The organism is Stenotrophomonas sp. GD03654, assembly GCF_029845105.1.
In the GTDB taxonomy this organism is placed as follows: domain Bacteria; phylum Pseudomonadota; class Gammaproteobacteria; order Xanthomonadales; family Xanthomonadaceae; genus Stenotrophomonas; species Stenotrophomonas africana.
The window spans coordinates 1-113,138 of the sequence record NZ_JAOCLC010000004.1 but is presented as its reverse complement, the minus strand read 5'-3'; the positions used below and the strand labels follow the sequence as shown (position 1 = coordinate 113,138).

The 113,138-nt window shown below is 54.7% G+C and carries 123 protein-coding genes and 2 pseudogenes (1 of these 125 running past the window's edge); 108 read left to right on the top strand and 17 right to left on the bottom strand.

Annotation, left to right across the window (positions count from 1 at the left end):
• The 6 genes from rimM to N5J73_RS03130 all read left to right on the top strand — a co-directional run.
• Positions 1-505 carry the 3' portion of a ribosome maturation factor RimM gene (gene rimM / locus N5J73_RS03155; RefSeq protein WP_049446990.1) on the top strand. It extends 8 nt beyond the left edge of the window, so the window shows 505 of its 513 coding nt (coding positions 9-513); its start codon lies off the left edge, out of view; its stop codon occupies positions 503-505.
• A gap of 8 nt (positions 506-513) precedes the next feature.
• Positions 514-1,272, top strand: a complete 759-nt coding sequence (gene trmD / locus N5J73_RS03150; RefSeq protein WP_049446988.1) for a tRNA (guanosine(37)-N1)-methyltransferase TrmD — start codon at positions 514-516, stop codon at positions 1,270-1,272.
• Positions 1,273-1,426: 154 nt separating this feature from the next.
• Positions 1,427-1,828 (top strand): 50S ribosomal protein L19, encoded by a 402-nt coding sequence (gene rplS, locus N5J73_RS03145; RefSeq protein WP_005415736.1) that lies wholly within the window; start codon positions 1,427-1,429, stop codon positions 1,826-1,828.
• A gap of 82 nt (positions 1,829-1,910) precedes the next feature.
• Positions 1,911-2,291, top strand: a complete 381-nt coding sequence (locus N5J73_RS03140) for a DUF6404 family protein (protein ID WP_164078501.1) — start codon at positions 1,911-1,913, stop codon at positions 2,289-2,291.
• 80 nt (positions 2,292-2,371) lie between these two features.
• The gene (locus tag N5J73_RS03135; RefSeq protein WP_049446984.1) at positions 2,372-2,806 is read left to right on the top strand and encodes a DUF1801 domain-containing protein; all 435 of its coding nucleotides are present in this window, start codon (positions 2,372-2,374) and stop codon (positions 2,804-2,806) included.
• Between the two features lie 38 nt (positions 2,807-2,844).
• On the top strand, positions 2,845-3,252 hold the full coding sequence (locus N5J73_RS03130; protein ID WP_049446982.1) for a DUF1801 domain-containing protein: 408 nt from the start codon (positions 2,845-2,847) through the stop codon (positions 3,250-3,252).
• A gap of 73 nt (positions 3,253-3,325) precedes the next feature.
• Here the strand turns inward: N5J73_RS03130 and N5J73_RS03125 are convergent, their stop codons facing one another.
• Positions 3,326-4,798, bottom strand: a complete 1,473-nt coding sequence (locus N5J73_RS03125) for an MATE family efflux transporter (RefSeq protein ID WP_049446980.1) — start codon at positions 4,796-4,798, stop codon at positions 3,326-3,328.
• 62 nt (positions 4,799-4,860) lie between these two features.
• On the opposite strand from N5J73_RS03125, the gene N5J73_RS03120 reads away from it, so the two are divergent.
• The 3 genes from N5J73_RS03120 to N5J73_RS03110 all read left to right on the top strand — a co-directional run bounded on the left by N5J73_RS03120 (position 4,861) and on the right by N5J73_RS03110 (position 6,868).
• Positions 4,861-5,100 (top strand): hypothetical protein, encoded by a 240-nt coding sequence (locus tag N5J73_RS03120; protein WP_049446978.1) that lies wholly within the window; start codon positions 4,861-4,863, stop codon positions 5,098-5,100.
• Between the two features lie 9 nt (positions 5,101-5,109).
• Positions 5,110-5,517, top strand: a complete 408-nt coding sequence (locus N5J73_RS03115) for an RNA-binding S4 domain-containing protein (RefSeq protein WP_049446976.1) — start codon at positions 5,110-5,112, stop codon at positions 5,515-5,517.
• A gap of 157 nt (positions 5,518-5,674) precedes the next feature.
• Positions 5,675-6,868, top strand: coding sequence for a cellulase family glycosylhydrolase (locus N5J73_RS03110; RefSeq protein WP_049446975.1), 1,194 nt, complete (start codon positions 5,675-5,677; stop codon positions 6,866-6,868).
• A 111-nt stretch (positions 6,869-6,979) separates the two neighbouring features.
• On the opposite strand, the gene N5J73_RS03105 is transcribed toward N5J73_RS03110, so the two are convergent.
• The 3 genes from N5J73_RS03105 to mutS all read right to left on the bottom strand — a co-directional run bounded on the left by N5J73_RS03105 (position 6,980) and on the right by mutS (position 12,076).
• Complete coding sequence (locus N5J73_RS03105) at positions 6,980-7,582, bottom strand: DUF937 domain-containing protein (RefSeq protein ID WP_049429956.1); 603 nt, start codon at positions 7,580-7,582, stop codon at positions 6,980-6,982.
• 108 nt (positions 7,583-7,690) lie between these two features.
• Entirely contained in the window at positions 7,691-9,202 is a 1,512-nt protein-coding gene (locus N5J73_RS03100) for a catalase (protein ID WP_192840566.1), read from the bottom strand.
• 318 nt (positions 9,203-9,520) lie between these two features.
• A complete protein-coding gene (gene mutS, locus N5J73_RS03095) occupies positions 9,521-12,076 on the bottom strand; it encodes a DNA mismatch repair protein MutS (protein WP_239684366.1) in 2,556 nt (851 codons plus the stop codon).
• Between the two features lie 258 nt (positions 12,077-12,334).
• Between mutS and N5J73_RS03090 the strand changes: the two genes are divergently transcribed.
• The 30 genes from N5J73_RS03090 (at position 12,335) to N5J73_RS02945 (ending at position 33,796) form a co-directional block, all read left to right on the top strand.
• Entirely contained in the window at positions 12,335-14,194 is a 1,860-nt protein-coding gene (locus tag N5J73_RS03090; protein WP_279940563.1) for an integrase, read from the top strand.
• Positions 14,195-14,198: 4 nt separating this feature from the next.
• Positions 14,199-14,600 carry a hypothetical protein gene (locus N5J73_RS03085; protein WP_279940562.1) on the top strand — a complete coding sequence of 134 codons (402 nt, stop codon included), beginning with the start codon at positions 14,199-14,201 and terminating at the stop codon, positions 14,598-14,600.
• Positions 14,601-14,603: 3 nt separating this feature from the next.
• Complete coding sequence (locus tag N5J73_RS03080; RefSeq protein ID WP_279940561.1) at positions 14,604-15,344, top strand: hypothetical protein; 741 nt, start codon at positions 14,604-14,606, stop codon at positions 15,342-15,344.
• The gene (locus N5J73_RS03075; protein WP_279940560.1) at positions 15,331-15,822 is read left to right on the top strand and encodes a helix-turn-helix domain-containing protein; all 492 of its coding nucleotides are present in this window, start codon (positions 15,331-15,333) and stop codon (positions 15,820-15,822) included. The genes N5J73_RS03080 and N5J73_RS03075 overlap by 14 nt, the downstream gene beginning before the upstream one ends.
• 143 nt (positions 15,823-15,965) lie before the next feature.
• Positions 15,966-16,403, top strand: coding sequence for a hypothetical protein (locus tag N5J73_RS03070; protein ID WP_279940558.1), 438 nt, complete (start codon positions 15,966-15,968; stop codon positions 16,401-16,403).
• Between the two features lie 84 nt (positions 16,404-16,487).
• Positions 16,488-16,793 carry a hypothetical protein gene (locus N5J73_RS03065; protein WP_279940556.1) on the top strand — a complete coding sequence of 102 codons (306 nt, stop codon included), beginning with the start codon at positions 16,488-16,490 and terminating at the stop codon, positions 16,791-16,793.
• A gap of 580 nt (positions 16,794-17,373) precedes the next feature.
• The gene (locus N5J73_RS03060; protein WP_032956336.1) at positions 17,374-17,598 is read left to right on the top strand and encodes a hypothetical protein; all 225 of its coding nucleotides are present in this window, start codon (positions 17,374-17,376) and stop codon (positions 17,596-17,598) included.
• A 58-nt stretch (positions 17,599-17,656) separates the two neighbouring features.
• Positions 17,657-19,267, top strand: a complete 1,611-nt coding sequence (locus N5J73_RS03055) for a DUF5906 domain-containing protein (RefSeq protein ID WP_141097986.1) — start codon at positions 17,657-17,659, stop codon at positions 19,265-19,267.
• On the top strand, positions 19,264-19,584 hold the full coding sequence (locus tag N5J73_RS03050) for a hypothetical protein (RefSeq protein ID WP_088430237.1): 321 nt from the start codon (positions 19,264-19,266) through the stop codon (positions 19,582-19,584). The genes N5J73_RS03055 and N5J73_RS03050 overlap by 4 nt, the downstream gene beginning before the upstream one ends.
• A 152-nt stretch (positions 19,585-19,736) precedes the next feature.
• On the top strand, positions 19,737-19,952 hold the full coding sequence (locus N5J73_RS03045; RefSeq protein ID WP_141097987.1) for a hypothetical protein: 216 nt from the start codon (positions 19,737-19,739) through the stop codon (positions 19,950-19,952).
• The gene (locus N5J73_RS03040; protein ID WP_279940553.1) at positions 19,949-21,043 is read left to right on the top strand and encodes a zincin-like metallopeptidase domain-containing protein; all 1,095 of its coding nucleotides are present in this window, start codon (positions 19,949-19,951) and stop codon (positions 21,041-21,043) included. Before N5J73_RS03045 ends, N5J73_RS03040 begins: the two co-directional genes overlap by 4 nt.
• Positions 21,044-21,050: 7 nt before the next feature.
• Positions 21,051-22,052: a zincin-like metallopeptidase domain-containing protein gene (locus tag N5J73_RS03035; protein ID WP_279940552.1), complete on the top strand. Its 1,002-nt coding sequence runs from the start codon at positions 21,051-21,053 to the stop codon at positions 22,050-22,052.
• Positions 22,052-22,663: a hypothetical protein gene (locus N5J73_RS03030; protein WP_279940551.1), complete on the top strand. Its 612-nt coding sequence runs from the start codon at positions 22,052-22,054 to the stop codon at positions 22,661-22,663. Before N5J73_RS03035 ends, N5J73_RS03030 begins: the two co-directional genes overlap by 1 nt.
• A gap of 8 nt (positions 22,664-22,671) precedes the next feature.
• On the top strand, positions 22,672-23,298 hold the full coding sequence (locus N5J73_RS03025) for a hypothetical protein (protein WP_279940550.1): 627 nt from the start codon (positions 22,672-22,674) through the stop codon (positions 23,296-23,298).
• Positions 23,299-23,357: 59 nt separating this feature from the next.
• Positions 23,358-23,741: an ankyrin repeat domain-containing protein gene (locus tag N5J73_RS03020; protein WP_279940549.1), complete on the top strand. Its 384-nt coding sequence runs from the start codon at positions 23,358-23,360 to the stop codon at positions 23,739-23,741.
• Between the two features lie 58 nt (positions 23,742-23,799).
• A complete protein-coding gene (locus tag N5J73_RS03015) occupies positions 23,800-24,306 on the top strand; it encodes a hypothetical protein (RefSeq protein WP_279940548.1) in 507 nt (168 codons plus the stop codon).
• Between the two features lie 152 nt (positions 24,307-24,458).
• Positions 24,459-24,854, top strand: a complete 396-nt coding sequence (locus tag N5J73_RS03010) for a hypothetical protein (RefSeq protein WP_279940547.1) — start codon at positions 24,459-24,461, stop codon at positions 24,852-24,854.
• 115 nt (positions 24,855-24,969) lie between these two features.
• Complete coding sequence (locus N5J73_RS03005) at positions 24,970-25,116, top strand: hypothetical protein (protein ID WP_200731868.1); 147 nt, start codon at positions 24,970-24,972, stop codon at positions 25,114-25,116.
• A gap of 3 nt (positions 25,117-25,119) precedes the next feature.
• The gene (locus N5J73_RS03000; protein ID WP_279940546.1) at positions 25,120-25,503 is read left to right on the top strand and encodes a hypothetical protein; all 384 of its coding nucleotides are present in this window, start codon (positions 25,120-25,122) and stop codon (positions 25,501-25,503) included.
• Positions 25,504-25,511: 8 nt separating this feature from the next.
• Positions 25,512-26,015, top strand: a complete 504-nt coding sequence (locus N5J73_RS02995; protein WP_279940545.1) for a hypothetical protein — start codon at positions 25,512-25,514, stop codon at positions 26,013-26,015.
• 252 nt (positions 26,016-26,267) lie between these two features.
• Entirely contained in the window at positions 26,268-26,669 is a 402-nt protein-coding gene (locus N5J73_RS02990; protein WP_279940544.1) for a hypothetical protein, read from the top strand.
• Positions 26,670-26,878: 209 nt separating this feature from the next.
• Positions 26,879-27,112: a hypothetical protein gene (locus N5J73_RS02985; protein ID WP_279940543.1), complete on the top strand. Its 234-nt coding sequence runs from the start codon at positions 26,879-26,881 to the stop codon at positions 27,110-27,112.
• A gap of 8 nt (positions 27,113-27,120) precedes the next feature.
• Positions 27,121-28,008 carry an ankyrin repeat domain-containing protein gene (locus tag N5J73_RS02980; protein ID WP_279940542.1) on the top strand — a complete coding sequence of 296 codons (888 nt, stop codon included), beginning with the start codon at positions 27,121-27,123 and terminating at the stop codon, positions 28,006-28,008.
• 22 nt (positions 28,009-28,030) lie between these two features.
• Complete coding sequence (locus N5J73_RS02975) at positions 28,031-28,375, top strand: hypothetical protein (protein WP_279940541.1); 345 nt, start codon at positions 28,031-28,033, stop codon at positions 28,373-28,375.
• Between the two features lie 273 nt (positions 28,376-28,648).
• On the top strand, positions 28,649-29,272 hold the full coding sequence (locus N5J73_RS02970) for a fimbria/pilus periplasmic chaperone (protein ID WP_279940540.1): 624 nt from the start codon (positions 28,649-28,651) through the stop codon (positions 29,270-29,272).
• Entirely contained in the window at positions 29,269-31,446 is a 2,178-nt protein-coding gene (locus N5J73_RS02965) for a fimbria/pilus outer membrane usher protein (protein WP_279940539.1), read from the top strand. The genes N5J73_RS02970 and N5J73_RS02965 overlap by 4 nt, the downstream gene beginning before the upstream one ends.
• Complete coding sequence (locus N5J73_RS02960) at positions 31,443-31,820, top strand: hypothetical protein (protein WP_049446930.1); 378 nt, start codon at positions 31,443-31,445, stop codon at positions 31,818-31,820. Before N5J73_RS02965 ends, N5J73_RS02960 begins: the two co-directional genes overlap by 4 nt.
• Positions 31,821-31,898: 78 nt before the next feature.
• Positions 31,899-32,399: a hypothetical protein gene (locus N5J73_RS02955; protein WP_152906683.1), complete on the top strand. Its 501-nt coding sequence runs from the start codon at positions 31,899-31,901 to the stop codon at positions 32,397-32,399.
• A gap of 43 nt (positions 32,400-32,442) precedes the next feature.
• On the top strand, positions 32,443-32,955 hold the full coding sequence (locus tag N5J73_RS02950; RefSeq protein WP_279940536.1) for a hypothetical protein: 513 nt from the start codon (positions 32,443-32,445) through the stop codon (positions 32,953-32,955).
• A gap of 100 nt (positions 32,956-33,055) precedes the next feature.
• Positions 33,056-33,796, top strand: coding sequence for a DUF4942 domain-containing protein (locus tag N5J73_RS02945; protein ID WP_279940535.1), 741 nt, complete (start codon positions 33,056-33,058; stop codon positions 33,794-33,796).
• A gap of 28 nt (positions 33,797-33,824) precedes the next feature.
• Here N5J73_RS02945 and N5J73_RS02940 read toward each other — a convergent pair whose 3' ends face one another.
• On the bottom strand, positions 33,825-34,493 hold the full coding sequence (locus N5J73_RS02940; RefSeq protein ID WP_279940534.1) for a hypothetical protein: 669 nt from the start codon (positions 34,491-34,493) through the stop codon (positions 33,825-33,827).
• Positions 34,494-34,535: 42 nt separating this feature from the next.
• Between N5J73_RS02940 and N5J73_RS02935 the strand changes: the two genes are divergently transcribed.
• From N5J73_RS02935 to N5J73_RS02880, 12 genes are all read left to right on the top strand, one after another.
• Entirely contained in the window at positions 34,536-35,825 is a 1,290-nt protein-coding gene (locus tag N5J73_RS02935; protein ID WP_279940533.1) for an ankyrin repeat domain-containing protein, read from the top strand.
• A gap of 70 nt (positions 35,826-35,895) precedes the next feature.
• Positions 35,896-36,051, top strand: a complete 156-nt coding sequence (locus N5J73_RS02930; RefSeq protein ID WP_279940532.1) for a hypothetical protein — start codon at positions 35,896-35,898, stop codon at positions 36,049-36,051.
• Between the two features lie 60 nt (positions 36,052-36,111).
• Positions 36,112-36,525, top strand: a complete 414-nt coding sequence (locus tag N5J73_RS02925) for a hypothetical protein (RefSeq protein WP_279940530.1) — start codon at positions 36,112-36,114, stop codon at positions 36,523-36,525.
• A 98-nt stretch (positions 36,526-36,623) separates the two neighbouring features.
• On the top strand, positions 36,624-37,298 hold the full coding sequence (locus N5J73_RS02920) for a hypothetical protein (RefSeq protein ID WP_279940529.1): 675 nt from the start codon (positions 36,624-36,626) through the stop codon (positions 37,296-37,298).
• A 148-nt stretch (positions 37,299-37,446) separates the two neighbouring features.
• Positions 37,447-37,977, top strand: coding sequence for a hypothetical protein (locus tag N5J73_RS02915; protein WP_141097996.1), 531 nt, complete (start codon positions 37,447-37,449; stop codon positions 37,975-37,977).
• Positions 37,978-38,030: 53 nt separating this feature from the next.
• Positions 38,031-38,966: a hypothetical protein gene (locus N5J73_RS02910; RefSeq protein ID WP_088430274.1), complete on the top strand. Its 936-nt coding sequence runs from the start codon at positions 38,031-38,033 to the stop codon at positions 38,964-38,966.
• Positions 38,967-39,091: 125 nt separating this feature from the next.
• Complete coding sequence (locus N5J73_RS02905; protein WP_279940528.1) at positions 39,092-39,610, top strand: hypothetical protein; 519 nt, start codon at positions 39,092-39,094, stop codon at positions 39,608-39,610.
• A 63-nt stretch (positions 39,611-39,673) separates the two neighbouring features.
• Complete coding sequence (locus tag N5J73_RS02900) at positions 39,674-39,907, top strand: hypothetical protein (RefSeq protein WP_279940526.1); 234 nt, start codon at positions 39,674-39,676, stop codon at positions 39,905-39,907.
• Positions 39,908-40,058: 151 nt separating this feature from the next.
• Positions 40,059-42,002, top strand: coding sequence for an integrase (locus N5J73_RS02895; RefSeq protein WP_279940525.1), 1,944 nt, complete (start codon positions 40,059-40,061; stop codon positions 42,000-42,002).
• A complete protein-coding gene (locus N5J73_RS02890) occupies positions 41,989-42,765 on the top strand; it encodes a nucleotide-binding protein (RefSeq protein WP_279940524.1) in 777 nt (258 codons plus the stop codon). Before N5J73_RS02895 ends, N5J73_RS02890 begins: the two co-directional genes overlap by 14 nt.
• Before the next feature lie 298 nt (positions 42,766-43,063).
• Positions 43,064-43,972, top strand: a complete 909-nt coding sequence (locus N5J73_RS02885; RefSeq protein ID WP_279940523.1) for a hypothetical protein — start codon at positions 43,064-43,066, stop codon at positions 43,970-43,972.
• Positions 43,973-44,210: 238 nt separating this feature from the next.
• Positions 44,211-44,402 (top strand): hypothetical protein, encoded by a 192-nt coding sequence (locus N5J73_RS02880; RefSeq protein WP_279940522.1) that lies wholly within the window; start codon positions 44,211-44,213, stop codon positions 44,400-44,402.
• Positions 44,403-44,518: 116 nt separating this feature from the next.
• Here N5J73_RS02880 and N5J73_RS02875 read toward each other — a convergent pair.
• Positions 44,519-44,791 (bottom strand): annotated as a pseudogene (locus N5J73_RS02875) (IS3 family transposase); the annotation flags it as partial.
• Between the two features lie 287 nt (positions 44,792-45,078).
• Between N5J73_RS02875 and N5J73_RS02870 the strand changes: the two are divergent.
• The 7 genes from N5J73_RS02870 to N5J73_RS02840 all read left to right on the top strand — a co-directional run bounded on the left by N5J73_RS02870 (position 45,079) and on the right by N5J73_RS02840 (position 52,742).
• A complete protein-coding gene (locus N5J73_RS02870; RefSeq protein ID WP_279940521.1) occupies positions 45,079-46,209 on the top strand; it encodes an NAD(P) transhydrogenase subunit alpha in 1,131 nt (376 codons plus the stop codon).
• 1 nt (position 46,210) lies between these two features.
• Positions 46,211-46,543, top strand: a complete 333-nt coding sequence (locus N5J73_RS02865; protein WP_279914515.1) for an NAD(P) transhydrogenase subunit alpha — start codon at positions 46,211-46,213, stop codon at positions 46,541-46,543.
• On the top strand, positions 46,543-47,952 hold the full coding sequence (locus N5J73_RS02860; RefSeq protein WP_279940520.1) for an NAD(P)(+) transhydrogenase (Re/Si-specific) subunit beta: 1,410 nt from the start codon (positions 46,543-46,545) through the stop codon (positions 47,950-47,952). Before N5J73_RS02865 ends, N5J73_RS02860 begins: the two co-directional genes overlap by 1 nt.
• Positions 47,953-48,000: 48 nt before the next feature.
• Complete coding sequence (locus N5J73_RS02855; RefSeq protein WP_279914517.1) at positions 48,001-49,389, top strand: NAD-dependent succinate-semialdehyde dehydrogenase; 1,389 nt, start codon at positions 48,001-48,003, stop codon at positions 49,387-49,389.
• Positions 49,390-49,435: 46 nt separating this feature from the next.
• Complete coding sequence (gene adhP / locus N5J73_RS02850) at positions 49,436-50,464, top strand: alcohol dehydrogenase AdhP (protein ID WP_279914518.1); 1,029 nt, start codon at positions 49,436-49,438, stop codon at positions 50,462-50,464.
• Between the two features lie 183 nt (positions 50,465-50,647).
• Entirely contained in the window at positions 50,648-51,430 is a 783-nt protein-coding gene (locus tag N5J73_RS02845; RefSeq protein ID WP_279940519.1) for an SDR family NAD(P)-dependent oxidoreductase, read from the top strand.
• A gap of 274 nt (positions 51,431-51,704) precedes the next feature.
• Positions 51,705-52,742, top strand: coding sequence for a zinc-dependent alcohol dehydrogenase family protein (locus N5J73_RS02840; protein ID WP_279940518.1), 1,038 nt, complete (start codon positions 51,705-51,707; stop codon positions 52,740-52,742).
• 647 nt (positions 52,743-53,389) lie between these two features.
• On the opposite strand, the gene N5J73_RS02835 is transcribed toward N5J73_RS02840, so the two are convergent.
• Entirely contained in the window at positions 53,390-53,854 is a 465-nt protein-coding gene (locus N5J73_RS02835; RefSeq protein WP_279940517.1) for a helix-turn-helix domain-containing protein, read from the bottom strand.
• 151 nt (positions 53,855-54,005) lie between these two features.
• Between N5J73_RS02835 and N5J73_RS02830 the strand changes: the two are divergent.
• The 4 genes and pseudogenes from N5J73_RS02830 to N5J73_RS02815 all read left to right on the top strand — a co-directional run.
• Positions 54,006-54,119: pseudogene (locus N5J73_RS02830) on the top strand (SDR family NAD(P)-dependent oxidoreductase); the annotation flags it as partial.
• Between the two features lie 224 nt (positions 54,120-54,343).
• Entirely contained in the window at positions 54,344-54,646 is a 303-nt protein-coding gene (locus N5J73_RS02825) for a hypothetical protein (RefSeq protein ID WP_279940516.1), read from the top strand.
• Between the two features lie 11 nt (positions 54,647-54,657).
• Positions 54,658-55,221 (top strand): hypothetical protein, encoded by a 564-nt coding sequence (locus N5J73_RS02820; RefSeq protein ID WP_279940515.1) that lies wholly within the window; start codon positions 54,658-54,660, stop codon positions 55,219-55,221.
• 3 nt (positions 55,222-55,224) lie between these two features.
• The gene (locus N5J73_RS02815) at positions 55,225-55,734 is read left to right on the top strand and encodes a hypothetical protein (protein ID WP_279940514.1); all 510 of its coding nucleotides are present in this window, start codon (positions 55,225-55,227) and stop codon (positions 55,732-55,734) included.
• A gap of 28 nt (positions 55,735-55,762) precedes the next feature.
• Here N5J73_RS02815 and N5J73_RS02810 read toward each other — a convergent pair whose 3' ends face one another.
• Positions 55,763-56,410 (bottom strand): hypothetical protein, encoded by a 648-nt coding sequence (locus N5J73_RS02810; RefSeq protein WP_279940513.1) that lies wholly within the window; start codon positions 56,408-56,410, stop codon positions 55,763-55,765.
• 200 nt (positions 56,411-56,610) lie between these two features.
• On the opposite strand from N5J73_RS02810, the gene N5J73_RS02805 reads away from it, so the two are divergent.
• The 5 genes from N5J73_RS02805 to N5J73_RS02785 all read left to right on the top strand — a co-directional run bounded on the left by N5J73_RS02805 (position 56,611) and on the right by N5J73_RS02785 (position 61,007).
• Positions 56,611-57,444: a hypothetical protein gene (locus N5J73_RS02805; RefSeq protein ID WP_279940512.1), complete on the top strand. Its 834-nt coding sequence runs from the start codon at positions 56,611-56,613 to the stop codon at positions 57,442-57,444.
• Positions 57,441-58,313, top strand: coding sequence for a hypothetical protein (locus tag N5J73_RS02800; RefSeq protein WP_279940511.1), 873 nt, complete (start codon positions 57,441-57,443; stop codon positions 58,311-58,313). Before N5J73_RS02805 ends, N5J73_RS02800 begins: the two co-directional genes overlap by 4 nt.
• Complete coding sequence (locus tag N5J73_RS02795; protein ID WP_279940509.1) at positions 58,313-59,575, top strand: Y-family DNA polymerase; 1,263 nt, start codon at positions 58,313-58,315, stop codon at positions 59,573-59,575. Before N5J73_RS02800 ends, N5J73_RS02795 begins: the two co-directional genes overlap by 1 nt.
• A gap of 72 nt (positions 59,576-59,647) precedes the next feature.
• A complete protein-coding gene (locus tag N5J73_RS02790) occupies positions 59,648-60,460 on the top strand; it encodes a hypothetical protein (RefSeq protein ID WP_279940508.1) in 813 nt (270 codons plus the stop codon).
• Position 60,461: 1 nt separating this feature from the next.
• Positions 60,462-61,007, top strand: a complete 546-nt coding sequence (locus N5J73_RS02785) for a hypothetical protein (protein ID WP_279940507.1) — start codon at positions 60,462-60,464, stop codon at positions 61,005-61,007.
• 56 nt (positions 61,008-61,063) lie between these two features.
• Here N5J73_RS02785 and N5J73_RS02780 read toward each other — a convergent pair whose 3' ends face one another.
• Entirely contained in the window at positions 61,064-61,375 is a 312-nt protein-coding gene (locus N5J73_RS02780; protein ID WP_279940506.1) for a hypothetical protein, read from the bottom strand.
• A gap of 171 nt (positions 61,376-61,546) precedes the next feature.
• Positions 61,547-61,921: a hypothetical protein gene (locus tag N5J73_RS02775; RefSeq protein ID WP_279940505.1), complete on the bottom strand. Its 375-nt coding sequence runs from the start codon at positions 61,919-61,921 to the stop codon at positions 61,547-61,549.
• Between the two features lie 57 nt (positions 61,922-61,978).
• Here N5J73_RS02775 and N5J73_RS02770 point away from each other — a divergent pair, with 57 nt between their 5' ends.
• The 22 genes from N5J73_RS02770 to N5J73_RS02665 all read left to right on the top strand — a co-directional run bounded on the left by N5J73_RS02770 (position 61,979) and on the right by N5J73_RS02665 (position 81,767).
• Positions 61,979-63,559, top strand: coding sequence for an LA2681 family HEPN domain-containing protein (locus tag N5J73_RS02770; protein WP_279940504.1), 1,581 nt, complete (start codon positions 61,979-61,981; stop codon positions 63,557-63,559).
• A 32-nt stretch (positions 63,560-63,591) separates the two neighbouring features.
• Complete coding sequence (locus N5J73_RS02765) at positions 63,592-64,401, top strand: hypothetical protein (protein WP_279940503.1); 810 nt, start codon at positions 63,592-63,594, stop codon at positions 64,399-64,401.
• A gap of 450 nt (positions 64,402-64,851) precedes the next feature.
• Positions 64,852-66,273: a hypothetical protein gene (locus N5J73_RS02760; RefSeq protein ID WP_279940502.1), complete on the top strand. Its 1,422-nt coding sequence runs from the start codon at positions 64,852-64,854 to the stop codon at positions 66,271-66,273.
• A 134-nt stretch (positions 66,274-66,407) separates the two neighbouring features.
• Positions 66,408-67,763, top strand: a complete 1,356-nt coding sequence (locus N5J73_RS02755; protein ID WP_279940501.1) for an ankyrin repeat domain-containing protein — start codon at positions 66,408-66,410, stop codon at positions 67,761-67,763.
• Between the two features lie 90 nt (positions 67,764-67,853).
• Entirely contained in the window at positions 67,854-68,477 is a 624-nt protein-coding gene (locus N5J73_RS02750; RefSeq protein ID WP_279940500.1) for an ankyrin repeat domain-containing protein, read from the top strand.
• A gap of 111 nt (positions 68,478-68,588) precedes the next feature.
• Positions 68,589-69,587 carry a hypothetical protein gene (locus tag N5J73_RS02745; RefSeq protein ID WP_279940499.1) on the top strand — a complete coding sequence of 333 codons (999 nt, stop codon included), beginning with the start codon at positions 68,589-68,591 and terminating at the stop codon, positions 69,585-69,587.
• Positions 69,588-69,733: 146 nt separating this feature from the next.
• Positions 69,734-70,426: an ankyrin repeat domain-containing protein gene (locus N5J73_RS02740; protein ID WP_049446900.1), complete on the top strand. Its 693-nt coding sequence runs from the start codon at positions 69,734-69,736 to the stop codon at positions 70,424-70,426.
• Positions 70,427-70,546: 120 nt separating this feature from the next.
• Positions 70,547-72,082 (top strand): hypothetical protein, encoded by a 1,536-nt coding sequence (locus N5J73_RS02735; protein ID WP_279940498.1) that lies wholly within the window; start codon positions 70,547-70,549, stop codon positions 72,080-72,082.
• Between the two features lie 179 nt (positions 72,083-72,261).
• On the top strand, positions 72,262-72,732 hold the full coding sequence (locus N5J73_RS02730; RefSeq protein ID WP_141098003.1) for a hypothetical protein: 471 nt from the start codon (positions 72,262-72,264) through the stop codon (positions 72,730-72,732).
• A 469-nt stretch (positions 72,733-73,201) separates the two neighbouring features.
• Positions 73,202-74,242 carry an ankyrin repeat domain-containing protein gene (locus N5J73_RS02725; protein ID WP_279940497.1) on the top strand — a complete coding sequence of 347 codons (1,041 nt, stop codon included), beginning with the start codon at positions 73,202-73,204 and terminating at the stop codon, positions 74,240-74,242.
• 98 nt (positions 74,243-74,340) lie between these two features.
• Positions 74,341-74,781 (top strand): hypothetical protein, encoded by a 441-nt coding sequence (locus tag N5J73_RS02720; protein ID WP_279940496.1) that lies wholly within the window; start codon positions 74,341-74,343, stop codon positions 74,779-74,781.
• Positions 74,782-74,894: 113 nt separating this feature from the next.
• Positions 74,895-75,125: a hypothetical protein gene (locus N5J73_RS02715; protein ID WP_088430306.1), complete on the top strand. Its 231-nt coding sequence runs from the start codon at positions 74,895-74,897 to the stop codon at positions 75,123-75,125.
• 412 nt (positions 75,126-75,537) lie between these two features.
• Positions 75,538-76,359 carry an RNA ligase family protein gene (locus N5J73_RS02710; protein WP_279940495.1) on the top strand — a complete coding sequence of 274 codons (822 nt, stop codon included), beginning with the start codon at positions 75,538-75,540 and terminating at the stop codon, positions 76,357-76,359.
• A gap of 103 nt (positions 76,360-76,462) precedes the next feature.
• Entirely contained in the window at positions 76,463-77,893 is a 1,431-nt protein-coding gene (locus tag N5J73_RS02705; RefSeq protein WP_279940494.1) for an ankyrin repeat domain-containing protein, read from the top strand.
• Positions 77,894-77,961: 68 nt separating this feature from the next.
• Complete coding sequence (locus tag N5J73_RS02700; protein ID WP_049446890.1) at positions 77,962-78,354, top strand: hypothetical protein; 393 nt, start codon at positions 77,962-77,964, stop codon at positions 78,352-78,354.
• A gap of 87 nt (positions 78,355-78,441) precedes the next feature.
• Positions 78,442-79,002, top strand: coding sequence for a hypothetical protein (locus tag N5J73_RS02695; RefSeq protein WP_279940493.1), 561 nt, complete (start codon positions 78,442-78,444; stop codon positions 79,000-79,002).
• Between the two features lie 149 nt (positions 79,003-79,151).
• On the top strand, positions 79,152-79,715 hold the full coding sequence (locus N5J73_RS02690) for a hypothetical protein (RefSeq protein WP_279940492.1): 564 nt from the start codon (positions 79,152-79,154) through the stop codon (positions 79,713-79,715).
• A 137-nt stretch (positions 79,716-79,852) separates the two neighbouring features.
• The gene (locus tag N5J73_RS02685; RefSeq protein ID WP_279940491.1) at positions 79,853-80,293 is read left to right on the top strand and encodes a hypothetical protein; all 441 of its coding nucleotides are present in this window, start codon (positions 79,853-79,855) and stop codon (positions 80,291-80,293) included.
• Positions 80,294-80,414: 121 nt separating this feature from the next.
• The gene (locus N5J73_RS02680) at positions 80,415-80,735 is read left to right on the top strand and encodes a hypothetical protein (RefSeq protein ID WP_088430318.1); all 321 of its coding nucleotides are present in this window, start codon (positions 80,415-80,417) and stop codon (positions 80,733-80,735) included.
• On the top strand, positions 80,732-81,133 hold the full coding sequence (locus tag N5J73_RS02675) for an ankyrin repeat domain-containing protein (protein WP_164083380.1): 402 nt from the start codon (positions 80,732-80,734) through the stop codon (positions 81,131-81,133). The genes N5J73_RS02680 and N5J73_RS02675 overlap by 4 nt, the downstream gene beginning before the upstream one ends.
• Positions 81,134-81,288: 155 nt before the next feature.
• Positions 81,289-81,567 (top strand): hypothetical protein, encoded by a 279-nt coding sequence (locus N5J73_RS02670; protein WP_279940490.1) that lies wholly within the window; start codon positions 81,289-81,291, stop codon positions 81,565-81,567.
• Complete coding sequence (locus N5J73_RS02665; protein WP_070206725.1) at positions 81,564-81,767, top strand: hypothetical protein; 204 nt, start codon at positions 81,564-81,566, stop codon at positions 81,765-81,767. Before N5J73_RS02670 ends, N5J73_RS02665 begins: the two co-directional genes overlap by 4 nt.
• Before the next feature lie 227 nt (positions 81,768-81,994).
• Here N5J73_RS02665 and N5J73_RS02660 read toward each other — a convergent pair whose 3' ends face one another.
• A complete protein-coding gene (locus N5J73_RS02660) occupies positions 81,995-82,384 on the bottom strand; it encodes a hypothetical protein (protein WP_279940489.1) in 390 nt (129 codons plus the stop codon).
• On the opposite strand from N5J73_RS02660, the gene N5J73_RS02655 reads away from it, so the two are divergent.
• Both N5J73_RS02655 and N5J73_RS02650 read left to right on the top strand, forming a co-directional pair.
• The gene (locus N5J73_RS02655; RefSeq protein WP_141098006.1) at positions 82,383-82,826 is read left to right on the top strand and encodes a hypothetical protein; all 444 of its coding nucleotides are present in this window, start codon (positions 82,383-82,385) and stop codon (positions 82,824-82,826) included. The two genes, N5J73_RS02660 and N5J73_RS02655, sit on opposite strands and share 2 nt — an antisense overlap.
• A 30-nt stretch (positions 82,827-82,856) precedes the next feature.
• Entirely contained in the window at positions 82,857-83,036 is a 180-nt protein-coding gene (locus tag N5J73_RS02650) for a hypothetical protein (protein ID WP_088430328.1), read from the top strand.
• A gap of 176 nt (positions 83,037-83,212) precedes the next feature.
• Here N5J73_RS02650 and N5J73_RS02645 read toward each other — a convergent pair whose 3' ends face one another.
• A complete protein-coding gene (locus N5J73_RS02645; RefSeq protein WP_279940488.1) occupies positions 83,213-84,232 on the bottom strand; it encodes an HNH endonuclease signature motif containing protein in 1,020 nt (339 codons plus the stop codon).
• Positions 84,233-84,351: 119 nt separating this feature from the next.
• On the opposite strand from N5J73_RS02645, the gene N5J73_RS02640 reads away from it, so the two are divergent.
• The 15 genes from N5J73_RS02640 to mobF all read left to right on the top strand — a co-directional run bounded on the left by N5J73_RS02640 (position 84,352) and on the right by mobF (position 102,826).
• On the top strand, positions 84,352-84,657 hold the full coding sequence (locus tag N5J73_RS02640) for an ankyrin repeat domain-containing protein (RefSeq protein WP_279940487.1): 306 nt from the start codon (positions 84,352-84,354) through the stop codon (positions 84,655-84,657).
• A complete protein-coding gene (locus N5J73_RS02635; protein WP_279940486.1) occupies positions 84,618-84,938 on the top strand; it encodes an ankyrin repeat domain-containing protein in 321 nt (106 codons plus the stop codon). Before N5J73_RS02640 ends, N5J73_RS02635 begins: the two co-directional genes overlap by 40 nt.
• A gap of 116 nt (positions 84,939-85,054) precedes the next feature.
• On the top strand, positions 85,055-85,804 hold the full coding sequence (locus tag N5J73_RS02630) for an ankyrin repeat domain-containing protein (RefSeq protein ID WP_279940485.1): 750 nt from the start codon (positions 85,055-85,057) through the stop codon (positions 85,802-85,804).
• Between the two features lie 57 nt (positions 85,805-85,861).
• A complete protein-coding gene (locus N5J73_RS02625) occupies positions 85,862-86,647 on the top strand; it encodes an ankyrin repeat domain-containing protein (RefSeq protein WP_152906666.1) in 786 nt (261 codons plus the stop codon).
• Between the two features lie 904 nt (positions 86,648-87,551).
• Complete coding sequence (locus tag N5J73_RS02620; protein WP_197576214.1) at positions 87,552-87,998, top strand: hypothetical protein; 447 nt, start codon at positions 87,552-87,554, stop codon at positions 87,996-87,998.
• 100 nt (positions 87,999-88,098) lie between these two features.
• Complete coding sequence (locus tag N5J73_RS02615; protein ID WP_141098009.1) at positions 88,099-88,743, top strand: glycine zipper 2TM domain-containing protein; 645 nt, start codon at positions 88,099-88,101, stop codon at positions 88,741-88,743.
• Positions 88,744-88,817: 74 nt separating this feature from the next.
• The gene (locus tag N5J73_RS02610) at positions 88,818-90,143 is read left to right on the top strand and encodes a hypothetical protein (RefSeq protein WP_197576215.1); all 1,326 of its coding nucleotides are present in this window, start codon (positions 88,818-88,820) and stop codon (positions 90,141-90,143) included.
• Positions 90,144-90,212: 69 nt separating this feature from the next.
• Positions 90,213-90,548 (top strand): hypothetical protein, encoded by a 336-nt coding sequence (locus N5J73_RS02605; RefSeq protein ID WP_049446868.1) that lies wholly within the window; start codon positions 90,213-90,215, stop codon positions 90,546-90,548.
• A gap of 10 nt (positions 90,549-90,558) precedes the next feature.
• Entirely contained in the window at positions 90,559-93,582 is a 3,024-nt protein-coding gene (locus N5J73_RS02600) for a hypothetical protein (RefSeq protein ID WP_279940484.1), read from the top strand.
• A gap of 24 nt (positions 93,583-93,606) precedes the next feature.
• Entirely contained in the window at positions 93,607-94,491 is an 885-nt protein-coding gene (locus tag N5J73_RS02595; RefSeq protein ID WP_088430342.1) for a hypothetical protein, read from the top strand.
• A gap of 78 nt (positions 94,492-94,569) precedes the next feature.
• Positions 94,570-95,406 (top strand): M15 family metallopeptidase, encoded by an 837-nt coding sequence (locus N5J73_RS02590; RefSeq protein ID WP_279940483.1) that lies wholly within the window; start codon positions 94,570-94,572, stop codon positions 95,404-95,406.
• A 45-nt stretch (positions 95,407-95,451) separates the two neighbouring features.
• The gene (locus N5J73_RS02585) at positions 95,452-97,338 is read left to right on the top strand and encodes a type IV secretion system DNA-binding domain-containing protein (protein ID WP_180882297.1); all 1,887 of its coding nucleotides are present in this window, start codon (positions 95,452-95,454) and stop codon (positions 97,336-97,338) included.
• 59 nt (positions 97,339-97,397) lie between these two features.
• The gene (locus tag N5J73_RS02580; RefSeq protein ID WP_279940482.1) at positions 97,398-98,831 is read left to right on the top strand and encodes a hypothetical protein; all 1,434 of its coding nucleotides are present in this window, start codon (positions 97,398-97,400) and stop codon (positions 98,829-98,831) included.
• Positions 98,832-98,919: 88 nt separating this feature from the next.
• Positions 98,920-99,786 (top strand): ankyrin repeat domain-containing protein, encoded by an 867-nt coding sequence (locus tag N5J73_RS02575; RefSeq protein WP_279940481.1) that lies wholly within the window; start codon positions 98,920-98,922, stop codon positions 99,784-99,786.
• 61 nt (positions 99,787-99,847) lie between these two features.
• Positions 99,848-102,826, top strand: a complete 2,979-nt coding sequence (gene mobF / locus N5J73_RS02570; protein ID WP_279940480.1) for a MobF family relaxase — start codon at positions 99,848-99,850, stop codon at positions 102,824-102,826.
• 176 nt (positions 102,827-103,002) lie between these two features.
• Here mobF and N5J73_RS02565 read toward each other — a convergent pair whose 3' ends face one another.
• The 3 genes from N5J73_RS02565 to N5J73_RS02555 all read right to left on the bottom strand — a co-directional run bounded on the left by N5J73_RS02565 (position 103,003) and on the right by N5J73_RS02555 (position 106,363).
• The gene (locus tag N5J73_RS02565) at positions 103,003-103,449 is read right to left on the bottom strand and encodes a GIY-YIG nuclease family protein (RefSeq protein ID WP_084738830.1); all 447 of its coding nucleotides are present in this window, start codon (positions 103,447-103,449) and stop codon (positions 103,003-103,005) included.
• Entirely contained in the window at positions 103,446-104,114 is a 669-nt protein-coding gene (locus N5J73_RS02560) for a DUF5710 domain-containing protein (protein ID WP_279914441.1), read from the bottom strand. Before N5J73_RS02560 ends, N5J73_RS02565 begins: the two co-directional genes overlap by 4 nt.
• Positions 104,115-104,608: 494 nt before the next feature.
• Positions 104,609-106,363: a YadA-like family protein gene (locus tag N5J73_RS02555; RefSeq protein WP_279940479.1), complete on the bottom strand. Its 1,755-nt coding sequence runs from the start codon at positions 106,361-106,363 to the stop codon at positions 104,609-104,611.
• 252 nt (positions 106,364-106,615) lie between these two features.
• Here N5J73_RS02555 and N5J73_RS02550 point away from each other — a divergent pair, with 252 nt between their 5' ends.
• Positions 106,616-107,389 carry a hypothetical protein gene (locus N5J73_RS02550; RefSeq protein ID WP_152906660.1) on the top strand — a complete coding sequence of 258 codons (774 nt, stop codon included), beginning with the start codon at positions 106,616-106,618 and terminating at the stop codon, positions 107,387-107,389.
• On the opposite strand, the gene N5J73_RS02545 is transcribed toward N5J73_RS02550, so the two are convergent.
• Together N5J73_RS02545 and N5J73_RS02540 are read right to left on the bottom strand one after the other, a co-directional pair.
• Positions 107,370-109,523 carry a type 4 pilus major pilin gene (locus N5J73_RS02545; protein ID WP_152906659.1) on the bottom strand — a complete coding sequence of 718 codons (2,154 nt, stop codon included), beginning with the start codon at positions 109,521-109,523 and terminating at the stop codon, positions 107,370-107,372. The two genes, N5J73_RS02550 and N5J73_RS02545, sit on opposite strands and share 20 nt — an antisense overlap.
• A 420-nt stretch (positions 109,524-109,943) precedes the next feature.
• Positions 109,944-110,336: a barstar family protein gene (locus tag N5J73_RS02540; protein WP_049446839.1), complete on the bottom strand. Its 393-nt coding sequence runs from the start codon at positions 110,334-110,336 to the stop codon at positions 109,944-109,946.
• Positions 110,337-110,945: 609 nt separating this feature from the next.
• Here N5J73_RS02540 and N5J73_RS02535 point away from each other — a divergent pair.
• Positions 110,946-113,138: methyl-accepting chemotaxis protein (locus N5J73_RS02535; protein WP_345782443.1), on the top strand; the 2,193-nt coding region annotated here is incomplete at its 3' end.

Sequence of the window (113,138 nt, the reverse complement as noted above, 5' to 3'; positions counted from 1 at the left end):
TATCGAGCGCCGCATCCTGCTGGGCAGGGTTGTCGGCGCTTTTGGTGTGCGCGGCGAGATCAAGCTCGAGTCCTGGACCGAGCCACGTTCCGCCATTTTCCGTTACCAGCCGTGGATCGTGCGCAGCCCGTCCGGCGTGGAAACCACGATTGAAGGTGTGCGTGGCCGCGATAGCGGCAAGCACCTGGTCGCCCGTTTCCCCGGTGTCGAGGACCGTGATGCGGTCGAAGCGATGCGCGGCACCGAGATCTACGTGGCCCGCAGTGCCTTGCCGCCGCCGAAGCCCGATGAGTATTACTGGGTGGACCTGGAAGGCCTGGACGTGAAGACCACCGAGGGCGTTGCCCTGGGCCAGGTCTCGCACCTGTTCAGCACCGGCGCCAACGACGTGGTGGTGGTCCGTGGTGACCGCGAGCGGATGATTCCGTTCGTGCAGCCGGACTTCGTCAAATCGGTCGACTTCGAGGCCAACCTGATCGTGGTCGACTGGGATCCCGAGTTCTGAGTGTGAGCATGCGTTTCGACGTCATCACCCTGTTCCCCGAGTTCCTCGCCCAGTCCGCCGGACTGGGCGTGGTCGGGCGCGCGCAGGAGAAGGGGTTGTTCAGCCTGCATGGCTGGAATCCCCGTGATTACGCCGAAGGCAACTACCGCCGGGTAGACGACCGTCCGTTCGGTGGTGGCCCGGGCATGGTGATGCTGATCGAGCCGCTGCAGGCCTGCCTGCAGGCGATCCGCGATGCTGATCCGACCCCGGCGCGGGTGATCTACCTCAGCCCGCAGGGGGCGCCGTTGACCCAGGCCAAGGTGCGGGAGCTGGCGGCATTGCCGCGCATGGTCCTGCTCTGCGGCCGCTATGAGGGCATCGACGAGCGATTCCTGGAGGCCAATGTCGACGAGGAGATTTCCCTCGGCGACTACGTGCTGTCCGGTGGCGAGCTGGGCGCGGCGGTGATCATCGACGCCGTGGCTCGCCTGCAGGACGGGGCCCTGAATGACGCTGAATCAGCGGCCCAGGACAGCTTCGAGGGCGACCTCGGCCTGCTCGACTGCCCGCATTACAGCCAGCCGGCCCAGCACCCTCTGGGCGACGTGCCGGACGTGCTGCGCTCGGGCAACCATGCGGCCATCGCCGCCTGGCGCCGCCAGCAGTCGCTGGTCCGTACCGCCCAACGGCGCCCGGAGCTGCTGGATGAACAGGCGCTGGGCAAGGCTGACCGCAAACTGCTGGAACAGGGCCGCCAGGCCCGGAAACAGAAGGCCAGCCCCTAGCGCAGGGTCGGCTTTATCGGCTATCATGGCCAATTACCGCCAGCCCCGGCCGGCGCGCGCAGTACCCACAACAAACGTGCAGCACAGTCCGGTGACTGCATGAGCCTACGTTGTCGACACGACACGCCCACCCGAACAAGAATCGGTGTAACCCATGAGCAAGCTGAACAAGTCCATCGTCGCGGAATTCGAATCCGCCCAGATCACCCGTGAACTGCCGAAGTTCAGCCAGGGCGACACCGTTGTCGTCAACGTGAAGGTGAAGGAAGGCAGCCGCGAACGCGTGCAGGCCTACGAAGGCGTTGTCATCGCCACCAAGAACGCCGGCCTGAACTCCTCGTTCACCGTCCGCAAGATCTCGCACGGCTACGGCGTCGAGCGCGTTTTCCAGACCCACAGCGCCATCATCGACTCGGTCGAAGTGAAGCGTCGTGGTAAGGTCCGCGCCGGCAAGCTGTACTACCTGCGCGGCCTGGAAGGCAAGGCTGCCCGCATCAAGGAAGACCTGGCTGCCGCTGCTGCCGCCAAGGCTGCCCGTCTGGCCGACAAGGCCTGATAAACAACTTCGGTTGTTGCCGCGACGGCCACCTTCGGGTGGCCGTTTGCGTTTCCGGCATCGCATCGGCCACGATCAGGTGATGAACGACATCAACCCGCGCTATCCCGCCGTGATCCAGTCGGCGTTGCGCTTCCTCGACGGCAAGGGGCTGGCGCGTGTGCAGTCGGCACCGTTACTGCACCGCCTGCTCTGGCGCATGGGCATCGCACTGCCGCCGCCGATCCTGGCCGGCTTCAGCACCAACGCGCTGGTGCAGGGCCTGCTGTTCGGGCTGTTCTGGACCGCGCTGATGTGGCTGATGCTGTGGCAGGGCAGCGAGCGCCCGCTGGCGCTGTTGCTGGTCGCCGGGCTGTTGGCTGGTGCGCTGTTCGGCGTGGTGATGGCGGCCCTGATGCGCTCGCTGCGCCGCCACTGCAAGCTGCCGGACTGGCGACAGTTCCGCGCGCGGCAGGCGGACTGAGCTGATGGCGCACCGCGCCGTGACCAGCAGGCGCGCGTCGCGCTAGGCTGCCGGCATCATCCCGATGGACGTGCCGTGCGATGCCCGCCAAGCGATCCGCACCCTCCGCCGCCCCAACACTGCTGTCCGGCGGCAACCCGCAGATCGCCAAGGGCGAGGGCAATGCCCCGGTGCAGGCCTACATTGCCGCCATGCCGGACTGGAAACGTCCGATCGGCGAACAGCTGGATGCGCTGATCGAACAGGCCGTACCCGGCGTGCACAAGGCGGTGAAGTGGAACTCGCCGATGTACTCGGTGGCCAGGGGCGAAGGCTGGTTCCTCAGCTTCCATTGCTTCACCCGCTACATAAAGGTCGCGTTCTTCCGCGGCGCCGCGCTGAGGCCGGTGCCGCCGGAGCCGTCCAAAAGTGCCGATACGCGTTACCTGCACATTGAGCAGGATGGCGTGCGGGATGAGGCACAGTTCCTCGACTGGGTGCGCCAGGCGGCCGCATTGCCTGGAGAACGCATGTAAGTCCACCGTTACGATCTCCTTGCCGACGAGAACCGCTGATGACCACGTACGCGCCGAACCCTGACGACGCCGGAACCACGGCGGCTGAACTGATCGATGCGCGCATCGCCGAGCTGGGCGACTGGCGCGGCGAAACGCTGGCCCGCGTGCGTGCATTGATCCATGAGGCGTTGCCTGACGTGCAGGAAACCTGGAAGTGGCGTGGCACGCCGGTGTGGGAGCACAACGGCATCCTGTGCACCGGCGAGACCTACAAGCAGGCGGTGAAGCTCACCTTCGCCAACGGTGCGGCGCTGGCCGATCCGAAGGGCCTGTTCAACGCCAGCCTGGATGGCAACACGCGGCGTGCGATCGACATCCATGAAGGTGCGATGCCCAATGCCGCGGCGTTGAAGGCGTTGTTGCGGGAAGCCGCGAAGTTCAACGCCGCAAAGAAGAAACGCTGACCGCTTCCTGTAGAGCCGAGCCCACGCTCGGCTGGGGGGCTATGCCTGTGCGGGCCAACGGTTCGCACCCACCTCACCGCGGCGGAGTGGCATCCAGCGCGGCGTCCGGATCGGCCACCGGCGACGGCGGACAAGCCGGAATCTCCGACGGCGTGGCCAGTTCCTCGGCGTGGGAGGGCTTGCCGATCATCTTCGCCTTGCGCCAGCCACCCCAGCGGTAATACGCCAGCGACAGCAGCATCGACACGAACGAGCTGACCGGGAAGCTCCACCAGATCGCATCGGCGCCCCAGTACGGCTGCAGCAGTTCGGCGAACGGCACGCGCACGCCCCACAGCGAACCGGCCAGGATCAGCAGCGGCGGAATCACCGCGCCAGTGGAGCGCACCACGCCGGAGATGACGAAGCTGACACCGAAGAACAGGAACGAGCCGATCACCACGTGATTGAGGTGGCGGGCGATGTCCAGCGCCTGGCTGGCCGGAGGCAGGAACAGCGCCAGCAGCTGCCGGTCGAACACCACCAGCGGCAGGATCAGTGCGCCGGTCAGCAGGAAGTTGAACAGCACGCCCTGGCGCGCAGTGCCGCGTACACGGTCCCAGCGCTGCGCACCGACGTTCTGTGCGGCCATCGACGAGCACGCTGCACCGATCGCCATCGCCGGCATCTGCAGGTAGTTCCACAGCTGCAGCGCGGCGCCATAACCGGCGCCGGTATCGGTGCCGTACTGGTTGACCATGGTCATCAGCAGGATCACCGACAGCGAGATCAACACCATCTGCAGGCCCATCGGCACGCCCTTGAGCACCAGTGCCTTGAGGATGGTCAGGTCGAGCTTGAACAGGCGCATGTCGGCGCGGCCCAGCCACAGCGTGTGGCGTTTGTGCCGCATGTACAGCAGCAGGCCGGCCAGCGAGAGCGTCTGCGCGACCAGGGTGGCCCAGGCCGAACCGGCAATGCCGAGCGCGGGGAACGGCCCCATGCCGAAGATCAGCACCGGGTTCAGCACGATGTCCAGCGCCACCGAGACCATCAGGAAGCGGAACGGCGTGCGCGAATCGCCGGCACCACGCAGCGCGGCGGTGAGGAAGGCGAACGCATACAGCGTCGGCATCGCCAGGAAGATGATCCGCAGGTAGGCCTCGGCCAGCGGCAGCGAGGCAGCTGGCGTACCCATTGCCGCCAGCAAGGGGTGCGCCATGAACCAACCGGCAATGGCGATGATCACCGACAGGCCGATGAAGAAGGTGGCGCTGGTGCCGACTACGCGCCGCGCCTGCGCGATGTCGCGCGCGCCGATCGCCTGGCCGATCAGGATGGTCGAGGCCATGCCGAAGCCGAACACCGAGCCAATCAGGAAGAACATGATGTTGTTGGCGTTCGCGGTGGCGGTCAGCGCCGCCTCGCCGAGGAAGCGCCCGACCCAGACCGCATTCACCGATCCGTTCAGCGACTGCGCGATGTTGCCCGCCAGGATCGGCAGGGAAAACAACAGGAGATTGCGGCCGATCGGGCCGGAGGTCAGGTCAAGCGGCGCTTTGGCCATGGAGTGGTGATCGAATCCCGGGAGGCGCACACTAGCACCAAGCCGGTTTGCGGGATGTGGCAATGCATCAACGACTGCAGGTGACGCGGGCTCTGGCGCTGGCCTTGATCGGCGCCGCACTGGCCGCATGTTCGACAGGTGACCGGCTGGGCGATACCCAGGTGCGGCCGACCGACCGCCCCGAGTGCCTGGTCGGCAGCCAGCGCCAGGATCTGTCCGCGGGTGTGCCGACGCTGATCGGCGGCACCGGCTGCCGGACCGACCCCGACCATCCGCGCCCTCTGAACAAGCCACCGGAGTAGTCCAGATCGATGCATGAACTTTCCCCGCTGTCGCCCAGTGTCCGCCTGGACATCTGGCTGTGGGCGGCCCGCTTCTTCAAGACCCGCAGCCTAGCCAAGCAGGCCATCGAAACCGGCAAGGTCAGCGTCGCCGGCCAGCGTCCGAAATCCTCGCGCGCGGTGCGCGTGGGCGAGCAGCTGCAGGTGGATCGTGGCGAGGAGCATTTCGAGATCCAGGTGCTGGGCCTGAGCGACCAGCGCGGACCGGCCCCGGCGGCGCAGCAGCTGTATGCCGAGAGCGAGGCCTCGAAGGCGCGTCGTGCCGAGCAGCGTGCGCTGCGCATCGCCGCACGCGACGGGTTCCAGCCGCCGGAGCACAAGCCTGACAAGCGCGCACGTCGGTTGATCCGCGCGCTGGGTGACCTGGACGCGCTTTGACGGTAGTTGCCCACCTTGGTGGGCGTTGTGCCTGGCTGCCAAGCAAGGTTGGTATCTACCGGTTCATGGCCGCGCGGCGTGCGCTGTGCCGCGCGCGCTCAGCTACCGTTCGGCTTGCGCCCCGCAGGTTGGATCTTCCTTCTCATGGAAGATCGCAATGCGCCTGCGCCGCAGCCTGCTGTGCCTGACCCTCGCCACTGCCGTCCCGGCGTCCGCCGCCGACATCACCTTCTGGGATATGCCGCAGCGCGGTGGCAACAGCTTCAACGAAGCACCACCTGACCGTGCCTATTTCCAGGCGTTGCGTGACACCGGCGCGACCTGGGTACGGCTGAGCCCGGACAAGTGGAAAAGTGCCGGCGGCCGCGATTTCCTGATGGGCGACGCCGACGATTACCAAGGGCTGGTGCAGGCCGATGTGGGGACCCTGCGCCGCGCGCTGGATGACGCTAATGCCGCGGGCCTGAAGGTGGTGCTGGTGCCGCTGTCGCTGCCCCTGCTGCGCTGGAAGCAGAAGAATGATGGCAAGGTCGACCCGCGCCTGTGGCAATCCTTCGACAACCACGTTCCCGCGCGGCGCTTCTGGAACGACCTCGCCACGGCATTGAAGGGTCATCCCGCGCTGGCCGCCTACAACCTGATCAACGAACCGGTTCCCGAATACGGTGCTGGCCTGGCCGAGCATGCTTCGGCAGAGGCCATGCGCCAGTGGTACACCGGTGTGCAGGACGGGCCGCGCGATCTGCGTCGTTTCTATTCGGAACTGATCGCCAGCATCCGCGCGGTCGATGCGGACATGCCGTTGATGCTGGATGCCGGCTGGTACGCCGCTGCCGACGGTTTCAACTACTGGCCGGCGCCGCTGGCAGACCCGAAACTCCTGTACAGCGTGCACATGTATGAGCCGTATGCCGCCACCAGCGCGCCAAACCAGAAGCGCACCACGCCGTATCTCTACCCGGGCGTGGTGCCGTTTGGCGAGCACAGCGAACGCTGGGATGCCACGCGTGTGCGCAGTTACCTGCAGCAGCCGATGGACTGGGCGAAGACGCATGGCGTGGGGGCCAACCGCATTGTGGTGGGCGAGTTCGGTTGCATGCGGCGCTGGCCCGACTGCCAGCGCTACCTGCAGGATGTGCTGCAGGTGCTGGAGCAGGAGAAGGTGCATTGGGCGTTCTACGCCTTCCGCGAGGATGGCTGGGATGGCATGGACTACGAGCTGGGCCACGGGCCGCTGCCGTGGTCGTACTGGCAGGCGCAGGAGAAGGGGAAGACCGTGGCACCGCCGCGTTCGATGAAGGCACCGGTGTTCGCGCCGATCCTGGAGCGGCTGAAGGCAGGCAACCGGTAAGACGCCGGGCATGGCCCGGCGCTACCCATTGAAATTCCGATCATGCGCTCGGCGGATACCAATCAACGCGACGCCCCGATAGCGCCGAGCCATACCCGGCGACATCTTCGGTCAGCGCTTGCCACCGAGCAGGTTGCCGCCCAGCTTCAGCAGGTCGCCCACACCCAGCTGGCCATCGCCGTCCTGGTCCAGCAGGCTGCCAAGCAGACCACCGGCGAGACCGCCCTGCTGCTGCACCTGCTGCTTCTCCTGGCCCAGCGCCTGGCTGAGCGAGCCGGCATCGGCCTGGCCACCGCCGAGGCGCTGGGCGAGGAAGGCCATCACGATCGGGGCGAGGATCTGCAGCAGCTGGCTGGTGCGGCCGCTGTCGAGCTGGGTGGCCTGGGCCAGGCCGGTTTCCACCTTCTGCTGGCTGCCGCCGAAGATGTGGCCGAGGATGCCGGCACCGTCGCTTGCGGCACCACCGCCACCGCCGCCCAGCACCGAACCGAGCACGCTGCCCAGGTCCAGCCCACTGTGGTTGTTCTGCAGTGCGCCGAGCAGCGCCTGGGCGCCCTGTGGCTGCGAGGCGTTGTTGCCCAGCGCGCCCATCAGCACCGGCAGCGCGGCACTGATCGCACCGGAGGCCTGGGTGTCGCTGATGCCGAGCTGCTGCGACACCTGCTGCAGCGGCGCGCCCTGCAGTTTGGAGAGAAGTTCATCGGTCAGGCTCATCAGGGGGCTCCTTGATTGGGTTTGGGCGTGCAGACGATACGACGCGGACCGTTAAAACGGCGACGCCGCCTCACGGGGAGGCGGCGTGCTGTTCACGGGCCAGGGCGATCAGAGCTCGATGTCTTCGGCGCCCGGGGTCGCGGTGGGGAAGTCCGCTTCCGGCTGCGCCGGCTTGAACGGATCCGACGGCTGGCTGGCCAGCGCCTTCAGCGCCGCGGCAACACCAGCGCCATAGGCCGGGTCGGCCTTGCTGCAGTTGTCGATGTGGCGCTGCTTGATGAAGTCCGGCGCATCGCCCAGGGCGCGGGCAGTGTTGGCGAACAGGCGGTCCTTCTGTGCCTGGTTGTAGCTGCGGAACAGGGCCCCGGGCTGGCTGAAGTAGTCGGCGTCGTCCTCACGGAAATTCCAGAAGTCGGCGTCACCGCGGATCTTCATCGGCGGCTCGCGGTACTGCGGCTGTTCCTGCCACTGGCCGTAGCTGTTCGGCTCGTAGTGCGGCAGGCCGCCGTAGTTGCCGTCCACGCGCATCGCACCGTCGCGGTGGTTGCTGTGCACCGGGCAGCGTGCGGCGTTCACCGGAATCTGGTGGTGGTTCACGCCCAGGCGGTAACGCTGCGCATCGGAATAGGCGAACAGGCGCGCCTGCAGCATCTTGTCCGGCGACGGGCCGATGCCCGGCACCAGGTTGCTCGGTGCGAATGCCGACTGCTCCACGTCCTGGTACCAGTTGACCGGGTTGCGGTTCAGTTCGAACTGGCCCACTTCGATCAGCGGGTAGTCGCTCTTCGGCCACACCTTGGTCAGGTCGAAGGGATGCACGCGATAGGTTTCCGCCTCCAGCTCCGGCATGACCTGGATGAACAGCTTCCACTTCGGGAAATCGCCCTTCTCGATCGCGGCGAACAGGTCGCGGCCGTGGCTTTCGCGGTCATGGCCGACCAGGATCTGCGCCTGCGCGTCGGTCAGCGATTCGATGCCCTGCTGGCTGACGAAGTGGAACTTCACCCAGAAGCGTTCGCTGTCAGCATTGGTGAAGCTGTAGGTGTGCGAGCCGAAACCGTGCATGTGGCGGAAGCTGCGCGGGATGCCGCTGTCGCTCATCACCACGGTCACCTGCAGCAGGGCTTCGGGCAGCAGCGTCCAGAAATCCCAGTTGTTGCGCGCGCTGCGCAGGTTGGTGTGCGGGTCGCGCTTCACGGCCTTGTTGAGGTCGGCGAACTTGCGCGGGTCGCGCAGGAAGAACACAGGGGTATTGTTGCCGACCAGGTCCCAGTTGCCTTCTTCGGTGTAGAACTTCAGCGCGAAGCCGCGGATGTCGCGCTCGGCGTCGGCGGCGCCACGCTCACCGGCCACGGTGGTGAAGCGGGCGAACATCTCGGTCTGCTTGCCGACCTTCTCGAACAGCTTGGCGCGGGTGTACTTGCTGATGTCGTGGGTGACGGTGAAGGTACCGAACGCGCCCGAGCCCTTGGCGTGCATGCGGCGCTCGGGAATGATCTCGCGGTTGAGGTTGGCCAGCTTTTCCAGCAGCCACACGTCTTCCATCAGCAGCGGGCCGCGCGGGCCGGCGGTCTTGCTGTTCTGGTTGTCCACCACCGGCGCGCCGAAGGCCGTGGTCATCGGGGTGACCGGGTCATCGCCCTGCTTCTGCTTCGGCGTGGTGCTCAGCTCGCGCTGCTGCTGGGCGCCTTCCGCAGGCGACGGCGCGGTGTGATACGGGCATTTGGGGCTGTTGTTATCGGACTGGCTCATGGCTGGCTCCTGCGGGTGAAGACGGGGTGGAACATCTTCACTCGACTTTAGCTAGCGCCAGATGAAATGAATAATCGAATGATTCGTTCAGGTTGATAGATTCTGTCAATTGAAACTCAGAATCAGATTTGCGAAATCTTTCGATGGGCCTCCTGCGAGGCAGGAGGCCAAGCGCGTGCGCTGCGGCTACAGCAGCGCTTTCAAGCGATACAACGCTTCCAGCGCCTGCTTCGGGGTCAGTTCGTCCGGATCGATGGCGGCCAGTGCTTCCTGTGCCTTGTTCGACGGCGCCGCGAACAGGCCGAACTGCTGCGGTGCATCCAATGCCTGGGGTGCCAGCTCGGCGGCATGGCTTTCACCACCGCGCTGTTCCAGCTCGGCCAGGCGACGGCGTGCCTGCGCGACGGTGGCGCGCGGCAGGCCGGCCAGTGCCGCCACCTGCAGGCCGAAGCTGCGGTTTGCCGGGCCATCCTTCACCGCGTGCATGAACACCAGCGCCTCACCGTGCTCGACGGCATCCAGGTGCACGTTGGCGATGCCGCTACGGCCGCCTTCGTGCTGCTCGTCGGCCAGCGCGGTCAGCTCGAAGTAGTGGGTGGCGAACAGCGTGTAGCAGCGGTTCTGGTAGGCCAAGTGGCGGGCCACGGCGTCGGCCAGCGCCAGGCCATCGTAAGTGGACGTGCCACGGCCGATCTCATCCATCAGCACCAGCGAATGGGCGGTGGCGTGATGCAGGATGTAGCTGGTCTCGGCCATTTCGACCATGAAGGTCGACTGCCCGCGCGCCAGGTCGTCGCCTGCGCCGATGCGGGTGAGGATGCGGTCGATCGGGCCGATCAGCGCACGGCTGGCCGGCACGAAGCTGCCGATGTGGGCCAGCAGCACGATCAGCGCGTTCTGCCGCATGTAGGTCGATTTACCGCCCATGTTCGGGCCGGTGATGACCAGCATGCGACGTTCCGGATGCAGGTCCAGATCATTGGGTTCGAACGGCTGCTCGCGTACCGCCTCGACCACCGGGTGGCGGCCACGCTCGATCTTCAGGCACGGCTCGGCCTGCAGTTCCGGGCGCGCCCAGTCCAGCGCCTGTGCGCGTTCGGCGAAGGCCGCCAGCACGTCCAGTTCGCTCAATGCAGCGGCACACTGCTTCAGCGGTTCCAGCTGCCCGCCAAGGGTGTCCAGCAGCTGTTCGTACAGGTACTTCTCGCGCGACAGCGAACGGTCGCGTGCGGACAGTACCTTGTCCTCGAAGGCCTTCAGTTCTTCGGTGATGTAGCGCTCGGCGTTTGTCAGCGTCTGGCGGCGGGTGTAATGCACCGGCGCGCGATCGGACTGGCCCTTGCTGATCTCGATGTAGTAACCGTGCACGCGGTTGTAGCCCACCTTCAGGGTGGGAATGCCGCTGCTCTCGCGCTCGCGCTGTTCCAGGTCGACCAGGAACTGGTCGGCATGGGTGGACAGGCGGCGCAGTTCGTCCAGCTCTTCATCGAAGCCATCGGCCAGCACGCCGCCGTCGCTGAGCTTCAGCGGTGGCATTTCGGCGATGGCGCTGGCCAGCAGCTGCGCGCACTCATCGTGTTCGCCCAGTGCGGCATGCAGGGCCTGCAGGCGCGGCGAATCCAGCGGCGCCAGCACCTCGCGCACCGCCGGCAGCAGGCCCAGGCCATCGCGCAGGGTGGAGAAGTCGCGCGGGCGCGCCGAGCGCAGCGCCACGCGGGTGAGGATGCGTTCCAGGTCGCCGAGGCGGCGGAACTGCTCGCGGATGTCGGCGTCACTGCCGCGATCGATCAGGGTTTCCACCGCATGGTGGCGCTGTACCAGCACCTCGCGCAGGCGCAGCGGGCGGTGCAGCCAGCGCCGCAGCAGGCGGCCGCCCATCGGCGTCACCGTGCTGTCGAGCACGCCCAGCAGCGTGTTGCGGGTATCGCCGTCGACGCGTGTATCCAGTTCCAGGTGGCGGCGGGTGGCGGCGTTCATCGCGATCGCCTCGCCGGCGGTTTCCATCGCGATCGAAGTCAGGTGCGGCAGCCGCTGCTTCTGGGTTTCCTCGACATAGCCGAGCAGGGCGCCAGCGGCTGCGGTGGCGCGCGGCTTGTCATCGATGCCGAAGCCGCTCAGGTCATGCAGCTTGAAGAAGTTCAGCAGCTGACGGCGGCCGCTGTCGGCGTCGAACAGCCACGGTGCGCGGCGACGTACGCCGGTACGCTGGCGCAGGAACTCCGGCCAGTTCTCTTCGTCGGGTACCAACAGCTCGGCCGGCTCCAGGCGGGCCAGCTCGGCTTCCAGCGCGTCGTCGGTCTCCACTTCGTTGACCAGGAAGCGGCCACCGGCCAGGTCGGCCCAGGCCAGGCCGTAGCCCTGCTTGCTGCGCGACAGCGCCATCAGCAGGGTGTCGCGGCGTTCGTCCAGCAGTGCCTCGTCGGTGACCGTGCCGGGGGTGACGATGCGCACCACCTTGCGTTCGACCAGGCCCTTGGCCAGCGCCGGGTCGCCGATCTGCTCGCAGATCGCCACCGATTCGCCCAACGCCACCAGCCGTGCCAGGTAGCCTTCGTAGGCATGCACCGGCACGCCGGCCATCGGAATCGGTGCACCGCCGGAGCTGCCACGCTGGGTCAGGGTGATGTCGAGCAGGCGCGCGGCCTTGCGCGCGTCGTCGTAGAACAGCTCGTAGAAATCGCCCATGCGGAAGAACAGCAGCAGGTCCGGATAATCGGACTTGGCTGCGAAGAACTGCTTCATGGCGGGTGTATGACCCGATAAGTCGTTGTTTTTCATGAATTATTGAAGCTAATCAGCACGTTAGACGAGTCGGCGCGGCGACAACTTGAGACACCAGAGGGCGTCGTAGGACGCTTGTGGGCACAAAAAGTGTCCATCTGGTGTCCATGGGAGACGGCGGGGCTTAAACAGTGTGTCCACGGGCGTTTTGCATAGTACAGTCGGCGTATGCCGCAGCGCCATGGACACAGCAATGTATCCACGACAAGGGTGACAGAGATGAGCAAGCAGCGATACAAATTGAGTGATCGGCAGTTGCGTGCGTTGACCATCAATGAGCGTCCAGCATTGGACGCCAACGGCAAGACCGTCATTGAAGCCAACCCCGACCCCAAGCCTTACCGCTTTGTGGACGACACCCAAGGAGCGCCCACCGGGTTTGGTGTGTACGTTGGCACCAGCGGCAATTCATTTGAGGTGCGCAAGCGGGTGGGGGAGCGTGTTGTACGCGTGTCACTGGGGTCCGTGGACGACATGTCGATTGTCCAGGCGCACGAAAAGGCCCGATTGGAAATTGCGTACATCGTACAGTCGGGTGGAGAAAGCCCCCGGCGCAGGGACGCACAAGAGCGCAGAACGACGAGCGCAAAGCACATTACGGTGCGGGCGTGTATGGAGCGCTATATCGAACGACTGGACGCCCAAGTCGAGGCGGGCAAACGCAAAGCCAACAGCACAAAGGCCGTGCAAAACAGCTTGGCGCGACTGGCGCGCAATGAGGTGGGGCTTGCGGACATCCAAGTTCGGGATCTGAGCCACGATCAAATTGTGAAGGCGTGGAACGCCTTGCGCACGTCGGCAATGCTTAAGTCCAACCGGATCCCCGCAGAGGTCAAGCCACTGTTGGCAGCAAAGGACAAATGGTGGGCGTTGGCAATGGACGAGTACGCTGCCATGGGCTTGTCGGGCAAGTACATTCAACGGGCCAAATCAGCTGGCATTGAAGCCGTTGAACACACCTTTGCCGATTTGAACCGGGCCATTGAAATTGTTCTGCGCCAAGAACGATTGGACGCGCACAGGGAAGGACGTGAGGTCGCCATTCAGTTCAACCCCGTCGAGTCTCTTTTTGATTTGGAACTGTGGCGAGGGGCTAAAGAGAAGCGCGAACACTACCGCAAAGCACAGGTGCGCAATCCGCTGGGCAAAGAGGACGGCACACTGTCCACGGTGCTAAAGACGTTGGTGTTCCGCCGAAATTTGCAAAACAAACACAACGCCGTTGCTGTGGACTATCTGCTGTTGACGTTGCTGTGGGGTGCACGTCGGAATGAGGCCACACAGTTGCAGTGGTACGACAAGGTGTCCAAGGACGACCTTGCCAATGAGCGTGTGTCGTGGGTGTGGCTTGCGCCCAACGCTGGTGATATCAATCCCAGCACCAAGCGTCCAGGCTCACAAGTGTTCTTTCACGACACAAAAAATGGTGAAGTCCGTTTTTTGCCGGTTGCCTACTTTGCAGAAAAAATCCTCATCCAACGCTTGAATGATGCCAAGGACGCCGAAGCGCAATTGCCCAGTGAAATGGACCGGGCCAAGCGTGCGGTGGAAGAGGTTAAAAAGACCACATCCGATTACATGACAATTGCCAAAGCGCAGCGTGAAGTGTATCGGGTTGAACAAAAGTCCGAACGCATGAAGTGGGTGTTTCCAGCCCGTTCCACTCGATCGAGAGAAGGGCACTACAGCGACAGTAAATCCATTATTAAAAACGTGCGTGTGGACGCGGGCATGTTGGATTTGCGTCAGGAGATTGACATTGGCTTGACGCCACACGATTTGCGCCGAACTTTGGGGCGGTTTGCCGAAGCCCTCATGTCTGGCCGTATTGTCTCCGACATGCTCAATCACAAAGTCAACAATGGCTCGGCCAATGTCACCGACCTGTACAATGAGCAGGAGTGGGGGGCTTTGCGGGAGGCGTTTTCCAAAGTGGAAGAGGTCATGATTTCGACCAGTCCCCGTGTGTGGAATGTGTTGAAGGGTGCGGAAAAGCCATTTTTGGATGAACTGAATGACAAGATGCCCGTCATCCATTCGGGGCTGCGTCCGGTTAAAGGCGAGGAAGATGATGAGTAACGGAATGCTTTTCGTTGACGAACTCACGGAAAAGAGAAAGGTGCGGGAACATTCCGTGGAGGAATTGAGGCTTCTGTACCGCGATGTGCGCGACTTCAAAAGATTGATTGAGGACGCAAAACGCATGGATCAACGCACCGCCGAAACCACGTACACCCAATTTGCGCTCAGACGCTTTCAGGAGTTGAGGCGCTTGTACCATCCCATCAATGAGCGTTTGGCGGCGCTGGACAGTGATGAGATACGGCGAAGCCGCAATTGGATCCTTGAGAACTTCTCAAACGCTCTAACTGTTCAACGCAAAGATCGTTTAAAGGGGAAGATGGGTGCAACAATTGGAGGTCTGGGCTGTATCTTGGACGAAATTCAAGGTATCGGTGTGGACATCCAGATCAAAGAGGTTTGACCAATGAGTGCCGTGATCATTAAGCGAGATGCTGAGGGCTACCAATCATTACGTACGAATGAATTGGAAGCGGAGATTGAGCGCGCCAAGTCCGGAGCAATCCAGTCAGTGGGGCGTGAAGCGGCCTCCTATTATTTGGGGATCCACACACGCACATTGTCGCGGTACAACGCTCAGGGCATGGGGCCAAAGTCAACAAGTTTAAGCAGCAGTGGTGGCCTGGGCCAAACGGCAAAGGTGTTTTATAAGCTGACCGATCTTGACGAATGGCGTGAGCAGTTGTCGGCATCAAGCTACAAGGAACGAAAGATCAAATCGGCCGTGGCCGCAAAGAAGACGGAATTGGCGCTGCTGGAATTGGAGCTTGAAAACAAGGGGCTGCAATCTGAGATTGCACGTCTAAAGCGTCTGCTCGATAAGAAGAGCATGGGCTTCGCTGGGATCCACGACGCCACGACTGCACTGCCTTGGATCCTTGACGATAAGTCACGCGTGCTGGGCACGGTCTACGATTTGAGCGACGAGGACGTAATTTCAGCGCTGACCGAAGCCCGTATTGAACACCTGTCAGCATTGGAGGTATTGGAGCTTCAGTGGGCGGACATCAATGTGTTCGTGCGATGGGCTGACACCGTTCGTGTCGCCCTCACTTCTGGAACAGGAGATTTGGACGAGTTGCGCCTGTCCAGGGTCCAACGGCACGAACTGTTGCGTCACGTTGGAGGCGGCGATGGCCAAGGTTGACGAACAGCAACGCCAAGCGCTCGCCCAAGCACCTGGGGATCTGCACCTAAGTGCTGCACAAGCTGCAGTCTTGATGCAGGTCAGTACGAAGACGTTGCAGCGCCTGCGCAATCAAGGCTTGCCGCCCCCCACCATTGGGGAGCGCCCTGCACGCACCGATGAGAGATGGTCCACCACGCCTGTGCGCTACAGAAAGAGCGACGTGGACGCGTGGCTGCAACACCCCGTAATGCCCAGTGTGCATTTCCATGCGTTCCAGGTGGCGAACGGGGTCATTGTGGCCCACGCCAACCAACTGGACGACAACACAGTTGTGGACGGGATCTATGACTTGCTCACCGAATGGGAGTGGGGAAGCACGGAATTGATGATTGAAGCGCAACAGTTGTTGTTGGATGAGCAGCAGCAACAACGCGATGTGGTTCAAGAACGTATTGCCGCGCACGAACGGAACGTCCTGACTCAAGCATTGAAATAATGCTGCGTTAAGTCCCAGTCCCTAGTTGTCCCTTGCAGTCCTTTGCAGCCCCCAAATTGGGGGCTTTTTTTTTGTCGCAAATAAATCCAACCGAAAGCAATATTTGCTTGCCGCAACAACGCGGTGACCGAAAGGAAATATCAATGTTGGATTACGCCATTAACCCCGCCCACGAAGCATTCGTTGTCATTGGATTTGGCCCACTCGCAGCCCTCGCATCGGACCTTGCCTCATCAACTGACCGTGAAAATGATCTTAAAAAACTTATCACTACATCGATTGTGGAAATGCATTTCGCGCGCGAAGGACGGCCTGCGAGCGTTCTGTTGTGTCGTCTTAATAGATTTGCTGCCGAGACCTTGACGGAGTTTGATGTTGCAAAGTACGACTTCGATGAGGTTCGCAAGCTGTTTGAAGCGTGCTTGTGTGTTTTCACCAGCGAGAAGGGCGTGTGTTTGGAGTGGATTGGTGGCAGTCAGGAACTCTTTGGCACCGTCAACAAACAACTCAAAAAGGACTTCTGTGATTTCGCTGAGGAGTACGCGAAGGTCTATGCAGTGGGTATGAGTGAGGTCGGATGAAATGAAAAGTCATTTGAATTGCAATGGCTGAAAGCACAATGAAATAAGTAAGAAGGCAAATCTAAATTAACGCAGGAGAAAGTAATGGGAACATACACATTGTTTTATGGAAAAGAACTTAATGCACGCATGTCAGTGGACGAATTGAAAGCGGCGCGGGAAGAAAGCTGTGCGGCATTCAAGGCAGCGATCAACGACTTTTCAGTGCACGACAACCCAAGCTCAACAATCCGAAAGAGGCGCATTCATTACTTGATGATGTTCTCTACTGACGTGTACCCGGAAGGGTTGGGGGTGATGCACGGAATTCGTCACTCCGATCGATCCGGTATTGTTCCGGCGTTTCGTGACTTCATGGTCGAAAACAGGAGCCGGTTCTTCCAACATTAGGCCTGGTGATGTGAGGTTGGTATCAGGGTTGTTGTTTGAAATGATAAAACGCAATGCAAATTATGGGGTGAGTAGGGTGGCCCGCAATACACCCTACTCACCTCAAAGCATTGCGGCAGTAGCTTTCTGAGGGGTGAGTGGGTGAGTAGAGTGAAATTTTATAAATATTTATGTTAATTGCGTAAAAGTGGCGCGGAAATGCATTTTATATATAACTTTTAAAGGTTTTACCCTACTCACCCTACTCAATATGGCTGAAATGCTTATGTACCAAAGGTTTTGAGTGAGTAGGGTGGTTCATTTTCACCCTACTCAAGACCCTACTCACGCAATAATTTGTATTGCGTATTATTTATGGAAAATGGGCTCAAGCCATTGTGCTGCAAGGGTTTGAGGGTGATTTTGATATGGGGACGAAAAGCATTGAAGTTGCATCGTGAAATTGATGGTAATTCCAGATGCATGGTGATGCAAAAGCATTGTGCTGCAAGGGTTTTGAAATTTGCAATACAAAATATGCTTGACAAGATAAAAAAATAAATTAGAACAAGTTGGTGTTTATTTAAATGTGGAGGTTTTTATGGGTGACGTTTTGCAATTCAAGATCATCAAAAAAAGAAAGCCGTACCGTCGCCGCGCACGGCCTCAGAAAGTCAATCGAACATTTCGCTTTGACCAAGAGAAGTTGGCGCTGCTGGAAGACGTGGCGCAACGCAGTGGATTGACCGTTTCAGAGTACATCCGCGAACTCACAGATTTGGCTGTCCAGGACGGTTGGTTGTTCCAGTCGGTCAAAAAAGCATAAAAAAACCGCACGGTTGCCGCCGCGCGGTTTCAGAGAGGTAAAACTATAGGAGAAAAATATGTCTGCAATTAACGTATCAAATAATGCTGGGGTGTCAACACCATCACCCACGGTCGCGAAAAAAACTAAGCCAAAAGCAGGTCAGCCGAAGATCAAAAAAATCAACAGCGCGAACATTGTGACCTCCCACACACCCGCATGGAACTGGGTCAACTACATCAACAGTGGAGCGTGTGGGGACTGGGCAATGGCCAATGGTATTGCCTATAAGTGGAATGGTGTTTTCTGGGACACGGTGTCGCTGTCCGAAGGCACGGCAATGGCATCACAATTCCTGTTCAATCATATGCCGGACAAAGCCACAAATGCTGCGTCCATGGATTGTTTCAAATTCTCAGTGAACTCCCTTGAGCCACTACCTGAGCGGAATGGATCCACGTTTGTTATTGCTACAAAGAACGGGTATCTGCACGTTGACAGTGAAGGTTTGGTCACTGTTCTTCCAGCCGACAAGAAGCTCGGGTTGACGTTTGGGGTCAACGCCACCGTGAGCACTGCGTACAACAAGCGCCACACACCTCAATCGGTTCCCGCCAACTCGATGTTTGGGCGCTTTCTCGCCAGCGCATTGCCGGATTTGGAAATTCGCGCTCTGGTGCAAGAGCAGTGTGCATTGACGCTTATTCCGGGTCCACATCAACTGGTGTGGTGGTGGGTCGGAACGGGCGGTAATGGCAAGGGCGTGATGTCGTCAATCATTCGTGGCTTCCATCACCGCACGGCTCAAATCTGGCTGGATAAGTGCGGTGAACCACAGATGCTTGCAAACTGCGTGAACTCCAGTTTGATCTTCACCCCGGAAGTCAAGAAGGGGGCACGCGGCATTGATCAAGAGGCGTTCAAAGCGCTCAGCGGTGGAGATTTGCTGACCGCTAAGTTTTTGTACCGCGATATGGTGGAGTTTGTAAACACATCGTGCCACATCGTCAGTTCCAACGACGAACCTATGATCACAGACGCCACCGACGGCATGTACCGCCGCTTGTGCGTGGTCAAGTGGAGCCAACGCCACGGTACGTACCAGGCCATTCAAAATCTTGCTGAGCGCATTCTCAAGGAAGAAGCTCACATCGTCCTGGACTGGTTGCTGGAAGGCGTCAGCCGCATTGTGAAGCGCGGCGGTTTCCTCCCCGAGAGCGAGTGGCCGGAAGCCTCCAAGACGTTCAAACAATCAATTCGCAACAAGAATGATTGTGTTGGGGCGTGGCGAGAAGATGTCGGAATTGTGCCCGACGCCAACACCTTGACTCCCAAATCTGAGGTGTACAACTCGTACGTCAAATTCTGCGAAGGTGATGGCCGTTACGTGCTTAACGCGCCGCAGTTCTGGACGCGCTTTTGGGCAATGCCAGGGTTTGAACGGCCGCAGTCTCCTCGCGGCGATACGCGGCGTATCGAGGGGGTCCAGGTCAATTGCGTTCGCGCACGCATTCCCGTGCAGCCAAGCTACGAATTGCCCACTGGCGAAGTTCTTACGCTGTCCACCACCAACGATTGTGTGCGAACAACGAAAGACGTTGTGGAGGGTGAGCCATCCACCGCTGCACCCGCCGTTATTCAAATGAGTGATAAAGATTTTATGGACGACGAATGGAGGTTCTTGCAATGACAAATACAAACAAAGACATCGAAGAGGCATTCTGTGCTGCTTTTCACCAAATGTACGAAGATCCTCAGCAGTTGCAGGAGAGGGCGCGTTGGGTGGCGCAAGGTTTTACACACGTGGACAAGATACCCTCTCATATGTTGCACGAATGGAACGCGATGATTGGGGCCAAGAATGAATTGTTGTTAGGTCATGGGAAAATTAGAGAAGGTCTTGATGAGCAGTTGCATGCGCACGTGCAATCAATGGCCCTGCATGGTCACTGTCTGCGTCTTTTGGAGGTCATGACCAACGTGCACCGGAGTAATGAGAATGACTGATAAATAAAATATGCAGAATACAAGAATGGCCGCCTTCGGGCGGCTTTTTTGTGCGCGATTTTTTTATGGAGCGCTGAATTGCGAAATAGCGAAAGCTTGACTTTCAAATTTTCATCCATTTAATGATTTTCAACTATTTGGATTTACTAATTATGCATTCAGAACAAGAAGAAGACTGGTGGGACGATCTGATCGCGGCAGAGCGGTTCGCTGTGTACAAGGTTGGTGGTGATTTAAGAATTCTCTTGCACCACGACTTTGATGACGCAAGCGTACAGCTTCTCACGGTTGACGAAGTTCTTTACCGCATACGTCAGGCATTGGAAAAAGGGGTAAGCATTTCTATTAACTTGGAGACACGGTTATGAGCGCAGCAAACGAATTGAAACAGGACATTGCAGAGCGGTTTTACGATCAACTTAGAGAACGCCGGTCCATTTTGGACTACGGATTCAACGAAAAAGAGAAGCCGCTGCCGGTCATTGGCGGCTGGCCGATTGGCGCAAGCGGCTACCCATTCAAAGACTTCAACGCCCTGCAACTGATGACCGTTGCGCTCGATCGCGGCTTCACAAGCCCCATCTATATGAAGTCCGAGCAAATCAAGAAAAATGGGTACTACATCGCCAAAGGTGAAAGCAAAGCCACAAAGATTGAAAGCACCTACAAGCAGGAGGATGGTGAAATCAAGTCGGTGATGTCAGTGTGTTTCAACGGCGATCAAATCAAAAATTTGCCACTAACCCAGCAACAGTTCGCCTGGCACGGTAAGGCCGAAACCCGTGACACGTTCTTGGACGATCTGATCGCCAAGACCGGCGCCAAAATTTCCTTTGATCCCATGAACGCGCCCTACTACGAGCGTTCAACCGACATCTTGTACATGCGGCCACAGTCGGAATACACATCCAAGCACCCGGACGGCAAGAGCGCGTACTACCACGATCTGATGTTCGTTCTGAGCGATTGGGCCACGCACCCCAGCCGCTACCAAGGCGTGCAACCTGGGGAACAGGGCAGCGAGCAGGACAGCCAGTATCGCTTGGGTCGTCAATTGGCGCTGTTGCAGATCGCCAGCCGATTGGGCATGACATACGAACCCGACGACAGCGGTTGGGCTCAAAACTACATCAACAGCCGGCCCAACTGGCAAGAGTTGCTTCGCGCAGGCAAAGCTGCAGAAGCCATTCTGAAAACCATTGGGGTGCCCGAAGTCCAACACGAGCCCGTGCGCTCAAAGGTCTGGAAGCAAGAGACATCACAAGCATTCCAGCCGACCGTAAAACCAGCAGAGCAAGAGCAAGCACAAACCGATCCGGTGCAGTCGTTTGTGGACGACAAGATTCAGGTGATCCACGTGGCCGACAAGCCCAGCAAAGAAGTGGGTAAGGCCGTCAAAAATGCAGCGGCTAAAAAACTCAATGGAGCGACGAAGAAAGAGCAAACACTATCAATGTGAGGTGGCAATGAGTAAGCAAGACGAAGCACGCAGCATTGCCGCCGAATACATCATTGAGCAGATGCAGCAGGGCGTGATCCCGTGGCGCCGGGATTGGAAGCAGCACAGTTCGACGGGCGCATTTGGAAGCCTGCCTTACAACTACGCGCGAGGTAACACCTACCACGGCAGCAACGTCATGATGCTAATGATGGCTCAGGCGGCGCGAGGCTTCCAAAGCAACGGATGGTTGACATTCAACCAGGCCAAAGCATTGGGCGGCACGGTACGTAAAGGCGAGAAGTCCTCTAAGGTCGTGCGAGTCATCAATGTTTCCGACAAGCAGGGAAACCCCATCCTCGATGAGAGCGGGCGCCAAAAGATCGCGTTGATTACGTCTGCGGTGTTCAACAGCGAACAGTGCGATGGCCTGCCCATTCGCGAGGCGAAAATACCCAAGCCAGTGGAGTGGAGTCACGAACAGGCCGAGCGGCTGATGAAGGACAGCGGCGTTGACTACCGCTACGGCGGCAACGCGGCGTTCTACACCGTCGCCCAGGACTATGTGCAACTGCCCACCAAAGAGCAATTCCGCACGATGGAAGGGTTTTACGCCACCGCCTTGCATGAGACGGGACACGCCAGCGCTCACCCCACACGATTGGGGCGCGATCTCAGCGGCAAGTTTGGCTCGGAGAAGTACGCCAAAGAAGAGTTGATCGCAGAATGCTTTTCTCTGATCGTGGCCGACCGTTTGGGTTTGTCTGTCGATCAAGACTATGACCCAGGCAACCACATTGCTTACTTGCAGTCGTGGATCAAGGTTCTGAAAAACGACCACTCTCTGATCTTCACGGCGTTTGCCGAGGCCGAAAAGATCGCGACGTACTACAACGTCAAAGAGTACACGCGCAAAGCCTTTGAAATGGAGCGCGAGGAAGACGAAGTGCGACCATCCAGTGAAGAGTCTCCCAGGCCAACCATTCAAGTCGTGCGCCGCGCAAAGACGGCTGAAATGGAGGTGGCGTGATGTGGCACTCAAGCGCGAAACAAACACAAAAGCTTCTTGAAAGCGAGATTGCAAGTCTGTCTGCCATATACGATAAAGCAGGCAATGCCCCATCCTTGGAAGGTATGGTTGACCAAATCAAAGAACTGACCGGATTGAATTTGCGGCTAAAGTTGTTTGAGTCAAAAGTAGAACGTCACCGCGAGGCCTTCGACAACCTATCGGGCGACTACAACGATTTGGAAATCGGCCGTCAGGTCATGACCAACACCGGCATTGCCGGCCCCCAGTCGCGCGCAACATTGCCTCAAAATATGTGCGACATGATTGACTCAAGCATTCCGTTGTTAAATCCGCAGTTGTGCGATGTCTTTCTTGAGCGGGTCCGTGAGCGTTTCAATCTTCCCAGCGACGCACAAGTCTTTGTTCGTGGCAGTTGGGAAAACCACGCGGTGCGGATGCAATCCGTGAAAGACGACGTGGTGACCTTTGTGCACAATGATACAGGCGCCACTCACACTGTGGCAGCAAGCAAAGTCTATCTGGACGGTGGAGAGCGCAGTGTTTCGCTTTCCAGTGTCCTGCGTCAGATGTGCCCTGGGCGGCACGTCAATCACCATCCGCAGATGTGAGGGGACGCATGGACAAGCCAACACTTGCCGATGAGATGACGCTAATTCACAGCGTAAAAGCCAAGGCTGCTGCTTATGCGCAAAAGCGCGATGAGGAAGCGTTGAAGGTCATGGTTGACGAAGTGTGTAAGCTTACCGGGCTTCGCTTTAGAGCCCGGTTGCTTGGGCAGGCAACGACGCCAAGCGTGCTGGACGTGCGGAGTTTGTGCGAAGAGCTGACCGATGAAGAGATAGGCCACCAAGTCATCTCACGCAACGGTATTGGATCGAGTGACACCCGCAGATCGTTCCCAAAAGAGTTTGGTGATTTGCTGGATATGAGTATTCCGCCCATCATGCCTGTGTTGTGCACCGTTTTTATGGGGCGTCTGTCGGAGCGCTTCGGATTGGGGGATGACGTGGTGGCATCGGTTCAACGCGCACGGGTCGATCGCCAACCCATAGAAGTTGCGGCCATTCGCGATGAATACGTGGAGTTCAACGTCAAAGGCGACGATGAGAACCGATGGTACGTTCCAATCAAAGACGTTCTGTTAGAAGGCAACGGTAAGGCCATCACCATGGACAGCGCGCTTGCGCAGATGTCTGTGGGGTTCCAGGCACGGCAAGTGGTGCAGCAGCAATTGATTTTTTAGAGTCTGCTGCTTGACAAAATCTCCCCTTTTGCAATTGTAAGAAAAAACAAGGGGAAACTATGGACAACTTATCTCTTCAAGATGTACATGTGCTTGCCAAGCATTCACACCACCACCTCATCACGCATACAGACGAGAACGGACGAACAGCGTTGCACTGGGCTGTCATCAACAAACGCTTCGATGTCGCCGACGCCTTGCTTGCCCTGGGCGCCAACCCACTGGTGAAAGACAAATTCGGAAAGACCCCGATGGGGTACACCAACCCTATGGTGTTGTCCGAACGAGACTGGCGGATAAGAACAAGCGTCGTGGTTCAATTCTGGAAAAAGAACGCCCCGCGTGCACAAGAGCTGCAGCAGTCGTTCGCTTTAAGCATCAGCCACAACCAGACCATTCATGCTTTGGTCCGCGCTCAAGAAGTTCAACTGCGCATGCAATAAGCTTGACAGAAATCAAATGTGTGATTGATTGGGGTCATCATCACACACAGGAGATTGTATGCGCACAACTTTAATTTCATTAGCGGTAGCTTTAAGTTTATTCTCGGGCGTTGCCGTGGCTGGATCTACGACTTCATCTCAAAATTTTGGACGCGATCAAGCGTTGTCCCAACGCAACATCCAAGAAGGCGTGGTTCTCATGGTTCGTGAGGTGCGGATTGAAGACCGTTCCAAGGTGAACACCGGAACGTTTGTTGGTGGGGCGGTGGGGACCGCCATTGGTGACCGCGCAAGCCGCAAGAACCGCGACACACGCAACGTTGCCCGTGTTGTTGGCGCAGCAGGTGGTGCGTTGATTGGGGGCGCCACTCAGCGCGCTGCAAGCGGGCACAGAGGCTACGAAATCGTAATCCGCACGCAGGACCGCCGTGGGCGCTCCGAAGTCATCTCAATTGTCCAGGACGCGGATGTGAACGTGCGCCAGGGCCAAAGTGTTCTCATTAGCGGCAGTGGGCGGGACACCCGTGTTGTCCCAATACCCGACGTTTTGACTAGCTCGCGTTGACAAGTCAATCAAGCCCCCTCAAGGGGGCTTTTTTGATGCAATGAATCCAAAAGCTTAACGGCATGACAAAAGATCGGAGAACAGCTAGCTATATTGGCGATGATTGAATAGATTCATCTCACTGCATCGGGCAGGGGGTTAAAGGAAATCCAATGAGCAATGTCGTTTCCGAAATTGAAAAGCAGCTTGCGGAAGCCATCAAACATCAAGAGTCGCTTCAAGAAAAGCTGCTCAAAGAACGCACGAAGGAGGCTGGCAAGTTCTTTGAAAGCCTCACGGGTGGGCTGGCAAAATACATCGACGTGTTGACAAGTGAGCAGCGCTCACAAATTGCGCGCATGGTTGGGTTTGTCCACGCCAAGAACAAGGTCCATGGAAACCGCAATGCGCGTGGGGGCGCTCCAACACACAAACTGGCAAACGCACAGGGAAGCCAGTTCCACTACCGTGGTCGCGGGCGCAAACCGCAGGTTCTTGTAGATTTTGAAGCAAGTCCGGAGGGGCAGGAATTGTTGAAAGCAGGGAAACCAACACACATTGCGCTGTAAAGACTGGATCCGACACCCCCACATTGTGGGGGTTTTTTTTTGTCTCAACAAAAGGTATTGACAATGTTGGACCTTGTGATTTAGTGAAAATACAAGTTAACAAAAGGAGTCATCTATGAACTACATGAAAAAACAATTGGCGAAGTACATTTTGTATGTTGGATTGCCTTTGTTCGTTCTCCATTTCGCCGGAGCGGCGTTTGAGAAAATCGATACTATTGAAACGGCGATGGGCAACCTTCAACACGCAGCAGGGCGGTAAACAATGTTCGGGTGGACGGATCTGGTGGTGGTCAATGCTTTGTCGCTTGCGGCCTTTGCGTTCTACTTCATTGCAGCCATTCGTTACGGTGTGAAGCGCAATTGGAAATCGTCTGTATTGATGGTGGCGTTTTCTACTGTTCCGTGGATTGTGCTGCTTTGTTTGACCCGAATTTGTTTGTACTTCTGCATGGATATGTGGGGTGTATGGATCACCCTGGGCGCCATGAAAATAGCGTTTTGCTGGACGTGTGGGGCGTGTATTGCTTGTGTTCAATTCCTGCCCATTCGCGGTGTAACGCTCCCGTCGCTTTTTGTTGGGGTGGGCGTTGCAGCCGTTGGCACGGCGTTCTCACTCATTGAATTATTTGGTCGGATTGATCTGTAGGAGGGTCAGTGAACTACTCACACTTGGAGAAAAACGAAATTCTGTTGTCAAAAGCCATTTCAACACACACAGACAACCTTGACGCTTTGCGCTGGTATGTGCGCGTTGCATGTGAGGACTTCCCTGGCCGTGCACCACGCATTTGCGAACATGCAATAGGGTCGATGATCAATTTTGGGCCAGACAACTTGCATGTATTGGTTGGGGCGCTCATCAGCGCTGGCGAAGAAATGCCCCCCAACGTTCTGTGGCTCATGTGCAAAGAGGGGTTTTTAACGGGGGAAGTTGCGCCCCAAGTAGTGGAACTTATGGGCCGCATTTTGAACAGCGACAAGCCGGTTTCTCTGTATGAAGTGGAGTCCACATTGCATGTTGCTCAAATTGTTGGGTGCGATGATGTTGTTGCACTGTTGAGCGAGTACATGGCCGCTCAGCGTGAAAAGCAACGGGAAAATATTCGCAATGCTCTGTCGGGCGCGCATTTTAAGTCCAGTATTGGGCGCAAGATTTGATTTCAATAAAACGTCTTGACTTTGTTTGCGATTGTGTTTGTATGAATGGACAAATGGGGGTATCTATGGCGCGAAAGACATATTATCAATGGGAGCATGCTTCGGGAGAACTTTTTTGGCAATCAAAGGAGGTTCATGATTATTTGCTTAAGGGCGAATTGAACCGGCGCTATATGAAGATGGTTGGATGGACGGGGAGGCGGAAGCTCTTCACCAAGTCAGAATTGATAGAAACTAAGGTTGGGAGGGTCAATGCGTAAATCGAAAGCGAGAAATCATCGGGTTAAGCCGTCGGGCAATTGGGTGCCAAAAACCTGCGGGTATGCAATGTTCTATGAGACGGATAAGTATTACTCGCGCTTGGATGCACGGGCGACAAAGCTTGATAAAACGATGGCGGGAACGCTGCGCGAGTTCATTTGGGGGTTTATCGAGAACCCTGATTTTGACCGGGATGAGTTTTTGAACATGGGCTGTGAGCCACAAAAGCCGAAGCCCACAAATCCTAATCATGTGGATGATGTGCGTGGTGCAGGTATAGGTTTTATTTCCGACGCCAAGCCGGTTGTCAGTCAGATTGAACAATTGGCTAGCGATTTTGGTATCAGCAAAGCTTCGCTTGTGCGCTACATCCTGCGGAAAAATTTGCAATAGATTTCGTGGGCAGTGTTTCGTGAATGAGCCCCGTTTTGGGGCTTTTTTATTGGGTCATCCGCCTTTGCGGACCGCGCTTATGGTCTACGACGCGCGCCACTGTCGCGCCCCTGCGGGCTTCAATCGCTTGCCCATTTTGTTAATGTCTCAATAAAAGGTGTTGACAATATTCGGATATGTGTTTGATTGAATAAAACAGGGGATAAATTATGAAACCACTCATTGCAACATTCATTTTATTGGCTCCGCTGTTGTCGGTCGCCGAAGAGGCGCGTGGACGTTTTGTGGTGTCAATGACCATCGTTGAGTCGTGCGTGTTAACCGATCAAGGTTTTCAAAAATGTACGACAGGAATGCGCGAGCCGACGGTTGTCCAGGAAAAATTGGCAATCAAAACCTCCGAAGGATCCGATGAGCGGATCGTCACTGTAGTCACTTACTAAGGAGTCGTATGGATAAAAAATTCAACAAGCACGAAACGCAAAAATTCATCAATGCAATATTGGCCGTGGATCCAAATGGCGTGCGCAGCGCTTTAAAAAACAACGCGGACCCGACACCGGTGTTGAAGACTGATTTGAACGTTTGGCACGCCCAATTGCGGGTGCCAGCAAACGAGGTGGATCCGCACAACACGTGCACCGCTTTGGACAAAAGCGCCGCACTGCTCACAGACGTTCTGCCACTGGACAACATGCAATCCGTGAAGTGGCTGGGTTTGGCTGGACACGTACCGATCGCATCGGCGGACGCCAATGAAGTGCGTATGGGACCAAGCTCGTTTTCCAATGCCGTACTGGCGGCGGTGTTTGACATGTTCACTTCCATCATTGGGGATCGCCCCGAGGTGGACTCAGAAGAGCAAATCGCTGCACTGGCACGTGCCAAAGAAATCATTGATCTATGTTTGATCCACAAGTGCAACCTGGCCGGGTCCGACGCCAGAGGCATGACCGTCTTGCATTGGTGCTGTGCTTTGTACGACGACAAAGAGCTTGTCGAACGACTGGTGGCTGTGGGTGGCACGCCAACGATCAAAGACAAGGATGGGTACACGTCAATTGACGTTGCCGCGCAATACGGCCATCTCAAATCGTTTGCCGGTTTGAATGTTCGCGAGCAAGAAAAAAAGGAAGGCAATCTTGCAATCGCTCCAACACAAGATGATCTGGAAAAGATCGATTGGAGCGAGCTGGAGCCCTGCAACGACTTCATATCCACGCACCCCAGCCCATCTTCTGGTCCGCCCACTGCGCCAGCCAGCAAACCACCCAGCCGCTTGGCAATGTTCTTCAACGTTCTCCTGGGGCGGACCAGCCCTTTGGACAACGAACACTAATCAACTTGAAAAGGAGACACATATGAAAAATCTATTCTTTGGATTGACCGCAGTCCCACTGTTGGCTCTTGGCGCCCAATCTCAGAACGCCGACCTGGGCGCGGTCCTATCGGTGAAACAAACCTGTGCATTCGTCTCAGGGTCAGCCGCCGAATTCCTGCGCTGTGACACCTACGAGCAGTCTGAATTCGACGGAGCGTTCGGCCTGCCTGTCTCTGTGTCGTTTGAGCGCAACACCGAACAATTCGACCCCGAAGAGATGCCGTTGTGGTGTGACCGCCAGCAGTGTTATGCCAACACAGGGCCATTCAGGGTCACATTGGACTACGGATATTTGCGCAATCAAGGAATGCGTGACAGTCATTAGGAGAATGGTGGGGGTTTGTCAATCTGCTTCAATGTGACGGAATGTCTTTTTTCAAACGACCAATTGCGGCGAATGTGTATCGAGTAGGTCGCTTATTGACGAGCAAGGTCAGATGTCAAATTCGTAATGCAGTGTGTGTTGTCGTTTTGCCGGTCATTCCATATCGTCCGGCCACCAATTTATACAGCGTGGCGTTTGATCTAAATAAAAGGTATTGACAATGTCGGGACTTATGTTTAGCTGAATTTATTGGTGAATTAACAGGGGGTTTTAATGATTAAAAGCATTGTTTTGGCCGTTTCTTTGGCGCTGGTTCCATTGGTGTCCTCGGCCGCTTCGGTTGGTCCGGTTTTCAAAGTCAACACCGCAGGGGAGAGAAGCGGGGTGTTGACGATATCCAACGATGGTCCTGATCGTTCGTATCAGATCACTGTTGACGAACTGACCGTTGAAGGCGGTGTGTCCCGCAGAGGGCCATCGGAGAAAATTCGTTTTGCGCCGTCGATTGTCACGGTGAAAAAGGGCGCCACCCAATCCATTCGTTACATCAAGTCCGACCAAGTTGGACGTGAAGAATTTTTCCGCGTGAGCGTGGCCGAACTTCCCACACCTGGGGAGGTTGGGCTAATCAAATTGGTCAAGCAAGACCTGGCGTGGATTTGGCGTTCGCCATCGGCCAAGGCCAATCTCACAGGTCGTTGGGTTGGGGATCAATTTGAGGTGACCAACACGGGTGACGCATCTGCACGGTTGGTGTCGCCGTCATCGGGATCCGCAACCCGCAGTGGCTTGCTGGGCTATGTCCTGCCCGGTGAAACACGCAAGTTCGCGCTTGCTAATTTCCCGCACGGCGTGGTGTCGGTTGAAGTCAACGGACAACGCCAGGACATCAAATGAACAAATCGGTCATCGCCTTGGCGATGGCTGTCTGCTTTGCACAAACCACTTGGGCCTCAGACGCAACCATCGCCGCTGTATCCATCAATGGGTCGCTTAAAAGCGACGTTGAAGAACTGCACGTTCGCGACGATGGGCAGTTGCTCATTGCCAAAGAGCGTTGGGCACAATGGGGAATTCAGTTGCCCGCATCGTTGTCCGAGCGCGACGTGGTGTCGCCATCGGATTTGAACGCAGATGTTCAGTACGATCCAGCCAATCAAAGCTACAACATCCTTGTGCCCGCAAAGTATTTGCCGGCGCGCAACTACAACCCCGCCTCGCGCATGCGTACGGACATTGGTCCTTCGCCCAAAGGGGTGATGCTGGGGTATGACTACCGTGCGCAAGACAGCGATACGTACGGCTTCACACAGTCGTTTTCGTACGACATTAGATCCAACGTCCTGGGTGGAACGTTCTATGGTGCCGGACAACTTAACGACGACAGCAACGGACTGAGCCACGAACGCTCTTTAACAACGTGGAGTAAGGATCTGTATGCCTCTCAGACTCGCGTGCAGATCGGTGATGTCATCAACGCCACGCCCAACGGTGCGCTGCTGGGCTCGCGCAACATGCTTGGTGTTCGCGTGGGCACCGATCGATCGTTGAGCAACGACACTTTTTATCCTGTGCCCACATTCAACGGGGTGGCCGACACGCGCTCCACAGCCGAAGTCTTTGTCAACAGTGTGCGTGCGTCCCAACAGCAGTTCCAGCCGGGGCCGTACCAGTTCGCAAGCCTCAATGCACCAATCGGTTTAAGCACTGTCTCCATGGTGGTGCGCGACGAATTGGGCCGCGAATACTGGACAACACGGCAGTTCTACAGCACGCCCAAAGCCCTTGCCAAGGGGCGCAGCGAATGGGAAGTCTCGGCCGGTTTGATGCGCAACGGAGGGTTGGGCAACGACTACGCAGACCTGGCGTGGAACGCGGTGTACGCGCGTGGTATGTCCGACCGCTGGACCACAACCGCAGCATTCCAGGGCACGGCTAAAGGGCAGTCGGCCATGTGGGGCAATCTGTGGAGCTTCGGACGCTGGGGCGCTGCAACGTTTGATATCGCAACAAGCGGGGACGGAATGGCCGCCACGGTTGGATACGAGCGGCGCACCAACGGCTTGTCGTGGTCCGCTTCGCACACCCACGTCACCGACGACTATTGGAACTTCAACCGCGAGCGGTCGCGTTTTGCTCTTGAATCGCAAACCACCTTGGGCGTCACCTACCGCCAAAACAATTTTAGCGCAGCGTTGAACTACAGCGATGTGCGCTATTCCAACCGTTCCACTCAGTTGCTTACCGCTCAGACGCGCTGGCAAATGAACTCCCGCGCCGAACTGTCCGCATTTGCGCAACACGACTTATCGCTGCGCGACACAACATTGAACGTTGGTTTCCGCTACCAGTTTGGATCCGGGTCGGCCAGTGTCAGCCACAACGATGGCGAATGGTTTGGACAAGCCAACGGTTCCACCACACTGAAAAACCGCCGGCTGACGTGGAACGCAAGCGCAAGCGCCGGCAATCACTATGTTGCGGGGCGCTGGGATCTGCCGATGTCCACGTTGCTGCTGCAAAACAGCACAACCAGCACTGTGTTTGGAGCCAACGGTGGGGTGTGGATCGGGGAGGGCGGTGTACTGCCAACGTCCAGGCCGTTTGGATCGTACGCGCTCATTCGCGTTCCCAACATGCCCAACGCACGCGTTCAACTCACAGGCAAGAGCGTCACCACCAACGCCCTGGGTGTGGCCGTGGTCCCCAACGTTTCAGCACTGTTTGACCAAACAGTGACGGTGGACGCTTTAAGTCTTCCGTTCGGTGTGCAACTGGACAGCCTGAGCAAGAAAGCCGTGGCTCCGCGTGGGGGCGGGACAAAGCTGCAGTTCGACGTTCTGAGCAACACCACCCGTGAGTACGTGGTTGTGCGCAATGGGGTTCCGATCGATATGGCCAATGTGGTGGGCAAGCAAACCGTTGTTGGGATGCGAGGCGCGTTGGTGCTGGAAGCACCCATCGCTGGTGACGTACTCACCATTGAAAAAGACGGTTCCACATGCGCCATCACTATCCCGCAGTCGGGCGAACTGGACAAACCAATTTTGGAATGCAAGGAGGTTTTATGAAAGCGCTTCTCATCGCGTTGCTTTTGTTCTCAGGCACCGCCTGGGCGGACTGTTCAATCACCCCCAACCAAGAGTTTGCGGTCCTGGATCAGGACGGAGGCGTGAACGTGCAATACGTCATCGAATGCGACGAACCCACCGCCGCCACATTGCAAATTAACACAAGTCAAATGGTCTTGCGATCGGCGAGCAACCACGAAATCCCATTGTCGGCGGCGCTATCCGGAGAGCCGTTGATTGATGAAGTGTCCATCGATGTTGCCGACGCGCCACTGCTGGTCACGATTGAATTCCGAAGTGTGTTGTCCACTTCGGTTCGCTACAAAGCTGCTGGTGTTTACAGCAGTTCTGTTCGTCTGGATCTGAACTATTAGTTTAGGCATTGACAATGTGATGTTTTATGTTTTTCTAACCATGATGCAACACCTCAATCACTAAAAAAAGGAGAGTAAATGAAAACAGCACTATTAACCGCAGCAACAGCCGCAGCCTTACTGGCTTCGGGTTCCACGTTCGCCGCTTCTAAATCCACAACAATGAATTTCTCGTTTGTCGTGGCGTCCACCTGCGAAATTTATTTGGACGTTGACAACATCGAAGTTTCTACGTACGACGTTGTTGGTGGTAATCAGCCTGAAAACTTGGGTGTGACGTGCAGCGAAGACCTACCGTACATCGTGGAAGCATCGACCAACGCCGCAGGTCAGGTGATCGCTAAGTCCACCACGTCTGCGCGCGAATATCCGGTGACCTTTGTCCGTGGTTTTGACACCTATTCTGGTCCCCGCTTCGGCACCGACGCCAACGGTTTGGCGCACTCGGGTGTCGGTTCGGGCGCGCACCAGTCAATCCCCTTCGCCTGGGAATTGAGTCAGCCCAATGGTGATGGCACGTTCAAGCAATTGGCACCGGGCACCTACACCGCCTCCGTGACCTTTACCGTGACGTACTAATCACCACAACAAAACCACATCAACTTTGAAGGAGAACTTACTTATGAAAAAAACACTAATTATTGCTTCCGCAGCTGCCGTTGCCATGATGGCTTCCGGATCGTCGTTCGCAGCTTCAAAATCCACCACAATGAATTTTTCGTTTGTGGTGGCTGGGACATGTGATATCTATCTGTCCACTACCGACACCATCAATCAAACAGACGTTCATGATATCGCTGGGGAAGGTTGGGACGACAACCTTGGCGTGTTGTGCAGCGAAGACCTGCCGTACATCGTTGAAGCTTCCACAGATGCAAACGGACAGGTTATGGCTACATCCGCCACATCGGCGCGCGAATATCCCGTGACTTTGTATCGCGGATTGGACACCCGTTCCGCACCGAAGTTCGGTACCGATGCAAACGGTTTGGCTCTTTCAGGAGTGGGTACGGGTGCACACCAAGCCATTCCGCTGTCGTATGAATTTGGTCAGCGCGATGCCTATTACGGCTACTACAAGTCGTTGGCCGAAGGCACTTACACCGCCGCTGTTACCTTTACGGTGACGTACTGATCCGACTTAAGAAAAAAGCCCGCTTCGGCGGGTTTTTTTTTGTCTTGACAATGTTGGGTTCTGTGCTTGGATGGAACTTCATTTAAGCAAGGGGGTAACAGTGAACGAGGTAATTAGATCGATTTCAGTACAAAAAGAGTTGGCGCGGCACCAGCAAGCTAAGGCGAAGTTTGAAGCGCTTATGGAGACGATTGAAACCGCACTCCATGAAGCGGACAAGATGCATGTTGGTGGCGCTATGCGCAGCGCCCTGGCCCAACTGAACTTCCGCCACTTCGACTGCTTGCAAGATGCGAAAAAATCACATGCCAAAGCTCTGACCGAAAACGGTTGGTCAACAATCATGCGTGAGACGGGCCTGAAAGATTTCATGTGCCACAAAAAACGCGTTGAGTGGGGCAGGGCCTTCTATGAGAACACCGTTCCTGAGTTCAACTACGACAATGTTGTTGCGACGTTTGCGCAACTGTACGACGATCGTGCAAGCATGTTTGAAGACGGTATTGTTGGGGTGTTTGAAGGGCTGTCCTGGGACTACAAAAGCCACCTGCCTGTGCGCTTTGGAAAGAAAATCATCTTGCAGTGCATAGACAGTTGGTCTTACTTCATTGCAAGAGACGTTGTGCAAGACATGATCCGTGCGTTTCACATGTTCGACGGCAAGCCGCATCCTGATTTCAGAAGCGCAGCATCAAGCCCCGAAATGTTCTTAGAGTACATGGATGTCACGTTCTACAAGAACAGAAACGCTCACGTTGTTTTCAAGCGGCCTGATCTTGTGGACAAGCTCAACGAAGTGATTGCCAGACGCTACCCAGGTGCATTGCCGCCAGCCCGATAAAAAAAGCCCGCCGAAGCGGGCTTTTCTCTTATTTGCGTGGTTCGTTATAGCATATTTCAAGCAGCGACTTCCCCGTTCCAAGCTGATTGCTCATGCTTTCAAAGAACAGTGACTTGCCATACTTTTCGTCGTACAGCGAAAAGAATTCATCCCACACTTTGCGGTGATTGTCATTGACGGTGTTGGTAATCGTTTCCACAACGTCTTTGAGCCGCGTAAGGGTTGCATCAACGCCGGCTTCCGACATCACAAACTCGATGTTCTCATGAGTGATATCGCCCCGCAGTACATGACTTTCAAAAATCGATGTGGGGTTCATGGAGAAGGCCAGGAACGGGATGACATGCTCCCCGGAGCCGTCTTCCAGCGTGTGGTACAGATTCACCACGTGACTGTCTATGCGCAGCAGCACGTAGTTTGGATCCTTGCTGTTGGCGTAAAAGGCCAAATCTTGAACCGTGCGTGATCCAATAACAGCAAGGGCATAGTTGAAACGAGCAATCAGTTTCAGCAACACCAATGATGCTACGTCGTTGCCGGCGTCCGTAGCGGGGTTCGCAAGCTTCGTTATCGCCTCATGGTATCCGCCCAACGCCAGTGTGTACGCGCTTTCGTAATAATTGGAAGCACTAGTCAATACCCCTTTGGGATTGTCGGTCAGTTGCTTTGGGACATCATCTAAACGCAGATCGTACACTGCACGTATGTCGAAGTAGGGACGATCGTCTGAGTAACGGTTGTGGAAAACAAATTCACAAAGCCAGTCCAGCTGGATGTGGCGCGCGCGAAATCTAGACAAATCCTCAGTCACAAACATATTGCCCCCTGCGTGAATGTTTTTGGCATTTTAGCATCAAATGCAATGGGTCTTGACAATTTTCCTTTTGTTGTTTTGCTGGATACGTTCAAACAAATTTTAGGGGGTGCTATGTATATCGGATCAAGCTTAAAGGAAGTTCATCAGGTCATTTCTTCGGGACGAAATATTCAGGAGCGAAGCGGGATAACAAAAAGCACCGCATTGCACCGTGCGGTTGACGGGAAGTTTTATGAGCCCGGTGTCGTCACAGCGCTGGTCAACGCTGGGTTGGACCCCAACGTCCGCGAGGTCAACAAGCGCACACCGTTGCACTACGCACGCCACCCCGAGGCGATCGCGGAACTCATCGCAAATGGCGCCAACCCCAACCTGGGCGACGTGAACGGCCAGACCCCATTGCAGATCAATTTGTCGAAGGAAAAGGCCATCTGCCGCATGTCACGTGTCCAGGCTCTATTGGAGGGTGGAGCGGACATCAACCACGCGGACAAAAATGGCGTCACGCCACTGCTGTCGGCGTTGGAAGCACGTCGGCCCTCAGAGTTCATTGAGGCGCTGATTGACGCGGGCGCTGACATCAATGCGGTGAGCAACGACGGGCAGGGTGTGTTGTGTTGGTCTACGGCGGAAGGGGACGTGGAAAACACAGCGTTGCTTATCGCCATGGGCGCCGATATCAACGCTGTTTCCAGTTCCGGCATGAGTGTTCTGAACTACTGTGCACGGTCTGAGCAGTTGGAATGCGTGCGAGTGTTGTTGGAAGCGGGCGCCGATCCCACCATTGCCAACACCGACAACCTCACGCCGTTGCACTTCTTAGCCCACGGACCAATCAACCAGCGGGATCGCGGCGAGCGTGCAGAGCTTGTTTCAAAAATGATCGATGCGGGAGCCGACATCAACGCCGTGGACAAGAACGGCAACACCGCACTGCACCTCGCTGCAAAAAGAGAACAAGACGACGTTGTACGAACCTTGATTGATCAGGGCGCTACGGTGTCCATCCATAACAACCAAGGGCTGACTGTTTTGGATGTGGCAATACAACATATCAAGCACACGACACAAGGCAAGTCGGCCAATGAAGTTGCCAACGATAAAGGGAGGGTGTTGCTGCTTCAAAGCCGCGCTCAGAAGGAAGCATTGCAGGATGCGTTGAACATCCAGCGGGATGAGCCGCAAGCCGTGTCGCGTTGGCGGCGGATGTGACCATGAGGGCTTCGGCTCACGGTGTTTTGGTTCTGATGAAGGGGGTTGGATGGAACGAAGTAATACCAAAATGGAAGAATTTGCGCTGGCCTTTCTTCGGGCCACGAAAGAGAAAAAGACTTTGAAGATTGACGGTGGATCAATATCGATTGGTGTTGCCGACGTAGAACACAAAATCCGCAAGTTGAGGGTCGCTTCAAAAGTGAAGGCGGATCGGCCCGGTTGATGCGCAAAACCCAATGCCAACGCGCTTGGCTTGACAATATTGGGGACTGTGATTGATTCGATGCTGGCCAATCAATTGCAGGTGTGTATGGATATGACCGCGCAGGGTGCAATAAAAAAGATATCGAACTCATCCGATGTAATATGGGATGAGGTCTTGTCGTTTGAGTCGGTCCAGTTCCAACGGGTTGGCCGTTATCTACAGCGGCGCGCGTGCGGCTATGTCTTCTTTTCGTCCGATGGCAGCACGGCACGACTTGATGATCTTGCTAATGCAATGGCGCGCTCCTGTTACGTCATGCTCGATGTTTGCGTGGATGAGCGCCCATTGGACTCTCAGGTCCGATCCATTCGGGTGTTGTGGCCCTTCATTGACGCCTTGGCTCAAAGCACGCCCGAGCAGCGTCAAAGGATCCTGTTGGAGCGCGCAGTGCGCACTGCGCAACCACCTCAAAAGAGATTGCGAAAAATCTAACCTGGCATGGTGCAACCAAAAACGAATTGCGTTGCGTGCTGTTGACAATATTGGAATATCTGTTTGAGTGAAGATATATCAATCAAACAGGGGGTTTCATGCACGACAACGAAAATACTTACGACGAAGCGGCCGACGATGGTGAATTGCTGGAAGTAATTGCGTTCAACCCTGCCATGTCATTTGATGAGGATGAAGAGGATCTGGTTATTGAGCAGCTGAGTGTTGTTTGCAGGGTTGAGTATATTGATGAGGACGGCGATAGTCGCATTGGGTGGTTTGATGCCGTGCTTAACGATCGCGGCTTGCACTTTGATGGTCCAGAGTCCCTTATGAGCGAAGATGAGTCCAACGATTGGTTGTATGAGTGTGTGAGTGATGCGTTTGCAGAAGCCATCGACTCACAAGTCTATGACTTGGGCGACACCGTTGACCATGAGCGAATGCCAGTCACCGTGTGCGACGCTGAAATGACATTTGAGATGGTTGAGGAACAATACATCCATGAAATTGATGATTGCCACTACGTGTGCAGCCATGAATATTTAAGCTCGGATGACCAGGGTGCAAGCCAAATTGGCTCGGCCGCACCGTTTTATGTGGTGGAGCGCAACTCAGATTTCATTGCCCCCATCCACTCTGCCTCCGAATACGTTTCAGTGGTGAACAATTTGGATGAAGAATTTCAGCGCTTGCGCTTGCAGCAACACGCTAGTGAAGTTCAACAGTCACCAACAGAGGTGCAACGTTCGGTTCAAACCCGGCGCATGTAAGGTTTGATTGGTATGGCAAGCGCCCTGCTATGCAGGGCTTTGTTCTTGTTTGGGGGTGGGTTGCTGTCAGGGGATTCACACTGAGACTTCCTGTCAAAGTTCAGTTTTTCCGGCTATCATGCGTGCCTTCAACCTCAAGGATGACGATATGAAGCTGACGCCGGATATGGCTCTGGATCTTGTGCGGCTGCAACCCTTGATGGATAAGGCCAATGACCCTGGCGCTGATGGTGAAACTGTCGCGTCCGCGTTCGCCGCCAGTCAGGTGTTTGTGCGGACCTACAATCAAGCTTTTGCTGAGTATTTCGCTGGTCGATTGAATGGTGTGGCGCTTTCGTTCAATCGCGGGGAGTTCAACTACAGCTTCAGGGACACGGCAGACGCTGCGCACGCATTTACGATGCTTTCGATGCAGCAGGTCAACGACGCCAAATCAAAAGCAATCTGCGTGGGTGTGGTCAACCTGCTCCTGAGAGATATGAAATACAAATCAAGCTTCGATAACGACCAGTCTTACCTCACGGCGGTGTTGATGATTGCCCATTCAATGCACGCGTTCCGCCGAACTACGGTCAATCAGTTCGTTGCCGAAGGTCAGCGCATTCAACGCGCCACGTTCTGGCGCTACTTTGTCATTGGGGCGGTCACTGTTGGGATTGCCTATCTCATCTTTGGATAATTGTTTCTCTTAAGCGCAGTCTCTTGTGAGGGGCTGTATATTGAGGAGTTCCAATGTTTAAGCGTATTCTATTCTTGTGCATCGGCATGGCTGTAATTCCGGTTTGTTTTGGTGCGCCCAAGTCCAATGCTCAAGGCTCAGCCGGAGGCTACATGCCTTTGACACAAAGTTGCGTGTTGGAGGAGGGCATGAGGCTCGGTCCCAATTTCAAGGGGCATTCGGTCATGGCTGTGGCTGCGGCGATTGGGAATGTGCCACCTAAAGATCAGTACGAAACCAACGATGAATTCAAGACGCGCACGGAGAACGTGCTGTCCACGAAGCCGTCTGCTTTGCGAGACGGTCATCTATGTGTAATCAGTGCCGGTGCGCGTTTGACGGATGACTTCGACGCGGACGCACAAGTTCTTCGGGTGCGCACACTTGGTACGTACAGCAGCCGATGGTTTGATGGCGAGAAATACCACGATATCGCCAAAGTCTACGGTGGGGAGAGAAACGTTCGCAGAAGCGTCTACGACGCAAGCAACGCCTATGGGGTGTCCGTGTCTGTTACAAAGAAGAAACGCGACGCCTATTACGTGGCCTTTGATAAGCAATCAGTGGTGGACGCAGGGAAGCTTCCAGGGCTTTCATACAAGGAGCTTTCACTGAGAGCTGATGTGGAAATGAGTGGGGCTGATGCACGCGCTCAAAAGGATGATATTGACGTAGTGTACTTGTACGGTGTGGTTCGCCCGTATGTGGGTAACCACTCTGAGTATGAGTTCCCGAAAATTGATTGGCCCTTTGAGTCGGAAGAAAAACAAACGCTGGTAACCGCATCCCTCAAGAAGTTGGCTGTCATCAATGTTCGCACTGGAATGATTTTGAAAGTGTTCGATCTGACCGACCAGCAACCTTCGGCATCCACCAGTTCTAACACCAATAATGGTGATCTTAGGAGCTTGGGGCCGTCTTCAATCAAGAAGCCCTTTGTGGCTAAGTGAAGGATCGAGGGGCGACTGGCTGTTCGTAAGCTTTGTGGATGAGGTCTGTTATGTCTATTACATCTCGGGAGCTACAGACTTCGCCCACTAAGCCGCTAGACTGACATCCTCTAGGGGGGGGCGCTATGGCTGGATACATTGGGTTCTTGCTTCTTGTTCTTTTGCTGGTTGTCTTGTTCAAAGTCGTGGCGTCCAGGGATCAGGTGATCCGCGAGCTGCGTGAGCAGTATGCCCAGCAGGGGAGGGACATCGCAGCACTGCGACAGGTGGTAGATGCGGTTGCGGATCGCGTGCTTCTGAGCCGCGAGCAACGGCGTGTGAAGTGGTTTGACGAACTGCCGGCGTTCGCGCTGGATGACTTCAAGGCACTGTCTGCCGGCTCCGAGCGCGAGTTGATCGTTGCTTTTGGGGGAAGCGACGACGCCGAGGTCGTTGGCCTGCACTACCGCCACGAACGCCTTGAGTTCCGCACAGACGGTGAGAAGGACGCTGTGGCCTACGGTTATGCCCGCCCGTGGGCCACCGTTCAAGATCTACCAGTGAAGATCTATCTCAATCAGTACGCGCTTACGTCCAAAATTGTAGGCTTGGAGCAGGACGGCTTTGTGAAGCTTGCTCCCTACAGGGCGCGGTTGCCCGAATAATTCTTTGCCGTTCGGATGATGGATCAAACTTGAAGAAGTAAGGATATGCCGCATTCCCCGGACATGGATACCCAGGTCAAGTTGTTCGTGCTGCGGTCGCGCGCGCGGACTGCTGATATCCAACGGCGTTCCATGATGAGCCAAACGTTGGACATCGAAGAGGAGACCAGTCATCGGATTTCAGCTGAAGGCTGGGAGCGATGCCTTTTGCGCGAAGGGCCGCGACAGGCGGAAGAGGTCATTCATCAGCGGGGTGTGCTCGGACGAGGCCTTGGTGCTGCTGTTCTTTTGTTTTGAATCAGTGGCTTGCAATGGAGTCCGTCTCGGTCAGTGAGGGCGGGTTGCCGTCAAAAACGGCAAGTAACGGGATTTTATGTTGCGATGGTGTTGCGACGGCTCGTGGAGTGCGTAAAGATCGTGTTGCGACGCCAATCAGGGCAGGACGATCATGTCAAAGAATGTTGCGACGGGCCGCGCCACACGGCGCGAGGTCACCAAGTTTAGTCTGACGCACCAGCAAGTAATGGAGCTATCGGTCCGCCGGATCCCGGTTTCTGGGGGCGCGGGGAAGCGCGTCAAGCTCGTCGAACGGCCGGCGGAGCAGGGGGACAAGGCCTATCGGGTGCTGGATGGGAACCAAGGTGCCCCCGTCGGGTTCGGCTTTTACGTGGGCAAAACCCGCACCACCTATGAAGTAGTGCGGCGGGGAGCACAGGGCGTTCGTCGCTTTGCCTTGGGCAACGTCACGGACATGGGGCTGGAAGAGGCCTACTCCGTGGCCCGGGAGCTCATTCACGAGCTCAAGGCGTCAGGCGAGAACCCGAAGACTCGGGCAGCCCGGGCGAGCCAGCAGCAGCAAGAGGAGAGGCGACTGGACCGGCTCACCGTCGCCGACTGTTTCGAGGTCTACATTGCCGACATGAAGGACCGGGTGATCAAGCGACTGGTAAAGCAGTCCAGCCTGACGGCCTTGGAGGACAGTCTCGCTCGGTTGGCCCGTCCGGAAGTGGGGTTCGCTCAGCGGGCCGTGGCCGATGTAACCGACGAGGACGTGGAAGCCGCGTTCGAGGCGTTGCGCAAGAGCGCGATGGTGCGCTCCAACCGCATCCCCACCCCAATGAGGAACGCATTGGCGGGTTACGAGGACTGGGCGGAGCTGGATACGCGGACACTGGAGAGCCTGGGGATCACCGGAAAGTACGTCCAGCGGGTCCGGGCCAGTGGCTTGGCCGCCACCGAACACAGTTTCACTGATGCCCATCGCGCGGTAGCCATGGTACTGAAGCGGGAGAGCGTCTTGGCGGGACGAGAGGGGCGCGAGCCCAGGCTGAGGCACAACCCTCTGCAGGCCATCTTTGATAGGCATCTGCTGAGAGGCGCGCGGAACCTTCGCAAGCATTACGAGAAGGCGGCTGTCCGCAACCCGCTGACCGACAACACGCTCCCGAAGGTGTTGCAGTCGATTGTGGGGCGCCGGGACGAGCAGGGCGGCCACAACGCCGGCGCGTCCGATTACCTGCTGCTGACCTTGCTTTGGGGCACGCGTCGAAGCGAAACCGCGCAACTGCGATGGATGGATCGGTGCTCCCACGGCGAGTTGATGCAGGAGGAGGTGTCTTGGGTCTGGCTGGGGCAGCGCGGGGAGGTCAATCGCTACACCAAGCGAGAGGGGCCGCAGGTCTTCATGTTCGACACCAAGTCGGGCGAGGAGCTGTTCCTGCCGCTCACCTATTTTGCCGAGCGAGTGCTTCGCCATCGGTTCGAGACCCGGCTGGACGACGAAGATGCTTTGCGTGAACTGGCGGCAGCGGAATCTCTGCTGAAGTCTGCCAAAGCCAAGGGGGCTGCACGACAGGTCCTGGTCGCGTTGGAGGGGGGTGTCCAGGAAGCGCTGCGCAAGGTGGACCGGACCCGATTTGTATTTCCTGCCCGCTCCAGTCGAAGCAAGTCGGGCCACTACCTCGACAGCAAATCGATCCTCGCGAACGTTCGTCGCGACGCGGGCCTGGCAGGGCAGCAGGAGGGCGGCGTCGACATCCGGGATGAAGTCGACCAGGGTCTCACCACCCACGATCTGCGCCGAACACTTGGCCGGTATGCGGCCCTGAAGTTCGGAGAAAGCCGCATCGTTTCCCAAATGCTCCACCACCACGTCCGCACGCCCGGTGGGGACGGCATGTCTCCTGTCTCCGAGCGCTACACGCATCAGGAGTGGGCGCGCCTTCGTGAGGCCTTTGGCGAGGTCGAGGAGATGATGGTGGCCCGCAGTCCCCGGGTCTGGAACCGCTTGAAGGGGCTCGACAGGCCGCGGCTCGACGAGGCGGGGGAAGAGCCGGTTAAACTGTTTGCTCCAAGGAATCGGAAAGTGGCCCTGGCCGATGCAGACGATTGAGACGGTTCGCAGCGAAGAGGACTACCGCGCCAAGTTGCAACGCGCGCTGGACCAAGAGTTGTCGCGCGCGGCAGCCGGTCTCACGCCCACCGTTTCCACCAAGGCTGCAGCCCAGTTCCTCGGGATCCATTTCGACACGTTGGGCGAGTGGCGCCGCCGATCCCCTCCGTTGGGCCCACCTTTTCAGAAGGGCGCGGGCAGCCTCCAAGGCGGGGCCAACCAGCACGTCCGCTACCTGTACGAAGATCTCGTGGAGTGGCAGCGCGCTCGGCTAGGGCGCTCGGCCAAGGAGCGCCGGCTGGCATCCGAGGAGGACGCGCTGCGCCAGCAGATCCGGGAGCTGGAGCGGGAGCTCGCTGTAAAGATAGGTAGGGCGGAAGCAGAGAGGCTTAAGAAGGCGATCGGGAAGAGCTTGTCCTTCCTTTCGCTTCAAGATTGCGTCTCGGTTAGCCACGACTGGGCCGTGATCAAGGGCCGCATCGCCGGTCACGTTCTTGCAGTCTCCGCAGAAGTGCTGGACCGGGCTTTGGAGGAAGGAAACGTGTGGGATGCGCCGCTATCCGAAGCCCTGCTCGAGGTATGGGTCAACGTGGACGCAAGAGATCCCTACGACGTCGCCATGAGCGCTGCGCTGGGCGACGTGGAGAAGCTTCTGCTGATGGCACGCGCTACTGCACGCCAGGATGCACTGGAAGCGTCTCTGCCTGACCCGGTCCAAGCCAATCCTGCAGGCGACGCTGATGGTGGCCGATTCCGATTCTGAGGCTCCAAGGACTGGGTACTGGCCCGGAGGGAGGCGAGCGATCGATTTGGTTAAAAGTGGTGACGCCTATCTCGGCAAGCCCTACGCACGTTGGATCAAGTGCTGCCCTGGGCGGCTGCCGATCTCGCCCCCATCCCCTGCCCGAAGCCGCAATTAGTTCCTCGGGTCACTTCGATACGCTGATACAGTGCTGGCGTCGGCCACCTTCGGTGGCCCCCTCAAGAAGTCTGCGGCAGCGCTGCAAAAGCCGATCCGCTTCTAACCGCTGCCGCCCAACCGTCGCCGATAAGAGTGTTGCATGTCACTAGACTCAAAAAAAGAAGCAGAAGAGCAGTTGGTCGAGCGATACCGAGAGACGTGGGGAATGAGCCACGCAGCCTTTCGAGCTGGCGAGGGTGTCTCTTGGAAGCGCCTGAAGATGGACATCGACAGAGAAGTGGAAGCAGAGCAGGTCCCTAAAGCCGGGCAGCTCATCCGGCCTTGGACGTCGGCAGAGGCAGCAGGGCTTCTGAGCATGAACCAGAAGGTGTTCCGAGTCCTGTCAACGATGGACAGCGCAACCGGTCCGTTGTTGCAGGACGACGGCAAACACGCGTCGATCAGCGTCGCTCGCCTTTTTGAGTGGGCCGAGGGCGTCCCAAAGGTTCGCCGCTGGCGGGAGTATCGGCGCGACGAGGATTTGCTAGGGGTCAAGATAGTCAGGTCAGCTGAAGCCACCTTCAAAGTGCTGAAGGGGGCTCGAATTGACCTGAACCTCATCGCAGGCAAGGTGACGTCTCTCGACCTCTCCCAATTGAGTCTGGAAGAGCTCGACGCCCTCCGGGAGTTGTTGCGGGGTGGGAGCAGCGCGATCCAGTTGGATGAGCGCAATGTAGCCATGCTCATGCCGTCGACGTTGCCTGAAGCTTTGGGCATGCCATGGGAGGACGAGGCGCTGAAGCAGGAATACGTGGATTCCTATCGCGGGCTGTTGGGGGAGGTGCGTGAGGAATCATCTCAGCGCTTGGTGCTGGTGTCAGCGCAGATCAGCAGTGCATCGGCGGAAGACGGAGTAGGCGAGGCGCAGGAGGCTCTGGATGCACTGGTGGCCGCCTGGCGTGAAGAAGAGCATGAGTTGGCCTACCTCCAGTCCGAGATTCGTAGCGAGCTGTTGAATCTAACGCTGCCTCCTGCAGTTCCGGGCAAGAGGACTCCTTTCCGCTTTTGATTCAAAGGCCAAAGCGCGACTCGCCGGCTACCCGCCGGCTCGGTCTTGGAATAAAGGCAGTGGGCTGCGGCTTCTGCCGCAGCTTGGATTGGCAGGCAAAAGCCCCGGCTAGCCCCGGGGCTTTTTCGTGCTCGCACGGGGAAAGGGGTGAGCGCCCCCGGCAAAGGGGCAGCCACCCCCCAGATCCAGAAAGCGAACGGCCGGCGTTGCATGATTTCTCCACCAACTGGAGATACCCATGCATCCGATCATCCTCTCGCTTGATTCCTCGCTCCGAGCCCATTTCTCGACCTTGAGCATCGAGTCCCTTGCCGCGTCGCTCTCTGACCTGTTGCCCGACGCGCTGGAGCAGCTGAAGAACGGTGCCGGGAGCGTGGATCTTTCAAGCAATCACGACCTGCGCGGCCTTCGTGCGGGTCGCTTCACATGACTTGTCAGTGTCGACAACTATTGCCCAGGCCGGCAATAGAGTCCGAGCAAAGCTTGAAGAGCTTCTAGAATGTGATGCCGACGACGTCTACATAGTCGGTTTGGAGTTCCCAGGATTTAGTGGAAACCTGACCGAGGGTGGCGATGCGCTGCCTCGAACTCGTCAGGACTGACCCCGCCTAGATGGCCGTGGCGGCGTGTTGGATTGTAAAACCCATCGATGTAGTCGGATATGTCCGAGGTCGCCATGTCGCGATTCGCGTAGATGCGCTTCTTGATCCGTTCCTTTTTCAAACTGCTGAAGAAGGACTCAGCGACCGCGTTGTCCCAGCAGTTGGCACGTCTGCTCATGCTTGGCTTAAGGTGGTTGTCTTTGCAGAAACGCCGCCATGCGCCGGTGTTCATGGCCGCGAAGGTATCGAACTGAGAAGGCCGGAGCGTAAAGGCCCGTACCGTCAGGCCGGCGACAGCTACGAGAGGAGTCGTCGTTCTAGGTATATACCTAACCCTTTGGTTTACATCGCCCCGGGAAGCGCCTATGGTGGACTGGACAGGCCAGCACCCGGCTACAGCTTGTCTGCCTGCCAAAGTCTGCTGAATTGATCGAACGCAATGCAGGTGTAATGCCTGCGAAGCTAGAGTGCTGGTTAGCTCCTTCCCCATCCTACGGATAGACGATGTCCATGATCTTGGCTGTTCTTCGAGAAACGCTGGTCGGCGAGCGACGCGTGGCGATGGTCCCATCGCAGGTTTCTAAGTTCTCAAAGTTGGGCTTCACTGTCTCGATGGAGCGAGGAGCGGGTGACGCCGCAAAGTTCCGTGACAGCGACTATGCGGACGTTGAGTTCGCAGACGAGCCAAGGGGCTTGGTCTCAAAAGCGGACATCGTGTTGGCAGTTCAACCGCCGCCGCCCGAGTTGGTGGCGACGATGCGGCCTGGTGCTTGGCTGATGTGCATGGTGTATCCGCAGAAGGTTCCTGAACTGCTGCAAGTTCTGAGGGACGGCCGCATATCTTGTATGGCGCTGGAGTCTGTGCCCCGCATAAGCCGGGCGCAGGCCATGGATGTATTGTCCAGCCAAGCCGCGCTCGCAGGCTACTTGGCCCCGATGATTGGTGCCACCCATCTTCCGCGTATCCTGCCAATGATGACCACCGCGGTTGGTTCGCTGCGCGCGGGCCGTGTCCTGGTAATGGGGCTGGGTGTGGCGGGGCTGCAGGCGTTGGCGACCGCTCACCGACTTGGAGCCATCACGGAAGGCTATGACGTGCGTCCAGAAACGAGGGAACAAGCGCAATCGGTGGGGGCGAAGTTCGTCGAGACTGGCATCGACGCGCGCGGCGAAGGCGGATACGCCCGCCAGCTGACAGCTGCTGAGCAGGCGCAGGCAAGTGCGGTGCTGACCAAGCACATCCAGCAGGCCGATATGATCATCACCACCGCAAATGTGCCAGGCAGGCGCGCGCCGGTACTTGTCACCAAGGCTCAGATCGAGGGCATGAAATCGGGGTCGGTCATCGTCGATCTTGCAGCCGACAGCGGATGCAACTGTGAAGGGGCACTGCCCGGTGGGGAGGTCGAGATCGGCCCCGTTACTGTACTCGCGCCATTCAATGTGCCGTCGCAACTTCCCCAGCACTCCAGCGAACTCTACTGCAGAAACCTATTGGCGCTGCTCGTACTCATGGTCAAGGATGGCGCGATTGCACCGGACATGGATGACGAGGTGGTCGCCGGAACGTTGCTGTCCCATGAGGGAAAGATACTTCCGGCGGCAGCAGCCGCGCTCCTAGAGAAAGAGGTTTGACATGGATTCCCTACTGCTGTCGATGAGCTGGCTAGTCGCACTTTACATCTTCATGCTGGCAGCGTTCACTGGTTATGAGGTGATCGGCAAGGTGCCTTCAATTCTACATACCCCGTTGATGTCAGGATCGAACTTCATACATGGCATTGTCGTTGTTGGAGCGCTGCACGCGCTATTCAACGCGACGAGCGTGACCGGTCAGGTCGTAGGCTTTATCGGTGTCGCTCTTGGTGCGGGCAATGCAGCCGGGGGCTATGTGGTCACCGAGCGGATGCTGGCAATGTTCAAGCCCAGTGAGAAGAAAGCTGCCGCTGCCGGCGAGGGTGGTGCCTAATGGCCGCACTGCTCGTTGCACTCAGTGGTTTCGTGGCTGCGATGCTTTTTGTGATTGGGCTTAAGCGCATGTCCTCGCCGGTAACAGCGTCCCATGGGATTGTGCTGGCAGGCATAGGCATGCTGCTGGCGGTGATTGCCAGCTTTGGCTATCTGGCCGATGTTGATGAGGCCGCGCGTCCGCACCTCGCCACGAACTTGGGGCTCTCTTTCTTGGCGCTCGCGCTGGGCGGGATTCTGGCTTGGCGCAGTGGTCGCAAGGTGGCGGTAACCGGAATGCCGCAGATGGTTGCTCTCTACAACGGCATGGGTGGTGGTTCGGCGGCGGCACTTGCCGCAGTAGAGCTGCTGCGCGGCGGCCACACAGGCGGTAGCCTGCATCTTTCCGTGACCGCATTGGGGGCCCTGATCGGCTCTATCTCGTTGTCCGGTTCAGTGATTGCGTGGGCAAAACTAGATGGGCGTATTAACAAACCCTGGCGTTTCGCCGGTCAACGCGCGCTCAACGGATTGGTGTTTGCTTGCGCCTTGGCAATCGGCGTGTTCTTAGTCATGTGTCCGTCGGTCTCGATCGTTTGGCCGACCCTCTTCTTTGTCGCAGCATTGACGTTCGGCGTCTTGATGACCCTGCCAATCGGCGGTGCAGACATGCCTGTAGTGATTTCACTCTACAACGCGTTCACCGGGCTGGCCGTTGGACTAGAGGGCTTCGCGTTGCAGAATCCTGCACTGATGATTGCCGGCATGGTGGTAGGTTCGGCAGGCACGCTATTGACCTTCATGATGGCGCGCGCAATGAATCGTTCGCTGGCCAACGTCCTGTTCTCTAACTTCGGTGAGAGCGCAGCAACTGGCGATGTGGAAGTGGCCGGTCGCATGACGTCGGTTGACCCTAGTGATGCAGCAGTAAGCATGCGCTACGCGTCCAGCGTGATCATTGTGCCGGGGTACGGGTTAGCCGTGGCTCAGGCGCAGGCCCGCTTGTACGAGCTCGTCAAGCTGCTTCAAGCCGCCGACGTGGACGTAAAGTTCGCGATTCACCCGGTCGCTGGGCGAATGCCAGGCCACATGAACGTGCTGCTTGCTGAAGCGGGGGTTCCATACGATCTCATCTTCGACATGGAAGACATCAACGACAGTTTCCCAGCGACAGACGTGGCGCTGGTCATCGGCGCCAACGACGTGGTAAATCCTGCCGCCCGCAGCGACAAGGGCTCGCCCATCTATGGCATGCCTATCCTTGACGTGGACAAGGCGCATCAGGCCTATGTCATCAAGCGGGGCCAGGGCAAGGGGTATGCTGGCGTTGAGAACTTGCTTTTCTATCAAGACAATTGCGACATGGTCTACGGCGATGCCCAGATCGTGCTAACAAAAATGGTGCAAGCGATCAAAGATCTGGCCGCCTGACCCCCGTTGTGCGCAAATCCTCCCCCCGAACATCACGGAGCAGCAACCATGGCATACGCAACTACCAACCCGTTCACCGGGCAGGTCGTCAAGACTTTCCCTGACGCCACTGACGCCGAAGTAGCACAGACCCTGGAGAAGGCCGACGCCGCGTTCCAAGGCTGGAAGAACACAAGCATCAGCGAGCGTGCATTGGTGCTGCGCAAGGCGGCAGATCTGCTTCGTTCGCGGCATGCAGAGTACGCCGCATTACTCACGTTGGAGATGGGCAAGGTTGCTGCTGAGGCAGAGGCCGAGGTTGAGCTTTCGGCGCAGATCCTTGAGTACTACGTCGAGAACGCAGCGAAGCTGCTTGCTCCCCAGAAGCTGCCGAGCCAGCATCCGTCTTACACAGAAGCTTGGGTGGAGCACGAACCTCAGGGAATCATACTGGCCATTGAGCCGTGGAACTTCCCTTATTACCAAATTGTACGCATTGCTGCCCCACAGCTGGCCGCTGGAAACGTGGTGATTCTTAAGCACGCCTCCAACGTTCCGCAGTGTGCAGCGGCGTTTGACAGGCTTTTTCGCGAGGCGGGATTGCCGGAAGGCGGCTTCACTAACCTCTATGTCAATCGCGCGCAGATCAAGACGATTATCGAAGACCCTCGAGTGCAGGGCGTAGCCTTGACCGGTTCGGAAGGAGCCGGTGCAGTGGTCGCATCGCAGGCCGGCAATGCTCTGAAAAAATCGACCATGGAGCTTGGTGGTGCTGACGCCTTTGTCGTACTGGCCGACGCAGATCTTGACAAGGCAGCCCGCTGGGCGGTAATCGGCCGGCATTGGAATGCGGGCCAGGTGTGTTGCTCGTCCAAGCGAATCATTGTTGTGGATGAGGTCTACGATGCCTTTTTGGACAAATACAAGCGCGGTGTAGCTGAGCTGAAGGCTGGCGACCCGCAGGATTCTGCGACCACGCTCGCACCGCTGTCGTCAAAAAGCGCGGTGCATGATCTGGAGTCGCAGTTGGCGCAAGCGGTGGGACACGGCGCGACAGTCGAGGTGATTGGGGCCGAGGTCCCGAAGACCGGCGCGTTCTTCCAGCCGGTTCTGTTGACAATGGCCGAAAGCAACCCGGCATACCGCTGGGAGTTCTTCGGGCCGGTATCGCAGGTGATCCGTGCCCGAGATGAGGACGATGCGGTCCGCATCGCCAACGACAGCCCCTTCGGTCTTGGCGGCTCGGTGTTTACTCAAAACATTGCCCACGGCGTCGAGGTTGCTAAGCAGATTTCCACGGGCATGGTGTACATCAACCATCCGACTGGGGTGGCGGCCGATCTTCCTTTCGGTGGCGTACGCCGCTCAGGTTATGGGCGCGAGTTGGTAGGCCTTGGCATCAAGGAATTTGTCAACCATAAGCTGATAGCTGTGACTGATATTGACGGAGCATTCTGACCGCCGATCTCTCGTCTCATCTCACTTAGCGCAGGAAGGAAGACCGATGAACAGAACCATGAAAGCGGCTGTTGTTCGCGAGTTCGGCAAGCCACTGGTGATTGAAGAAGTTGTAGTGCCGCGCCCAGCCCCAGGCGACATCCTGGTTAAGATTGAGGCCTGTGGTGTTTGCCACACCGATCTCCACGCTGTGGAAGGAGATTGGCCGGTTAAGCCTGAACCCCCTTTTATCCCTGGGCACGAGGGCGTGGGGCACGTCGTGGCCGTTGGTCAGGGCGTGACCCATATCAAGGAAGGCGATCGCGTTGGTATCCCCTGGCTCTATTCTGCTTGTGGGCATTGTGAGCACTGTCTGGGCGGTTGGGAAACTCTTTGCGAGGCTCAGCAAAACAGTGGGTATTCGGTAAACGGCGGGTTCGCCGAGTACGCGCTGGCAAACGCAGAATACGTAGGACATTTGCCGAAGAACATCGGTTTCGTCGAGATTGCTCCCATTCTTTGCGCTGGGGTTACGGTCTATAAGGGCCTTAAAATGACCGACACCAAGCCTGGAGACTGGGTGGTCATCTCTGGGATCGGCGGGCTGGGGCATATGGCTGTGCAGTACGCCAAGGCGATGGGCCTCAATGTGGCTGCCGTAGACGTAGATGATGCAAAACTTGATCTCGCTCGCAGATTGGGCGCGACCGTAACAGTAAATGCGACGAAACTCGACCCGGTTGCATTTTTGAAAAAGGAGATCGGCGGTGCGCACGGCGCACTGGTCACGGCAGTCTCGCCTAAGGCATTTGAACAGGCCGTTGGCATGGTGCGGCGCGGGGGCACTGTGTCGCTCAATGGGCTGCCGCCAGGCACGTTCCCGCTCGATATCTTCGGCATGGTACTCAACGGGGTGACCGTGCGAGGATCCATCGTCGGCAGTCGTCTGGATCTGCAAGAGTCTCTTGATTTCGCAGAGCAGGGCAAGGTTGCCGCTACCGTGCAAACGGATCGCTTGGAGAATATCAACGACGTCTTCTCGCGAATGCACAAGGGACAGATCGAGGGAAGGGTTGTTCTAGACTTCGCAAGCTAGCAGGTAGCTCGACTTGACGGTATCGCACCTCTGCAGGAAGGCTCTGCGGCGACAAGCGGAGCTGCGGATCTGGCCTCGGCCCCGGTAATCTGGCGACGACAGTCACGAACAAGCAAACACCGACCTCGACATAAATGTGCACTGCACCAGTATTGGTTGTGACAATTATAGGGATTTGTAACGATGTCCATTGATCTGACCCAACGACTGAATGGAAAATGCATCGTCATCATCGGAGGCGGCGGCATCGGAAATGAGCTGGCCCTGCGCTATGCAAGCGAAGGTGCCTCGGTGATCCTCGCCGACCTTAACAAGGAGACCGCCGAGAAAGGCGCAGCCTCGCTGCCCTCTGGGACCCGCGGTAGAATTATCGCAGCGCAGTGTGATGGCTCGAACGAGGAGTCAGTCAATGCCACCGTAGCCCTCGCAACGCAGCATTTTGGCGGACTTGACGGGCTACACGCGAACTTCGCCGCGTTTCTCGATGGAGCTTCGTCGGAAGGCGCGGGCGAGCTTCCCCTTTCCATGTTCGACACGATGTCCGCCGTCAATACTCGTGGTTTCCTGCTGGCAACACGCGCAGCTTTGCCCGCCTTGGTCGCGCGCGGCGGAGGGTCTATTCTCTATACCAGCTCCGGGGCCGCCTATCAGGGAGAGCCGGTTCGGCCCTATTACGCCATGACAAAGGCTGCTGGTCATGCACTGATGAGGCATGTCGCAGCGCGATACGGGGCGGACGGCGTGCGGGCTAACACAATTGCGCCGGGTCTTATCATGCATGAAGAGCTTCGGAAGCACATCAGCACCGAATTTGCAGAGCAGGCGCGGGAGCATTCGGCCTACAAGAGGCGCTTGGGCGAACCCCTTGATATAGCAGCGATGTGCGCTTTGCTCATGTCGGATGAGGGCGCTTACGTTACTGGGCAGGTGATCAGCATCGACGGCGGAACTACCATGCGAGGGTAGTATGCCTTTGATCGCCTGCGAAGAACGCTCGATTGGAGCCCGCGAATGCATCAGCGATATGCCTGTAGCCGATGGGTCGTCTGAACAACGGCCTCGTCTCCCGTCGATGATGTTCGATCCGACCGTGACTTTCAAAGGAGCCAGATCGACTGCGGCAAGATCGTGAATCGCAAGCAGATCATGCTCACGGCGACCTACGAGCTGAGCGGCGATTACTTCGCCCGACTTTTAGCCGCCACCTACCTGCCCAACATCCAAATTGAGAGACACCAACATGAAAGCACTTGTTTATCGCGGTCCCGGCCAGAAGGTCTATGAGGAGCGCGCCAAGCCCGAGCTCCGTGATCCAACCGACGCCATCATCAAGATCACCCGGACGACGATCTGCGGAACTGACCTGCATATCCTGAAGGGCGACGTTGCTTCCTGCGAGCCCGGCCGTATCCTCGGCCACGAAGGCGTCGGCATCGTCGACGCCGTCGGCGCGGGAGTCACCGCGTTCAAACCAGGCGACCGGGTGCTGATCTCCTGCGTCAGCGCGTGTGGCAAGTGCGAGTATTGCCGCAAGGGGATGTTCTCCCATTGCACAACGGGCGGCTGGATTCTCGGCAACACTATTGACGGCACACAAGCTGAGTTCGTTCGTACGCCGCATGCCGACAGCAGCCTCTACCCGATCCCTGCAGGCGCCGACGAAGAAGCGTTGGTAATGCTCAGCGACATTCTCCCGACGGGCTTCGAGTGTGGTGTGCTGAACGGCAAAGTCGCTCCGGGAAGCACGGTCGCCATCGTGGGTTCCGGCCCAATCGGGCTCGCCGCGCTGCTGACCGCACAGCTGTACTCGCCAGCCGAAATCATCATGATCGACCTCGACGACAATCGACTTGAAGTAGCAAAGCGCTTCGGCGCCACTGCGACAGTCAACAGCTCGGACGGCAAAGCAAAGGAAACTGTCCAGATGATGACGGGTAACCGCGGCGTCGATACGGCGATCGAGGCAGTCGGGGTGCCCGCCACGTTCGAACTGTGCGAGGACATTATTGCTCCCGGCGGGGTCATCGCGAATGTGGGCGTCCATGGCGTCCCCGTCGACCTGCATCTCGAAAAACTGTGGGATCGCAACATCTCGATTACGACGCGGCTGGTCGACACCTTGAGCACGCCGATGCTGCTGAAGCTGGTTGGCTCAAACAAAATCGATGCCAAACTTCTGATCACCCATCGCTTCAAACTCGACCAGATCATTGAGGCCTATGAGGCGTTCGCCAACGCTGCTCAGACCAAAGCGCTGAAGGTGATCCTGGAGGCCTGATTGCGACACGGGACGTCCTAGGATGGACGGGTGATCTTTCAGAGGCGTGCTCTATGATGAGCGGCCCGCACAGGGATCGATAGCATCATCACCAATCGGCGCGCAGAGTGAGAAGTGATTCCGCTAAACGTGCGGCGGATCGCCCTGATAATCGTTGATTCTTCGTAGCACTTGGCAACGGCCTGGAAGGACAGGCCGGCCTCTTCGCGTTCGGGCGGCAGATAGTCGATCTAGCCGATCTCATCGATAATGAGTAGCTGCGGCTCTTGATTCCACCGATGAGAAACCAAGCCGGGCGGCGCTGTGACGTTGAATTGTGAGTCGACTCCCAGCTTGTTCCGTCGTCATAGTCCAAGTGGTTTATCGACAGCCAAGTCAAACAGGCCGTAAGGCGAACGCCATCGGCAGGGTCAGACGCGGCAGTGGACAGCGGCCGATATTGGCAGTCGCAATCTCGATGGTCCTGGCGGACACGGTGGACTGAACCGGCGGTGCCGCCCACGCTTGAGGTGTGCGATCCAGCGCGTCGCCGCTGCGTCCGTAACAGACCTGTCGCCAGGATGTGGATGGTGTCTGGGAATTGGGCGCGTTGATTTGGTGGTCGGAAAAAGAAGGAACTAGAACCGATGGTCACCACGTTGCCCTGACTAGCTCCCAGTTCGAGCCGTCAACGCGACGCAGTCCTTAGCTGCTGGGTGCTGGGCTTGCGACTGGGTTATCGCCGGCAGATTGAGCTCAATCCAATCAGCCAGATCACGGACCTTCAGTGCCGCCTCGCGCCCCAGCGGCGTCAGGGTGTAATCCACGTGAGGGGGAAGAACGTCATGGGCGCGCCGTTCAACCATGCCGTTCTGGCTGAGCAACGCCAATGTGTGGGAGAGCATGCGCTCGCTGACCCCGCCGATACGCTTGCGTAGTTGGCTGAAACGCTGTGTGTCGTCGAGCAGGGCAATGAGCACGAGCACCCCCCAACGATTGGTCAAGTGACTCAGGATGGGGCGCGATATGCAGTCGCCGCTCATGACATTGCCACGCAGCGGCTGCGCAGCGTTGGAAGCGACAGGGCGAGCCGGGGTTGACGGCGCTGGAGTCGAGTTGCGGGGCATGGCCATGCTTACCTTTTTGTCTGTATTTACGGACGGTGGCGTCTGTTCCTATAGTCCAGCCTCCTCCCCACAACGGCAATCCACCATGACCATCGCAGTCACCGGTGCCACCGGTCATCTGCCCCCTGCGGTTGCTGCAAGTGTTGCATCGTGGGACGCGGCAGCTGCAAAGGGCGCACTCTATTCAGAGGATAGGGCGCTTTCACGGCTGATTGGCCGGCCGACCACTCCCCTTGATCAAGCAGTGAGAGCCGCTTTGAACGCGATTTAATCTCAACTGAAGCCTCCCTCACGGGGGGACAATGCAGCTGGATGGCAGGCTGTTCACCAAGGCTCCGTTCTCGGAGCCTTGGCTTTTAACGATTGCGCACCGATGCGTCGCAAGGCCCTCCAGAAGGCATCCGAAGCAGTTGCACTGGATGCCAACCGGAGGCGCTGCCTTTTGCTCCGCCGCCTGGGATGACGATGTTGTAGGGCGTCCTCTTGCCCATATGCATGGGTCGATTTTTCCGAGGGGATGGGCGCAATCGCTCTGCAAGTATTCTACCGAAGCCCTTCCTGCCGGTGGCCAACCGGGTCAACCTCAAGCGCGCGGAGCACCGCCGCCGGCTCGAAGACTCGAACCTGGCAGGGGCCATCGTCATTCCAGAACGCTCGGCGTTTGGGAGCTACTACGAGCTCGGCGAGACCGTGTTCTCCATGCGCGGCGCGGGGGTGGCGAAGGCACGCGAGGATATTCTACGGGTAGGTCAGGCTATCCAGAAAAGGTTGGCCAACACGGGCCGGGGGACTGCATGATGGAGGCCCCGTTGCTGCCCCTGCCTGACCTCATGGCTGCCAAGAAGACCCCCACCCAGAAGGCGACCCCTAAGAAAGCCCCGGTCCGCAAGAACCTAGCCAAGGCCGCCAAGGTTGTCCACGCCAAGCCGGAACGCGAATACGCGCCGCTCATCGATCTGGGGCAGTTCTCTGAGGAGGAGCTCGCCGAGCTCATGGTGGCCGCCGGCGATGCTCCGGGGCGCAAAACGTATTTCGACTACAGCGACGAGGCGCCCTATATCCGTTCCGGTCAGCGAATCCACTTGGAGGTGGGCCGCGATTCAACCATGTTCGACTACCGTGACGAGAACGGGACGCGTGTGGAGCGAACGATGGTCACCGTGCCGCCGAAGCTCCGCGAACAGATCCAGGACGTCACCGGGGAAGAGCAGCCCATCGTCACGACGGCGATCATCGCCCTCGCGTCCTGGGCTTGCCAAGAGCTCAAGAAGTCGAAGCGGCGCTTGGTGGTCACGACGGCAACCGATGATTTGGATCCAGCGCGGAAGCAGGTCCGGAAGGCGTTGGTCGGTCAGGCGCGGAAGAAGCGCTGACCCATGGCCAGACAAGAGACCATGGGACGCTATCACCACGTGTTTGTCACCACCAAGGGCGCCGAGCAGAAGCAGGCGCTCTTTGTTGATCTGACCGCCAGCGAGCTCAAGACCCGGTTTGTTCGACCCTATCGGCAGGGCAAGGCCGTGCTGCTGGACGACGGTTCGGTGGTGGAGACACGGGACATTACTTGGTCCCACATCCGAGCCACGCAAGATCGGGCAGGGGAAGCGCTGGCCCGACTGGAAGAGGCCAGCCACCGCCATACGCAAGAGCTCAATCGCGGTGGAAATGTGTTGTTCATGGGGCGGTTCTCTTGGTCCAACGTCGATCTGATCGAGGAAGGGGAGAACCTGACCCAGCGTTACATCACCAGTCCGCCGGGCGAGGCAGGTGTCTATCGGTATTTGGGGTCTTGGTTGGCCGACAACCTGGGAAAGGCGCTGATTACGTTCCTGGGTGCCTTGGCCTTGACGGTTGCACTGACCTGGCTTGGCTTAAAGAAGGGCTGAGGGAGTTGCCGCGGCAAAGGAGCTCATGTCAGGGCTGATTGGCGTCAAAAAACGCCTTTAAGTCCTCCAAGCTCATGCCGGCATTGCAGTGGCGAGCAAGGTCGTCTCTGGTGAAGACCGCCTCCCAACCACAAATGAATCCAGCCCTGCATCTCACGAGCATCTCTAGATCGGACTCTAGCCATTCTTCGAGGCTATCAGGGGCGATGATGGAAAGACGCTTAATGTCGGAGTGCCACTGAGCAACCTCGTCGCTACTCCAATCGATTTGCAGCCAAACACTCTGGGCGCCAAATCGATGCTTACCGAGGTTCACTGTCGGCTCGTAGTCCTTCCCCTGATCCCGAATAAGATCAGCTTCGTAAAGGAAACTCTCACTGTCTCGGTGAACAGGTTCGAAGTGGACACGGAGAAGATATTTGAAGTCATCACGCTCCCCCGTCCTAGACAGATCCAAGGCCTGCATCCCGCTTCCGTTGATGTCCCTGCTGAACCTGATCTGGAGAGATCTGCGCAACAAGAAGAAGTGTCCTCTTTCGTGCATCGCCAGGGCCAGCCTAGCGATGTCATCACAACTGGCCTTCTGCTGAACTCCGTCCGCGCTACGCAGATCGATGCTCTCTCCCCGATTGACAATCATTTTTTGCATGAGCATTTGATCGGCCTGGTCTTTCATGGCTCTCCTTCGCCCTCGGCATATGAATTGCCCTGAACCCGCCCGCGGAGCTGAATCGCCCAGGGTTCCGTAGACACCTCGCAGCCATAAACTATGGCTTAGGCGGAGGTGGTTATGAGCACGAAGCGGTACGCTTGACAATATTGGCTTCTGTGTTTGCTTGAATGTATTTAATGCAAATACGGGGGTTCGATATGGGGATGTTTCAATCAGCCAAAGCATTTTTTCCTAAGTTCAACATTTACTCGCTGGTTGAGTTATTTATCAATACTGTAACCGTCCTCGATCGGCTTTTAACTGTTTTTGTGGTTGCCGGGGGGGCAAGGGTGGTTGAGTTGTACTTGTCGGTCAAGCCAAAAAAAGCCGACGATGTATTTGATTGCGCTGTGCTCTACAACTCCATTTTCAAAAATTCAAGGTCACGTGTCCTGAAAATTGCTGCGCGTCACGTCTTTTTTAGTGGGGTGCAGGGCCAGGTGCGAGGTGCGTTCGTACGAAATGCTGCATTAAATCGAGACATCAAGACGACAGTTGAGCTGGTTGACTTGGGGCTATTGGATCAATGTTTTTACGTCGAAGAAATTCTGTTTGAATTGTCCGCGTGGTGCAAGTGTCCTGCGGAAATGGAGAGCGTGATTGCAGCCATCATCCGTCGGCGGAGTAAGGTGAGCTACGTGAAAGTGCTTAATCAACTGACTCGCCCGCCACTAGAGAATGGGGCGTCAGCCGTCCACAATGTTCTTCGGATCATGCAGAAGAATGGCTACGACTTCCACGGCGGTCTTCCTGTAGCACCAGAGACATTCTTTTACCCTAATCCCAGTCCTGGGTTGATTTCAGACTTGATCGAGTGGGGTGTGTATGTTGAGCGTCCGACGGAACATGGCTTGTCGGAGATGGCGGCGCACATCAATTCTGAAATAGATGAGGGCGAACGTCGCATCGCCGAGCGTGACGCCGCCAATATCACCCAGGCACTTGCGGACGCTAGCCTGACTCAATATGACACTCCTAAACCAAAAAGAAGGATGTGACTGAGCTTGACAATGTTGGCTTCTGTGTTTGCTTGAATGTATTGATGGCAAATAACGGGGGCGATATGGGAATATTTGGTTGGATTAAATTGAAGGTGCTAGGCAGGGGCGTTTCTGCACCCGCTGCGCTAACGGAAGACGAGGTTCGGACTAGGGCGCGAAATGGAACACAACTTGAGGTGGAAGCGATGCTGTCACAGCACCCTCAATGGGCGAACACGGTTTTGGATATTGCCATTAAAAATAATCGCTGGCCCCTGATATCTATCGCCAAAAAATCTGGTGTCGTAATCGACTGTCCATCTGTTTTGTATCGCGTGATGCAGCGCGGTGATGTACATACTGCAATTTCATTAGTGGAAAACGGAGCCCCCCTCCCGCTCAATAATATTGAAAGCGCTATTGCGGATGCACATCGACATCGAAGAGCAGGGGCCGGCCCTTTCCGCCAACTTTTAAAGACCATATTTGACCGCCATGGCGTTAACAGCGTGGATTACGTGCGGCTTGTCAGTGAGTGGGGCAATCAACGCGGGTTGCGCGATATGGGCGCTCTGTTGCACGAGTTTGGATACGACTTCCACAAAACACGTAGCATCAATGTTGTCGGATTTTTTCACCGTTCCATCCTGGGTTCTTACGAAGGGGAACTTTGCGATCTTCTGACCTGGGGCCAAAAGATCGACTTTGAGCATCCCCACTTCGATGATCCGCCGGAAGACCACAAGTTAAATAAGTTGGTAATTATCAACGACAAGGAAAAGGCCGAGCTCATGATCGCCGAACAGACTGCCGCCAGCATCAATCAAGCACTTGCCGACGCTGGCCTGACTCAAGATGACACCCCTAAGCCGAAAAGAAAGATGTGATGTCTGTTTCGCAACCATTGATCGGCTTGGTGGATGGGAACAATTTCTACTGTTCCGTTGAGCGTATCTTTGACCCTACGTTGCGTGGAGTTCCGGTTGTTGTGATGTCCAACAACGATGGATGCGCCATTGCCCGCTCCAACGAAGCCAAGGCACTTGGCATTGGTATGGGGCAACCCATCCATCAAATTCCCTCGCACATCCGCAAGCAACTGCATGTCCGAAGCGCCAATTTTGCGCTGTACGGGGACATCTCCGCGCGCATTGCACTCATCCTGCGCGATCTGTTTCCCGACGTGGAGGTCTACTCCATCGATGAGAGCTTCGTGTCCTTTGACGGGATCCGTGCGCGGGATCGACGCAAGGTTGCCATGGAGGCCCGCGCACGTATTTTGAAGTGGGTGGGCGTGCCTTGCTGCGTTGGGATCGGCCCCACAAAGACCCTAGCTAAGATGGGCAACAAGATCGCTAAGGGAACCGAGCAGGGCGTGTGGAACGTGCGACGACCCGACCTGGGCAACTTCCCCATTGGCGACGTTTGGGGCGTGGGGCGCAAGTTTGCCGCGCGACTGATGGCCGAGGGCATATCCACAGCAGCCCATCTCGTGTCCGCAGATCCACGAGGCATCCAGGACCGCTACGGAGTGGTGCTGGTGCGAACGCAAACAGAACTCAATGGGGTGCGATGCGCCGAGCTGCAGGAGGAAGAACCCGAGCGCCAGCAGATCATGGTGTCCCGCTCATTCGGCAGCGAAATCCACAGACACGACGACCTGGCACAAGCGGTGGCCACCTTCGCTCAGCGTGCCGCCGAGAAGTTGCGCGCCCGCCATCTTAAAGCGCACGGGGTGTGGGTGTTCTTCCACACCAACCCGTTTGGGAACACGCCTCAATACCACCCGTCTCGCACAGTCCGCCTGGTTGCGCCGACATCCGACACACGAACTATTTTGGAAGCAGTACAGGCAGCAACGGCAGCGATGTACCGCCCCAACGTTGCGTGGAAGAAGGCCGGGGTAGGGCTGGTGGATCTGAGCGCCGAACACATTCAGCAAGCCGACCTGTTTGCCCCAGCGCGCAACCCCAAAAACGAAGCCTTGATGAAGGTACTGGACGCGGCCAACCACAAATTTGGGCGCGGCAGCGTGTCGTTCGCGTCGTCAAGTACAGCGCCGGACAGTACCCCCGGATGGGCCATGCGGCAGGAGCATCTGTCGCGTTCCTTTACGACACGTTGGAGTGAGATACTGGTTGCCAGATGAGGTGGCACCTAGCCTCATGATGTCTGGCTTACAGCTGTAAACGGGTGCGAACGATCACGACAGGGGCTTTTTATGAAATGGATTTTCGGTGTTGCCGCAATGGCCGCGTGTGCCAATCTGTGGGCGAGTGCATCTCCGCTTGCATCGCCATGCGTGTTGACTGTTGGGGCCGTGGTTGGAACGCATCCCACATTGGAAGTTGCCGCACTGCTGGAGGCGGCGCCGACCAAGGATGAATTCCAGACATCGGAGCAACACGTAGCGAACGTAAAGCAATTTCTTGCAACTCTCCCGGCACAAGTGCAGGGCGGGCAATTGTGTGTATCGCCAATCGCCGACCAAAAGTTGTTCGACTACGACGCCGATGCCCAAGTTTTGTGGGCAAATGTGGAAGAGGCATCTGGTACGCGGATATTTCGGTCCACTGTTGGTCAAATAACAGTTCGGGACGTTGTGTCCGACGAGTGGGATCGAGCTGTGGATGATCGTGTTCTGACGAACGCAATGGGTGTGCAAGTGGCGGGGATCAACTCAACTAGTAAGTCGGCGTCGGTTGGCTTCACCACAGATCAAATGAATGATCTACACAAGTCGCTGCCGTACCACCGCTTCAAAAGCGCGTTCCCCTCTAGAGCTTTGGCTATCCCAATTGACTCAGACGCTGCCCGTGATGTGAAGCCGCACGCTGCAATTGTGTATCAATATCGACTCAGGGATCCATTCGTTGCCCGTGGTACGGATGTCCATGCCGCAACAATCGACGCGCCAGTGAGCATCGCCGTTGAGAAGGTCGTGGTACTGGCCGATCTTGTGGCTGTTGGTGTAATAGATCTTCGGGATGGCAAAGTTCTTGCTGCCAAACCAATGTCGGTGTCGGTGAAATAAAATGAAAAGCGCGGTGAGTGTGAACAGATATCAGTGGGTGTTGTTGATGTTGCTGGTGCTGTGCGGTCTGCAAAATGCATGTGCGGATGAGTACGAGCCGGAGAATACCGAAAATTGGGCGGTCAACTCGGCCTGGGTCAAAGAGCTACCGATTCTTGAGCAAGAGGTTGTGTTGGTTTCGTTGGGGCTTGCTGTATCCACCCACGTGGACACCAAGCTCATCCCGGCCGTGAAGAGTCGACGGGACATGCAGTGGGTCTTGAAGGTCGCAGGAACTTCAAATGCAATGCTTGTGCCATTAGCCACGAACTCACCTCAAATCAGGGCTTTTTACGAAAGCCGCTCCAAAGTGTACTTGGATGCCATCAATGGCAAGATTGATGCAGATGAATTTGAGCGCGTTATGGCCGAAATAACGCGCAAGATGGAGCAGTACACGGCGCGCATATCCAAAGAGCAGATTGACCAAGTTCGGCGCAAGTACCGGGCGCGACTGTTGGACACGGAAACAGCGCTCATTGCTTTTTCAAAGCTCAGGGTCCAATAGTTCTGGCAATAAAAAAGCCCGCTATAAGCGGGCGTAGGTGATGCATTTTTCGCGCCTCATTCTTTAAAGGTAACTTTGAAGGTATCCAGATCTTCCTGGGACGGTTCGTCAGCCGGTTCGGCCTTCTTCTCCGCCCGAACTTCCTTGGTGACGCGGCTCATCGTCTTATATTGCTTCTTTGTGTAAGCAGCCTTTCGATCGTTGGCCGCGCGGAGCGCGCAAAGCGTGTTGATGAAGGTGCCATCGACACCCGGAACGTTAATCAGCAGCGCAATTGCATCGGGACTGGCGCCCTCATTGACGTTTTCAGCAATGCGGTTGGTGGTGTGCATCATCCGCACATCGATATCGTGGAACTTTTTGGCCATTTCAATACTCTCTTGCCGGAGCGGCGAGAAAGATATAGGCAAAGATTTTTGCGGATGACAAGCTTCGCCGGACCGTTAGCTGAACGATGCACTCTCCCGCTCTCACCACGCCTGAGTAAGCCACCACTAAGTCTATGGGCGCTGACCAACCCACAACCCAAGCGGCAGTGGTCAAGGGGCTGTATGAACCAACGTGCAATTTTTCAGCATCGGTGTGCTTGAGACGTGCCCGTTGCCCAGGCAATCGAGGGTGACTTGCTGTCCAGTGCGCAAACCGGCCAGTTCTTCCTTGCGTGCGGGGTCCAGCACGGCCACGGGCCGGTCGTGGATCCCCGTGCCTTCGAGAGCCAGCAGTGGCGAGCGCCGGTACAGCGCGGGCTCCTCGGCAACCACGCCAGTTACCCGCAGCCGTTGACCCATGTAGCGCCTGTCGGCAGCGTCGGCGTCACGGGTGTAGGCCGCCAGCAGGACCGTAGAGTCCACAGCAAGCGGGGGCTGGGCATGTGCAGCTGCAGCCAAAATTAAAAGAGTCGAAATTGGGCTCATGACGGTGTGTAATGGACGGTAAAGCCCCATGCTACACGCACGCGTTCGGAGAGCGCATTGACCGACATACATTTGACGCGCGAACAGATGTTCGCCCTGGCTGAGCAAATATCGATCCGTGCAGCGGCAGGAAAGATCACCTCCCATCGCATGGACCAACTTGGCGCGCTTGTCGATGCCGCAGGTGAAACCAAAGACCTTGATTTGTTGTTGCGTTGTATTGAGGTCATTGGCATATGCGGAGAATTGGACGACAAGCGCCACGGGTGCATGCTGCACTACTACCACGCCAATGCTTTGGAGTCGCTGTACAAACAACGGCATACGAACGAGAACGCACACTCGTGGATCCAGCCGGAGAACACAGGGCAGATCTATCAATTGCGCTCAGCCATCGCGCATGAGGGCTTCGCGAAGCTCCCTGATGATTTCCGCGCACAGATCCACTCCAACCTGGGCAACGCGTTCAACAAGACGGGGCGCCTACATGATGCCTTGGAACAATGGCGCAAAGCGTTGGATTTGGACCCGATGCTTGCGATGGCCCAAGGCAACATGGCGTGTGCATTGTTCTTCTATGCCAGCAACCTGTATGACGTGGGTCACAGGGAGTGGATCAACATTGAAGGCCGTGCGCAACTGCGTGAGGCGGTTGCTATCGGCGCTCACGGTGCAACGTTCGTAGAAGCTGCAGAGCGCTTTCGGCTGATACTTGAAACCGTTGAACTTGGCTTGGATCAGTACGGTGTTGAGAGCAATCCGGACGTTGCCTGGATGGACGACTTTTCACTAGGACGAAGCGCTCAGGAGAAGCGTTACCGGCGCTGGTGTTTGGACAACCGATTGTTCCTCAACCCCATGAACGATGCGTACACCAAGCCGGTGGCCGCGACAGACTCGCTTTCTCTCCCAACACACCGTGCCGATGGGGTGGGGATCTCGTATCTTGCTGCGTTCAACCAACTCAAGCAAGAATACATCTATGCCCGATGGTGCTTGTTTGTTGGGCTGGATGACCTGAAGACACACATGGCCGACCGTGATGTTCTCTTGTCATCCAACACCGACGGTGCGCGCTACAGCATCGCCATTGAGCAAGTCAAAACCGCATATCGGGCGGCGTACTCGCTACTGGACAAGGTGGCGTTCTTTGTGTGTGACCGCTGGGAGATTGGTGCTAAGCGCAAATCGGCTGACTTCGCACGACTGTGGCGGACTGAACCCAAGAAGAATGTTGAGTCAGTTATTCGACCAGAGTTTGAAAGCAGCCAAATTATTTGGTTGCACGCACTGTACAGCTTGTCCGAAGACATCTTCAACGAGGACACAAGGCAATACGCATCGCCGGACGCTCAAGAACTTCACGTCGTGCGCAACGCTCTAGAACATCGGTTCTTCAAGATTGTCTGGTCCCGCTCAGAGGTTGATGAAGCATCGATGCATCATGATCGTCTGTCGGAGCAGATGACGTTGGACGAGTTCCAAAGCAAAGCATTGCGTGTCCTGACCATGGCACGTTCTGCAATCGTGTATCTGTGCCTTGCAATGCATCGCGCAGAGTGGCAGCGAGAGAAGCAGGGCGACACCGTTTCAGTCTCATATGGCGTGAACCACATTCCCGACAGGCTCAAAGGATAGAAGCGGCAGTATATGGAAATGGAGATTTCACTGTGACGTTCAAGATCGTTGATATCGAAGAGCTTGTTGTCCAAGCCAAGGCCGCTGGTGTGGGCAAGATCAGTGTGGAAGTGCCTTTGCTAGCGTCGTACACCCAAGAGGCGTGCGTTTCGCAGACTCAATGGATGATGCTGCCGCACTACCACAAGCACTATGCTTGGTTGCACGTGGACGCTGATGGCGTACCGTTCTACGCCGGTTACGGTCGTGGCCCCTACGCGTGGCAAAAGAACGGTGGCATCGCCTGGGAGTGGTTCGTTCGCGAGCGGCTGGGTGGTGAGTACCGCGTTGTAGTCTTGGCCGTGGGCCTGTCCGAAGCACACATCCACAGCATTTTTGAGCAGATGCTTGAGATGTACAACACGAGATTGCTCAATCAATCGAGCTTCTACAGAGGCATGGACTACGATGCACTCAAAGAAGAGGCGGACAAGAAAAAGGCAATCCGACCGTTCTACGCATTCGTGGGAAGCAAGAAGCCAGCTGCAGAAATATTTGAGGCAGCGCTGACCGCCCAAAAAATGCAGTACGAGCTAGATCCCTATCGGGGCGAGACTGGCCGGTTTGGCGAAGTTCTAAAAGCAATGGATGCATCACAGCCGGTCAATGACTTCTTTATCACGACGATTGTTGAGTGGTACATGGGGCAAGGTGACTTGGATGCCGCAAAGGCTGCATTTGAAGAGTTCAAAAAAAGGGCCCCACGCTCTGCGGAAAGCAGGAGAGTGACCAGGCTTGAAAAGCTGCTGGAACGCGGACGCTTCTACCGACGCCCAGGCTGGCTCGATCAAGTAGGTCTGTGAAGATCACAGGTGCGATCTAAAATGATGAAAACAGGGAGCGTTTGTGTAGGTGGTGATGCTAGTTTGACCAAATGTCCAGACGGCGGGGTGTGCTTTCAGGAAGCATCACCCCCGTTGCCAACTATCATTTGCGCCTGATGATTTGACATATCCTGATAAGAATTCTTTCAATTAGTTCAACCTTCTTGTCGGAAGAGAAGACGAGAAGTGTGGCAAGAGCAAAGATTGTAGTGTTAATGTCCATAAAAGTTTCCTTGTAAGTTATGGTTGCATGCAATTTCCTGTTGAGGTTGTTGAGTGCGGATTGAATTCTACGCTGAAAGTTATAATTAACAACTGTCGATGTGTGGTAAGTTTAAGTGGAGCCACTGCACTCCCTTGAAGTGCGTATGTCGCAAGCAAGGGTGCAATTCTGAAATTGAAAATAATTCGTAAGGGGAGTGTGGCATGATGACTATCGATGATGTTGGCAATAAGTTTAAGGAATATTTCGAGATGGGCGGTGACGCTGCGCGGCGAAATATGGAGACTGTTTCTCAGATGATCGATTCAGGTGATCTGACGCAAGATGATGTGCTTTCACGCGACAATGTGGTTGAGCGTTATGTGTGGCTTTTTCGCAAATCAAGAGATATCTTCATTTCCTGGTCGAATTCCGGGCGTGAACATCCGGTGCTGAATCAAAATTCAGGCGTCATAGGGATGGTTGACCCGCACAATGGAAACATTGTGGCCTTCACAATGCGTCACTCTGAACTGGCTGATGTTGAAGTCGATGTGCCAAATAAAGGGAGGTACGCCGTCATTTCATATGAGGATTTTTCAGTTTGCCTGTACAAGTCGTACGAGGACTATCTAGAAAAATGGAATGAAGAGCATGGTGCCCCATCTGAGGATACGGACGATGCAGCATCGATGGCAGAAGAGCTAATTTCCAAGTTTTCAGAGTTCAAAAAGCAACTGCAAAACGCGGAAGATGGCAATGATGATGATCGTGCGTTGTCTTTTATGGAGCGCATGAAAACCAGCGCAGACTCATACAGACGTCCGAATACAATAAGAGAGGCGCGAATTCAAGCTGGGTCAGTGTTCGCTGACTCAGACGATAAGTTGCTAGAAGCTGTCGTTAAGGGCATCTACCAAAGTCGTCACGTTGACATAGATCCGAACGATCTTCGACGCTGTGCTATTGCTGCCATCTGCGCTGGACGGGATTTGCTTTACAAACAAAATGGACGAGTGGTGGAAGACTCAAGTCCATTCTCAAATGTGGCCGCTTCTAAGTCCCCGGAAGGCATCATTCATTCGTTTGCAATGAGCAATCATGTTGTTTTCTTTGGAGACGAGCCACTGGAAGAAGATGAGCGTCTGACGTTCGATTTGGACTACGTTCCACTTTCGATCCATTACATTGACGCGCGTACGCGCACCATTAAAGAAATCACCCAGGAAGGCGAGCCGAAGAGTAAATGCCAAGATTTTCCGAGCCTATTGGATCTAATCAATAATCTGGGTCACGATCAACTTGGTGTTGTTACAAACAATTTGGCTGTGATCGATGGAATAGCCAACGAGCAACTGCCACAAGCCTTGGAGCTGGCGCTGTCAGTCGCAAAAATTGGATTTAAAGGCGGGCAGCTGGACGCCGTAAACGCCTATATCCGCGTGCGCTATGCAATGCGGCTCAGTGGAAATCAAGACTGGTCTGTTGCCACCAGTGGCCGCGTTGTCACCGGACGCAACGCTGCCATTATTCTCAACTGTGAAGCTGGTGCGGGGCACATCTATGCTGACGATGATGTGAACATGGCATCTATCAGTCAAATTTTCATTGTGGGCAAGGATGACATCAGTCGATTTGTACGTAATTGATATTGAACGTAATCGTCAGTGAATCGAAGTGTGTAAAAACAAGCCCGCGAAAGCGGGCTTATTCATTTGATTGTATCCCACGCTTAAAGCGGCTTGGGACTTGTTACTACAAAGTGCAACAGAAGGTATTGACAATGTTGGCTTCCGTGGTTGTGTGGATATATCGCAACCGGAAAGGGGGTTCTATGGAAAATTGGATAATAATTGCCGCATTTATACTTATCCTCGGAGCATTTTTGTACGAGGGGTGTTGCTCTTATATCGCGCGTAGGAAAGTGAAGCACAGGGCGATAACTGCTCCTGCATGTGTGGAGGAAGAACAGTCTTTACATTTGAAGAATAGCCTTAAGGCAATGGAGCAATGCTCGACGGAAAGTGAGCGGATATCGATGGGTGTGTACTGCGCGCGGGAAGCAAACCTGCGAAAAAGCCTTGAGGACTTCACAAAGATCGTTTCAGTCTGCGTCAACATCAACTATCACTTGGGGGGCAGCGTCACAGACCAGGGGCACAAAAACACAACTTTGTTGCACGAGTGCATCAAAGATGGCGCGTACGATTTTGCAAAAGTGCTGATTGAGCACGGTGCGGATCCCAGTATTGGGGTTAGCCGTTCGTGGGAACTGACGGAATACGAAGCCAAGCATGCAACTCCCCTTCATTCGGCAGTGCAGGATGAACGAATTGAACTTGTGCAGTTGCTGCTTGACGCAGGAGCTGACCACAGTGCGGTGGATGGAAACGGGTACACGCCGCTGTGTGTGGCAGTGAGAAACGACAAAATTGCTATTGCAAGGGCTCTATTGGAAGGGGGGGCAAATCCCAATCAAGTGCATGACACCGTGAAATGCCCGCTTCTGTGTGCAAACTCAGCGGCTATGGCGAAGTTGCTTGTAAGTAAGGGGGCAGATGTCAACATGGTGATGGGAAATGGCTATCCTCTTTTGTCCATGTTGATCTACGACGGAAAAGCCGCAATTGCTCGTTATATTTTCAAGGAATACCGACTCAGGTTTGACTTGCGAGACAAGGATGGACAGTGGTTGGATCGACATCCGCTGATTGTTGCATACAGATTTAATGAGTATGATCTGTTCAAAGAATTGGTCGAATTCTCTTACCCAAACCAGCTTGGAGCATGGGGCGGAATTCAAGAGACGACTGTTGAATTTGACTCGTACGAATACACGAGAGTGTTACTTAAACGAATGGTGCGACTGGGCTTATCTGTTGATAGCGCATTGCTGTATTGCGCAAAGTCGCGCCGAATGCAGGAAATGCTTGTTCAGTTTGGCGTCGATCCAACTATTAAAAGCCCTGAATACGGGAAAAAGACGCCCGATGAATACATGGTTCACGTGAATCGTAAAACTGTCTGGCGTGATCTGATTGAGCGGGCTCCCAGCATTGTGGCGGAACATCAGCGGAAATTGCTGGCCGAAGCAGTGGGGCTGGAAGATGAGCCTGCACCACTCAAGCGGCGCATGTAGTCCAAAAAAGCACAAAAGTTGGTTTGCAAGCTTGACAATTTTGAACGCTCTGTTTGATTGGTGAAATATCAATCAAATAGGGGGTTCGCAATGAATGATGATGAAACTATTACTTCAAACAGCTTCAATATTTTGGAGCATCGTCTTGACCTGGCAATCAAGCAAGATGATGTGGGTGCTATCCAAAAGATGATCGGGGAAGGTCTTGATCTTAACGTGCTGAATGCCCATGGCGTTTCTTTATTGTCAGCTTCGATTTGGTATGAGTCTCGTTATATTGTGCGAGAACTCATTGCGGCCGGTGCGGATGTCAACACCCAGGACGCGGATGGCGATACGCCACTGCACATTGCTGCGCATATCAACGACATTGAAGTAGTGAGCTTGTTGATTGATGCAGGCGCTGATATCAATCGTCAAGGCGCCTATGGGTTGACGCCACTGCACCACACAGACTGTGGAAAGTGCCAGGAGCTCCTGGTTCGGAATGGTGCAGACCCAACCATTAAAGATGATGACGGACACTCTGTCGATGTTATGAACGCTGCACGTGTTGAGGATCGAATGTTCGGTGGTCAGAGCTACAGCCAAGCCGTGGGTACTATGAACATGTATTTGGAAGCTGATCAGCGGGCGGCTGAGCAGCGCGACGTTTTACAACAGGCCATTGAAGAATGCGTTCCCAGCAGACAATCCATGACGCGCCGAATGTAATGGAGGGTCGTGTTGGAATAAGGCCCGCGAAAGCGGGCCTTTTTTTTGTCTTGACAAAGTTCAATCTTCTGTTTGATTGAAGTCATATTGAACATACGCAAGGGGGTATATATGACAAATTTGAAGTTGAATGAACTGCTTAAAACCGATGAATGGGATGCTGTTTTGGATCGTGAAGAAATCAAGGAATATTTTCAAACCCATGACGTGAATGAGACGTTCTATGTGAGTGGAGGTGCGAGCCAAACTCTACTGACTCCACTTGCTTACGTTGCATCAAAGAGTATCAACAATCATGATCGTGACAATGTTCTTGATGTGATGAGGGATTTGATTGAATTGGGTGCAGACGTGAACGCGCCAGTTCGCAAGAGTGATTACTTTGGCGACGGGTTCTTAGATGGTGACAAGGAATTGGTAGACCTTGCTAATGGTGCAGATCGCATCGAACTGTTGGTCAAAAATGGTGCCAGGGCAAAAGAGTCGCAAATCCTCACTTTGTTCCGAGACGGGGCGGATGGAGCATTCATTGCAGAAAATTATTCTGACTTGATAAAGCCCAGGCATTTCTTCTACTTAAAGAACGACGATGCAAGTGCAGCAATCATAGATGAACTGGCACTTACGGGTTACGACTTCAATGTTCAGGATGTGAGCGGTGACACCGCGCTCAGCATGGTGCAGGACATTGGTGTTGTGAAACGTCTTGTTGATGCGGGAGCTTCGGTGCGTATTCCGAACAATGATGGTGAAACGTTCTTGGATCAATGCGATGCAGGGTTTATTGAGAGAAATTCATCTGCTGAGGGTGTTGAAATCATGAAAGAACTTGGCGTTGATCTAAATTCTAAAGATAGTTATGATGATTTTACCGCCCTTCATATCTTGGCGATAAATGGCAACAGATTGGATGGTATTAGAAATCTGTTGGAAGCCGGAGCTGATCCAACTGTTCGGAATGCTGATGGCAAGCTTCCTTCTCAAGTGGCTTTCCCGGGTGAATATCGCCGTGAAGCTGTATTGCTGTTGGAAAGCGCGGTCACAAAGAGAAAATTGATGGAAGAATTGGGTGAGTCGCAACAACAACCCATCATGCGGCGAAAGATGTAAGAAAAATCTTGCTGATCTAAGGCCCGCTCAAGCGGGCCTTTTTTCCATCTTTCAATCTGGAATAGATATTTCATTGACAAAAGGGAGTCATCTGTTTAATTGATGTAAGGTCAAACTACGGAGGAGGGGGAATGAAAACTAGAACGATGCATGATTTGCTTAAGGCCAGTGAAATTGACGCTATGTGGGGACGCGAGAAAATCAAGGAGTTATTTCATCACAATGGGACTTATATTCAATGGTTATTTGGTCGTGGAGCTGACGCCGCTTTCATTGCGGACAATTACTCAGACTTGATAGAGCCGAGGCACTTCTCACACTTAAAGAACAACGATGCAAGTGCAGCAATAATCAGTGAACTGGCTCTTTCAGGGTTCAATTTCAATGTACAAGATCATAACGGTGACGCGGCGATTAGTTTTGTAAGGGACATTCAAAACGTGAAGCGGCTTGTTGACGCAGGGGCCTCAATGACAATCTCGAACGGAAAAGCGTCCTTTATTGCAAAGCATGCGTCTGTCGAAGGCATTAAAATCATGAAAGACCTCGGCATTGATTTAAATTCGCAGGACGCGGATGGCAATACAGCGCTCCATATAACGATGATGCTTTGTAATGCTTATGAGGGCATTGAAGGTATTAGAAACCTGTTGGACGCAGGGGTAGATCCGACTGTTAGGAACGGAGAAAACAAGCTTCCAACCGAAGTGGGTTTCACTTGGCTTTGGGATGATCGCCCTGAAGCTTTAATGCTGATGGAGAGCGTAATCAGCAAGAAGAACTTGCTGAACGAGTTGGGTGAGACATGCCAACAGCCCATCATGCGGCGAAAGATGTAAGAGAAAAGCCCGCTATCGCGGGCTTTCTTTATTTCAAGAATTGGCCTTGCATGCCATCGGCCATTGACAAATTCCAAACTTCTGTTTGATTGGTGAAATATCAATCAAGTAGGGGGTTTAATGAGCGAGCGAACTATATTTAACAACGATGAATTTGTTGCCTTTATCGATACAGCGACACCCGAGGAACTGAGGGAATACTTCAAGGAAACACATTTAAGTCACAATGTGAACGACACTTTTCTTGTCGAGCTAAGCGATGGAATTGATTTTGCTGGCAACGCACTACAATACGCAATCTACTCAGATAAAACAGACGCAAGTCATGTCCAGGCGATCATTGACAGTGGTGCAAAGGTTGACCGCATTGAGAAGCCAGGTTTGCATCAACAGTATGATCCCAACGTGCAGGATCCGGACGAAAATGATTACATTCAACTTTCTTTCGATCCATTCACTGATGCGTCGGCCGACAAGGTGGAAGTGATTACCCGTGCCGTTGAAGAGTACAGCCAGTGGGTTAATCGAAAGTACAGTGACGCAGAAGTTTACGATTTGCTCACCAAAAAGAATTCATCGAGCATTGGCGACTACTTCGACCGCCATGACCCGAACGCGGAAATCACCTGGGAGTACCCCGAAAAAAATTTGAGGTACGTCGGCTCTATCTGTGGGTTGGCCGCATTTGATGAAAAGGTGGATGGCTATTACGGCTTCAACACAGTTTTAAGCAAGGGCGGGGATCCGAATTTGCTGTGTCGTGTTGAAAACATCGACAACACGGAAAATTACGACGAACTAACCGTCACCGAGTTGTGCAATTCGGTCGATAAAATCAACCGTGCCTTAGACAAGGGTGGACTTCCCACGGAACATCTGTTGGGCGACGTTCTGTATGGCATGAAAGAGGAAGCTGCTGACGCTTCTCAGTTTTTTTCTGTCCATGATTTTGCTAGTCGAATGACGATGCCAGAGGAACAACTGGAAGAAGCGCGGCGGAGAGAAGAATTCGCTTCCAATAATCTCACGCAACTTGCGCCGCTTGAATTGAGGCTAGTCACTGAACACCCTGATATCTTTGAAGCCCGCCACATGCATGGGATGACAAACCCCCAGGCTGTAGCAGAAATGCTGCTGATGGGGCACGATCCCAGCGTCGAGAATGAAGACGGGCAAAGTCTGATGTTGGGTTCGCTTTTAAACGGAAATTTTGAGACGTTTGCAGTTTTGCAGCGGTTCGGCGTTGAGCCTGGACCCGAAGGTCAGCGCCCCATGGACTTGGTGGTTAAGCACTATGAAAAAGTGCAGAAGGAACATGTGTCTGGCTCAGAAGACTTTAAGGACTGGCGCCAATGCCAACATGCCATCAAGCATCTCATAGATATCTCTGATGATCTTACATCTGATTTGGCGTCTTACATGAAACTCAAATCGCCCGACGCTGATGTGATCGTTGAGATGATTGATCGTGGCGCCGTGATGAGTGATGAAGCGCAGCAGAAATATATGTCACGCGGAGGAAGCAGTTTCTTGGATGAGTTGTACCAGGCTGGCAAGGATGCAGTCCAAGATGCCCTGAACAGACAGCAACGGGATACGATTATGGCGGAAGTTGGTGAGGTCTATACGCCACCAACCATGAGAAGAAAGATGTAAGAGAAAAGCCCGCGAAAGCGGGCTTTTCTCTTTGAGCTTGACAATGTTGGTTTCCGTGTTTGAGTGAATGCATGTCAATCAAATAGGGGGTCAGTATGGATGCAAGTTATATAGGGTGGATCGCTTTAGGCTTCTGGTTCTTATCAAGTGCAGTATTTTACTATTTGATCAGACGGTGGATGAAAGGTATTCTGACTGTAGAGGCTGAAAACAATCCCAAGATTGAAAGAGGTTTTGATATCGATGGTTTTTTGGATCTTGTTTGCACTAGGCTGGATGAGAATGCACCTGGTCTTGTTGGTGTGGTAATAAATCCCCTAGCTTCTCAGTTTTGGAGTTCGCGCCCACCAACAATTCGATCTGCATTTTTTTCACTACTGTATGGCGAGTTAAAAGAGAAACTAGAGGGTGGAGCCAAAGTCAACCCACATGACGCTGCGACGCTTCTACAGATGCACAATCGTGCGAGGTACTTCACCAATGGAGCAGGGGACATTCCTCAGTGGGAAACGGACCAAAGATGGCCCACACTTGAAGAGCAGTGCGAGCATTTAATTGAGGTTGCGCGGCGCCGACAGCAGAAAAAACTTTTGGACTTTGTGTCGGAAGTGCAGGTTGAAACGCCAGAACCGGTGAAGCGAAAGATGTGAAGAATGAAGCCCGCTTTCGCGGGCTTTTTCTTTGAGCTTGACAATGTTGGACCTTGTGTTTGATTGAATTCAGTGCAATCAGATTGAAGGGGGTGTTATGGATAAATTGTATCTTGCAGTATTGCAACACTGTTTTGATGATCTACATGGCTCTATCACTAGCTACATCGAGGCATCAAAATCAAAAGCGAAGGTTGAACGAGCGATGTGGATCAGAACTGTTTGTTTGTCAGTTGTGACTGCTTTCAGTTTTGGGCTTGCCCTGGGATGTTTTATCGCCGGCTTTTAAGTCGGATGGGTTGATGTACTTGACGCAACAAAGAGCCCGCGAAAGCGGGCTTTTCTATTGGGATTTTATCCCACTCTCAAAGCGCTTATGTTTTTTCTTTCTGCTTATCAATAAAAGGTATTGACAATGTTCGGCCTTGTGTTTGATTGAAGGTGTATCTAACATTTGGAGGATTACGATATGTCAAAGTTGTTATTTAGTTGTGGATCTAAGGTGAGCGCATGGGCGGCAACCGCCAAAAAAAAGATTGCTAATGCAAAGCACATGTTCCAATCAAACAGATCAGCAAAGGAAATGGAGCGTGCCCTTGCGAAACTACCAGCTGGGTTTCGTTTGACGTATGCCATTTCAAAAGGCGATGTTGGGACGTTTAAGTCGTTGATAAGCGAAAATCCGTGCCTTGCTCAACACCACACCGGACTGGGGACTGGATTCAATCAACCCGAACTGCTAACGATAAACCGCATTGTCTGTTCGGCCACGGCTGAAGCAGACCCACACAAAGAAGAAATGATCTTATATGCACTCGAAAAAGGGGCTGACATCAACGCCCGTTTGCACGGCAAGGGTTGGACCGCTTTGGAGTCAGCAGTCTATTCCCGAAACATTAGACTTATTCCGTTTCTTATCAAGCATGGTGCGCGCCCTGTGGATGGCGAGGGGGATGATGTTCTTAAGGGTGAGAATTTTTTGCAGGAAATTTTTAAACTCAATCGCTACTACTTGGGAATCGCTTCCTCAGGATTACTACTTGAAATTGTGGATTCGTTTGCCTCAATTGGACTGGTGAATGATTGCTCTAATCCAAAACAGGTGTTAATTGAATTTAACAACTCAGATCCTCTCCCTGAGATTTACGTTGCAGTTGTCAATCGCTTGGTGCAGTCAGGGCTAAGGACTGATGAAGTGCAATTCGATCTTTGTTGGCTATGGAGGTTGATAAACGAAAAGATAGACGATTCATTTGATTTGACCGTACTCCAAAACAATTTTATCGAGGATTTGTCCGTAAGTGGTTTTGAGTTGACAGATCAGCACGATATATGTAATACCGATATGATATCCATTCCGAGTGAGCGCCGCCCCGCAATTAAAGAATTGATTTTGCAATTCAGTGCCGCAAAGGCAAGTGTGCAAGCAAGAAAAGAGAAGGAAAACATCTTGCGCGAACTTGCTATCGCTTCGGAAGATATAGAAGTCCGGCCCAGACGGCGTATGTAATGGAAACCCATAAACCCGCTTCGGCGGGTTTTTTATTGGACTTGACAAAAGTGTGAGGCGTGGTTGATTGAGATTTCATCATCACGCAGGGGGTTGAAATGGTTGGATCTTTTTACGACAGTGCGCCGGCCACCGAACAACAAAGAATTTGGCGCGAGTCGGCACCAATAGGCCGCATCTTTGAACAGCCGGAACACATCGTTCTAGGACCATTGCTGTGCGAAGCGCTGGACTTCAACGCTGCGGAATTGCCTAGTGATTTAACGTTCTGGCGTTCGGCCATCGAAGACCTGGCGCTTCGATTGCACGAAGGGCTCAAAGTCACGCCCAGGGCGGCCGCCAAAATCATGTGCGCGTACAACATCCATGTTCGTTTTAAGGATCTTCCAACACCCCAATGGTCGATCCCCGACAGCCCCACAGAAGTCGAATTGACCCAGCACCTCAGCGATTTCCTGCATCACAAACAACGCCAACGATTGCACCACGCTATTGGTGGCGAGCTTAACGGTTCGGAAAAGACAGAGCGGCGAATGTAGTTCCAGCTTGACTCCCGAAGCTAATGGGAGCTAGCTAGAACGGCAACGAGGTTGACAATATCCGTTCTTCTGTTTCAGTAAGTCAATTATTGGCTAACAACGGGGGTGCACAAATGAAAGTTGCAATTAACGCTTTAATCGGAACAATCTGGATTGGGTTTTGGTCAACCATCGTCGGCTTCCTTGTCAGTGGGGTGTTGTGGGGAAGCATGGACCTAGGTCCGGTTGTTGGCGTCCTGGGCTTCCTTATCGGCGCCGGCATTCCGTTCTTCTTCCTCATGCGTAACATGCTTCGCAATATCGCCAAGTACCAAGCAGAGCAGCGCATGCGAACCTACTATTGATGAGTGTATGAAACATATAAGCCCGCTTCGGCGGGCTTTTTTTATGTCATCACTGGCGAGAAGGTCCGTGCGTTCTCAATCCCCCATGCGCAGATGTCCTTAAAGAAATTGGATCCAGTTGCAATGGTTGGGAAAGTAAAAGGCGCCATTGGCGCCTTTTATACTCAGATCCAGAAAACCATTTGCACCATGTCGTGAACATGGACAGCCACTATTGGCTGCTGGGAGACGCTCTCTTTCACCTGGTTAGTCGTCTCAATGTAAATTTCATAAAGGTTGAGTAATTCCCTTTATTTCCTTTACACAACTATTGTGCTGCCCAATTCTAATTTGTCAAGCATTGACAATATTGGAACACCTGTTTAGCTGAATTATCAATTCACAAAATAGGGGGTTTTAATGACATTAGAATTTGAACGTTATCCAACAATTGACACGTTTTCAGAAAAAAATCAAATTGCGCTGCTTGCGTAGTGTTGCAAAGTGGTATGCGGTTGAAAAAATTCACGGTGCAAACTATCAATTCATCACAGATGGGGTCGAGGTCCAATCGGCATCGCGCAATCGCATACTTACAAGTGAAGTCTTCTTCAACCATAAAGTTGTATTTGATCGATATGCAGGCGTTGTGCGTGAGAATTATCAACACTTACTTGATGAGGGAGTCATTCGGAAGCATCAAGCCGTACGCTTCTTTGGTGAACTTGCTGGTGAGGCCGATGGGCTTAAAGTCCAGCAGAACGCAGACTACGGCGCATTGGATTTCTACCTGTTCGATATCGTTGTGGACGGTGTGCGTCTTCCATATCACCATGTCATTGATGCTGTCGGGCTAAAGAAAGCTCCCATCGTTACGTCCGGGGCTTTCGCCGAAGTCATCCAACACGGAAACAAATTCCCCACATTGGTCGATGGCTCATGCACGTGCGAGGGCTATATCCTCCGCTGCGATGCGTCGGGAGAGGTCTACAAGTTTAAAAATGACTTGTTCGTTGAGAAGGTTGTCGGGTCGGGGCTGCAACATCAATACCCGCTGTACGTCACCGAGAACCGCGTTCGCGCTGTGCTTTCAAAGGAAGGCGAGTTTGAGCGCCAGCGGTTCAACGACTATATTGACCTGGTTAAGAGTGACATCGAGCAAGAAATGCTCGCCGATGGAATTACTGTTGACTTTGACGGTAAAGAAAAACAGTTGATATCGCGAGTGATTGCGTCGGTGGGGTTGGGGCGGTGACATGTGCAAGATATACAAGCCCGCTTCGGCGGGCTTTTTTGTGCGCTTGACAATATTGCCATCCGTGTTTGAGTGAAATAATTCAAGCAGAACGGGTGTTTTTATGGAGAAAAAAGAAAAGCAGTTGATGGACAAATTGGAGGCAATGCTGGAAGCAAATTTGGATGTGAGTGAAATTCTTTCAAATTTGCCGCTGGTGGCTGTGTGTGAACTCACCTTAAAGGATGTTCTGTCGCGTCAATTCGTTCTCTCCCACGCGCGGAGCGTCGGGCTTGTGCAAGCGGCCATGGCAGCTGGTGCCGATCCGAACGCACGTATACCGGCCTTTTATACGGTTCTCAGTGATGCCGCAGCGGCGTACCTTGCGCCTTTGACGGCGATGTTGGACCACGAAGAGCGCACGCAGCGGTATCACAAGTATGTACCGCACTATCTCGATATTTTTGATGACAAAGAAAGCATTGATACCGATCAGGATTGGCTCAAAATGTGTGGGAATTCTTTGGCCGTCCACCAGATCGTCAGCACCGAGTACCTGGGTGTGTCCACAGCCACGCAAGACACGTCCTTGTTATTCCACGCCAACAGCGCCGATCACGCACGTGGCTTGATTGAGTGTGGGTGTGGAGTGAGATCCTTGCAGAACAGTGAGCATGCCGATGTCGTGCACTACCTTGTGTCGTTGGGTGTGGATCCAAACGCCCAGGACGAGCAGGGGCTTACCCCGCTGCATACAGTGGTCAGCGCCGAAGCGGCTCAGGCTTTGGTGGAGTGTGGGGCGGATCCCAAGGTCGCGACAGGACGTAAGAAAGGTTGGACGCCTCTGCACACAGCAAGCAACGTTGACGTTGCCCTGGTGCTGATTGATGCCGGCGCCAACATCTCTGCACGAACCCACGAACGCTACACACCTCTGCACACGGTTACCAGCGATGTGGCTGCGTTGCTTCTGAGCAAGGGCGCAAATCCCAACGCGCGGGATCGCAAAGGCCGAACACCCTTGTTCCATGAGAGAAGGCTTAAGGCGTCGCGTGTTGAAGCATTTGTTCAGGCCGGAGCGGATGTCAACGCCAAAGATCACAAAGGAGCTGGAATTCTCAGTTGTGGATATTGCTGTTTCGACACGCGTTCCGTTGAGGTGTTGCTGGACAATGGATACAACCCACTGGATAAAGCCAATGACACCACGTTCAATGGGACACTTTTGCATTGGTTGATTGACGAGACAGTGAATTGCCGGCTCATTCATCGCGTTATTGACCTGGGCGTGGATGTCAATGCGCAGGACAAAGATGGCGATACAGCGCTGCACTATCTGGCGCAGACTGATTGCACCACGCGAATGTACTGGCTGCTGCAACGCAAGGCCGATCCCCGGATCCGCAACAACGAGGGTTTGAGGGCGTCGGACATTGCTGTGATCCCCAAAGCAAAGAAACTGCTGTTGGAGCATGAAGCACGCTGGGACAAGGCCGCCATCACCAAGGCTGTTGGATCAGTGCGAAAGCAGCCTGTTGCACGCAAAAGAATGTGAGTGAGTGCCAGCTTGACAATATTGACATCCATGTTTGATTGAAATCAGTCAAACAATTGGGGGTGTCAATGTCAAAAGAATTTTATGCGCGCGTTTGCTTCTTAGCGTTGGTCTTGGGGGTTTTTGTTGAAATGGTGGGTTATGTATATATCACTCACAATGCTCTGGTGTACAAGACAGGCATCGATATCACCATCGCCTGTCTGGCATTGGTTCAAGCCTTTGTTCTGTCTAAAAAGTACAGATATCCGACGCCAGAGTCCATTTCAAGAACTCAAGAATTGGCGTCTTTGCTGCAAGGTTTGACGGTGTTCGGCTTGGCTTTCTATGGTGCCTGGGCCATCGGTGGTGTGTGGCGAAGCGGCCTGTTTGCCGCGCTGTTGGTCGGGCTGGTGCTGCGGTTGATCGTCAAGACATGCATGCAGAGATATTCCCAACTGCACAACAGTGTTCAGTGTTGATCGAAAAGGCCCGCGAAAGCGGGCTTTTTTCTTGACTCGCCTTCATTTTCTGATTGGATGGGTATTCCATCCAATAAGGAATTGCCTATGCTGAAAATTAACGAATTACGACCTGGAATAATTGTCTACGCCTGCGTTGAGGTTTTGCAACGCAACAAGGTTGATACCACCTTACGTGTCACCCACCCATTGCTGTGCTTAGGGGTCAATGAGAAGGAGGGGGTGTGGGCGGTGGTCACAAGTTTGGAGACAAGTTTGGAACTTCGATCCCGCTGGAAAATTGGCCAAAGCACGTGGATTAAAAAGCGCTCATTTATCCACCCCGAGCGCGCAACCCTGCGCATACCCAATGACGTGCTCATGGAAGCTGCAGAGGCAGGGGAGGCGGACTACTACCGCGACAGCTACGAGCGGCCAGGTGTGAAGCCCAGCGCGTTGCAAACCATCATTGAAACGCTCGGGGTGGGCAACTCATTGCCCAGCACGGAACTAGTCAACATCAACGACCTGTCCATCACCGACTTGGAGCTGCTGTTAAGCCGGAAACACGACGAGCAACGTAAAGAGGATCTGGTGTTGGTTCTCAAAGGAATTGCAAAGGATGCAGGGTTTGATCTGTCCAACGTTGCTTTGTCGCCGTGTAAGTGACCGTAATAGGAAGAAAGTGAGCCGGCAAAGTCCGGCTCATTTTTGTTTGACGAGCGTCAGAGCGGGCTTACGGTCCATGCCGTGCAGATTTAGCTTGACTCCAGCGGAAAATCGGAGCTAGCTACCACAGCGGGGCTTGACAATGTTTCATGTTCTGGTTCTTTGAGAAGAACAACTACTATGGAGGGGGTATGGACTTGTTAAGAATGTTGGGACGTGTTTACCAAGACGCTGACCAATCCACGAGCAACTTGATTGAACAGAACATTCAGTTTGGCGAAGCGCAGCAAGAGCAGCGCAGGATCAAACAGGAACGAGTGGAGGAACACCGTAAGCACCGCCGTTCGGCTCTCGATCTGGATGCGGTCCAGCGGTCCTACGACTTGGCAAGACAGATCGAAGAGCTTCAGAGCCAAGTACGCCGCTTGCAACATCGGTGTGAAGTGACGCGTGATCTTGCAGCAGATCTGATCTTGGATCGCTCAAGCATCATGAGTGCGATGAAATCACTGATTTCGACCTGGAATGACCCAGTGCGTGAGGAACAGTTTCTTGCAAGCTTCGACACCGAGCGCCGCGAAGAAAAGACGCGCATTGAACAGGACGATGAACGCCAAAACGCCGCCTATCATCGGGTGGATGAGGTTGTTAACAGTTGGTCCCTGCCAGACTCGATTCGCCGGAGACGCCCGCCTGGGCTAAAGAAGACATGATAAAGAAGCCGCCACAGGGCGGCTTTTTTATGTCGATGGATCTTCATTGGACAGTAGAAGGGAAATGGCTTGGCAATTGAAATTTGATCGGATATGATCCAGTTGCCAATTGCGGCTCATTAGACAAAAGTCACCCAATGAACGAGAAGACCTTTAGCTGGAAAGAAGCAGATGAGCTGGAAAAGAAGCTCGCCAAGGATCTTGCCGCGCTTGAAGAAAAGCAGGCTGCTGATCGTCAGCGCATCCAGGACGCGCGCCGCGCCTCTGCTGGCGACGCTCTTGAAGAAGTGTTGAACACCCTGTCCAACATCTCCGCTTATCTCACCGATGGGCAGAAGGCCCAGGTCGCCAACTTCTTTGGGCCGGTGAAGAAGGGTGGTAAGGCTGCTGGCTCCAAGCCGCGCAACACCGTTCCCAAGGAACAGCGCGCCAACAACCGCTTCCTGCACGACGGTAAGAAGACGCCGTTCTATTACGGCGGCAAGGGGCCGAAGCCCGAAGCCCTCAAGAACTTTGAAAGCAGTGAAGCAGGTAAGAAGCTTCGTGAAGAAGGCAAGCCGACGTTCGGCGATCTGTAAGTCTTGCTGCAATCGCATTGGTTAAGCCCGCTTCGGCGGGCTTTTTTTTGTCCAGAAGTAGCTTGACAATATTGGCATCCATGTTTGTGTAAGTACATCTATCACACAAACAGGGGGCTGTATGCTGACGTTCTATATCAATCACAACAATCAAATCTGCGACGAGTTCAACGCTTCTGTCAGCTTCAAATGGAACCAGACTGTCGCCAGCTACCACATCTTCAATGCGAGTGTCTGGACGGGTGAAACATGGGCGGATCAGCCCTACAAGGTGATTGCAAGCGATTGCAGTAGGGAAGCCGCCATCGACGCCTGGGAGCAACTTGAAACACGCTTGTTGACGCTTGAGGACGAGGACGGGGAGTTCTGCGAGAACCCAAGCATCTACGAACTGTACGCGTTGGGAAGCGATCACTGGTCAAGTGAGCAGGTCAAATGGTGAGCGTCGAACCCAAGGTTCCTTGCGACATCTTTGGGGATAACGAGTTGCACAAGGCAGTCATCTTGGATGACCAACAAACCATAGCAAGACTTGTGGAAGAGGGCTGGGACATCAATGTCGTCAATCCTCGCGGTGAGTCGCCACTTCACTTTGCCGTGTGGTGCGAAAGCCCTTTGATAAAGAAATCTGGTGCGGACGGTTCCACAATTAGTTTGCTTCTGAGATTGGGAGCGGACGCCGGTTTACGCACGGACTATGGAATGTCAGCTAAGGACATCGCCTTATTTACCGCACGACCGGATCTTGGCGAACTGATCGACATCGAAGGTCAACGGGTTCGTATATCCAGTGAGGTCACAAGGGTAGGAGCTGATGTTCCACGATCAAGAAAAATCTAAAGCAATGAGCCCGCTTTCGCGGGCTTTTTTATTGGGATATTATCCCACTCTCAAAGCGCCTTTGATTTTATTTTTTCGCTTCACAATAAAAGGTATTGACAATGTTGGACCTTGTGTTTAAGTGAAATAAGTACAAACAAAACATGGGGGTAGTTATGCAGAGCATCATTGATAAAGTTATCGAAAACGGATTTGTTGAATTGACCGAAGTTGCTCAACTGTGGAGCCGTGAGGGCATCGTTCGCGAAGCAATTGTGCGCGCCAAGTCCCGCTCGGATGGAGAGTTGTTCCGTGGATGGGAAGGCGACTTGTCCGCGTCGTTTTACTACACCTTCAACTGGATGGACGCCTCGGAGATTGCCGACAGTGAGCTTGAAGAGCTTCTGACCAACGCCCAACGGATCAATACAGAAAGCGGGTGGGTGGCCCAATGAATAAACTCAACGCGTACATCGTCGCCGTCATCGTGGTTGCACTCTTAATGAGCTTGGCGCTGTTCTCTGTCGCCGCAGCGTTCCCAGGACTGGGCGTTACTTTGGATATGTTCTATCCGGTTCTCACGTCGTTTCTTATTTGTGTGCCCGTACTTTTCATGGACTTTGAAATCACGCCACCCAATACGATCGCTCAATAAGTTTCTTCTGTTGTTTACATGGGGCCGATACGTCGGCCCTTTTTTTGCGGATTAAAAAAATTTCAACCAATATTCAAAACTGTCGGTTATCTCACAGTTTTTACTCAATGTCTCAATAAAAGGTATTGACACCTTAATAATTTCTTTTACATTGAATGTACGGACAATAAATAAGGGGACACAAAATGATTATCGCAACTTTAGCAACCGCCGCCATTCTTCATGTGTCAATTTGCAATTTCATCAACCGCGTTTGCGAAACAATCTAACTTCAAAATCTCATTTAACTTTAAGGGGTAACTTATGGAAAACATCTTCAACCAAACCACATTGAAAATCACCGCCGCCGCTTTGGTCGTTGTCCTGGCTGGATGGTTGCTGGTCACTGTCGTCACTGGGTTGTTCAACTCGGCAACAAGTTCCACAAGCATGTACGACCGCGCCGACGCCGCTTTCCCCACAGCCGGCAAGATCCGCTGACAGGAGAGCAAAGCATGAAACACAACGACATCCGCCTCACAACCAAGGTTAAACGCGAATTGCGCTTTATCAAAAAACTGAAAGATAAATCCAAACGCCGTTAATTTCCCGCCCAACACCATCTCGGAGCCATACATGAATACATCAACCAAACTCTTCAACGCCATTGAAAACGCCAACTTAAAAAAGGTTCGTTCGATCGTCTTGACCAACTTCCGTGAAAAGGACGGGCGCGTTGACGCAGGACAACTGACCGCGTTGACCAACAGCCGCGCAACGACGTGCGACGCCACACCCATCCACCTGGCCTGCTGCTTGTACCGCAAAGCCATTCTGACCAACGACGACAAGCTCGCTGCTGTTTACAACTCAATCATTGAAGTATTGGTGCGCGATGGCTACGCCTCTTTGACCACCATGATGAACCGCAGCATCAACCGCCGCACCGGGCACCACGATGACTCAACGGGAACAACGATCTTCCAAATGTTCCGTGGCTGCTTGCCTCCGTTCGTTCAGATGTACATCAAAACGGTTGACATGACCACTTACGAAAAACACACCGCCACTATCGGCTGATCCCCAATCCAAACGCTAAGGAGTTCCACTATGAAATTACGCTATGAAAAAAAATACGGTCGCAGTGCAATGACGTACTACACATTGCGTGCAGCGCTTTTTGCTGCCATCGCATTCAACGTCTATGGTGTGTTTTACGTCTTCTGTGTCGAAGAGAATGACCCCATGATCTACGAAGCCCCCGTGTCCATACAGGAGCAAATGAAATGAAGACATCCGCACGCCAACGCTTGAAACGCTTTGAACGTCTAACCCGTTTCCAAATGCACGCAGCACTGATGGTGTCCATCGCCGTCCTCTCTTTCGCTGCCGGCTTCAACTTCTGAGACGCACACATGCACAGCCCATAAAAAAGGACCGATCATTCGGTCCTTTTTCTTTTTGGGCTACGACAACTTGAGTTGCAGCTGCAGTTGTCGTTCCACCCGTTTGACCCGTTCGTCCCAATCTTCCAGTGGTTGGCCCGCCGCCACACGCAAGTCCATTACCTGGGCGTGCTGTTCCATCCGTGCCAGTGTCTTGGCTCTCTTTGAGTTGTAGTGGCGCCGCGCCCGTACCGCGCCCGCGCTCATCGACAGTGTGTTCTTGATGTGCCAGGGCGCCTGTGCTTCACCGTACACGCGGCGTTTGAGGTTGTCTTTCAGTGCGGCGTAGGAGCGGAACCAGTAGGAACGCCATTCACTGTTTGTATGCTCAGGGGTGATCGATACGCGAACCTCACGAAGCCAACAGTTCTCTTCTGTCAGTGCCATCGTTGCTGCAAGCAGTCGATCGCGCGGCACGACGAACAGGTTCAAGCCGGCCTTGGCTGCCGGCACTTCATAGTCGCCATCGTTGCCCAGCCGCTGGGCTTTGAAGCCAAACACCAACAGCGAAGCCATCTCAGCAACGCGCTTGTTGGATCCACTGCGATCAGTCAGCCCGAAGACAACGTGTGTTGGCAGTACGGTGGCGAACACCGTTGTGCGTTCGTGGATCCATCGCCCTTGCACGTTCTTGCGCACAAGCTCGATGTCCGATTTGGGGGACAGCGGGGTGAGGTGGTTCCTCGCTCGCAGCAGCGCTGCATCGCGCATGGCCGTCAGCTTTGCATGCCATGTTGGAGTCAGCACCGTTTCGTTGTCGGTCAGCGCCGACAGACAGTCGGCCGTTCCATATTTTTGAATGCACGGAATGCACGAGGGGATGCGGTTGTCGGCGGATGACTCCCCGCCCAGGTGCAACGGTATAGCGTGGGTGACGCCCCACGCATTCTTCTTTGAGCCGTTGAGTGGATCCCCACAGTACGCACACACGCCGCCGAACTTATCGAAGATGGTTGGCTTTTGATATTTGGGAATGTTCGTGCGCTGGCGCTTATTGAGGCCCAGCATGATCGAGATCATTTCGTCTTTTGGATTTGTCATTGAGTCTCCTTAAGTTGATTGTTTTCATCCAATCACACATATCTGTTTTGTCAATTTGCTATTGACAAATGTGCAAGGTGTGGTGATGTAGGTTGAGTACAACTACAAAAAGGAGCTTTATGAACTTTGAAGACGAAAATTATGTTAGGGTTTTGAGGGCCGCTGGTGCCTTGTCGAAATCGGCTGGCGGCGCGGTTGAGTTGAAAGAATTCTTGAACTCTATTGAGAACATACCCGATCTGAACGTTCTCAACGAAAAAGGAAACTCATTGATGCACATGGCAGCCTTTAACGGTCAAGAACTGGTTTTGAGGGAACTGGCTGATGCAGGGGCAGATATCAATGTGAAGAATGAACCGGACGGTTGGCCCCGCTTCATTGCGCCATGTACAGCAATTCTTTTGGATGCGTTAATGCGTTGGTGAGCATGGGGGCGGATGTAAACGCCCAAGATGCAAAAGGCAACAACGCGTTGCATATCGCAGCTGCTTACAGCATTCCAAAAGTTGCTGAAATAATATTGAATGCTGGCGCGGACGCCACTGCGAAAAACAAACATGGTCAAGTTCCAGTCGATTTAACTCAAGATGCTTTTACTTATGAAAAATTGAGCGAGGCTCTAAACGTTCAGACTGGGGAAAAAATAATGAGTGAGGTGAAAGCATGCCTGGACATGGAGCCGGTTAGGGCGCGGCGAAAAATGTAATCCTTAAGAACCCGCTTCGGCGGGTTTTTGTTGCCAGTAGGGTTGTTTGATAGACTGCGATGTAACTGAATAGGTATGGTGATGTGAGTTATGGAACTGGCTGATGGAGGTGTCCTTTGAAAGAAAATGCTTTTCGACTTATTGTAGAGAATAGATTTGACGAACTTTTGGCGAGTATTGATCGCGGCGAAGTCAATAATCTAAACGCTGATGGTCGTGTGCTTGGGATGAAATTGATGCATTACGCAGTGAGCTATGATAAGCCGTATCTAATAAGAGAGCTTGCTCGCCGTGGTGCTGATGTGAATTGCGTTGATCACGAAGGGAGGACACCCTTGGTGTCGGCACGGACAGTGGAAACAGTTAAGGCTCTACTTGAAGCTGGCGCAAACATTAACGCAATGGATCATTCTGGTCTTACGCCAATCTTCCATCTTTGGGGTGATGTCGAAACCGATGCGATTAAATTGCTTGTTCATGCGGGTGCGGATGTCAATGCGAGAAACAAAGGCGGTGAAACGCTTCTAATTCATTACTTCATTAGCGCAAGTGAGTGGTGCGCTAATGAAGTTAATCCAGTGGCGTCCCTAATCGCCCTTGGGGCTGACGTTAATGCAGTCAACAATGATGGTGACACTGTTTTACATATGGCAGCATATGGGGCAAATGGTGAGGAAGTAATTGGGGTTCTGCTTCATGCTGGTGCCAATCCCTCCGCATTAAATGCCAAGGGGAAAACCCCCGGTGATGTTGCAAACAGATCGGGCATCAAAGCGATTATTCAACGAGCAGTGCTAAACGCGGAGTTGTTTGCGTTATCTGAGAATTCACCGGGCCGCATCAAGCGTGGTGAAGGTGGGATCTGACAACTAACTAATTGTTCAATTTGCAGCCCGTGACGAAAATGTGTTGCATGTGGTAACGTGCAGCTTTCGATTGTTGCTGTAAGGGGGATTGTCATGACTGTAGATGTGTTTCAGCTTGCAATTGAAAAAAGGTATGATGAACTTCTGGCAGTCATTGATCGGGGCGAGGTCGAGGACTTAGACGCCAATAGTCCAGACAATTGTTTTACTTTGTTGCATTACGCAGTGTTGGCTGATAATTCTTTGTTGATACGTGATCTTATTCGCCGAGGGGCGAACGTAAGTGTTGTTGATGCCAACAGAATGACGCCGCTGGCGTGGCCAAGTTCGGCGCATTCAGTCAAGGCGCTACTTGATGCGGGCGCGGACATTAACGCAATAGATGATTTTGGAGTCTCTCCAATCTTCCATTATTGGGGGAGTGACGATGGTGATGCTATTGAACTGCTGGTGCAGGCAGGTGCGAATGTCAATGCGAGAAACAAAGACGGTGAAACAGTTCTAATGCATCACTTCATGAACGCAAGTGAGATGTGTGCGAATGAGGTTGTTTCAGTGTCGGCCTTATTATCCGCTGGGGCGGATGTAAATGCGGTCAATGGTTCGGGTGACACGGTTTTACATTTGGCGGCAGATGGTTCAATTGATGAGGATTTAATTGAGGTGCTGCTTGCTGCTGGTGCCAATCCCTCTGCGGTGAATGCTAGTGGGCTAACGCCAAGTGATGTCGCAAACGATCCAGGCATCAAAGCAATTATTCAACGAGCAGTGCTGAATGCAGAATTGCTTTCATTGATTGAAAGTTCACCCGATCGCATCAAGCGTGGTGACGGCGGGATCTGATATCTAATTATTTTCTGAGTTCCACCATCGGCCGTCCTTGCGACGGCCTTTTTTATACCCGTTGAATTCTCAACACCTGACGATGAAGTGTTCCAGGGTACTTGAGGCAGGACAACGTATGTATAACCAGAACGGCTGGACGAACAAAAGGTGTTTGGTTTGAGAACCTGACGCTGCGCGCGTTGACCGGACCAGACGCTTGATTGTTGTGCGAGAACCAAACGGCATCACCAGACGGCTGCACGCACGAACCCACAGAGCGGTCCAGACGACGTGTGCAGGCCGTCCGAACAGACGGCGCACAGGTATCTCGCAAGCAACCAGACGTGCAGCCAAGAGCCGCAGGCGAGGGCAGGCGGTGCCCAGCCAACAGGTACAGACGGCTGACACACGAACGACTTGACAGCGGTCAAGACGAGCTGCAGGCCCAAGCCGTGGTGTGGCACTGCAAACATCCAGATGAACAGCACGAGACGGCCAGGACGGGGCACTGACTGGCGGTGGAGCGCGCCAGTGGGCAAAGCAAAAAACAAAAAAGCCCGAGCGCCCGCAAAGAGCAACAGCGGGACAGCCGGAGCAAGGCAGAAGCGAAAAGCCAGAGCAAAAAACAAAAAAGCGAAAAGCAAAATCAAAACCACGCGGGGGCCGAAAGTCTACAGCCGTCGGTTTGGGACTGAACAGAACGTATGCACATGTCGCACCTGTGGTGTTCTAACGCCGTGTAGCTAAAAACCAACAAAAGCCATTGGAAAGCCTTTAACGCCAAGGCTTTCGGGATATACACGCCCGTGTATTTTCGCGGTGGAAATTAAGTGCCAAAAACCCAGTAATACCAGTGCTTTTGGGTGTGAGCTTGACAATATCCAATTTTTTGTTTGAGTGATGGAAACAAAAAGGAGGAAAAATGAAAACAATCAACAAGCACATCAAAATTCCAGAGCGGCAATTGCAGCGGGTTGAACAACAAATGGCCCAAAACGGTATGACATTTACCGACTGGGTGCGCAATGCAATCGAGGTCAAGCTCGGTCGCGTCGAAACAGTGGCCGCAATCGAAGAAGCAAAATCAGATTTGCTCCGCACTCAAGAGGATCTGCGTAAGGAGCTGGCAAATCTCAGATTGAACCTGATGGCGGATCAAAAAACGTTTGTCGAAGCCGTGCGGAGCATCAATGACGCAATGTCCGAACGGCATATCGAAATTTGCAAGCAACACATTAGTGGATTGAACACATTGGCGAGCCGACTCATTGAGGGTGGTGGTTTGCAAATAAATAATGGCCAAGGAAATCGGCAGCAGACATCTACGAGAAATTCCGGTGGTGTGTCGTTCCCGACGGACAACTCGTAAGAAAAATATCTTGGATGCAATGTCACGGGGAACATTGCACAAGATCCCAACAACTTCCCCAGGTGCAAATTATTCATCAACAAAAAACTAGGAGATACAAATGAAACAAATGATTTTAACGACAGCAGTAATGGTTGCATTGGTGACCGGATCGATCGGCGCACACGCCCAGGCTCCGGCCGAAGATCAAGCGCGCACACAAAAGGCCGGAAAGATCGGTTGCGTGGTTGGCGGAATTTTAGGCGGTGTTGTTGGCGCGAAGATTTTGAAAGACGACAAAGCCGCAGGCGCTATTGGTGGCGGAGCGCTGGGATGCGCGGGCGGTAACTTCTTTGGGAAGAAGTGGAGCAAGGCAAAACAACTCAAAGAGTTCCAAGAGGCAAGCGCTTACGCGCAACAAGCCGGCTTGAAAGCATCGGTCGATGAGCGCGACGGTGTGGACGACAAGGGCAAGCCCACAAAAGAACTGGGCGCAATGGTGATTGCGTACGACCCCAAAGATATGTCGCCGGTTTCTGAAAAGACGGCAACGGTGTTCGACAAGGTGGCTGCGATCAGTTCGCAATCCAAAAACCAATTGACGTTTGAATTTTCCGGGAAGGCCGGTTGCGAACTTCCATTGGCCGAACTGGGCAAGCGCGGTGCGTTCAACGGAGCCGGCGTGCAACACGCAGTGAAAGTGAGTTGCGGCCAGGGCGACAACAAGTTTGTCATCACCCCACTGCCTGAGATTGCTCAGCGGTAAACAAAGCAGGAGGCGAGGGCGTCAATTCGGCGCCCTCTTCTTCAAGACCATCATGAGAGTGAAAGGAGAAAAATATGGCAGAAGAACACAAACCTAAAATTGATCCGCGCGCATTGCAGATGCAAATGGCGGACGATGATGATGATTTATTAAACGACAAGTCCAGCCAAGAATTGGACCGTGCCGTGGATAAGACCATCGAGACGGCACACAAGATGAAGGACGGTGCAAAAAAAGTGGGCGCCGGAATTTGGTCGGGACTGAAAAGCGGTGTGTCCGCCGCAACCAAGAAGAAAGAAGATCGATCTCCCGCGCCCGTGGAGAGCGTTGCGGATGTCCAGGCACAGCCTGTGGTAAGCAATCCGGAACCTGCGGTCGCTGTTTCAGAACAGCAGCCGGTTGAACCGGAGCATGTGGTTCAAGAGGTGGAGCAAGGCCCGGTGGTTGGGGACGAAGTAAAACCAAAAGTGACTCCCACACAGGTCAACCCAACACCTCACGCCCAGGACATCGAGCCAGCCGATCGAGCCCAAGTTGCATCACGGCCAAAACGAAAACTGATCGTGATTGCAGTCGTTGCTTGCATCGTTGCAGCCGGATCGTTTGCCGCGTATTTCCACTTAAATGGATCCAGTGAAGCTCCATCGGCAGCAGTTGCGCCGGTCAAAAAAAACTTGCCAGTGATAAAGGAATTCAAAACACCACGCGGTGCTGTGTTGGGTGAGCGTGTGACAGCCATTTTTGGGAAAACCTGGACCGATGGTGAAACCACATTTGAGATATCACGCAAGGGAGTTGTGACCTTGACCAGCCGTTCGTTAGATGTGCGCGAGGAATACACGCTGGAACCGTCAGCGGATTACACCCCAACTCAGGTCAATCCGAAGATTTTGATCGTGACACCAGAAGGCTACATAAAAACAACCGTTCACTACAAATCCGCAACGGAAAAATCGCCGCACAGCATTAGCATCACTCCACGTGAAAATGTTCTTGTGGTTTTGCGGGACAAAGAGTTGTTCGACGCGGAGCAAGCGCAAGCGTTGGAAAAAGAAAAAGCGGCACAAGCGGAAGCTGAAGCTCAAAAGCATGCGAAAGAACAACTGCCGTTGGACGCAGATCATCAAGGCGAACTCAAACCCGTTGCAAACAATTCACCTCTTGCCCAACTCAAACCGGCGCCAGAGCCTGAAACTCAATCAAAAACTGAGCCCGAGCAGAAAACTGTCAGCGTGAAGCAGCCGTCCAAAGAGTCGGTGGCACCCAAGGCAACTGCAACTGCACCGAAGCCGGTGGAGAAGCGTAAGGCAAAAAATGATGATGCAAAAGTAAAGGATAAAAAAGACGACTGGCAGGACAAGGCCAATTCGGATCTGGATGCATGGGCCAAAAAACTTTAACTATTGACTCTTGACAATATTGGCTTCCGTGTTTGAGTAACAATCACTCACATATATAAGGAGTAAAAAATGCTTCATAAAATTTACGATCAATACAAAACAAAGTTTGGCCTGTCATTGGGAAGCCGGCTGTACGACTTTTACGGGCGCACACTGATCCGGACACCGTTGGATAAGTTTTCAAAGATGAACCCACACTTGCAGCGGGAGTATTACTACAACACAGGCGATCGCGGAAGCACGTCCGACATTTCCGAGTCCGAAAGCAACTGGCGCGATCAAAGTTTGCTGTTGGCTCAAATTCGGGATGAAGAGGCACCACGTGTGTCGCGCGGGGTGTTCATGACTTCGCTTGCCATAATTTCATTTTTGGGCTTCATATTTTGGTTAATCATTAAAATCTAAAGGAGGTGGTATGGGTTTAAACATTTTCACAATTCCGGACTTTCTCGACAAGTTGAGCGGGAAAATCAAAAATGCGGGGGCGGTCCTAACGAGCGAACAAAAAACAGTGCGCAATGCCAACAAGCGTTTCTTGCGCTTAATTGGACGGGGTGATCGCTATGTTCTCAATGGTGAGCTGCCGAACGTTCGCAGCAGTGACGTTGAGAAAGTATTAAAGACGGGCGCACAACGCCGCGATGATGGAACGTTGTACGTTCCCGAAGGCGTTGATTTGGAACCGTTCCGTATGTACTCGCCCATGATCGCCGAAGACCTGGACGACGAGCATTCCAGCTACAAAGTCACGGCCGATGGATTGCCCTGGGAAAACTTTGTAACCACCAATGACCTGACGCAAGGCGCGGACTCAACAGCAACATCAATTGTGTACGGCATGATCCCAGTGTTGGCCGCCCTTACCATTGTGCTTGCAGCCCTACCCAGCTTTTGGGCATTACTGGCGGTGATCCCAGCGGCGCTTGTCGTTCCTCATATCATCGCCTTGCACCAAGGGGAGGACGTGAATGAAGCCATCAAGATGGGGTTCATCGGCTTTATCGCGCCAGTCTTGTTCTCGCTGTACGCCATCTTTGTTGTCAAGACAGGTGTGAGCGTTGCGGCACTGGATCAAGCGTCGGGCAACGGCGGGTATTCCATGTCCATATTGCAGACGCTAACCAATTTTTCAGCGAGCCCGTTTGGGATCCTGTTGAAAATTGGTGGGGCTATCGCCTTTTTCCTTTCCACAGTTTGGGTCGTGTTTATTTTTGGAACAATCGTCAACTGGGGCGATGACTCAAATTTGGGTGGTGCGGTACAAGGTGGTAAAGCATGGGCTTGGGGCTGGGCAAAGCTTTGCGCTGGTTTTGGCATTGTCATGTGCTTGCCGCCCGTCATGGCACCTTGGGTGATCTTGTTGTTCGCGTCTGCGTACGCCATGCGCTACACAGAATTGAATTTCCGTGCACGTGGTTGGGCACTGGATCAACAAAACAAGGTGGTTGGTGGGGTGATGCAAGACCACTCTTTCAAAACCACGAGAGAAGACCGCCACATGCAAGCGGTCAACGTAGAGAAGGACAAGTCACCAACAATCGTGATTGCCATTTCCAGTGGTTACTTGGCGTCCAAGCGCTACGATTTCAGTCCCGATCCCGGCAAGAAAATGGTTGTCTCTATCAATGACCTGTGCACACATATGCTGTGCTTGGGCCGTACCGGTATTGGTAAAACAACCAACTTCGCACGATTGGTGGCACTGCAAATTGCCTTGTGCAGCATGGAAGGATATCGCGTTGGTTTGTTTGTCCTGTGTGGTAAGGGGACATTGCCAGGCGAACTGTCAAACGTTCTTGAGTGGAACATCAAGCCGGGTATGGCAGTTGGTTTGATTGAAGGATTAAGCGCCAAGGAACTTGCCAAAGCCATCAACTCCATGGTTGCCAGTTCCGACGATAAGAACAAAATCTGGTCGCATGGCGCTGACAACCACGTTCTCAATGCGTGCATCATCTTTGAAGCGTTGTGTCAGCACGAAGAAACTGTTTACAAAAAAGCTGTCCAGGAATTGACCAAGATCGACATGATGATTCCCAACTTGGAATTCAACGTCAAACAATTGAACAGCAATCCTGCAACCAAAGGTTCCGAAAACCACCTCAACGCCGTCAAAGAATTGCAGAAAACTCGCGATCGTCTTGCGTTCTATAAAACCGAAGTGCAGCGCCCACGCCAATGGCGCTGGTGCTTCGATGATGCTGTCGCGGCGCTGATTTTACTTGACGACATCATTGTTACCCAAGCCAGCGCCCAGGGAACGATGGGTCCAGAAATGCAAAAATGGTTCAACTTTTTGGGCGTGAACGTAGCGGGTGTGGATCGCTCGCCAATTGCCATCCACCCGGAACTCACACGCCAAGGATCGTCGCTGCAAAAAGCTGTGACCTACGTTGCAAAAACATGGGTAACCATGCCCTTTGAACAGCGTCAGTCGTACCGCATCAACGTCAACCAACGCATCGACCCGCTGATCCAATCCACTGGGCTTGTGGATGAGAACGGAACCCCATGGACCGCCTTGACCACGGGTGTGGACATCACCGCCGTCATGCGTGGTGCGCGCATCGGTATCGATCTGCCCGAGTCGCTGCACGAGGGCGCCGGCACGGCAGTCCAAATTCTGTTGAAGCAACGTGTGTACGCCAAACTCAAGCAGCGGGTGAAGGTTACTGACTGGCGCAAGGAGATGCCCGAAGAAACAGTGTTCATCCAAATCATCGATGAATGCCAACTGTTGGTCAGCCAAGAAGAAATCAAGTTGCTCCCAATAGCCCGTTCGTTCGGCATGGGTGCTGTGTATCTGACTCAAAACGTTGAAGGCTTGATGTCGTGCTTTGAGACTGAGGCCGGCATGGAAGGCTTCTTGGATCAATTCCAATCGATTACGTGTTCGCAGGCATCGGAAGCAACGTATGAATTTGTGATGCGCAAGGTTGGACATGGAACATTGATCCAATACAACCCCTCGGGACGCGGTTTGGACTTCAAAGCCAGTACGTCCACTTACAAACGTTCGACTCTCAACGTTGACGATCACCCACAGCGCGCATTCATGCGGAAATTGAAGCGTTGGGGCTTTGCCAAAGTGGTGTCGCAAGACATGTTCCGCAACGACATTGGACACCGCTGGGATCAAAAATGGAGCGCTCTGAGAGGCACGAACGTCCAGGAAGGTTCGTCGTCCATCCGTTCGGCCATGATGGTTCACGGCTCAGGCGCAATGCAGGACGGTCCCATTGTCACGTTGGTGGAAATGGGGCGCGAGTTGAACACCAGTGGCGGTGCACGAGCTTTGGTGTACCTCAACCGTGGAAACATCCGTCGTGTTGATTTTGCCAAAACCATTCCCGTCACACCGGGCAAGGTCGATGAGTACATGCGCAAGTTCAAAGAGGATCAACTTGAGCAAGAACTGTTTGAAACCGAAGCTGCTTAATACAACCAACAAAGGAGACTACTAATGAACAAAGACATACAAGATCAAAAAACATACAACGACTCGATGTTCAGCACCGATCTGAACAGCATCTTTGCTGCACCCGATGACACATATCGTGAGGGCAAGCAGCAAGCTGCAGAACAAGGCGACACCCAGGCGCAAGCCTGGGTGGAGCAAGACCAGAAGGTGGACTCTCTTGAGCGGCGTATTGAGCAGTACGACAGTGAGATTGAACGTCGGAAGGATCCAACCCATGTGCTGCGCTTGGAAGAGGACTATCAGAGAGTTTTGCAAGCCCGCACCGAGTTTTTGGAAAACAACCCCAAGCCAATGACGTTTGGAAAAGACCAATGGCAAGAGCGGTTCAACGTCTACGAAGACAAGATCGCTGAGAGCCGTCAAGCCATGGCCGAATGGGAAGAAAAGTCTTCCCCCGAAGTGCTGGGTGAATTGACCGCGCGGCGCAACGCTAAGTTTGAAGAAATGTTGGAGGCCACCGGCCAACGCCAAAAGCTCGGAGAATTGCCCTCAGAACAGTTGATGCACGCCCAAGCGCAGGCGGATGCGTACGATCTTCAACAGGACAGCAATTCGTTTTCGTTTTCCCAACGCATCGCCCAGCGTCGCGCAAAGCAAGATGAACAAGGAGAGGGAAGCCAGTCGCAATCCGGACAGCGCGTAGGTGGCATGGCCTGGGCGGCGGAGACATTGGCAAAACCAAGCGATGAAGAGATAATGCTTGCCGATGTCCAACACCGCTTTGTCATTGAAAACAACCGTTGGCCCAAGGAGAAAGAAGTCGATGCACTGCTTGCTAAGCAAAGTCAGAAATCCGAAGGGCAGGTGCAAGTTCAAGAACAAGTACAGGTTCAAGAGCAAACTCAGCGGTTCAGTCAAAAAATGTGATCGTTTCAAGAAGAAGGCCGGAGCAATCCGGCCTTTTTTTTGTGTATTCAATTCAATAAAAGGTATTGACAATGTTTGATGTTCCTCTTCAATAAATACAGTCGTATTGAAAAAGGGGAATTTATGCATCAATGGATTTTACGTTTCGTCTTTCTGTCACTTATGTCTTTGATAGTTAGTCCGTGCTTTGCGCACGTTGAAAAACCAATCACGTCCTATCCGTTGCAATCGTCTGTCAGCGTATCGCCGGTAAAAAACGCCAACGAAACCCAGTGGTGGAATTTCTTCAAGAAAAAACGCAACGAGAAGTTGTGGAAAGGCGTGCACCCGGACATGCGCACAAAACTTGAGGCGGTGTACGACGTGATGGCCCAACGTGGGTTTGACATGCGGCCGATGGAGGGCATGCGCAGTGAGGCCCGTCAAGCGGCGCTACTGGCAAGCAATTCGGGTGTCACGGGCGTTGGAGCGGGAATGAGTTGCCACAACCACGGCTATGCGATGGACAGTGTGTTGCATGTGGACGGCAAGCCCACGTGGGACATGAACGATCCACATGTGCGGGAAGGCTATATGTTGTTTGGCGAAATGGTTCAGGCAGTCGGTTTGGACTGGGGTGGAGCCTGGGCGTCCCTGAAAGACTATCCGCATGTGGAGATGAAGTCCCAATGCCGTGTGGCGATCCGAGCCAAACGCAGTGGACAAAAGGCTCCTGCAATGATCGCCGATGCATCACAGGTCTCTCCCGCCATCTTGTTGGCGGCTTTTGCCTATCAGCCTATGGGGGAAATTTGTCCATTCGACAGCCCGTGCGAAGAGCAAATATATCTTGCTGTGCAAATATGCCCCAGTCCTGAAGCGCAAACATGGGTCATGTACCAGCCCATGTATCCTCTAAAATTCAGTTGGACTTGACGGAACGAAAAGCCCCTTTATGTTGAAAAGCAAAAGGGGATTTTTATGGAGCAAATTTATGAGGCATTTGGTCGCGTGGGCAAGCACGTGCCACCACACACACTGGTTCGGCGTTGGGACACGGCACTGTTGCTTGCAATTGGCGTCTTTTGCCTTGTCTACGGTCTTCTGATATTCGGAGTGCGGATGTGGGAACCATCAACCGCCGTGCCCTACAGCTTGCATCTGAAATTGGGTGTGGTGGTCAGCATGAACTACGCGACATTGGGATTGATGATTGGTGGCGCACGCGACGCCATAGAAAGCCTCCAACTCACTGGTTCGCCTTACGCGACAATTTGGAGCTTTGTTATCTCTGTTGCCTGCGCCATTGGTGCACTGAAATACGGATTGATCCCACGGCGGAACATGTATGTTTTGGATGGGCCGCAGGTGCGCAAAGGGAAAGACGCAATCAAAATGGCGCGGCAGATCACGAAGGCGGAAGTGGGCAAGGACACAATGCCGTTGCTCTTGCACCCTGAGTTGCGTTTGTCCCAGGAGCGCTGGAACCGACATCTGCTGTTGTACGGTTCGGTTGGATCGGGAAAGACACAGATCCTTTTGCCGCTCATTCGGCAAGTCATCCGTAAGAAGAAGAAACTGTTCTTGTACGACGTAAAGGGTGACTTCACGAGCTACGGTGATTTCAGTGCCGGCACTTACACTGACCCCGCATCACGCTGGAAGCGCGTGAAGGCCAAAGCTATCAACGTGGTGTACCCACGCCCCATCGTTCTAAGCCCGTACGACAAGCAAGGGTACGTCTGGGATGTGGCGTGCGATATCCACACCAGCATCCAAGTGGAAGAGTTCGCTCGCTGCATGATCCCGGAGAAACCTGGGGACAACAATCCATTTTTCACCAACACAGCCCGCATGATCTTTGTCGGATCCGTCCGTACATTGATTGCCAACAAGCCAAGATTGTGGAATTGGACGGACTTGAATGAGCAATTGAACAAGACTGCCGAACAGATGCAGCCGGATATTTTAGCCAACTACAAAAAGGCATTCCCACTCATTGAGAACCCCGACTCGCAAACGACATCGAACATCATGTCCACCATTATGTCGAACATGCAAGCCGTTGAGTATTTCGCAAAAGCTTGGCCTGCTGTTGGTAAGCGCCGCTTCTCAATCACTGAGTGGGCTTCGGACGACTACAAGGGGCGCAAGGGTGTCATTGTTCAGGGCGGCGGAATGGAGCTTCTGACCAGCGCTTACATTTCCTCCCTCATCAACATTTTGGTGGGCGAGGTAATTTCCCCCAAGATGAAAGAAGACAAGAACCGTGGTATGTACATCATCTTGGACGAGCTGACATCGGCGGGGCGGTTGAACATCATGCCGTTGATCGACAAAGGACGGTCCAAAGGCGTCACTTTGATTGCCGGTATCCAAGAGCTTGGACAGTTGTCGAAAGTGTACTCACCGGAAGAAGCAAAGATCCTGCCCACCATCGTCGGTACACACGTAATTTGTCAGCTGCAGATGTCCGAGACACGCAAACACGTGGCCGAAATGTTTGGAACCAATGTCACCGCCACTTTGGCTCACGACGAGAACGCCAACGTCCATCAAGACGGCCGGCAAGTTGTCTTTGAACACCAATTGACCAACGAGCTGGGTCCACGCCGGGGCAAGAAGGGATCGTTTGAGGTGCGGGCAATCGTTGCAACGGCCGGTTATGACCCCTTGTTGTTGTCGTTCCCCGGCCAATCGTTGGAGGTGCAACGACCTGGGCAAGTGCCAGCGCGTTGGATGACCGAAGCTGCGGCAATAGCCAAACCAGCGGAAGCGGTGATCCAGTCCCCCAATGAGTCAAACGCAGGAACCCACCGCCAGCCTCAAATCCTTTCTCAGCAAGAGGTCATGGATTTGTTTCGATAGTATTGACTTTAATGACTCATCTGTTTGTATGGATCAATACTATATAAAAAGGGGGTTCTATGGATGCACGTGAGAAGTTTGAACAGTTCAAGGCAAATTTGGATGAAGAAGAGGTGTCTTCTTCTGATTACGCTCAATTTCTGTTGGGTGAACTGTCATTGGATCAGCGTTTAAACAATCTCGATGTTGTTGCAGACGTTCTTGAGAAGGCGGGGTATTCAACCATTGAGTATTGGGGCGGATCCCAGTTTGGAACAGCCAGTCGCGAGCTTGCTGAATTGTACTTGCAGTACGGTAACGTTGGTGGTGGCCCATTGACGATCAACTCCCATGCGAGCAGTGGCGTTGATTTGGACGCTGAATTCAAAGTTGCCGCCGAAGCACACAATATTCCGGTTATGAAGTTGCTCTATCAGCGTGGATGCAGCATTGACGGCGAGGGCGACATGAAAGATTCGGCGCTGCACGTAGCGGCACGTGTGGGCGATCATGAATTGTCGGAGATATTGATAAACGACTTTGGCTTTGATCCATTACTTAAGAACGCCGAAGGCCGCACGCCATACGATATTGCCATGGACAGAGAACTGTGCCAGGCCGCTGCGCGTGGGGATCTTGAGACGGTCAATCAATTGATTGATGAAGGATATCCCTCACGAGCGGCCATCAACGAGTACCGTGGTGAAGGCTACTATTACGGGAGCTTTGAGCATGGTGTTCCAGACCGCCCGCTGTATCGTGAACGACCCGCAGAGGACATTGAACCCGCGTGGAAAATAGCTTTGGACAATGGACACATAGATGTGTTCATGGCTTTAATTGATCGTGCTGATCCCAATGACTATTTTTTAAACGACTTGCGCGAGCATATGTCGGCACTGCGTTGTGCCATGGAAATAGGCGATACAGGCGTTGCCATTGAGCTACTGGAACAAGGTGCGAGTATGCATTCGCTTTCTCAGGAGTTCCATTTTGCCGTATCTCAGGCCGACACCACGTTGAGCGAGAAAATGCTTTCCTTGGGTGCGGATGTGCATCGGCAATCAAACATTAAAGTTGACGACCCCCAAAATCCCTACTTCATGAAATCCGTATCAGAGGGGTTTACACCGCTTCATTGCGCAGGATCCGCCGAACAAGTTCGACTGCTGATCCAACACGGGGCTGATGTGAATTCCACTGCCATGGGGGATGCGTGTTGGATAGTAAAAAGCGATGAGTTCATAACCCCGAAAGGGATTACTCCATTGCATTCGGCACGATCACCGGAAGTTGCTTTAGAGCTTCTTAACGCCGGGGCTAACAGCTGGGCAATTATGCCCTCAACGATGAATGATATTCACCAAAATCCTTCGCTGTCACATAGGATATCTGGGCGCGATGACATTGCCGATGCAATTGACAGTTTCGTTCAAAAGCAGTCACTGCTAACCCAACTGACAAATACGGCTGAACTCAAGGACGAACAGCCACGAATGCGGCGAAAAATGTGAGTAATGCCCGCCAATTGGCGGGCATTGAGCTTGACTTTGGCCGGTTCTTTGTTTGAGTGAATGTCAAATTCATTTCTCAGGGGGCCGCATGACCTATTTCAACGAGCGCTTTAAAGGCGCAATCATCGACAAGGACAGTCGCGCTGTCGTGGATTGCATTGCCGAGTATGGCGCCAACGTCGCCGATGAAAACGGCATCACACCGCTGCACTTCGCCGTTCTCGGGCACCGGGTCGAAATCACCGCTTTGCTTCTGGACAACGGCGCCAACGTGGAAGCGGCCGACATGCACGGTCAGCGTCCATTTGATCTGCGCAAGCCTGTGGTCAACAGCCGCGAACAACACCGGATCACGGCCCACCAAGCTGCAAGCATGGGCAACCTTGAGCAAACGCGCGCGTTCATCGCCCTGGGCGGTGACCTGCACCAGTTGGACCACGCCAACAACACTGTGCTACAGCACGCGGCACGCAACGGCCACGCGGACGTTGTGCAAGAACTGATTGATGCCGGCGCCGACATCAACCGCACACACCGCTCGACCACCCCAGCGGTGCACTTGGCCGCTCAAAGCGGATCGGTGGACACCCTTTCCGTCTTGCTCAACAGCGGTGCGGATCCCACCGTTGTGGATCCTTTGCACCGGACGGCCATACACACGGCGGCAAGCAGCGGCAGTGTGGAGTGCCTTGCCTTGTTGATCGATCGATGTGATCCCAACGCTTTAAATATTTTGAAAGAGACAGCGTTGGACATCGCGCAAGCGGGTGGCCATGAAGACGCAAGCCGTTGGTTGGTGGAGCAGGGTGGCAAAAACGCTCCGGAAATCAAATTGCAAGATTTGGGCGATGTAGAGGCAGAAGCCTATAAGCGCCGACTGCTGGCGTCGGCGTCCACACAGTACGAAGTGGGGCGCGGTGATACACCTCCACGCATGCGTTTTCAACGCATGTGATCCCTTGACAAAACTCCGTTCTTTGTTTGGATGAAATCATTCATTCAAAATGGGGGTGCCCGTGATCCAACGACAACTTTTGCAACACAGATCGACCAATCCAAAAGGCGATGATGTCATTGACTATCTGTTGGCGGTTCCCGATATCGAACTGCAACAGAAGACTCAAAAACAAGACGGTCAAGCCACTGACTATTACCTGGACGGCACACCGGATCTTGAGACCGCAACATCCACCTATGTCACGTCCCACTGGGGTGGCAAGCTTGCCGGCGAGTTGGGGTTGCTCGGAAAGCCGGTCAACAAAGAGGACATGATGGCGCTGTTCGACGGCTTCTCACCCACGGGTAAGGAACTGTGTCAGAACGCCGGAGCCAGACCGACCGCCGAAGTGAAGATCGACAAGCGTACCGGCAAGCCTCGCTTGGACAAGGATGGCAACGTGATGATGGTGGACAAGGGCGGACGACGCGCGGGCTACGACCTTACACACTCCCCACCAAAGTCCGTTTCGCTGTTGCATGCCCTGGGTGATGACGACACAAAGCTCATTGTGATGGAGGCCCAACGTGTGGCCGTGGAAGCGTCCATGAGCAAGATGTTTGAAGCGTTCACCCAGTGTCGGCGCAGCAAAGGCGGGAAGGACGTGATCGACGTTGACGGCTTGGCGTACTCAATGCACATGCAGTTCGGAAGCCGCGAGTTGGAACCTCACTTGCACACCCACGTTCTGGTTTACAACGTGTGCAAAGGGTTGGACGGCACGCACAGCACATTTGACGCATCTGAGATTTTTCGTTTCCGCCACGCGGCCGATATGGTCTACCAAAATGTTCTGGCGACAGAACTGTCCAAGGCGGGCTTTAAAATTGTTCAGAGCGAAGAGGTTGATGCCCACGGACAGAGAACAGGCGCGCGGTCCTGGGAGGTTGCTGGCTTGAACGACAGAGAACTTATCAACGAATTTTCGTCGCGCCATCTGGAAATCATGGAAGAGCGCTCCAAGGGCACGGTCGACGCCGCAGCCTGGGCGAAGACGCGCAAGCACAAAGACGAGCCGTCCTACCCAGAGTTGATGGACCACTTCTCCAAGCTCATCGAAAACGTCAGCCACAAAATAAAAGTACCCACCATTGCTGAACTCAAGGAACAGCAGGATGTGCGTTGCCCCGCCCGGACTCGTGAGGAACTGCTTGAACTGCTGCACGAGAACGACGCGGCGTTCGACTACCCAACACTGCTGCGTCAGATCGGTACAGAGAACCTGGGCTTTGTCACCGCAAGCGAACTGTTTGCCTTGGCCGATGCAGCCGTGTCGGACAGCAGCGACTTGATGGAAATCAACCCAGTGGCGCTGCACGACGACGACAAAGGAATGACCTTGGCCCGACGCCACACTGAGTCGCGCTACGCGGCGCGATGGATGGTGGAGTGCGAGTTGGATTTGGTCACCATGTCCAACGCCCGCAAAGGGGAGGAATGGTGGAAGGTGGGCAAGGAACTGTCCACACCGATCATTGAAGCATTGGAACTGAAAAAAGGCTTCAAGTTGTCCAAGGAACAGCGTACAGCGGTCGATCACATCGTCAGTGACACGGCCGGGGTGTGCGTGGCGTCAGGCTTTGCGGGTACAGGAAAAACAACGGTGTCGGACTTCTACTCCGAAGTGTACCGAGCCCAAGGCAAACGCATGCTGGGTTGTGCCGTGTCCAACCAAGCGGCCAAAAAGCTGCAGGAAGAAAGCCGCATGGAATGCCGATCGGTAACAAAGATCCTTGCCGACTTATCACGCAACCGCCTTGTGTTGACCGGCAATGATGTTGTGGTGTTGGATGAAGCCGGCATGATCGACGTGCCGCAAATCCGTGCGTTGTCCGCGCACTGCAAAAACGCAGGCGCAAAACTAATTTTGCAGGGTGACGAAGAGCAGTTGAAGCCAGTCGGCGCAGGGCAGGGCATGGCGTTGATGAGCGATGTCCTGGGCGAAAGCACCATCACTGAAATTCGCCGGCAGAAAGATCAACGGATGCGCGACATCGTAAAGATGTTCTACAGTTACGACGAGAATGGCTTGCCGGTGAAGCAACGCTCACCCAAGTCACGCAACGAAGTGTTGGAGCAGTCGTCCGCCATTTGGGGCGCATTGGAAGCCGCAGGGTGCATTGACGAGTACAACACCCACGCCGATGCGGTTGACTCGTTGGTGTCCGACTACTTTGCCTCAAATGCAACCACCGACGAACGCTTGGTTCTGGCGCACTCTAATGCGGATCTTAAGACACTCAATCAAGCCATTCGTAAGGGCTATCAAGAGCGCGGTGAGGTTGCAAAGGAAGAGGTGCACATCCGCGCCATGGGCAAAAAGTTCTTTGAGGACATATCGTTGTCCGTTGGTGATCGGATCCGCTTCACCACCGCCGACAGCGTGATGAATGTCGTCAACGGAACCGAAGCAAAAATCACATCGATCGTACCCAACCGCAAGCGTGGCGGATTTGACGTAACGGTGGACATCGATGAGGGGTTGGAGCGTCGCAAACTTAAATTTAACACCGAAGAGTGGAACGCCATTCAGCACAACTATGCGCGCACGGTGCACGGTGCCCAGGGTCAAGGCAAGACAGATGTGTTCTTGCTGGGCAACGCGGGCATGACCGACAGCAGCAGTTTGATGGTTGCAATCTCGCGGGTGACCAAAGGGAAGTTCACGTTGTACACAGCCACCCATGAAGCCGAAACACTACGCCAACGTGCGGCTCTTGATCGCAACAAGGAGAACACCTTGCACGCGGGTGTGCGTGGAGAAGAAGGCGCGGAGATTGCCAAGATATTTGATAAATTCAAATTTCAAAAGCCAGAAGTTGGCGCAGGTGTGAAAAAGCGTGGAAACGAGACGCGGCAAAAACAAGCCAAACTGAACACTGAAAGCAAACAAATTCAAGATTGGGTGGGACAACATGTATCGGAAATCCAAAAGGCGATGGACCGTGCGTTGACCCCCAATACTCAGCGTGATAGCTTCAAGAGACAGACCTTATGAGCTTAACGGGCATGGTGTATGTCCTTGTCATCATCTTGCTGGTCGCCGCGTGCTGTGTCGCGTGGCGATTGACTCGCCCACGTCCAGCGTTTGGTTCAGAAGAGGAACAAGAGCGCTTACGAGACGCCAACGAACGCGGGTACTACTGAATAATAATGGTCCCAAGGGGCCATTTTTTATTGGAACAGCGCCACCATTCCGGCAGCGGCACCGAACCCCAAGATCCATTTGAGCCATCCCCACATCCCGCGCTTTTGCCCAGGCCAGACGCACTGTTTGGCGATCGACCGGCGCAGGGGTGTCATGCGCAGTGCGGTGTTCACCCGGATGTTAGGTGGCTTCCCGTAGATCCTCCAACCAGCCCGTTGCGCAGCGAACCTCCACGCGTACTCATGGTTCTCCGCTTCGGCTTTGGTGCCGGTCATGGTCGCAAGTGGGATGAAGGTGAAGGACTGGCCTTGCCAGCCACCCGCGTGGCTTCTGTGCTGACCTTCGCGCCTACGCAGGTCTGTGGTTTGACCCACATAGCAGCACCCGTTGTCGAACAACAGCGCGTAGATGTGGCGGGGGCGGGCTTGGTATTTTTCAGAGCGGCCAAACCGTGCCGCTCCATCACCACTCAAACGCCCCCTTTATTAGCAAGTCGGATCCCGTTGTTGGAAAGCAACGAAAGATCCATCGTCCACTTTTGATTGTTCGATGAGCGTTGGGTCCAAAGCCCAAATGCTTCGATGATGTGCTGGTCCAGAAAGTCATCATCACAACCGTTGGTTGCCTTGAAGTGGTGGCGAACTTCTGTCTCCAAACCGGTCAGCTTTGAGTAACCGTAGTTCGTGGCTCTTACACACATCTGGCACGCGCTCACAAGGCGCTTGAGCGTTTGCACGTTCCCTGTGTCGCTGTACTCCCACCGCGCGATCACATCCAAGTATTCCTCGCGCTTGGGATCCTCTTTGGCGCCGCACAACTCGCACGTGTGGTTGCTTCTTTGGCGCAGTCCTGCCGACAGACGTTTCCAGTCCGAGGGGTCCAAACAGGCTTTTACCGAGCGCATCCAGCAGCTCATGGGCACCATTGTGATGTGCAGATGGTTCCCGCCAAACGTGCGGTCTTCACCAATCAGTGTGGTGATGGGGTTGGGGTTGGTGATGGGGTCAAAGTGCAGCCGCATCTGTTCGATGCATTCCACTGTGTCGGCGTACCAATACTTGGTGTCGCCATCGAAGCGTGCGCCCAGTTCACGGGCTTTGTCTTTGTCGCTGTAAGGGACAAGGAAGTATTGAGCCATCATTCCCCCTTTGCATGGCTTGCAACGCCATACACCCGCTGGTTGGGTCCAGACCACACCCAGGAGAACAAGATGGACGGTGAGTCGTATCGCACGACATCGCCCACGAAGTTTTGGCGGTGTGTCTGTCCCAACCTGACTCGACCGGTGAACGATGTTGCCGCGTGCGATACGGTGTACTGGCCGTCCGACCGCACATTATTGAAGTGGTAGCGTCCCTTGCTATTTGTTCGTCGTTCTATCAGGCGGTTCGTTTCGTGGTGGTACGCCCGCACCACTTCGCCCGCCATGGGCTTGCCCTGTCCATCCACAACAACCCCTGTGATATCTGACGCAAGAACGTGTGCTGCTTGTGCCGAAGCTGCAGACACCATGAGTGCCAGCGAAAGAATTATTTTTCTCATCATATGAAACCTCCTTTATTTGCTCTAAGAAAAAGGGGGCGCTTGCCGGCGCCCCCTTTGGTACTGCCGAGTTGTAGGTGGTGCTAAAAGTCAGTCGAAGGTGATTGAAGCCCCGAAACCGCCGCCAACACTGGATCCACCCGATCCGCCAGTGATGCCACCAACTAAGCGAACGCGCTCAGTGACCTGGGCGGATCCTCCAAGCGCAATCGCAGCGGCTGGTCCGTAGAAGCCCACGCCCATGTTGAACGAGACTTTTCCAACAGGCAGGTATTGACTGGACATCGCCATCTGGCTCATTGCCATGGATTGCGCGCCAAGTCCGTTGATCCGCTTATCCTGTTGAGAAATGCGACGGTTGGTGTCTTCCCAGCGATCGTTCCAACGGTTCTCCATGTCCCACAACTGACCACCGTTTACCGCGTCAGTGGATCCTTGAGCGATACGGCCAGGTGCAACGCCACTGACGCGGGTGGATCCACCAGAGGCGCTTTGCAGTGTGGCTGTGGACTTGCTTTCGTCGTCGTACTTCACGGCCAAAGGATCGGTTGCGCCGTCGATGCCGTCTTTTCCATCGACGCCATCACGACCGTGTAAGGACTCAAGCCACTCTTGCTGTGATCCCTTAAAGCCATCCGACACCGCAACTTCATAGGCACTGCGGCCATCCAATCCGTTCAACCCGTCAACGCCATCCCGTCCGTCAATTCCAATTCCATCTTTTCCGTCTTGACCTGGGGGACCAGCGGGGCCGGGAATTGACGAGCCACCGCCTGGGTTGTTCTCCACGGTGGTGAGGCGTCCGTCGAGCGACACAAGAGCGTCGTGTACGTTCGTATAGCTCGAGCCCCCTAGGTTGACGCTCCATCCGTTGTAAACGCCGTTGGTAAAGCCGGCAGTGCCACCCAATGATTGGCTGACAGCCGACAACTGCCCAAGGTTCACTGCGTCGGTGCTGGCAATGCCGTTGGACACGAACAGCAAACGTTTTGTGCCATTGGCGTTTCCATTGCCAAACGACACCGTGTTGGCCTCACCACACTCCGAATAATTGCCCAGCGATACGCAGGCGCCGTTGACCAGGGTGTTGTTGCCCAAACCCAAACCGCCATTGCCTACCGCGTTATTGAAGTGACCGACCAGTGTGCTGTTGGTTCCGTTGGCTTGGTTGTATGTTCCCGACAACAGGTTGCCGCTTGCTGTTTCGGCACTACGGTTCCCATACCCGAACAGGTAGTTGTTCGTTCCGTATTCGTAGTTGGACACGCCGAACACTGCGCCACCTGCAACCGACATGATGAAGTTGTTGGTTCCAGAGATAAAGCCGCTGTGGCCTACGTTGCTCGTTCCGTAAATCATTGCGTAGCCGTACAAACCATTGCTTGAACCGTAGGCCATTGCGCCATTGGCAAGTTCGTCGCTGACGTTCATATTTCCGGACACGAAAATATTATTGCCGCGCAACACATTTTCGCGGCCTGAGACAAAGACCTGAGTCCCATCCAGCACGCGATTTTCAATACCTGTCGCATACAAATTATAGCCTTGCAGGTAATTTCCATTTCCGTATGCGGTGTTGCGTGTGAGTCCATACATGACCGATGGATCGGGAACAACTGTGGACGACCAAATACTTGTGTTGCCAAAGCCATTGAGATTGTTCTGCACGCCATTATTGATGTTGTCATAACCAATTAAAATGGCTCCGGATGCATAGGATGGAGCATCATCGGTGGATGTGTTGCCTTCACCGACATTGATCGTTGATTGAGCTGCAGCATGTCCGCTTAAGGCCATGCCGATGCATAGAGCTAAAAAAAAGCTGGAATGTTTATTGTGTTTCATTGGACCTCCTTATTGTTGGTGAGTGAATTCACCAATTCAGGAAATCAGACATTACTATTTTGTCAATAGCAAAACCGCGACTACGGTTTCGGCTATAAAAAAGCCCCCGTGATGGGGGCTTGCCGAAGAGACGTAAGGGGGTTGGACGTTCCCGGCACAATTAGAGTATCAGTCGATATAAGCAAGTCAAGCTAATTGACAATATTCATTTACCTCATAACTTGATTTAAATCAATGTTAATGGGGTTGTGTATGAATAAATACGTTTTGCTTGCTTTTGGCTTGTCTTTAATTGTTTCATCGTCCAGCGCGTTCGGAGAGGGAGCATATGTCAGTCATGACGGGGAGGCGCTGCATAGCTTTGTTGAGCGTGTGTCGTTGGCTGAGCGGTCATCGAGCTGCGGGTATATATCGAAAGCGGAAAGCGCTTATCGCATTCGTCTGGTGGACTGTGCGCTGAAATACTCTGATGCGGAACTTGTTGTTTACACCGCTGGGGGGTGGTCGCGTCTGGCATTTGAGTCAATGAGTGCGTCAATAAATATTGGGGGCAGTAATCTTGAAGGTAGGGTTCTTGGTGAATTGACTGCACGTTCTGCAATGACGATGGATCAATTTGCGGTATCGATTTCGGGTCCAATTGCGCAGTACACCAAAAACACTCAGCACGAAGTGTGCGCTCAGATTTGCAAGTCCCCACAGGGGGATTGGGGTGCAGTCGTCACAACGGTCGGTTCGCACGTGATGTGCCCCATCACCAGTGTTTGCCCCGAGGGCATGACCGCGACAGGTCAGGGGATTCATTCGCACCCAACTGGTTCGACCTACAAAATCAATGCCGCTGACAAGGCTGTGCTTCTATCAGGTCCGTTTTATCGCCTGGGCGCTAAAGAGGCACGTGGACAAACAGATGTCTTTTCCGCAGAAGATTTCAAGGCTGGGCCTGGCTACATGGTCACCGACAAGGGCCGCTTGATGCACCAAGACGGCCCCAAAAATGTGCGGACTATAAGCATTGATAGGTGATCCAATTCGATTGACCGGCTGAGCCCTGTTGCGCCCCGATTGCGGGTGCATCGTTGTACCCCTGCATATACACCGCGTCCCATTCCGTTGGACGGCCACTTGCCCATCCGACGTATGGTGAGGAACCGGCACCAGCCACAATCTGCCAGCCGCTTGCTGTGCAAATCGCTGCGCGGAATGTTCCCCCACATGGCCCCATCCCACTGCAACTGGTGTAGTTGGACCACGAGCGCTGACCGATGTTCGACGCGTTGCAGTCCTTCAAGCCGTTCAGTGGTGAAGAATTCTGCCAAGCAACGCGGTATGAGCGGTTCTCGACCGTGCAGCTTGCCGCGCACGAATTCACGTGATTGCGTTGCGCTCCTGTGTCGTACCATCCACCCCATGCCCCGACGCTGGGAGGCGGCGAAGTTGTCTGACCGCTTGGGCAATTGAAGCTAATTGTCCGTTGCCGATGCTGTTGCTTCTCATACGAGTTTTGACCCGAGTAACCACTTGGGCATCCAAGATCCACACGTTGCCATTGCTCATCGGTTTCGTTGTAAGGAGATGGGCATGTTGCACAATTGCTGTTGTGATTTCGTGTGCCCGACTCGACCCATGCTCCATACGTCTCTTCTCGACCTGGTGATGTCTGACCAGCAGTGGCGTTGCATGCATAAGTTACGGTCATTGACTGATTGAACACCGCTTCCCAACTTTGATTTCCAAAGGTGCCAGCAGGGCAGGAACCCGAGCGTGGTTCTGTGCGGGTCAATGTCGTGGAGGTGTCAGCGGGGCATGCGTTGCATTGACCGACAACCGTTGACGCATTCAATTCCCACACTCCACTCCACACAGGAGAAGATGTTGCGTTGGTGCATCGGGAGAATTGCTGTTCAACACCATTGCGTTCGCCATATGTGCGAATAGGACAGGCTACTGAGGTGGCGCGCTGCATGCGTCCAGGCGCGCAGCAGGTGCCCGTTGTTGTGCACGACGCGCTGCATGTGCTTGTCATCGTCTGCCACTCACCCCATTCCTTTGTTCCATCCGCTTTGCAATTGCGGTAGCGCTCACGAATGATGCTTCCGCCTTGACCAGCAGGACAGGTAGTCGTTTCCGTGCCTTTGTCCGTTGCAGGGTCAAATTCGCACGTTGTTTGAGGTGGCGCCGGTTCGATGCAGTTCCGAGCAACCGGCGTCCATGCTCCCCATTGTTGACTTGGACACGCGCGCGTGCGCCCTTCAATGACAAACCCAGTTTGATTGCTTGGACAGTTCGATACACGCTGTTCGGTGATTGGCGTGCAGATGGATTGTGGGACTTGCGGATCAATGACGGGTATAGGCGCAGCATTGGCCGCGCATGTGTTGCTGGTGGTCACCCACGATGTCCATTGGCGACTAGGGCAGGTCGTCGCGGGGCACGTGGCGTTGCGCCGTTGGGTAATGGAACCGCTGGCGTTGTCCGCGCACGCTAAAGTTTGGGTTTCGATCGTGGGCGAACACTCACAAGCAGACATGTCTGTTGCTTGAGTCGAAACATTTTTATTTGTGTAGCGAAACAGAACTTCATTGCGATCACGTGTGGCGCATTGCGTTGCCAACAAGTCCTCACGCAATTTGGAGTACGGCTTTTGCACTTCCACACTGTTGATGCGGACAAAATCCGCCGAGCGGGCCAAGGCTGTTGCCAGCTTCACGCACGAACCACTTGGTACGGCCTGATAAATCAGGTCAATTGAGTCGTTGGTTCCAAAAGCTGTACCGGGTTGCACAATGGCCGAGGCGCCAATGCTTGATGGCGTGTCCAATGTGTCGTTGCGCACAATGAATTTTGAGTTGTACGTGCTTTCAAGGGTCGCCGTGGACAAGCCGGCGTACGAAGGTTGCAGCACATAGAGATCCGTGAGCGATTGAACGATTTGGCCTGCACGTGTTTGTTCTGTGCGGATCGCAGCCATTGAAGCTGATGGCTTGAACAACTTATATGTCAACGCCCCCAGTCCGACAATAAGCGCCATGACCAGGGTCAATTCAATCAAATTAAATCCTCTTTGGCTCATTGACCCTCCGTAAAATAATCTCAATTGAAATACATTACGGGGCTTTTTACTTTTGGCAAGCTGTGGAAATTGAAACCCTTCAAGCAATTGCCAATTGCAGAGTCAATTACAAAACGTCCGCATGGTCACACGAGCGATCATCGGGTGTTTGCTGTGTCCACGGGGAAACGGCCGTTGAAGGCTCAAGAGTGAGCCGGGGGCGTCTTAAGACAGGTTGGGACACGAGGGGGCAGAACCTGTGTCCATTGTGTGTCCATGGGGAGTTTAGCTGGACACAGCGGCGGTGAAAGCCTTACAGTGCAAGCACTTTGAGGGTATCCGCAACCACACGCGAATAGTGCTTCATCAGCGGGGTGTGTTCGGCGGACTTGTCTTTGGACATGGGACTCGTGGATCAGGGCGTCCGGCCGCGCCGGAGGGCGGCGGCAGCGGAGCTGGTACAGGGCCGTCCATGGTAACTGCTGGGGCGCAGGGCTGCCGCCGCTGGTGTACGGCACAGCAACGGGGTCAGGCCGGGACCAGGGTGATCTGCCGGTGCCCGCCGAAGATCTCCATGACGATCTCGAAGTAGGTCGGACCTTCGCCCCGTTGCAGCGCGTCCAGTTGGCGGGCAATGGCCTGCGAATTGAAGCTGCCCGGTGTGTCCAGCTTGGCCTGCAGCCATTGGCGGGTGGTCTCCACGCCCAGAGCCGTGCGGCTGTGGGCGATATCGCGCCAGATCAGTGTGGCCTGCGCATGGCCGGCCAACGCGCCATAGCCGCCATGCAACAGGTCATCCAGCGCATCCAGGCTCGGCCCGAGCTGCCAGTCCTCGCCGGCCATGAACACGCGGTTGATCTCCGCGTACAGGCCAGCAATGTCATCGATGGCGGTTCCTTCGATCTGCAGGGTGATGGTCATGTACGGACTGTAGCGTTGTTCCAGGCGCGGATGAGGGGGCGCGTGGCGCGCGATCCGCGGAGCACATCCGGGCAACACAGACTGCGCGCCGTATGGCCGCGTATGGTGCCCACACCAGGAGTCACGTCAGTCTCAAGCGGAGTGCATGGAGCCTCAGTAATGATGCGTTCCATGGCATGAGTCGTACGTTGGGCCACGCCCCGGCGATTGCAGGTCACCCTGCCATCGAGATGCATTCCAGATGATGTTGCGCCGCTCGCAATACGCTCCGCTGCTCCTGCCGGTACTCCATGGGCGTACTTCGGAGAAAATGAATATGGAGATGCAGGGGCGTGGTATGAACTCCTGTAACCATCCTGGCTGACTCCAGTGGGGCGTATAACCGCTGAATGTTGAAAGTCGTGGCTGCGTCGATACCCGTGATGGCGGCGCGGTATTGATCCGTGTGTGAGGCGGTGTCGATATTTTCCGGTATACCTCCTGGCTCCGTTCGATTTCACGACCGCCTGCACAGTTTCGTTGTTTTGGATCGATGCAATAATAACGGCCCATAAAGTTTCCCTTGCCTGCGCCGCAACCGATCGTACGGCCATGATCAAGGGAATTGAGATGCTCGCCTTACGCAACCTCCGAGTGGGATCCCGGCTGGGTGCCGGGTTTGGTCTGCTGCTGCTGTTCATCTTGGCCATCGTCGGCCTGGTGCTGTATGGAAATCACCTGAAGTCCGCCCAGTTCGAGAAAGTGGTGGGCGTCAACATGATCAAGATGCGGCTGTTGAACGACATGCTGGATACCAACAACGCGGTGCTGATGCATCGCCGGCTGATGGTGATCAAGCGCGGCGAGGATTTCGACAAGGATTATCAGCGCGCACAGCAGCTGTCGCAGTCCTACGATGGTATCTGGGCCAAATACATCAAGATTCCGCGTGACGCCACCGGCGATACCCTGGTTGCGAAAATCGATGCGGCACGCAAGGCCACCGACGCCTCCACCCGGCATCTGCATGAGCGCATGAGGGCCGGCGATTTCGACGGCGCGGCCAAGGAACTGCTGGCCGAACATGGCCTGGCGACAGCCTGGAATGAAGCCATCTCGACCCTGCTGCGGCATCAGGAGGCGCTGACAGCGCGCAGCCGCGAGGAGTACCGCGCGACCGAATCCTGGACCGGCACCTTGTCGATCGTGTTCGGGGTGCTGAGCCTGATACTGGGTTCACTGGCGGCGTGGGCCATCACCCGCAGCCTGACCCGTCCGCTGGCAGGGGCGGTGAAGCTGGCCGACGGTATTGCCGGTGGCCGCCTGGACAGCAGCATCGACGCCTCCGGCAACGACGAGGTGACCCAGCTGCTCCGATCAATGCAGCGCATGCAGGCACAGCTGCAGGCGGTGATGGCGGCGCAGGGTGAGCTGGCGCGCCAGCACGATGCGGGCAGCCTCAGCTACCGCATGGACGAGAGCGCCTTCCCCGGCGACTACGGGCGCATGGTGCATGAGACCAATGCGCTGGTCGGATCGCACGTGCAGGTGCAGAACCGCTTGATCGAGGTGATGAAGCACTACGCACGCGGCGATCTGTCGATGGACATGGACCCGCTGCCCGGCGAGAAGGCGGCGATCACCCAGGCGATGGACGAAACCAAGTCCAGCCTGTCGGCGATCAACAGCGAGATCCGCCGGTTGGCGACAGCGGCCGCAGCAGGCGACTTCAGCCTGCGTGGCGACGAAGGTCGCTTCGCCTACGATTTCCGCGACATGGTGGCAGGGCTCAACCGGCTGATGCAGACCACCGACGAGAACCTGGTGCAGGTCTCGACCCTGCTGCAGGCGATCTCGCGCGGTGACCTCACCGTACGCATGCAGGGGGACTTCCACGGCGTGTTCGCCCGCATGCGCGATGACTGCAATGCCACCGTCGATCAGCTCAAGCAGATTGTCGGCCGCATCCAGTCCAGCGCGTCCAGCATCAACCTGGCGGCAGGCGAGATTGCATCCGGCAACACTGACCTGTCGCGGCGCACCGAACAGCAGGCGGCAAACCTGGAAGAGACGGCTGCGTCGATGGAGGAACTGACCTCCACCGTGAAGCAGAACGCAGAGCACGCACGCCAGGCCAACCAGCTCGCCATCGGTGCGCACGGTGTCGCGTCGCAGGGCGGCGAGGTGGTCGGCCAGGTGGTGACCACCATGTCGGCCATCGAAGCCTCCTCGAAGAAGATCGCCGAGATCATTTCGGTCATTGATGGCATCGCATTCCAGACCAACATTCTGGCGCTTAACGCTGCAGTGGAAGCCGCTCGTGCCGGCGAGCAGGGCAGGGGCTTTGCGGTGGTGGCCAGTGAGGTGCGCACACTGGCGCAGCGCTCGGCGGGCGCGGCCAAGGAGATCAAGGGCCTGATCGAGGATTCGGTCGGCAAGGTCGCCGATGGATCGGCGCTGGTCCGCCAGGCCGGCACCACGATGGGCGAGATCGTGGCGTCGGTGCAGCGCGTCACAGACATCATGGCCGATATCTCCGCCGCATCGCAGGAGCAGAGCTCGGGCATCGAACAGGTCAACCAGGCCGTGGTGCAGATGGACGAGACCACCCAGCAGAATGCCGCGCTGGTGGAAGAGGCCAGCGCCGCAGCGCGTTCCATGGAAGAGCAGGCCAACCTTCTGACCGAAGCGGTGTCGGTGTTCCGCACCGGGGCAGCCGTGGCAGCCGTATCGGTCCCGCGCGCGCTTGCGGCAGTCGCGGCCTCGGTCACGCCGGTGAGACGCCCGGCGGTGCTGTCACCGCGCATCGAGCCGACGTTGGCT

Coding starts and splice junctions, on each gene's coding strand:
- N5J73_RS02725 (WP_279940497.1), top strand. CDS start 73,202: ATGTCAAAGTTGTTATTTAGTTGTGGATCTAAGGTGAGCGCATGGGCG.
- N5J73_RS02755 (WP_279940501.1), top strand. CDS start 66,408: ATGTTGGCTTCCGTGGTTGTGTGGATATATCGCAACCGGAAAGGGGGT.
- trmD (WP_049446988.1), top strand. CDS start 514: ATGCGTTTCGACGTCATCACCCTGTTCCCCGAGTTCCTCGCCCAGTCC.
- N5J73_RS02690 (WP_279940492.1), top strand. CDS start 79,152: ATGTTCTGGTTCTTTGAGAAGAACAACTACTATGGAGGGGGTATGGAC.
- N5J73_RS02650 (WP_088430328.1), top strand. CDS start 82,857: ATGAAATTACGCTATGAAAAAAAATACGGTCGCAGTGCAATGACGTAC.
- N5J73_RS02635 (WP_279940486.1), top strand. CDS start 84,618: ATGTACAGCAATTCTTTTGGATGCGTTAATGCGTTGGTGAGCATGGGG.
- N5J73_RS02970 (WP_279940540.1), top strand. CDS start 28,649: ATGATTAAAAGCATTGTTTTGGCCGTTTCTTTGGCGCTGGTTCCATTG.
- N5J73_RS02605 (WP_049446868.1), top strand. CDS start 90,213: ATGCTTCATAAAATTTACGATCAATACAAAACAAAGTTTGGCCTGTCA.
- N5J73_RS03015 (WP_279940548.1), top strand. CDS start 23,800: ATGCGCACAACTTTAATTTCATTAGCGGTAGCTTTAAGTTTATTCTCG.
- N5J73_RS02890 (WP_279940524.1), top strand. CDS start 41,989: ATGCAGACGATTGAGACGGTTCGCAGCGAAGAGGACTACCGCGCCAAG.
- N5J73_RS02695 (WP_279940493.1), top strand. CDS start 78,442: ATGCTGAAAATTAACGAATTACGACCTGGAATAATTGTCTACGCCTGC.
- N5J73_RS03050 (WP_088430237.1), top strand. CDS start 19,264: ATGACAAATACAAACAAAGACATCGAAGAGGCATTCTGTGCTGCTTTT.
- N5J73_RS02975 (WP_279940541.1), top strand. CDS start 28,031: ATGAAAAATCTATTCTTTGGATTGACCGCAGTCCCACTGTTGGCTCTT.
- N5J73_RS03130 (WP_049446982.1), top strand. CDS start 2,845: ATGACCACGTACGCGCCGAACCCTGACGACGCCGGAACCACGGCGGCT.
- N5J73_RS02665 (WP_070206725.1), top strand. CDS start 81,564: ATGAATAAACTCAACGCGTACATCGTCGCCGTCATCGTGGTTGCACTC.
- N5J73_RS03060 (WP_032956336.1), top strand. CDS start 17,374: ATGGGTGACGTTTTGCAATTCAAGATCATCAAAAAAAGAAAGCCGTAC.
- N5J73_RS02560 (WP_279914441.1), bottom strand. CDS start 104,114: ATGGCTCAATACTTCCTTGTCCCTTACAGCGACAAAGACAAAGCCCGT.
- N5J73_RS02670 (WP_279940490.1), top strand. CDS start 81,289: ATGCAGAGCATCATTGATAAAGTTATCGAAAACGGATTTGTTGAATTG.
- N5J73_RS02920 (WP_279940529.1), top strand. CDS start 36,624: ATGCACGACAACGAAAATACTTACGACGAAGCGGCCGACGATGGTGAA.
- N5J73_RS02620 (WP_197576214.1), top strand. CDS start 87,552: ATGAAAACAATCAACAAGCACATCAAAATTCCAGAGCGGCAATTGCAG.
- N5J73_RS03085 (WP_279940562.1), top strand. CDS start 14,199: ATGCTTTTCGTTGACGAACTCACGGAAAAGAGAAAGGTGCGGGAACAT.
- N5J73_RS02910 (WP_088430274.1), top strand. CDS start 38,031: ATGTTTAAGCGTATTCTATTCTTGTGCATCGGCATGGCTGTAATTCCG.
- N5J73_RS03010 (WP_279940547.1), top strand. CDS start 24,459: ATGAGCAATGTCGTTTCCGAAATTGAAAAGCAGCTTGCGGAAGCCATC.
- N5J73_RS03005 (WP_200731868.1), top strand. CDS start 24,970: ATGAACTACATGAAAAAACAATTGGCGAAGTACATTTTGTATGTTGGA.
- N5J73_RS03045 (WP_141097987.1), top strand. CDS start 19,737: ATGCATTCAGAACAAGAAGAAGACTGGTGGGACGATCTGATCGCGGCA.
- N5J73_RS02930 (WP_279940532.1), top strand. CDS start 35,896: ATGGAAGAATTTGCGCTGGCCTTTCTTCGGGCCACGAAAGAGAAAAAG.
- N5J73_RS02750 (WP_279940500.1), top strand. CDS start 67,854: ATGAATGATGATGAAACTATTACTTCAAACAGCTTCAATATTTTGGAG.
- N5J73_RS02860 (WP_279940520.1), top strand. CDS start 46,543: ATGGCCGCACTGCTCGTTGCACTCAGTGGTTTCGTGGCTGCGATGCTT.
- N5J73_RS02740 (WP_049446900.1), top strand. CDS start 69,734: ATGCATGATTTGCTTAAGGCCAGTGAAATTGACGCTATGTGGGGACGC.
- mutS (WP_239684366.1), bottom strand. CDS start 12,076: ATGAAGCAGTTCTTCGCAGCCAAGTCCGATTATCCGGACCTGCTGCTG.
- N5J73_RS02685 (WP_279940491.1), top strand. CDS start 79,853: ATGAACGAGAAGACCTTTAGCTGGAAAGAAGCAGATGAGCTGGAAAAG.
- N5J73_RS03080 (WP_279940561.1), top strand. CDS start 14,604: ATGAGTGCCGTGATCATTAAGCGAGATGCTGAGGGCTACCAATCATTA.
- N5J73_RS02950 (WP_279940536.1), top strand. CDS start 32,443: ATGAAAAAAACACTAATTATTGCTTCCGCAGCTGCCGTTGCCATGATG.
- N5J73_RS03125 (WP_049446980.1), bottom strand. CDS start 4,798: ATGGCCAAAGCGCCGCTTGACCTGACCTCCGGCCCGATCGGCCGCAAT.
- N5J73_RS02955 (WP_152906683.1), top strand. CDS start 31,899: ATGAAAACAGCACTATTAACCGCAGCAACAGCCGCAGCCTTACTGGCT.
- N5J73_RS02615 (WP_141098009.1), top strand. CDS start 88,099: ATGAAACAAATGATTTTAACGACAGCAGTAATGGTTGCATTGGTGACC.
- N5J73_RS02590 (WP_279940483.1), top strand. CDS start 94,570: ATGTTCCTCTTCAATAAATACAGTCGTATTGAAAAAGGGGAATTTATG.
- N5J73_RS02775 (WP_279940505.1), bottom strand. CDS start 61,921: ATGAGCCCAATTTCGACTCTTTTAATTTTGGCTGCAGCTGCACATGCC.
- N5J73_RS03140 (WP_164078501.1), top strand. CDS start 1,911: ATGAACGACATCAACCCGCGCTATCCCGCCGTGATCCAGTCGGCGTTG.
- N5J73_RS02660 (WP_279940489.1), bottom strand. CDS start 82,384: ATGTATGGCTCCGAGATGGTGTTGGGCGGGAAATTAACGGCGTTTGGA.
- N5J73_RS02575 (WP_279940481.1), top strand. CDS start 98,920: ATGACCTATTTCAACGAGCGCTTTAAAGGCGCAATCATCGACAAGGAC.
- N5J73_RS02640 (WP_279940487.1), top strand. CDS start 84,352: ATGAACTTTGAAGACGAAAATTATGTTAGGGTTTTGAGGGCCGCTGGT.
- N5J73_RS03105 (WP_049429956.1), bottom strand. CDS start 7,582: ATGAGCCTGACCGATGAACTTCTCTCCAAACTGCAGGGCGCGCCGCTG.
- N5J73_RS02705 (WP_279940494.1), top strand. CDS start 76,463: ATGGAGAAAAAAGAAAAGCAGTTGATGGACAAATTGGAGGCAATGCTG.
- N5J73_RS02700 (WP_049446890.1), top strand. CDS start 77,962: ATGTCAAAAGAATTTTATGCGCGCGTTTGCTTCTTAGCGTTGGTCTTG.
- N5J73_RS02655 (WP_141098006.1), top strand. CDS start 82,383: ATGAATACATCAACCAAACTCTTCAACGCCATTGAAAACGCCAACTTA.
- N5J73_RS02585 (WP_180882297.1), top strand. CDS start 95,452: ATGGAGCAAATTTATGAGGCATTTGGTCGCGTGGGCAAGCACGTGCCA.
- N5J73_RS02550 (WP_152906660.1), top strand. CDS start 106,616: ATGAATAAATACGTTTTGCTTGCTTTTGGCTTGTCTTTAATTGTTTCA.
- N5J73_RS02815 (WP_279940514.1), top strand. CDS start 55,225: ATGGCCAGACAAGAGACCATGGGACGCTATCACCACGTGTTTGTCACC.
- N5J73_RS02905 (WP_279940528.1), top strand. CDS start 39,092: ATGGCTGGATACATTGGGTTCTTGCTTCTTGTTCTTTTGCTGGTTGTC.
- N5J73_RS02885 (WP_279940523.1), top strand. CDS start 43,064: ATGTCACTAGACTCAAAAAAAGAAGCAGAAGAGCAGTTGGTCGAGCGA.
- N5J73_RS02965 (WP_279940539.1), top strand. CDS start 29,269: ATGAACAAATCGGTCATCGCCTTGGCGATGGCTGTCTGCTTTGCACAA.
- N5J73_RS02840 (WP_279940518.1), top strand. CDS start 51,705: ATGAAAGCACTTGTTTATCGCGGTCCCGGCCAGAAGGTCTATGAGGAG.
- N5J73_RS02825 (WP_279940516.1), top strand. CDS start 54,344: ATGGGTCGATTTTTCCGAGGGGATGGGCGCAATCGCTCTGCAAGTATT.
- N5J73_RS02555 (WP_279940479.1), bottom strand. CDS start 106,363: ATGAAACACAATAAACATTCCAGCTTTTTTTTAGCTCTATGCATCGGC.
- N5J73_RS02795 (WP_279940509.1), top strand. CDS start 58,313: ATGTCTGTTTCGCAACCATTGATCGGCTTGGTGGATGGGAACAATTTC.
- N5J73_RS03115 (WP_049446976.1), top strand. CDS start 5,110: ATGCATGAACTTTCCCCGCTGTCGCCCAGTGTCCGCCTGGACATCTGG.
- adhP (WP_279914518.1), top strand. CDS start 49,436: ATGAACAGAACCATGAAAGCGGCTGTTGTTCGCGAGTTCGGCAAGCCA.
- N5J73_RS03025 (WP_279940550.1), top strand. CDS start 22,672: ATGGACAAGCCAACACTTGCCGATGAGATGACGCTAATTCACAGCGTA.
- N5J73_RS02925 (WP_279940530.1), top strand. CDS start 36,112: ATGCTGGCCAATCAATTGCAGGTGTGTATGGATATGACCGCGCAGGGT.
- N5J73_RS02580 (WP_279940482.1), top strand. CDS start 97,398: ATGGATGCACGTGAGAAGTTTGAACAGTTCAAGGCAAATTTGGATGAA.
- N5J73_RS02790 (WP_279940508.1), top strand. CDS start 59,648: ATGAAATGGATTTTCGGTGTTGCCGCAATGGCCGCGTGTGCCAATCTG.
- N5J73_RS02980 (WP_279940542.1), top strand. CDS start 27,121: ATGGATAAAAAATTCAACAAGCACGAAACGCAAAAATTCATCAATGCA.
- N5J73_RS03065 (WP_279940556.1), top strand. CDS start 16,488: ATGGGAACATACACATTGTTTTATGGAAAAGAACTTAATGCACGCATG.
- N5J73_RS02540 (WP_049446839.1), bottom strand. CDS start 110,336: ATGACCATCACCCTGCAGATCGAAGGAACCGCCATCGATGACATTGCT.
- N5J73_RS02845 (WP_279940519.1), top strand. CDS start 50,648: ATGTCCATTGATCTGACCCAACGACTGAATGGAAAATGCATCGTCATC.
- N5J73_RS02855 (WP_279914517.1), top strand. CDS start 48,001: ATGGCATACGCAACTACCAACCCGTTCACCGGGCAGGTCGTCAAGACT.
- N5J73_RS03040 (WP_279940553.1), top strand. CDS start 19,949: ATGAGCGCAGCAAACGAATTGAAACAGGACATTGCAGAGCGGTTTTAC.
- N5J73_RS02600 (WP_279940484.1), top strand. CDS start 90,559: ATGGGTTTAAACATTTTCACAATTCCGGACTTTCTCGACAAGTTGAGC.
- N5J73_RS02985 (WP_279940543.1), top strand. CDS start 26,879: ATGAAACCACTCATTGCAACATTCATTTTATTGGCTCCGCTGTTGTCG.
- N5J73_RS02745 (WP_279940499.1), top strand. CDS start 68,589: ATGACAAATTTGAAGTTGAATGAACTGCTTAAAACCGATGAATGGGAT.
- N5J73_RS02730 (WP_141098003.1), top strand. CDS start 72,262: ATGAAAGGTATTCTGACTGTAGAGGCTGAAAACAATCCCAAGATTGAA.
- N5J73_RS02900 (WP_279940526.1), top strand. CDS start 39,674: ATGGATACCCAGGTCAAGTTGTTCGTGCTGCGGTCGCGCGCGCGGACT.
- N5J73_RS03135 (WP_049446984.1), top strand. CDS start 2,372: ATGCCCGCCAAGCGATCCGCACCCTCCGCCGCCCCAACACTGCTGTCC.
- N5J73_RS03090 (WP_279940563.1), top strand. CDS start 12,335: ATGAGCAAGCAGCGATACAAATTGAGTGATCGGCAGTTGCGTGCGTTG.
- N5J73_RS03100 (WP_192840566.1), bottom strand. CDS start 9,202: ATGACCACGGCCTTCGGCGCGCCGGTGGTGGACAACCAGAACAGCAAG.
- N5J73_RS03055 (WP_141097986.1), top strand. CDS start 17,657: ATGTCTGCAATTAACGTATCAAATAATGCTGGGGTGTCAACACCATCA.
- N5J73_RS02715 (WP_088430306.1), top strand. CDS start 74,895: ATGAAAGTTGCAATTAACGCTTTAATCGGAACAATCTGGATTGGGTTT.
- N5J73_RS03000 (WP_279940546.1), top strand. CDS start 25,120: ATGTTCGGGTGGACGGATCTGGTGGTGGTCAATGCTTTGTCGCTTGCG.
- N5J73_RS02610 (WP_197576215.1), top strand. CDS start 88,818: ATGGCAGAAGAACACAAACCTAAAATTGATCCGCGCGCATTGCAGATG.
- N5J73_RS03070 (WP_279940558.1), top strand. CDS start 15,966: ATGTTGGATTACGCCATTAACCCCGCCCACGAAGCATTCGTTGTCATT.
- N5J73_RS02915 (WP_141097996.1), top strand. CDS start 37,447: ATGAAGCTGACGCCGGATATGGCTCTGGATCTTGTGCGGCTGCAACCC.
- N5J73_RS02785 (WP_279940507.1), top strand. CDS start 60,462: ATGAAAAGCGCGGTGAGTGTGAACAGATATCAGTGGGTGTTGTTGATG.
- N5J73_RS02720 (WP_279940496.1), top strand. CDS start 74,341: ATGGTTGGATCTTTTTACGACAGTGCGCCGGCCACCGAACAACAAAGA.
- N5J73_RS02960 (WP_049446930.1), top strand. CDS start 31,443: ATGAAAGCGCTTCTCATCGCGTTGCTTTTGTTCTCAGGCACCGCCTGG.
- N5J73_RS02735 (WP_279940498.1), top strand. CDS start 70,547: ATGAGCGAGCGAACTATATTTAACAACGATGAATTTGTTGCCTTTATC.
- N5J73_RS03075 (WP_279940560.1), top strand. CDS start 15,331: ATGGCCAAGGTTGACGAACAGCAACGCCAAGCGCTCGCCCAAGCACCT.
- N5J73_RS03120 (WP_049446978.1), top strand. CDS start 4,861: ATGCATCAACGACTGCAGGTGACGCGGGCTCTGGCGCTGGCCTTGATC.
- N5J73_RS02810 (WP_279940513.1), bottom strand. CDS start 56,410: ATGAAAGACCAGGCCGATCAAATGCTCATGCAAAAAATGATTGTCAAT.
- N5J73_RS02645 (WP_279940488.1), bottom strand. CDS start 84,232: ATGACAAATCCAAAAGACGAAATGATCTCGATCATGCTGGGCCTCAAT.
- N5J73_RS02895 (WP_279940525.1), top strand. CDS start 40,059: ATGTCAAAGAATGTTGCGACGGGCCGCGCCACACGGCGCGAGGTCACC.
- N5J73_RS02870 (WP_279940521.1), top strand. CDS start 45,079: ATGTCCATGATCTTGGCTGTTCTTCGAGAAACGCTGGTCGGCGAGCGA.
- N5J73_RS02880 (WP_279940522.1), top strand. CDS start 44,211: ATGCATCCGATCATCCTCTCGCTTGATTCCTCGCTCCGAGCCCATTTC.
- N5J73_RS02680 (WP_088430318.1), top strand. CDS start 80,415: ATGCTGACGTTCTATATCAATCACAACAATCAAATCTGCGACGAGTTC.
- N5J73_RS02990 (WP_279940544.1), top strand. CDS start 26,268: ATGCGTAAATCGAAAGCGAGAAATCATCGGGTTAAGCCGTCGGGCAAT.
- N5J73_RS03110 (WP_049446975.1), top strand. CDS start 5,675: ATGCGCCTGCGCCGCAGCCTGCTGTGCCTGACCCTCGCCACTGCCGTC.
- N5J73_RS02865 (WP_279914515.1), top strand. CDS start 46,211: ATGGATTCCCTACTGCTGTCGATGAGCTGGCTAGTCGCACTTTACATC.
- N5J73_RS02780 (WP_279940506.1), bottom strand. CDS start 61,375: ATGGCCAAAAAGTTCCACGATATCGATGTGCGGATGATGCACACCACC.
- N5J73_RS03020 (WP_279940549.1), top strand. CDS start 23,358: ATGGACAACTTATCTCTTCAAGATGTACATGTGCTTGCCAAGCATTCA.
- N5J73_RS03035 (WP_279940552.1), top strand. CDS start 21,051: ATGAGTAAGCAAGACGAAGCACGCAGCATTGCCGCCGAATACATCATT.
- N5J73_RS02760 (WP_279940502.1), top strand. CDS start 64,852: ATGACTATCGATGATGTTGGCAATAAGTTTAAGGAATATTTCGAGATG.
- N5J73_RS02595 (WP_088430342.1), top strand. CDS start 93,607: ATGAACAAAGACATACAAGATCAAAAAACATACAACGACTCGATGTTC.
- N5J73_RS02835 (WP_279940517.1), bottom strand. CDS start 53,854: ATGGCCATGCCCCGCAACTCGACTCCAGCGCCGTCAACCCCGGCTCGC.
- N5J73_RS03030 (WP_279940551.1), top strand. CDS start 22,052: ATGTGGCACTCAAGCGCGAAACAAACACAAAAGCTTCTTGAAAGCGAG.
- rplS (WP_005415736.1), top strand. CDS start 1,427: ATGAGCAAGCTGAACAAGTCCATCGTCGCGGAATTCGAATCCGCCCAG.
- N5J73_RS02805 (WP_279940512.1), top strand. CDS start 56,611: ATGTTTCAATCAGCCAAAGCATTTTTTCCTAAGTTCAACATTTACTCG.